87 protein-coding genes and 2 tRNA genes (1 of these 89 cut by a window edge) are annotated in these 101,130 nt (G+C 70.3%); 49 read left to right on the top strand and 40 right to left on the bottom strand.

The window, feature by feature from the left end; all coding sequences use genetic code 11:
• Nucleotides 1-314: 314 nt before the first annotated feature.
• The 3 genes from ACFQRD_RS03045 (at nt 315) to ptsP (ending at nt 4,266) form a co-directional block, all read left to right on the top strand.
• Nucleotides 315-1,292, top strand: a complete 978-nt coding sequence (locus ACFQRD_RS03045; protein ID WP_377015990.1) for an Ldh family oxidoreductase — start codon at nt 315-317, stop codon at nt 1,290-1,292.
• A 118-nt stretch (nt 1,293-1,410) separates the two neighbouring features.
• Nucleotides 1,411-2,409 (top strand): proline racemase family protein, encoded by a 999-nt coding sequence (locus tag ACFQRD_RS03040; RefSeq protein WP_377803488.1) that lies wholly within the window; start codon nt 1,411-1,413, stop codon nt 2,407-2,409.
• A 138-nt stretch (nt 2,410-2,547) separates the two neighbouring features.
• Complete coding sequence (gene ptsP / locus ACFQRD_RS03035; RefSeq protein WP_377015992.1) at nt 2,548-4,266, top strand: phosphoenolpyruvate--protein phosphotransferase; 1,719 nt, start codon at nt 2,548-2,550, stop codon at nt 4,264-4,266.
• Between the two features lie 337 nt (nt 4,267-4,603).
• Here the strand turns inward: ptsP and ACFQRD_RS03030 are convergent, their stop codons facing one another.
• From ACFQRD_RS03030 to ACFQRD_RS03020, 3 genes are all read right to left on the bottom strand, one after another.
• Nucleotides 4,604-4,876 (bottom strand): HPr family phosphocarrier protein, encoded by a 273-nt coding sequence (locus ACFQRD_RS03030; RefSeq protein ID WP_377015994.1) that lies wholly within the window; start codon nt 4,874-4,876, stop codon nt 4,604-4,606.
• Nucleotides 4,877-4,973: 97 nt separating this feature from the next.
• Nucleotides 4,974-6,116 carry a mannitol-1-phosphate 5-dehydrogenase gene (locus tag ACFQRD_RS03025; protein WP_377793461.1) on the bottom strand — a complete coding sequence of 381 codons (1,143 nt, stop codon included), beginning with the start codon at nt 6,114-6,116 and terminating at the stop codon, nt 4,974-4,976.
• Between the two features lie 7 nt (nt 6,117-6,123).
• Nucleotides 6,124-8,199: a PTS sugar transporter subunit IIA gene (locus tag ACFQRD_RS03020; RefSeq protein ID WP_377015998.1), complete on the bottom strand. Its 2,076-nt coding sequence runs from the start codon at nt 8,197-8,199 to the stop codon at nt 6,124-6,126.
• Between the two features lie 271 nt (nt 8,200-8,470).
• Here ACFQRD_RS03020 and ACFQRD_RS03015 point away from each other — a divergent pair, with 271 nt between their 5' ends.
• Both ACFQRD_RS03015 and ACFQRD_RS03010 read left to right on the top strand, forming a co-directional pair.
• Nucleotides 8,471-8,803: an ArsR/SmtB family transcription factor gene (locus tag ACFQRD_RS03015; RefSeq protein ID WP_377016371.1), complete on the top strand. Its 333-nt coding sequence runs from the start codon at nt 8,471-8,473 to the stop codon at nt 8,801-8,803.
• A complete protein-coding gene (locus ACFQRD_RS03010; protein ID WP_377803487.1) occupies nt 8,794-9,474 on the top strand; it encodes a cation transporter in 681 nt (226 codons plus the stop codon). The genes ACFQRD_RS03015 and ACFQRD_RS03010 overlap by 10 nt, the downstream gene beginning before the upstream one ends.
• Nucleotides 9,475-9,488: 14 nt before the next feature.
• Here the strand turns inward: ACFQRD_RS03010 and ACFQRD_RS03005 are convergent, their stop codons facing one another.
• Entirely contained in the window at nt 9,489-9,800 is a 312-nt protein-coding gene (locus ACFQRD_RS03005) for a putative quinol monooxygenase (protein WP_377016001.1), read from the bottom strand.
• 244 nt (nt 9,801-10,044) lie between these two features.
• Here ACFQRD_RS03005 and ACFQRD_RS03000 point away from each other — a divergent pair, with 244 nt between their 5' ends.
• On the top strand, nt 10,045-10,995 hold the full coding sequence (locus ACFQRD_RS03000; RefSeq protein WP_377803486.1) for an ion transporter: 951 nt from the start codon (nt 10,045-10,047) through the stop codon (nt 10,993-10,995).
• Nucleotides 10,996-11,050: 55 nt separating this feature from the next.
• Here ACFQRD_RS03000 and ACFQRD_RS02995 read toward each other — a convergent pair whose 3' ends face one another.
• Nucleotides 11,051-11,995: a helix-turn-helix domain-containing protein gene (locus ACFQRD_RS02995; RefSeq protein WP_377803485.1), complete on the bottom strand. Its 945-nt coding sequence runs from the start codon at nt 11,993-11,995 to the stop codon at nt 11,051-11,053.
• Between the two features lie 91 nt (nt 11,996-12,086).
• Here ACFQRD_RS02995 and ACFQRD_RS02990 point away from each other — a divergent pair, with 91 nt between their 5' ends.
• The 4 genes from ACFQRD_RS02990 to ACFQRD_RS02975 are packed head-to-tail and all read left to right on the top strand — an operon-like array spanning nt 12,087 to nt 16,752.
• On the top strand, nt 12,087-13,583 hold the full coding sequence (locus tag ACFQRD_RS02990; RefSeq protein ID WP_377803484.1) for an alpha-glucosidase/alpha-galactosidase: 1,497 nt from the start codon (nt 12,087-12,089) through the stop codon (nt 13,581-13,583).
• A 46-nt stretch (nt 13,584-13,629) separates the two neighbouring features.
• The gene (locus ACFQRD_RS02985; RefSeq protein WP_377803483.1) at nt 13,630-14,913 is read left to right on the top strand and encodes an ABC transporter substrate-binding protein; all 1,284 of its coding nucleotides are present in this window, start codon (nt 13,630-13,632) and stop codon (nt 14,911-14,913) included.
• Nucleotides 14,897-15,862: a carbohydrate ABC transporter permease gene (locus tag ACFQRD_RS02980; RefSeq protein WP_377016011.1), complete on the top strand. Its 966-nt coding sequence runs from the start codon at nt 14,897-14,899 to the stop codon at nt 15,860-15,862. The genes ACFQRD_RS02985 and ACFQRD_RS02980 overlap by 17 nt, the downstream gene beginning before the upstream one ends.
• Before the next feature lie 5 nt (nt 15,863-15,867).
• Entirely contained in the window at nt 15,868-16,752 is an 885-nt protein-coding gene (locus tag ACFQRD_RS02975) for a carbohydrate ABC transporter permease (protein ID WP_377803482.1), read from the top strand.
• 33 nt (nt 16,753-16,785) lie between these two features.
• On the opposite strand, the gene ACFQRD_RS02970 is transcribed toward ACFQRD_RS02975, so the two are convergent.
• A complete protein-coding gene (locus tag ACFQRD_RS02970; protein WP_377803481.1) occupies nt 16,786-17,295 on the bottom strand; it encodes a MarR family winged helix-turn-helix transcriptional regulator in 510 nt (169 codons plus the stop codon).
• 254 nt (nt 17,296-17,549) lie between these two features.
• On the opposite strand from ACFQRD_RS02970, the gene ACFQRD_RS02965 reads away from it, so the two are divergent.
• The 3 genes from ACFQRD_RS02965 (at nt 17,550) to ACFQRD_RS02955 (ending at nt 20,020) form a co-directional block, all read left to right on the top strand.
• A complete protein-coding gene (locus tag ACFQRD_RS02965) occupies nt 17,550-18,395 on the top strand; it encodes an EamA family transporter (RefSeq protein ID WP_377803479.1) in 846 nt (281 codons plus the stop codon).
• The gene (locus ACFQRD_RS02960; RefSeq protein ID WP_377016019.1) at nt 18,392-19,102 is read left to right on the top strand and encodes an NAD(P)-dependent oxidoreductase; all 711 of its coding nucleotides are present in this window, start codon (nt 18,392-18,394) and stop codon (nt 19,100-19,102) included. The genes ACFQRD_RS02965 and ACFQRD_RS02960 overlap by 4 nt, the downstream gene beginning before the upstream one ends.
• A 156-nt stretch (nt 19,103-19,258) precedes the next feature.
• Nucleotides 19,259-20,020 carry a CPBP family intramembrane glutamic endopeptidase gene (locus ACFQRD_RS02955; protein WP_377016021.1) on the top strand — a complete coding sequence of 254 codons (762 nt, stop codon included), beginning with the start codon at nt 19,259-19,261 and terminating at the stop codon, nt 20,018-20,020.
• Between the two features lie 30 nt (nt 20,021-20,050).
• Here the strand turns inward: ACFQRD_RS02955 and ACFQRD_RS02950 are convergent, their stop codons facing one another.
• A complete protein-coding gene (locus tag ACFQRD_RS02950; RefSeq protein ID WP_377016023.1) occupies nt 20,051-21,352 on the bottom strand; it encodes an alpha/beta hydrolase family protein in 1,302 nt (433 codons plus the stop codon).
• An 89-nt stretch (nt 21,353-21,441) separates the two neighbouring features.
• Between ACFQRD_RS02950 and ACFQRD_RS02945 the strand changes: the two genes are divergently transcribed.
• Nucleotides 21,442-22,080 (top strand): GNAT family N-acetyltransferase, encoded by a 639-nt coding sequence (locus ACFQRD_RS02945; protein WP_377016025.1) that lies wholly within the window; start codon nt 21,442-21,444, stop codon nt 22,078-22,080.
• Between the two features lies 1 nt (nt 22,081).
• On the opposite strand, the gene ACFQRD_RS02940 is transcribed toward ACFQRD_RS02945, so the two are convergent.
• A complete protein-coding gene (locus ACFQRD_RS02940) occupies nt 22,082-23,203 on the bottom strand; it encodes a Ku protein (RefSeq protein ID WP_377016027.1) in 1,122 nt (373 codons plus the stop codon).
• A 189-nt stretch (nt 23,204-23,392) separates the two neighbouring features.
• On the opposite strand from ACFQRD_RS02940, the gene ACFQRD_RS02935 reads away from it, so the two are divergent.
• The 4 genes from ACFQRD_RS02935 to ACFQRD_RS02920 all read left to right on the top strand — a co-directional run bounded on the left by ACFQRD_RS02935 (nt 23,393) and on the right by ACFQRD_RS02920 (nt 27,797).
• Nucleotides 23,393-23,905 carry a DUF2975 domain-containing protein gene (locus ACFQRD_RS02935; RefSeq protein ID WP_377016029.1) on the top strand — a complete coding sequence of 171 codons (513 nt, stop codon included), beginning with the start codon at nt 23,393-23,395 and terminating at the stop codon, nt 23,903-23,905.
• On the top strand, nt 23,905-24,138 hold the full coding sequence (locus ACFQRD_RS02930) for a helix-turn-helix domain-containing protein (RefSeq protein ID WP_377016031.1): 234 nt from the start codon (nt 23,905-23,907) through the stop codon (nt 24,136-24,138). Before ACFQRD_RS02935 ends, ACFQRD_RS02930 begins: the two co-directional genes overlap by 1 nt.
• A gap of 59 nt (nt 24,139-24,197) precedes the next feature.
• Nucleotides 24,198-26,921, top strand: a complete 2,724-nt coding sequence (locus tag ACFQRD_RS02925; protein ID WP_377016033.1) for an ATP-dependent DNA ligase — start codon at nt 24,198-24,200, stop codon at nt 26,919-26,921.
• A gap of 672 nt (nt 26,922-27,593) precedes the next feature.
• Nucleotides 27,594-27,797 (top strand): cold-shock protein, encoded by a 204-nt coding sequence (locus tag ACFQRD_RS02920; RefSeq protein ID WP_377016035.1) that lies wholly within the window; start codon nt 27,594-27,596, stop codon nt 27,795-27,797.
• A gap of 119 nt (nt 27,798-27,916) precedes the next feature.
• Here ACFQRD_RS02920 and ACFQRD_RS02915 read toward each other — a convergent pair whose 3' ends face one another.
• Entirely contained in the window at nt 27,917-30,220 is a 2,304-nt protein-coding gene (locus ACFQRD_RS02915; protein WP_377016037.1) for a family 78 glycoside hydrolase catalytic domain, read from the bottom strand.
• Between the two features lie 182 nt (nt 30,221-30,402).
• On the opposite strand from ACFQRD_RS02915, the gene ACFQRD_RS02910 reads away from it, so the two are divergent.
• From ACFQRD_RS02910 to ACFQRD_RS02895, 4 genes are all read left to right on the top strand, one after another.
• Nucleotides 30,403-31,140 carry a M50 family metallopeptidase gene (locus ACFQRD_RS02910; RefSeq protein WP_377016039.1) on the top strand — a complete coding sequence of 246 codons (738 nt, stop codon included), beginning with the start codon at nt 30,403-30,405 and terminating at the stop codon, nt 31,138-31,140.
• A gap of 285 nt (nt 31,141-31,425) precedes the next feature.
• On the top strand, nt 31,426-32,205 hold the full coding sequence (gene erm / locus ACFQRD_RS02905) for a 23S ribosomal RNA methyltransferase Erm (RefSeq protein WP_377016041.1): 780 nt from the start codon (nt 31,426-31,428) through the stop codon (nt 32,203-32,205).
• A gap of 93 nt (nt 32,206-32,298) precedes the next feature.
• Nucleotides 32,299-33,792, top strand: a complete 1,494-nt coding sequence (locus ACFQRD_RS02900) for a lipase maturation factor family protein (protein WP_377016043.1) — start codon at nt 32,299-32,301, stop codon at nt 33,790-33,792.
• A gap of 127 nt (nt 33,793-33,919) precedes the next feature.
• The gene (locus tag ACFQRD_RS02895; protein WP_377016045.1) at nt 33,920-34,537 is read left to right on the top strand and encodes a biotin transporter BioY; all 618 of its coding nucleotides are present in this window, start codon (nt 33,920-33,922) and stop codon (nt 34,535-34,537) included.
• 83 nt (nt 34,538-34,620) lie between these two features.
• On the opposite strand, the gene ACFQRD_RS02890 is transcribed toward ACFQRD_RS02895, so the two are convergent.
• A complete protein-coding gene (locus ACFQRD_RS02890) occupies nt 34,621-35,634 on the bottom strand; it encodes a YdcF family protein (RefSeq protein ID WP_377016047.1) in 1,014 nt (337 codons plus the stop codon).
• A gap of 88 nt (nt 35,635-35,722) precedes the next feature.
• Between ACFQRD_RS02890 and ACFQRD_RS02885 the strand changes: the two genes are divergently transcribed.
• Nucleotides 35,723-36,223 (top strand): DUF6328 family protein, encoded by a 501-nt coding sequence (locus tag ACFQRD_RS02885; protein ID WP_377016049.1) that lies wholly within the window; start codon nt 35,723-35,725, stop codon nt 36,221-36,223.
• 239 nt (nt 36,224-36,462) lie between these two features.
• Here ACFQRD_RS02885 and ACFQRD_RS02880 read toward each other — a convergent pair whose 3' ends face one another.
• The gene (locus ACFQRD_RS02880) at nt 36,463-37,899 is read right to left on the bottom strand and encodes a tagaturonate epimerase family protein (RefSeq protein WP_377803478.1); all 1,437 of its coding nucleotides are present in this window, start codon (nt 37,897-37,899) and stop codon (nt 36,463-36,465) included.
• Nucleotides 37,900-38,125: 226 nt separating this feature from the next.
• Here ACFQRD_RS02880 and ACFQRD_RS02875 point away from each other — a divergent pair, with 226 nt between their 5' ends.
• From ACFQRD_RS02875 to ACFQRD_RS02855, 5 genes are all read left to right on the top strand, one after another.
• Nucleotides 38,126-39,148: a LacI family DNA-binding transcriptional regulator gene (locus ACFQRD_RS02875; RefSeq protein ID WP_377803477.1), complete on the top strand. Its 1,023-nt coding sequence runs from the start codon at nt 38,126-38,128 to the stop codon at nt 39,146-39,148.
• Nucleotides 39,120-39,824, top strand: coding sequence for a helix-hairpin-helix domain-containing protein (locus ACFQRD_RS02870; RefSeq protein WP_377803476.1), 705 nt, complete (start codon nt 39,120-39,122; stop codon nt 39,822-39,824). Before ACFQRD_RS02875 ends, ACFQRD_RS02870 begins: the two co-directional genes overlap by 29 nt.
• Before the next feature lie 223 nt (nt 39,825-40,047).
• A complete protein-coding gene (locus ACFQRD_RS02865) occupies nt 40,048-41,811 on the top strand; it encodes a potassium channel family protein (protein ID WP_377016057.1) in 1,764 nt (587 codons plus the stop codon).
• Nucleotides 41,812-41,840: 29 nt separating this feature from the next.
• Complete coding sequence (locus ACFQRD_RS02860) at nt 41,841-42,317, top strand: peroxiredoxin (protein ID WP_377016059.1); 477 nt, start codon at nt 41,841-41,843, stop codon at nt 42,315-42,317.
• 200 nt (nt 42,318-42,517) lie between these two features.
• A tRNA-Ser gene (locus tag ACFQRD_RS02855) sits at nt 42,518-42,606 on the top strand.
• A gap of 69 nt (nt 42,607-42,675) precedes the next feature.
• On the opposite strand, the gene ACFQRD_RS02850 is transcribed toward ACFQRD_RS02855, so the two are convergent.
• A complete protein-coding gene (locus ACFQRD_RS02850; protein ID WP_377803475.1) occupies nt 42,676-43,470 on the bottom strand; it encodes a GntR family transcriptional regulator in 795 nt (264 codons plus the stop codon).
• A 311-nt stretch (nt 43,471-43,781) separates the two neighbouring features.
• Here ACFQRD_RS02850 and ACFQRD_RS02845 point away from each other — a divergent pair, with 311 nt between their 5' ends.
• The 5 genes from ACFQRD_RS02845 (at nt 43,782) to ppc (ending at nt 50,050) form a co-directional block, all read left to right on the top strand.
• Nucleotides 43,782-44,708, top strand: a complete 927-nt coding sequence (locus ACFQRD_RS02845; protein WP_377016063.1) for a transporter substrate-binding domain-containing protein — start codon at nt 43,782-43,784, stop codon at nt 44,706-44,708.
• Nucleotides 44,709-44,838: 130 nt separating this feature from the next.
• Nucleotides 44,839-45,594 (top strand): ectoine/hydroxyectoine ABC transporter permease subunit EhuC, encoded by a 756-nt coding sequence (ehuC, locus tag ACFQRD_RS02840; protein WP_377793441.1) that lies wholly within the window; start codon nt 44,839-44,841, stop codon nt 45,592-45,594.
• Entirely contained in the window at nt 45,591-46,232 is a 642-nt protein-coding gene (gene ehuD / locus ACFQRD_RS02835; protein WP_377016067.1) for an ectoine/hydroxyectoine ABC transporter permease subunit EhuD, read from the top strand. Before ehuC ends, ehuD begins: the two co-directional genes overlap by 4 nt.
• Before the next feature lie 109 nt (nt 46,233-46,341).
• Nucleotides 46,342-47,079, top strand: coding sequence for an ectoine/hydroxyectoine ABC transporter ATP-binding protein EhuA (gene ehuA, locus ACFQRD_RS02830; RefSeq protein WP_377016373.1), 738 nt, complete (start codon nt 46,342-46,344; stop codon nt 47,077-47,079).
• A 136-nt stretch (nt 47,080-47,215) separates the two neighbouring features.
• Nucleotides 47,216-50,050: a phosphoenolpyruvate carboxylase gene (gene ppc / locus ACFQRD_RS02825; RefSeq protein ID WP_377016069.1), complete on the top strand. Its 2,835-nt coding sequence runs from the start codon at nt 47,216-47,218 to the stop codon at nt 50,048-50,050.
• A gap of 83 nt (nt 50,051-50,133) precedes the next feature.
• Here the strand turns inward: ppc and ACFQRD_RS02820 are convergent, their stop codons facing one another.
• The 3 genes from ACFQRD_RS02820 to ACFQRD_RS02810 form a co-directional block, all read right to left on the bottom strand.
• Complete coding sequence (locus ACFQRD_RS02820; protein WP_377016375.1) at nt 50,134-50,325, bottom strand: hypothetical protein; 192 nt, start codon at nt 50,323-50,325, stop codon at nt 50,134-50,136.
• 439 nt (nt 50,326-50,764) lie between these two features.
• The gene (locus tag ACFQRD_RS02815; RefSeq protein ID WP_377016071.1) at nt 50,765-51,877 is read right to left on the bottom strand and encodes an App1 family protein; all 1,113 of its coding nucleotides are present in this window, start codon (nt 51,875-51,877) and stop codon (nt 50,765-50,767) included.
• 6 nt (nt 51,878-51,883) lie between these two features.
• Nucleotides 51,884-52,369, bottom strand: coding sequence for a GNAT family N-acetyltransferase (locus ACFQRD_RS02810; protein ID WP_377016073.1), 486 nt, complete (start codon nt 52,367-52,369; stop codon nt 51,884-51,886).
• 171 nt (nt 52,370-52,540) lie between these two features.
• Between ACFQRD_RS02810 and ACFQRD_RS02805 the strand changes: the two genes are divergently transcribed.
• Nucleotides 52,541-53,059 (top strand): protein tyrosine phosphatase, encoded by a 519-nt coding sequence (locus tag ACFQRD_RS02805; RefSeq protein ID WP_377016075.1) that lies wholly within the window; start codon nt 52,541-52,543, stop codon nt 53,057-53,059.
• Nucleotides 53,060-53,657: 598 nt separating this feature from the next.
• On the opposite strand, the gene ACFQRD_RS02800 is transcribed toward ACFQRD_RS02805, so the two are convergent.
• The 6 genes from ACFQRD_RS02800 to ACFQRD_RS02775 form a co-directional block, all read right to left on the bottom strand.
• Nucleotides 53,658-53,810, bottom strand: coding sequence for a hypothetical protein (locus ACFQRD_RS02800; RefSeq protein ID WP_377803493.1), 153 nt, complete (start codon nt 53,808-53,810; stop codon nt 53,658-53,660).
• A gap of 1,079 nt (nt 53,811-54,889) precedes the next feature.
• The gene (gene pgm, locus ACFQRD_RS02795; protein ID WP_377803492.1) at nt 54,890-56,527 is read right to left on the bottom strand and encodes a phosphoglucomutase (alpha-D-glucose-1,6-bisphosphate-dependent); all 1,638 of its coding nucleotides are present in this window, start codon (nt 56,525-56,527) and stop codon (nt 54,890-54,892) included.
• Nucleotides 56,528-56,732: 205 nt separating this feature from the next.
• Nucleotides 56,733-57,503 carry a hypothetical protein gene (locus ACFQRD_RS02790; protein ID WP_377803474.1) on the bottom strand — a complete coding sequence of 257 codons (771 nt, stop codon included), beginning with the start codon at nt 57,501-57,503 and terminating at the stop codon, nt 56,733-56,735.
• A gap of 89 nt (nt 57,504-57,592) precedes the next feature.
• A complete protein-coding gene (locus ACFQRD_RS02785) occupies nt 57,593-58,609 on the bottom strand; it encodes an anion permease (protein WP_377016081.1) in 1,017 nt (338 codons plus the stop codon).
• Entirely contained in the window at nt 58,610-59,197 is a 588-nt protein-coding gene (locus ACFQRD_RS02780) for a hypothetical protein (protein WP_377016083.1), read from the bottom strand.
• A 303-nt stretch (nt 59,198-59,500) separates the two neighbouring features.
• Nucleotides 59,501-60,127 carry a hypothetical protein gene (locus tag ACFQRD_RS02775; protein ID WP_377803473.1) on the bottom strand — a complete coding sequence of 209 codons (627 nt, stop codon included), beginning with the start codon at nt 60,125-60,127 and terminating at the stop codon, nt 59,501-59,503.
• A 218-nt stretch (nt 60,128-60,345) separates the two neighbouring features.
• Between ACFQRD_RS02775 and ACFQRD_RS02770 the strand changes: the two genes are divergently transcribed.
• Complete coding sequence (locus ACFQRD_RS02770; protein WP_377803472.1) at nt 60,346-61,011, top strand: PH domain-containing protein; 666 nt, start codon at nt 60,346-60,348, stop codon at nt 61,009-61,011.
• A 93-nt stretch (nt 61,012-61,104) separates the two neighbouring features.
• Here the strand turns inward: ACFQRD_RS02770 and ACFQRD_RS02765 are convergent, their stop codons facing one another.
• The gene (locus ACFQRD_RS02765; protein ID WP_377803471.1) at nt 61,105-61,797 is read right to left on the bottom strand and encodes a hypothetical protein; all 693 of its coding nucleotides are present in this window, start codon (nt 61,795-61,797) and stop codon (nt 61,105-61,107) included.
• Between the two features lie 310 nt (nt 61,798-62,107).
• Here ACFQRD_RS02765 and ACFQRD_RS02760 point away from each other — a divergent pair, with 310 nt between their 5' ends.
• Nucleotides 62,108-63,274: an ROK family protein gene (locus ACFQRD_RS02760; protein WP_377803470.1), complete on the top strand. Its 1,167-nt coding sequence runs from the start codon at nt 62,108-62,110 to the stop codon at nt 63,272-63,274.
• A gap of 42 nt (nt 63,275-63,316) precedes the next feature.
• Here ACFQRD_RS02760 and ACFQRD_RS02755 read toward each other — a convergent pair whose 3' ends face one another.
• From ACFQRD_RS02755 to ACFQRD_RS02740, 4 genes are read right to left on the bottom strand one after another with little or no spacing between them, the layout of a single operon-like run.
• Nucleotides 63,317-64,735 carry an ABC transporter substrate-binding protein gene (locus ACFQRD_RS02755; protein ID WP_377016093.1) on the bottom strand — a complete coding sequence of 473 codons (1,419 nt, stop codon included), beginning with the start codon at nt 64,733-64,735 and terminating at the stop codon, nt 63,317-63,319.
• A gap of 11 nt (nt 64,736-64,746) precedes the next feature.
• Entirely contained in the window at nt 64,747-65,715 is a 969-nt protein-coding gene (locus tag ACFQRD_RS02750; RefSeq protein ID WP_377016095.1) for a carbohydrate ABC transporter permease, read from the bottom strand.
• Nucleotides 65,716-65,726: 11 nt separating this feature from the next.
• The gene (locus tag ACFQRD_RS02745; RefSeq protein WP_377803469.1) at nt 65,727-66,641 is read right to left on the bottom strand and encodes a carbohydrate ABC transporter permease; all 915 of its coding nucleotides are present in this window, start codon (nt 66,639-66,641) and stop codon (nt 65,727-65,729) included.
• 51 nt (nt 66,642-66,692) lie between these two features.
• Nucleotides 66,693-69,026, bottom strand: coding sequence for an alpha-galactosidase (locus tag ACFQRD_RS02740; protein ID WP_377803468.1), 2,334 nt, complete (start codon nt 69,024-69,026; stop codon nt 66,693-66,695).
• A gap of 202 nt (nt 69,027-69,228) precedes the next feature.
• Between ACFQRD_RS02740 and ACFQRD_RS02735 the strand changes: the two genes are divergently transcribed.
• Nucleotides 69,229-70,440 (top strand): pyridoxal phosphate-dependent aminotransferase, encoded by a 1,212-nt coding sequence (locus tag ACFQRD_RS02735; protein ID WP_377016101.1) that lies wholly within the window; start codon nt 69,229-69,231, stop codon nt 70,438-70,440.
• 296 nt (nt 70,441-70,736) lie between these two features.
• Here the strand turns inward: ACFQRD_RS02735 and ACFQRD_RS02730 are convergent, their stop codons facing one another.
• The 5 genes from ACFQRD_RS02730 to ACFQRD_RS02710 form a co-directional block, all read right to left on the bottom strand.
• Complete coding sequence (locus ACFQRD_RS02730; protein WP_377803467.1) at nt 70,737-72,203, bottom strand: FAD-dependent oxidoreductase; 1,467 nt, start codon at nt 72,201-72,203, stop codon at nt 70,737-70,739.
• 403 nt (nt 72,204-72,606) lie between these two features.
• Nucleotides 72,607-73,566 carry a formate transporter FocA gene (locus ACFQRD_RS02725; RefSeq protein WP_377793428.1) on the bottom strand — a complete coding sequence of 320 codons (960 nt, stop codon included), beginning with the start codon at nt 73,564-73,566 and terminating at the stop codon, nt 72,607-72,609.
• Nucleotides 73,567-73,853: 287 nt separating this feature from the next.
• A complete protein-coding gene (locus ACFQRD_RS02720; RefSeq protein ID WP_377803466.1) occupies nt 73,854-74,945 on the bottom strand; it encodes a transglutaminase N-terminal domain-containing protein in 1,092 nt (363 codons plus the stop codon).
• Entirely contained in the window at nt 74,938-77,292 is a 2,355-nt protein-coding gene (locus ACFQRD_RS02715) for a circularly permuted type 2 ATP-grasp protein (protein WP_377803465.1), read from the bottom strand. Before ACFQRD_RS02715 ends, ACFQRD_RS02720 begins: the two co-directional genes overlap by 8 nt.
• Before the next feature lie 69 nt (nt 77,293-77,361).
• Nucleotides 77,362-78,045, bottom strand: coding sequence for an AIM24 family protein (locus tag ACFQRD_RS02710; protein WP_377016111.1), 684 nt, complete (start codon nt 78,043-78,045; stop codon nt 77,362-77,364).
• Between the two features lie 208 nt (nt 78,046-78,253).
• Between ACFQRD_RS02710 and ACFQRD_RS02705 the strand changes: the two genes are divergently transcribed.
• The 3 genes from ACFQRD_RS02705 (at nt 78,254) to ACFQRD_RS02695 (ending at nt 81,625) form a co-directional block, all read left to right on the top strand.
• Nucleotides 78,254-80,449 carry a protein kinase gene (locus ACFQRD_RS02705; protein WP_377803464.1) on the top strand — a complete coding sequence of 732 codons (2,196 nt, stop codon included), beginning with the start codon at nt 78,254-78,256 and terminating at the stop codon, nt 80,447-80,449.
• Nucleotides 80,450-80,623: 174 nt separating this feature from the next.
• The gene (locus tag ACFQRD_RS02700; RefSeq protein ID WP_377016115.1) at nt 80,624-81,439 is read left to right on the top strand and encodes a DsbA family protein; all 816 of its coding nucleotides are present in this window, start codon (nt 80,624-80,626) and stop codon (nt 81,437-81,439) included.
• Nucleotides 81,440-81,553: 114 nt separating this feature from the next.
• Nucleotides 81,554-81,625, top strand: a tRNA-Thr gene (locus ACFQRD_RS02695).
• Between the two features lie 388 nt (nt 81,626-82,013).
• Here ACFQRD_RS02695 and ACFQRD_RS02690 read toward each other — a convergent pair.
• From ACFQRD_RS02690 to treS, 3 genes are all read right to left on the bottom strand, one after another.
• The gene (locus ACFQRD_RS02690) at nt 82,014-82,304 is read right to left on the bottom strand and encodes a hypothetical protein (RefSeq protein WP_377803463.1); all 291 of its coding nucleotides are present in this window, start codon (nt 82,302-82,304) and stop codon (nt 82,014-82,016) included.
• Nucleotides 82,305-82,652: 348 nt separating this feature from the next.
• Complete coding sequence (locus ACFQRD_RS02685) at nt 82,653-83,927, bottom strand: hypothetical protein (protein ID WP_377793424.1); 1,275 nt, start codon at nt 83,925-83,927, stop codon at nt 82,653-82,655.
• Between the two features lie 276 nt (nt 83,928-84,203).
• The gene (treS, locus tag ACFQRD_RS02680) at nt 84,204-86,003 is read right to left on the bottom strand and encodes a maltose alpha-D-glucosyltransferase (protein WP_377016125.1); all 1,800 of its coding nucleotides are present in this window, start codon (nt 86,001-86,003) and stop codon (nt 84,204-84,206) included.
• A gap of 126 nt (nt 86,004-86,129) precedes the next feature.
• Between treS and ACFQRD_RS02675 the strand changes: the two genes are divergently transcribed.
• On the top strand, nt 86,130-86,816 hold the full coding sequence (locus tag ACFQRD_RS02675; protein WP_377803462.1) for a hypothetical protein: 687 nt from the start codon (nt 86,130-86,132) through the stop codon (nt 86,814-86,816).
• 81 nt (nt 86,817-86,897) lie between these two features.
• Here ACFQRD_RS02675 and ACFQRD_RS02670 read toward each other — a convergent pair whose 3' ends face one another.
• Nucleotides 86,898-87,581, bottom strand: coding sequence for a uracil-DNA glycosylase (locus ACFQRD_RS02670; protein WP_377803461.1), 684 nt, complete (start codon nt 87,579-87,581; stop codon nt 86,898-86,900).
• Nucleotides 87,582-87,658: 77 nt separating this feature from the next.
• On the opposite strand from ACFQRD_RS02670, the gene ACFQRD_RS02665 reads away from it, so the two are divergent.
• The 6 genes from ACFQRD_RS02665 to ACFQRD_RS02640 all read left to right on the top strand — a co-directional run bounded on the left by ACFQRD_RS02665 (nt 87,659) and on the right by ACFQRD_RS02640 (nt 94,008).
• Nucleotides 87,659-87,988, top strand: a complete 330-nt coding sequence (locus tag ACFQRD_RS02665) for a DUF3263 domain-containing protein (protein ID WP_377016131.1) — start codon at nt 87,659-87,661, stop codon at nt 87,986-87,988.
• Nucleotides 87,989-88,084: 96 nt separating this feature from the next.
• A complete protein-coding gene (locus tag ACFQRD_RS02660; protein WP_377793420.1) occupies nt 88,085-88,702 on the top strand; it encodes a LytR C-terminal domain-containing protein in 618 nt (205 codons plus the stop codon).
• Nucleotides 88,703-89,084: 382 nt separating this feature from the next.
• The gene (gene groL / locus ACFQRD_RS02655; RefSeq protein WP_377016135.1) at nt 89,085-90,734 is read left to right on the top strand and encodes a chaperonin GroEL; all 1,650 of its coding nucleotides are present in this window, start codon (nt 89,085-89,087) and stop codon (nt 90,732-90,734) included.
• Nucleotides 90,735-91,106: 372 nt separating this feature from the next.
• Complete coding sequence (locus ACFQRD_RS02650; RefSeq protein ID WP_377803460.1) at nt 91,107-92,096, top strand: TRAP transporter substrate-binding protein; 990 nt, start codon at nt 91,107-91,109, stop codon at nt 92,094-92,096.
• A complete protein-coding gene (locus ACFQRD_RS02645) occupies nt 92,096-92,677 on the top strand; it encodes a TRAP transporter small permease (RefSeq protein ID WP_377016139.1) in 582 nt (193 codons plus the stop codon). Before ACFQRD_RS02650 ends, ACFQRD_RS02645 begins: the two co-directional genes overlap by 1 nt.
• A gap of 2 nt (nt 92,678-92,679) precedes the next feature.
• The gene (locus ACFQRD_RS02640) at nt 92,680-94,008 is read left to right on the top strand and encodes a TRAP transporter large permease (protein ID WP_377803459.1); all 1,329 of its coding nucleotides are present in this window, start codon (nt 92,680-92,682) and stop codon (nt 94,006-94,008) included.
• 60 nt (nt 94,009-94,068) lie between these two features.
• On the opposite strand, the gene ACFQRD_RS02635 is transcribed toward ACFQRD_RS02640, so the two are convergent.
• From ACFQRD_RS02635 to ACFQRD_RS02620, 4 genes are all read right to left on the bottom strand, one after another.
• Nucleotides 94,069-94,899: an energy-coupling factor transporter transmembrane component T family protein gene (locus ACFQRD_RS02635; RefSeq protein ID WP_377793416.1), complete on the bottom strand. Its 831-nt coding sequence runs from the start codon at nt 94,897-94,899 to the stop codon at nt 94,069-94,071.
• A 31-nt stretch (nt 94,900-94,930) separates the two neighbouring features.
• On the bottom strand, nt 94,931-96,751 hold the full coding sequence (locus tag ACFQRD_RS02630; protein WP_377803458.1) for a DUF3744 domain-containing protein: 1,821 nt from the start codon (nt 96,749-96,751) through the stop codon (nt 94,931-94,933).
• Nucleotides 96,748-97,302, bottom strand: a complete 555-nt coding sequence (locus tag ACFQRD_RS02625) for an ECF-type riboflavin transporter substrate-binding protein (protein WP_377016147.1) — start codon at nt 97,300-97,302, stop codon at nt 96,748-96,750. The genes ACFQRD_RS02630 and ACFQRD_RS02625 overlap by 4 nt, the downstream gene beginning before the upstream one ends.
• Nucleotides 97,303-97,383: 81 nt before the next feature.
• The gene (locus tag ACFQRD_RS02620; RefSeq protein ID WP_377016149.1) at nt 97,384-98,223 is read right to left on the bottom strand and encodes an S-adenosyl-l-methionine hydroxide adenosyltransferase family protein; all 840 of its coding nucleotides are present in this window, start codon (nt 98,221-98,223) and stop codon (nt 97,384-97,386) included.
• Between the two features lie 93 nt (nt 98,224-98,316).
• On the opposite strand from ACFQRD_RS02620, the gene ACFQRD_RS02615 reads away from it, so the two are divergent.
• Nucleotides 98,317-99,135 carry an endonuclease/exonuclease/phosphatase family protein gene (locus ACFQRD_RS02615; RefSeq protein ID WP_377016151.1) on the top strand — a complete coding sequence of 273 codons (819 nt, stop codon included), beginning with the start codon at nt 98,317-98,319 and terminating at the stop codon, nt 99,133-99,135.
• A gap of 152 nt (nt 99,136-99,287) precedes the next feature.
• On the opposite strand, the gene ACFQRD_RS02610 is transcribed toward ACFQRD_RS02615, so the two are convergent.
• Nucleotides 99,288-100,313: an LLM class flavin-dependent oxidoreductase gene (locus tag ACFQRD_RS02610; RefSeq protein ID WP_377016153.1), complete on the bottom strand. Its 1,026-nt coding sequence runs from the start codon at nt 100,311-100,313 to the stop codon at nt 99,288-99,290.
• 105 nt (nt 100,314-100,418) lie between these two features.
• On the opposite strand from ACFQRD_RS02610, the gene ACFQRD_RS02605 reads away from it, so the two are divergent.
• Nucleotides 100,419-101,130: the 5' portion of an MsnO8 family LLM class oxidoreductase gene (locus tag ACFQRD_RS02605; RefSeq protein WP_377016155.1), read on the top strand. Its footprint extends 260 nt past the window's final position; the window shows 712 of its 972 coding nt (coding positions 1-712); the start codon lies at nt 100,419-100,421; its stop codon lies beyond the right edge, outside the window.

The raw sequence follows: 101,130 nt of genomic DNA, 5'->3' as shown, positions 1-101,130 counted from the left end.
ACGTGCTACGACCCCACCATCCACGAGCGGCGCAGAACCGACAGAAACGACCACAGCAGCGCTCTCACGGCCTAGAGGTTGACTCAGGGAACTCATGCGGCATCCTCGGCCGCGTCCGGGCGTCAACGATGTCGCGACTCACCGGTCAATGATCAAGCCACCGCCCTTGTCAACGATGTCCCGACTGACCCGTCAACGATCACCACCAAACCCGCCGGTAGAATCTGTCAACGATGTCGTGCACCCAGACACCGCACCCTCCGCCACGGATCGACCGCGAGCTGGCTGGTCACGCTCCGATATCCTGATCGGATATGACCTCGCCAGTAGCCTCCCGTCAGGTGTCCCTCGCCGACCTCGAACCGCTCTGTGCCCGCGCGGTCCGTACTGCCGGGGGCTCGCTGGAGATGGCCGCCACCCTCGCGACAGCGACCGTCGAGGCCGAGCGGCGCGGGAAGAGCGCTGTGGGCGCGGCGCATCTGGTCGATTATCTCGATGCTCTCCGCGACGGGCGGCTGCACGGGGGTGCCCGCCCCCGGGTGGAGCGTCCGCGTGCGGCTGCGGTGCGAGTCGATGCGGATCGGGGCACCGCTCAGCTCGCCTACGACCACGGTGCCAGGCACCTCGTGGAGGCGGCGCGCCGCTGCGGTGTCGCGGTGCTGTCGATGCACAGCGCCTTCCCGGCCGGCGAGCTCGCCTTCTACGCCTCCCGCACCGCCCAGCAGGGGCTGGTCGCTCTGGTCTGCGGCAACTCGCCGGCGCTGATGGCCGCCTACGGATCCCGCCAGGCTGTCACCGGGACCAATCCGCTCGCCTTCGCTCTGCCTCACAGCTCGGGCCCGAGGGTCTTCGACCAGGCGAGCAGCGCGACCGCGTGGGTAAGGGTCCGCGAGGCGGCACAGCGCGGGGAACCGATCCCGCCCGGGTGGGGTCTGGGGCCCGACGGAGAGCCGACGACCGACGCGAGCGCCGCCCTCGCCGGGGCGCTGCTGCCGTTCGGCGGTGCGAAGGGCGCCAACATCGCCATGATGATCGAGATGCTGGCGACGATGTCCGGCGGCACCTTCTCCCTGGACGCCGCCCCGTTCGACTCCGGTAGCACGTCCCCGAGCCTCGGGCTGTTCATCGCCGCCATCGACCCGACGGCGTTCGAGCCGCGGTACGAGGAGCGCATCGAGGAGCATCTGACTCGGCTGGCCGCGGAACACGGCGTCGACGTCGGCCGCCGCAAGGCGCCGCTGACCGAGATCGACCTGCCCGAGGATGTCTACCAGAGGCTCGCTGCCGTATGACGGTCGCCGCACGGTCGACGCCGTGCCCCTCCGGACCCTCCCGCCCGACATGGCAGGAGCCCGGGACCCTCGGTGATTCGGCCCCCTGCACCAGCCCGCACGAGAGAAGAGACCGACCATGAGGACCACGCGAATACTTCACACGATCGACGCGCATGTTGGCGGCCTTCCGGTGCGCGTGGTCACCGGCGGTGTCGGCCCATTTCCCGGAGCGAGCATGGAGGAGCGACGCCGGTGGTTCATCGCGAACTCCGACGAGTTGCGCACGTTGCTGCTGTGCGAGCCGCGTGGGCACGCCTCGATGTCGGGGGCGATCCTGCAGCCGCCAACACGCGATGATGCGGATTGGGGCGTGCTGTTCATCGAGGTCACCGGGGTGCTGCCGATGTGCGGGGCGGGAACCATCGGCGTCGCGACCGTCTTGGTCGATACGGGCATGGTCGCGGTGACCGAACCCGTCACCACCGTGCGGCTGGACACCCCGATCGGGCTCATCACCGCCGAGGTCCAGGTGCGCGAAGGCAAGGCCGAATCCGTCACCATCGCCAATGCTCCCTCCTACGTCTACGCCGAGGACCGTGGCCTGGACGTGCCCGGTCACGGCGTCGTGCCCTGTGACGTGGCCTTCGGCGGCAACTTCTACGCTTTCGTCGACCTCGAGGCGCTCGGGCTCTCGCTCGAGGACGACGAGCCGGGGCGGGTGATCTCCGCCGGGATGGCGGTGATGAGCGCCGTCGACGAGCAGATTCCCATCCACCATCCCGAGCACGGGCCGACCCCCTGCCACCACGTGGTGCTGCTCGCCCCCGGTTCCGATGCCCGCAGGACGCGGCACGCCCTGGTCATCCACCCGGGGTGGATCGATCGCTCGCCCGGCGGCACCGGCACGAGCGCCCGGATGGCCATCCTCCACGCCCGGGGCGAGCTGGGCCTGAACGCCGACTACGTCTCCGAGTCGTTCATCGGCACCGAATTCACGGGTCGGCTCGTCGGCCGTACGACCGCGTACGGGCGCGATGCCGTGCTGCCCGCCATCACCGGCAAAGGTTGGATCGTCGCGACGTCCCAGATGCTGCTGGATCCTGCCGACCCGTTCCCTGCGGGCTTCGCGGTCTGAGCGCGGCCGTGCCGCCACCGGCCCGACGCGTAGCATGAGCGTGTCGTCGTTCGAGGTCGCGCGGGCACTCTCGGCGTGACGGGGGTGCCTGCCGCCCCTTGCGACACCTCACCAGGACCCCCGAAGGAGAAGTCAGCGATGGCCCAGTACACAGGTGTTGCCGTCAGCCCCGGCCGCGTGGTCGGCACCGTCCGCTCGATGGCCCCGCCGGTCGCGGAGCCGCCCGCGAACGAGAAGCTGCCCGAGGGCGCGGACCCCTCCGCCGAGGCCGCCCGCATCCCCGAGGCGGCCGCCGCCGTGCAGGCCGCGCTGACCCGGCTGGCCGAGCGCGCCTCGGGCGACGGCAAGCAGATCCTCGAGGCCACCGCCCAGATGGCCGCCGATCCGTCCCTGTCCCAGACCGCCCAGGGCTTCGTGATCTCCGGCGGCAAGTCCCCGGCCCGCGCCGTGTGGGAGGCCGGTGACCAGGTGGCCACCATGCTCGAGGGCCTCGGCGGTTATATGGCCGAGCGCGCCACGGACGTGCGCGACGTGCGGGCCCGCATCGTCGCCGAGCTGCGCGGCGAACAGGCTCCCGGCATCCCCGACGCCGAGGAGCCTTTCGTGCTGACCGCTGTCGACCTCGCCCCGGCCGACACCGCGACCCTCGACCCCGAGCGCGTCCTGGCCCTGATCACCTCGGACGGCGGTCCGCAGTCCCACACCGCGATCCTCGCCCGCCAGCTCGGCCTGCCGGCGATCGTCGCCGCCCAGGGCATCCACGACATCGCCGACGGCACCGAGGTGTTCGTCGACGCCGGATTCGGCACCATCACCGACGACGTCACCGACGAGCACCACCGCTTCGCCGCCGCCTGGAGCGAGCTGCAGAAGAACCCGCTGACCTACGAAGGCGGCGGGGCAGTGCTGACCGATGGCACCCGCGTCCAGCTGCTGGCCAACATCGGCGGCGCCGCCGACGCCGAGAAGGCCGCCGCCGCCAACGCCGACGGCGTCGGCCTGTTCCGCACCGAGTTCCTGTTCCTGGACCGCGAGGACGAGCCCTCCGTCGCCGAGCAGACCGGCGCCTACGCCGAGGCCTTCGCCCACCTGCCCGGCAAGAAGGTCGTGGTGCGCACGATCGATGCGGGCGCCGACAAGCCGCTGCCCTTCCTCACCGAGGCCGACGAGCCGAACCCGGCCCTGGGCGTGCGCGCCTACCGCACCTCCTGGACGAAGCGCTCCGTGCTGACCAATCAGCTCGACGCGATCGCCGCCGCGGCGAAGGAGACAGACGCGAAGCCCTGGGTGATGGCGCCCATGATCGCTACGGTCACCGAGACCGAGGACTTCGCGGCCCTGTGCGCCGAGCGCGGCCTGAGCCCGGCCGGGATCATGGTCGAGACGCCGTCGGCCGCGATCACCGCGGACCGCCATCTGGGCGCCTGCGACTTCGTCTCGATCGGCACCAACGACCTCACCCAGTACACGATGGCGGCGGACCGTCAGCTGGGGTCCCTCGCGCATCTGAACAACCCGTGGCAGCCTGCGGTCCTGTCCCTGGTCAAGGCCACCTGCGACGGGGCACGCGCCGCCGGAGGGGACCCGGACGCCTTCGGGGAGAGCGCGAACAAGCCCGTCGGTGTCTGCGGCGAGGCCGCCGGCGACCCGGGGCTGGCCGTGGTGCTCGTGGGCCTGGGCGTCAACAGCCTGTCGATGACCCCGCGCTCCCTGCCGGCCGTCGCCAGAGTGCTCTCGACGGTGGACCTGGCTCAGGCCAAGGAGCTGGCCGCGAAGGCGGTGGCCGCCCGCACCGCCGAGGAGGCCCAGCACGCTGTCCGTGCCGGCCTGCCGGTCCTCGGCGAGCTGGGGCTGTGACGGGCTGAGACCCAGCGCCCGGGCGCGAACTCCAGCCTCCCGGGCTTCGACAAAAATTGGCCGTCAGCGTCGAGTCACCCCCGATACAGGCGGTGCTCCTGCGCTGACGGCCAATTTGTTGTGGTGGTGCCGGTGCCGGTGCCGGTCGCGGCCTACCGGGCCGGCCTGCCTGGCCGGGGCCTACCGGGCCTGCTTGCCTGCCTACCTGCCTACCGGGCCTGCCTGCCTGGCCGGGGCCTACCGGGCCTGCTTGCCTGCCTACCTGCCTACCGGGCCTGCCTGCCTGGCCGGGGCCGACCGGGTCTGGCGGCAGGCCCAGGCTGCCGTGGACCGCGCCTCACTCCTGGGCGTCGAGGTCCTTCTCGAGCAGATCCGCCAGCGCGTTGACCGACTCCTCGGCACCCTCGCCCTCGGCGCGCAGCGTGACCTCGTCGCCCTGCGCAGCACCCAGGGTCATCAGCATCAGCATGCTGGAGGCCTGCACGGCATTGCCGCCGACCTTCTCGATGGTCACGGTCGCAGGCTGTTCGCCGGCGGCCTGCGCGAAGATCCCTGCGGGACGTGCGTGGAGCCCGGAGGCGCTGGCGATCGTGACGGTGCGCTCTGCCATGTTCTCTGCCTTTCGATGGGCCGCCGCGGGGTCGCGACGGTCTCTCGGCGCGAGGTCCCGCGCCGGTGCGTATGGGTGCGGTGTGGAATATATCCGCTCAGAGCGCGGACTGCCGGGCCGCGATGGCGTCCCGCACCTGTGCGAACAGCGGATGCGACTCCTCGAGTCCCGTGATCGCGGTGGCGGCGCTCTCGGGACCCTGGGAGCGGAGGATCTCCTGCAGCCGGTCGGCCTCGTCGTCTCCGTCCGGTGTGAAGGCGAGGGCGGCGGAGAACGAGGCCAGGAGCCCATCGGTGCCCAGGCCCAGCTCGGCGAGCTCCGCGGCCGGGCCGATGATCCGTTCGTGCCGGGAGAGTTTGCGCAGCGGCGCTCGTCCCACCCGCTCGACGGGGTCCGGCAGGTGCGGGTTGGCGAAGCGATTCATGGCCTTGGCCGCGTACTCGGCCTGCGTGTCCTCGTCGAAACCGTGCTTGGCCACCAGCAGTGCGGAGGTCTCGGAGAGCACGGCCTTGACGCGGCCGTGGACCCGGCTGTCGGAGACGGCATCGGCGATCCGCGCGTGCCCCGCCGCCCAGCCGTGCCAGGCGGCGGTGGCGTGGCCGGTGTTGACGGTGAAGAGCTTGCGCTCGATGTAGGGGCCCAGATCCTCGACCCAGTTGATGCCGGGGATGTCCGGCTCGTGGCCATCGAAGGGACGGCGGTCCACCGCCCACTCATGGAAGTCCTCGACGATCACGTCCAGGCCCGTCCCCGCGGGCTGGACCGGGACGATCCGGTCCACGGCCGTGTTCGCGAACAGAGCCTTGTCCTCGAGATCCTCACCCTGGTAGCCGGCGCGGATCTCCTGCTCCAGCAGATCGGTGGCGTTCAGCGCGTTCTCGCACGCCATCACCGCGACCCGGGGTGCCCCGTCGGGGCGGGCCGCGATACCGGCGGCGATCGCCGGGGCGACGAAGCGCAGGATGTGCGCGCCCACGGCCGTGGTGACGACGTCGGCCGAGGCGATCTCCGCCGTCAGCGCGTCGGCATCCTTCGTGGAGTTGATCGCTCGGAAGCCGTCGACCACGGTCTCGTCCGGGCTCTGGCCGACGGTGCGGACCGTGTATGAATCCGCCTCCTGCAGCGAAGCGATGAGCTCGTCGGCGACGTCGGCGAAGACCACCTCGTACCCTGCCTCGTGCAGCAGCAGTCCCACGAACCCGCGGCCGATGTTCCCTGCTCCGAAATGCACTGCCTTCATGGTCGGTTCACTCCTCGTCGTCGCTGAAGATGGCCAGGATCTCCTCGGCCGTGGTGGCCTCTTCCAGGCGGGTGACCTGGGCGGGGTCGGAGAAGGTCATGGCGACCTTCTGGAGCAGGGTGAGGTGCTCGTCGCCGACCCCGGCGATCCCGATGACGAACTTCGTCTCGTTGCCGTTCCAGTCGATGCCGCCGGGGTAGCGCACGAACGACATGGCCGAGCGCTTGATGGTGGACTTCGCCTCGTTGGTGCCGTGGGGGATGGCCAGGCCGTTGCCCATGAACGTCGAGACCGATGCCTCCCGGTCATGCATTGCGGCGATGTATCCCTCGTCCACGGCCCCTGCGGTGACCAGCAGGCCACCGGCCTCGTCGATGCCGGAGGCGGAGTCCGTCGCGCTGCCGGAGAGGACGATGCTGGCGGGGGAGAGGATCTCCGGTTCGGCGGCATGGGCGTCAGGGGCGACATCGGATGCGTCCGTCTCCGGGGCCGAGGCTGCCGCAGTGCCGCTCTCAGGCGCGGCATCGGGGTTGTTGCGCTGCTCGACCAACTCGACCACCTCGTCGTAGCGCGGGGAGTTCATGAACTGGTCGACGCTGACGTGCACGGCGGAGCCGGTGCGCTGGCGAGCGCGGTCGGTCAGCTCCTTCTGGGTGACCACCACGTCCCATTCGTCGGACAGGCTGGAGATCGCCTTGTTGGTGACCTCCACGTCGTCGAAGCCGGCGGCACGCACCTTCTTGCGCAGCACGGTCGCGCCCATGGCGGAGGAGCCCATGCCGGCGTCGCAGGCGAAGACGATCCGCTGGATGGGACCCGTGTGGCCGGAGGCGTCGGTTGCGCCTGCGACGGCGGCGGTCCCCGCTCCGGCACCGGTGAGGGCGCCCGAGACCGAGGACTTCTTGCCCTTCATCTGCTCCATCTTCGCGGTGGCGCCGGCGATGTCGCCATCGTCCTGCTTGCCGATGCGCAGCAGCAGCGCCGAGAGCACGAAGCTCACGACCGCTGCGGCGAGCACCGCCAGGGCGACGCCGAGATACGAATCGCGCGCGGCGACGCCGAAGATCGCGATGATCGAGCCCGGGGCGGCGGGGGCGATGAGACCGGTGCTGAAGGCGACGTTGACCGCCACGCCTGCCATGCCGCCGCCGATCGCGGCGAGGATCAGGGCGGGCTTCATGAGCACATAGGGGAAGTAGATCTCGTGGATGCCGCCGAAGAACTGGATGATGGCGGCGCCGGGAGCGGAGGCGCGGGCGGCCCCGCGGCCGAAGAAGGTGTAGGCCAGCAGGATGCCGACGCCCGGGCCGGGGTTCGCCTCCAGCAGGAACAGGACGGACTTCCCGTTCTGTCCGACTTCGCTGAGGCCCAGCGGGGTGAGGACGCCGTGATTGATGGCGTTGTTGAGGAAGAAGACCTTGGCGGGTTCGATGAGGATCGAGACCAGCGGCAGCAGGTGGGCGTTGACCAGGGACTCCACGCCGGCTGAGAGCAGGTTCATCAGGCCGTTGACCAGCGGGGCGAGGCCGAAGAAGCCGGCGACCAGCAGGAGGAAGCCGACGATGCCGGCGGAGAACATGTTCACGAGCATCTCGAAGCCCGCGGGGATGCGCTCCTGCCACAGCTGGTCGAGCTTCTTCATCACCCATGCGGCCAGCGGCGCCATGATCATGGCGCCGATGAACATGTGCACCTGACCCAGGGCCTGGAACTCGGACTCAGGGTTGCCACCCGCGAGCCACTGCTCCAGCGCGCGGGCGTTCTCCTGGTCGATCAGCCAATCCGAGCCGGCGATGACGCCCATGGTGGCGATGACGCCGACCACGGCACCGCGCGCCTCGTAGATCATCCGGCCACCGGTGTTGGCGATCAGCAGCGGCAGCAGGTAGTGGATCATCGGGCCGACGACGCTGGCCAGCGGCTCGTTCGGCGTCCAGCCCTCGGGGATGAAGAACGCGGTGAGGATGCCCCAGGCGATCAGGGCGGGGATGTTCGGCATCACCATGTTCGACAGGGAGGTGCCGACCTTCTGCAGGGCCACGCGCGGGGAGAAACTGCGGGGCGCCTCGGTAGCTGTGGTCATCACATGTCCTCGTAGACAGCGGTGGCGACGCGGCGTCGCCACGGTGGGACGTGCGGCGCGCCGATCGGCGTGCCGGGCGGCAGGGGTGCCCGAGGCGGAGCGATGATCCGCGGGGAATCACGGGAGGGAACCTACCGGTGCCGCCGAGTCTATGCCGTCCATCGCCCCTGGACGCACCGCCTCACCGGCACGTTCCGCGGCGCCGGGCACGAGCGGCCGCGAGACGAGCAGAACCTCACAGTACAGAGAATCGTGTATTGTCTCTCGCGTGATCGAGACCGCTGACCGCACCCACACCGCCTCGCTGGCCCGGCTGGGATATGCGCTGGCCGACGACACCCGCGCCCGCATCCTGCTGGCGCTGCGGGAGGCCCCGGCCCTGCCCAGTGACCTGGCCGACGCCCTGGGCGTCTCCCGCCAGGTGATGTCGAACCAGCTCGCGTGCCTGCGCGGATGCGGGCTCGTCGAGCGGGAGCGCGAGGGCCGACGGGTCTGGTACCGGCTCGCCGATCCCCGCCTGGCCGGCGCGCTCAGCGAGATGCTGCGTGCGTGCCTCGCCCTGGACCCCGAGTGCTGCACGGGAGAGGAGTGCCGATGCCTGTGACCACGACCGGCCCGGATGCCGCGCGCCGCGCCGTCCTGCAGCGCCGGATCCGCTGGATCGTCGCGGCGACGATCACCTACAACGTCATCGAGGCCGTCGTGGCCCTGACCGCCGGGCGGATCGCCTCGTCGGCCGCCTTGGTGGGGTTCGGGCTCGACTCGATCGTCGAGGTGCTCTCCGCCGCGGCCGTGGCGTGGCAGTTCGCCGGGCCCGATCCTGACAAGCGTGAACAGGTGGCGCTGCGCGTGATCGCCGTGTCCTTCTTCGCGCTGGCCGCGTTCGTGACGGTCGATGCGACCAGGTCACTGCTGAGTGCGGACGCGGCGGACCATTCGAGCGTCGGCATCGCACTCGCCGCGGTCAGCGTGATCATCATGCCGGCCTTCTCCTGGTTCGAGCGCCGCACCGGCATGGAGCTGGGCTCACCGTCGGCCGTCTCCGACTCCAAGCAGACCCTGATCTGCGCGTACCTCTCGGCGGCGGTGCTGATCGGGCTGGTGCTCAACAGCGTGCTGGGCTGGGGGTGGGCCGACGCGGTCGCCGCGTTCGTGATCGCCGCCTTCGCCGTGCGCGAGGGGCTGGAAGCCTGGCGCGGTGACGCGTGCAAGCAGCCGATTGCGGCGCTGACCGGGGAGATCGAGCCGCACGAGGACCCGCACGACTGCTGCTGAGGAAGGGTCCGGCCTCAGAGCCGGCCCTGGGTCTCCGTGCCGGCGGCGATCGGGGTCATGCGGGTCACCAGCGTCGGCTTCTCGATGAGGTCGGCGATGTCCTCGTTCAGCAGCGTCACGGCCTCTCCGCCGGCGTGCGTGCCGAGATCCTCCGCGCTCGTCCACTTCTCGATCATGGTGATCGTGCCGTCCTCGGCGTCGTGGATGGCGTAGAGCTCGCAGCCCTTCTCCTCGTGCACGGCGGCGATCCCGCGCTGCATGGCGTCGGCGAGATCCTGCTTCCTGTCGGGCTTGGGGTAGAACACGGCGGTGACGACGACGGTCATGAGGGCTCCTTCGGCCGATGGCGGATCGTGGCGGCGAACCTATCAGCCGGTGTGCTGGGAGCGTTCGCCCTGACGAGCATGCGGACGAGGCGCTGCGACGGGCCGGAGGCACCCAGGACATGCCGGACCTCGCCCAGTACCCTGACGCGGTGAATGCTCCTCGCGGGTGACGGTGAGCCCCGGGGGACGACGAACCGGGCGGGGCCGTGTCGAGGCCTCCCAGCAGGAGGGGTCGGAACAGGTGATGACGTCATCAGAGTCATCGGGGGTCGGATGGCGCGAACGTGTCGACGGCTTCGTCGAGCACGCGTCCGTGCAGCGTCTGGTCGTCGGTGTCATCCTCGCCAACGCGGCGATCCTCGGCCTGCAGACCACGCCCTGGGGGCACGGCCGCGGCGACGCCCTGCTCACGGTGCTGGACTCGGTGTGCCTGACGGTGTTCGTCATCGAGCTCGCCCTGAAGCTCGTCGCCAAGGGTGGGCGCTTCTTCCGCTCCGGCTGGAACGTCTTCGATCTGATCGTGGTCGCGATCGCGCTGATCCCGGAATCCGGCGGGCTCTCGGTGCTGCGCACGCTGCGGGTGCTGCGTCTGATCTCGCTCGTGAAGCGGCTGCGGTTCGTCATCGAGGCGCTGGCCGGCGCCATCCCGGGCCTCGCCTCGATCGGTGCGCTGCTGGGGCTGATCTTCTACATCGGCTCGGTGATGGCCACCTCCATGTTCGGCCAGACCCACCCGCAGTGGTTCGGCAGCATGGGCGATTCCGCGTACACCCTCTTCCAGGTGCTCACGCTGGAGAGCTGGTCGATGGGGATCGTGCGCCCGGTGATGGAGACCCATCCGTGGGCATGGGCCTTCTTCATCCCGTTCATCCTGCTGGCCGCCTTCACGGTGCTGAACCTGTTCGTCGCCGTCATCGTCGATTCCATGCAGCATCTGCGCGACAACCCCGAGGCCTGGCCCGAGCAGGTCGCCGCGCACGAGTCGGGCCCCGCACCGGCACACGAGGCGGGCACGGCGTCGGCGCGTGAGGAGAGCGTCGCCGCGCATGAGGAGCGCCCCGCACCGGCGCATCACGAGCTGACCGAGCTGCGAGCTCAGGTCTCGACGCTGCAGGCGGATCTCACGGACGCCTTGGAGATGCTGCGCGAGGTGCGCGAGGAGCAGCGGTCCGCCAGCAGCCTTGAGGAGAGCTGAGGGCGCGACTCACTGCCGGAGGCGCCGACGGCTCCGCGCGCGAAGCGGTCGCGGCCTATGCCGCGAGGCGGCGGTATTCCCGCGGCGGCATCCCGCAGGCGGCGGTGACGTGCGCGTAGTAGCTGCTGAGTGAACCGAACCCGGAGGATGCGGCGATCTGGGCCGACGTCATCGACGTGGTCAGCAGCAGCCGCTGCGCCTCCGCGACCCGGCACATGGTCACGTAGTCCCCGAGCGTCACCCCCACCGCGCGGCGGAAGACCGTCATCGCATGCGAGGGCGTCAGATGCACCGCCGCGGCGATCTCGCCCACGGTCAGCTCCTCCCGGAAGGAGGCGACCACGAACTCTGCCATCTCCATGACGTGCCGGGCGCGAGGCGACGGTGCGGGCTCAGACGGTGCGGGCTCAGACGGTGCGGGCTCATCAGCCGCGCCTGCCAGGCCGTGGCGACTGCTGTGGCCCGTCGGACCGCGGTCGGCGTGTTCCTGCTCGGCGGCACCCTGGCCGGCATGCCCCGCCGTGGCGGCGCCGGAGCGCACGACCCGGCGGATCATCGCCTGGGTCTCGAGCAGGGCGATCTCCGCCTGCTCCGGGTCGCGGTACTCCTCGAGCCAGGTGGAGACCATCTGCTCCAGCCGGCGGCCCAGTGCCCCCGCCTCGATCACCAGCGGCTCCATACGGGCCAGCTCGGCGAACTCCTGGTGGGGGAGGTTCCACGACAGCGCCGTGGACAGCGGCACGTGCACCCAGCACACGTCACCCGGGCAGGACCCGACCAGGCCGTGCGGCTGCGCGGCCCAGAACATCGCGATGTGCCCCGCCGGGACGACCAGCTGGCGGCCGGAGATCAGATACCGCAGCTGTCCGCTGAGGACCACATTGAGCTCGATGTCGTTGTGGCGGTGCATGGATTCCATGCGCGGCGGGGTGCCGCGTCGGCACCACAGGGCCGGTTCCTGCGTGATGACCGGATGGGGCGTGAATGACTGCGTCGTCATGGCCGCACTGTACGCCCGGGATCGAAGGATCCTGGAAGTTCCGCGCAGGATGACGCGAGAACTCCGGGAGCCCACTGCCTAGCGTGAACGCATGACTTCGACAGTGCCGTCCTCCGCGCCCGCCCCCTCATCCGCTTCCTCCACGTCGCCGGCCGCGCAGCCCGGGGCCGCCCCGTCGGCCGACCGGACGTTCCTGCCCGCCCCGAAGATCACGATCATCGGTGCCGGTGGCTTCGTGTTCCCCTTCCGCCTGATCGGGGACATCCTCAGCTTCCCGGCGCTGCGCGAGGCGACGCTGTGCCTGATGGACATCAACCCCGACAAGCTCGGTCCGGTCGCCCGCGCCGCGCGCGAACTCGTCGATCACCACGGCTTCCCGACCACCATCGAGGAGACCACCGACCGTCGCGCCGCCCTGGAGGGGGCCGACATCGTCATCGTCACCTTCCAGGTGGGCGGCGTGGAGTCCTACCGGCACGACGTCGAGATCCCGCGGAAGTACGGCATCGACCAGACCGTCGGCGACACCGTCGGCCCCGGTGGTGTGTTCCGCTTCCTGCGATCCGTGCCCGCCTATGAGGCGATCGCGGCCGACGCCCTCGAGGTGTGCCCGCAGGCGACGTTCATCAACTACGCCAACCCGATGGCGATGGCGACGGCGTTCCTGAACTCCAAGGGGCTGCGTACCGTCGGCCTCTGCCACAGCGTCCAGGGCACCACCCGCATGCTGGCGCGCACTCTCGAGGTGCCCTACGAGGAGATCTCCTACCGCTGCGCCGGCATCAACCATCAGGCCTGGATCCTCGAGTTCATGCACGGCCAGGAGGACCTCTACCCGAGGCTGCGCGAGGTGATGGCAGCGCGACACCAGCGCGGCCGCGCTGCCGCGGAGCTCGCCGGGGACGATGGCGACCACAGCGAGGCCGCCGAGACCGCCAGCACCTACGAGGGCGGCAACGAGCAGGTCCGCACCGCGATCATGGAGGCCTTCGGCTACTTCCAGACCGAATCCAGCCACCACGCCTCCGAATACCTGCCCTACTTCCGCAAGAATCCCGAGCTGACCGAGGAGTTCATCCCCGAGCGCTGGGACTACTACGAGATCTGCGCCGCCCATGACGACCAGGGCGACATCGACGGCCAGCTCACCAAGCTCAAGGCCGAGCTCGCCCCCTCTCTCGAGTACGGCGCCCAGATCATCAACTCGATCGTCACCGGCACGCCGAGCGTCATCCACGGCAACGTGCCCAACCACGGCGCACTGATCGAGAACCTCCCCGCCGATACCTGCGTCGAGGTGCCCTGCCTGGTCGATGCGCGCGGGGTCCAGCCCACCGCGATCGGGCAGCTGCCCCCGCAGCTCGCCGCGGTCAACCGCACCAACGTCAATGTGCAGAACCTCGCGGTGCGCGCCGCCCTGGACGGCGACGTCGAGCACGTCCACCACGCCGTGGCGCTGGACCCGCTGACCGCCGCGCAGGTGACCCTCGACCAGGCCCGCGCGATGACCGAGGAGCTGCTGGCCGCGCATGAAGAGCTGTTGCCGGAGCCGCTGCGCCGAGGGGCAGGGGAGCACGGGGTGAGGTGAGCGCCCGCCGCACGTGAGGGTCCGCGACTCAAAGGAGAGTGACAGCGTGAACAGAATCCGACCCGGTCGGCGCCAGATCCTGGCGGTCGCCGGCATCTCCATGGCCGGTGCGCTCGCCGCCTGCGGCGGCGCCGACACCGGTACGCAGCACCTGCGGCTGTCGTCCTGGAACATTCCCACGGATCTGGAGACGTACCAGAGCATCGCCGACCGCTTCGTCGCGGACCATCCGGGCACCTCGGTGGCGGTGGAGGTGACCACCGGTGCCTTCCACCAGTGGTTCATCACGCGCCTGGCCGCAGATCTGGCCCCGGACATCATCCGGATCACCCCGCAGCAGATCGGCCGGTACGCCGCCAACGGCAGCCTGGTCGATCTCTCCGGTGCGATCCCGGCCGACTACCGCGAGGACTGGTCGGACCCGTTCTGGGCGATCGGGGAGCGGGAGAACGGCATCTTCGGGATCTTCCAGCACACCGACAACTTCATCACCTTCTATGACCGGGACGTCATGGACCAGATCGGCGTGCAGCCCCCGACCGCACTGGAGGACGCCTGGAACTGGGACGAGTTCCTCGAGATCGCGGCCGAGGTGAAGCAGGTGACCGGCAGCTATGCCTTCGGCTACGGCTGGAGCGGATCGGAGACGGCGTACCGCTGGATGCCGCTGATCTATCAGAACGGCGGTGCCTTCCTCGGAGAGGACGGGCTCACCCCGTCCATGGACACCGAGGAAGCCATCGGCGCCCTCGAGTTCGGCAGGCGCTGGTACGCCGACGGGCTCGTCAGCCCCAGCAACATGAGCAAATCCGGGGGTGGGCCGGTCGCCCACGACCTCTTCAGCACCGGGCAGATCGGCATGGTGCTCACGAACCCGGAGGCCATCGCCCCCTTCGACGAGGCGAAACCGGGCCAGTGGGGGACCGCCCCGATGATCAGGAACGTCGGGGAGGCCTCGGACCTCGGCGGCAACGCGCTCGCCGTGACGCGGTCCTCGAAGAACCCGGAGCTCGCCGCCGAGCTGGTGGCGTACATGACCAGCCGGGAGAACATCCGCGAGTTCTGCCACGAAGGCAACTGGATCCCCTCGCGGACCTCACTGGATGCGGCCTCGATCGACTACGCCGACCACTCCGAGGTCATGCAGCGGTTCATCGACCAGGGCACCACCATCCCGCTGTCCATGGTCAAGGCGCAGTCCGGAGAGTTCTTCAGCTCTCTGAACACCGTGTTCGCCGACTACCTGGACCTGTGTCTGCTCGGCGAGCTCACGCCGCAGGAGACCTCCGCACAGATGATGGAGGCGATGCGCAGTGTCACATCCCGCTGACTCCACGATCGACACCGCGGTCGAACCGTCTGCCGTGACCGCCCCCGGGCCTGCGGCGGAGCGGCCCCGGCCCGACCGGGGCCGCCGGCGGGGCCGCCTGGCCCCCTATGTGTTCGTCGGCCCGGCGGCGCTGCTGTTCGCCGCCTTCTCGTTGATCCCGATCATCATCGCGATCACGTTGAGCTTCCAGGACACCCAGACCCTCGGCGATGGCGAATGGGTCGGCGTGGACAACTTCGCCCAGATGGGTTCGGACGCCCTGTTCCGCACAGCCCTGGTGAACACCGTGATCTTCACCGTCGGCACCGTGCCCACGGCGATGATCATCGGACTGGCGCTCGCCATCGCGCTGAATCGGCCGCTCGTCGGCAGGGGAGTGCTGCGCGCGATGTTCTTCGTGCCGATGGTCGCGGCCGGAGTGGTCGTGGGCGTCGTGATGTCGTGGATCTTCAACACCGATTACGGCGTCGCCAACAACTTCCTGGAGCTGCTGGGCCTGGGCAGGATGCCCTGGCTGACCTCACCCAGCATGGCCATGTTCACGCTGATCATCGTGGTGGTGTGGACCCGTATCGGGTTCTGCATGGTGATCTACCTCGGTGCGCTGCAGTCCATCCCCCGAGAGGTCAAGGAGGCAGCCTCGATCGACGGCGCGGGCAAGTGGGCGCGGCTGCGATCGGTCACGATCCCGATGCTCACGCCGACCACGTCGATCCTGCTGATCCTCAACGTCGTGTTCTCCCTGCAGGCCTTCGACATCATCTACGTGATGACCGGGGGAGGGCCCGGCTTCTCCACCACCGTGCTGATTCAGTACGTGTTCCGTTCTGCGTTCCAGGACGCCCGGATGGGCTACGCCGCGGCGCTGGGCCTCGTCCTGGTCGCGATCCTGCTGATCTTCACGCTGCTGCGCCAGCGAGCCACCAAGCGAGCGGAGAGCTTCCTATGAGCACGATGACCAGGCCGAGACCCCGTGCCGTCTCGCCGGGGGAGGGTGACCGGTCCGGGCTGAGGAGCACCCGCCCGCGGCGGCACTGGCTGCTGTTCGCAGCCCTCGCGATCCTCGCCGCGCTCATGGTCTTCCCGCTGTACTGGATGGTGGTCTCCGCACTGACCCCGGGGGGCCAGTCCCAGAGCGCCGAGTTCTACCTCTGGCCCGATCAGCCCACACTGTCGAACTACACCGAGGTGTTCTCGACCCAGCCGGTGTGGAGGTGGATCGGCAACTCCCTGCTGATCTCGTGCGTGACCACGGCGCTCTCGGTCGTCGTCTCGCTGGGGGCCGGGTATGCCCTGGCCAAGTTCCGCTTCACCGGCAAGGGAATCCTCTATGCCGCGTTCATGGTGACCATCATGATCCCGATCCAGGTCACGCTCGTGCCGTCCTTCCTGGTCGTCGCCCGGCTGGGACTGGTCGACTCGCCGTGGGCGGTCATCCTGCCCACCGCCTTCGACGTGGTCGGAATCTTCATCGCCCGCCAGTTCATGCTCGGTGTGCCCGACGCTCTGATCGAGGCGGCCAGGGTCGATGGTGCCGGGGAGTTCCGGGCATTCTTCTCCGTCGTGCTGCCGACCTCGGGGCCGCTGGTCGGAGTGCTGGTGATCCTCGCGTTCATGACCCGCTGGAACGACTTCCTGTGGCCGATGGTCGTACTGCAGGGCAACGAGAGCTTCACGGTCCCGGTGGCGCTGTCGACCCTGACGAACAATCCGGCCTTCGCCTCGCCGTGGGGAGCGGTGATGGCGGTCGCGACCATCACGGTGCTGCCGATCCTGGCGGTGTTCCTCGTCTTCCAGCGGCAGTTCGTCCAGGGGATCTCGAGCACCGGGATCAAATGACCGCGGCGCCCACGCCGCCGTCGGCACGGCCGCTCACCGGTGATCGTGCGAGGCGTCGCCGGATCGTTGCAGGAAGGTGGCCAGCAACGAGGCGAGCTGTTCCTGCTCGGCCGGCGAGAGGCCTCGGTCCAGCAGCTCCTGCTCGGTGCGGAGGTGATCGACGACCACCTCATCCACGGTCGACAGCCCGGCCGCGGTCAGAGACACGAGCACCCGTCGGCGGCTGCTGGGGTCCATCGTGCGCTCCAGCATTCCTTTGTCCTCCAGGCGCTGGAGACGATTGGTCATCGCGGCACCGGTGACCATGCTCGACGCCGCAAGTTCGCCGGGTGTGAGCGTGTACGGCGCACCGGCCCGACGCAGCGTGGCGAGCGTGTCGAACTCCCCGTTGTTCAGACCGTGCTGGCGAAAGTTGGCCTGCAACGGACCCGAGACGAGCTCCTGGACACGCGAGATCCGGCCGAAGACGCCCATCGGCCTGACATCGAGGTCGGGTCGCTCGCGCTGCCACTGGGCCAGGAAGTCGCTCACTCGATCGTCCACGTCCATCGCCTCCTGAGGTGAGAACTCCGCATCGGCCACCGTCCGAGAAGGACCGGGACCGCAATGTTTCGATGTCCAACTGTTTGACGCCAGGGTAGTGCGCATCTACAGTCGGAAGTGTGAAACATTTAGACATCGAAACAACGCGGTCTCCCGGCGCTCGGCCCGCTCCGGGCCCCTCGCCGCAGAACCCGGCCGAAGCCGGCGCCCCGAGCGGACGGACGAGGCCCAGCTCCTCCTCCCCGTCTCCCGCCATGACCTCCCTGCTGACAGCGATCGCACCGATCACGTGGGGCACCACCTACGTCGTCACCACGGAACTACTGCCGCCCGGCCACCCCGTGTGGTCGGGCGTGCTGCGAGCTCTCCCGGCGGGCCTGGTCGCGCTCGCCATCGGCCGGGCGCTTCCCGGAGGCAGGTGGTGGTGGCGCGCGCTCGTGCTCGGCACACTCAACATCGGAGCGTTCTTCCCGCTGCTGTTCCTGGCCGCCTACCTCCTGCCGGGAGGGGTGGCAGGGGTCTTCGGCGCCACGGGGCCGCTGCTGGTCGCGGTTCTCGCGGCGCTGGTGCTCGGCGAGCGGCTGTCGGCGAAGCGGGTGGTCTGGGGCGTCCTCGCTGTCATCGGAGTCGCCGGTATGGTGCTCGGACCCGAGGATGGACTGAACCCCCTGGGCGTCCTGGCCGCCGCCGGCGGCGCCGGCTCGATGGCGCTGGGCACTGTGCTGAGCAAGCGGTGGAGCCCGCCCGTCGGCCCCGTCGCGTTCGCCGGCTGGCAGCTCACTGCGGGTGGCGTGCTCATGGTGCCGCTCGCACTGGCCACGGAGGGATCCCCACCGTCTCTCGACGGGTCCGCCCTGCTCGGATATTTCTGGCTCGCTCTCGTGGGCGGACTGCTCGCTTACGTGCTGTGGTTCCGCGGACTCGGGCGCATGCCCGCCGGTGTCGCTGCGTTCCTGCCGGTGCTGTCGCCGCTGGTGGCCGCACTCATCGGACTCGCCGTCGGTGAGCGATTCACGGCGCTCCAAGTGCTGGGCTTCGCTCTGGCACTCGTCGCCGTCGTAGCGGCACAGCATCCCGGCCGGCGGGACGGCGTGGCATGAGGATCCTCGTCATCGGAGGAACCGGGGCGGCTGGTTCGCGGATCGCCGCCGAGGCGCGGCGTCGCGGACATGTGGTCACTGTCGCCTCTCGCAACCCTGCTGTCGAACGCGAACGTGTCGCGCTGGGCGATCGCCGTGACCCCTTCGACGCCGGGTCCCCCCGTGCAGGGCACGCGCCGACGGGGAGCGTGCGTGTCGACGCCGCGGATCCCGAGGCGGTCGCGGCGTACGCGGTCGAGGCCGACGTGCTCCTCTCCGCCACCCGCCCCGCGATCGGCACGGAGGAGGACGTCTCCGCCGTGACCCGAGCGCTGGCCTTCGCCGCGGCAGCCGCAGATACTCGCCTGCTGGTCGTCGGTGGTGCCGCCCCTCTGCGGTCCCCCGCAACCGGGCAGACGGTCCTGGACGATCCGCAGTGGGTGCCGACAGCGATTCGTCCGTTCGCGGCGGCCAGCACGCGTCAGCTCGCGATCCTTCGCGAGGCACCGGCAGAGGTCGCGTGGACCTACCTCGCTCCTGCCGCTGACTTCGCCCCCCGCGAGGCCCGGGGCACGTATCGCCACGACGCAGGAAGCAGGAGCGTGCCGGACCTCGTGATCGGGGCCGATGGGACGTCGAGGATCTCGATGGAGGATTTCGCGCTCGCCGCGTGCGACGAGGCCGAGCATGCCCGTGTGCGGCGAGGTGTGATCGCGGTCGGCTGGTGACGGCTCATGCCCCGCGGAGACACAATCCCTCGCCTCGTTGCGCCGGGGGCGCAGGCGGCGACTGAGCAGGGCTCGACCTCTCGGCCGCGTAGTGGAGGACGAAACTCAGGGGATATCCCGGCGGCTGCACCGTGAGCGAGCGGTGACGCTGGGGGCGTGAGAGCTTCCACGCGACCCGGTGCCCTCGGACTCTGCATTTCCTTGGAGGTGCTGCGCTTCCTCGTCATCCTCGCAGCTCTGGCGATCGCGCCGTTGTTCGGGATCACCGGCTGGTACATGGGCCTGTTCGCCAACGTCCTGTGCGTGGTCTACGCGATCGTGATCGTCAGCGTGCTGGGCCTGTGGCGCGACCAGGGCGTGCTACGGCTGTGGCGGTCGCCGTGGGCGGCGCTGTGGCTGTTGCCATTCGTGGTCGAGGCACTGATCTGGCTGGTCCACCCCGGCGGCTTCTCGATGCAGCCGCCGGGCATTCTCCTGTGGTCGCTCACTCGGCTGTTCGTGGGCGTCAACGAGGAGCTCGTCAATCGCGTCGCCGTCCTCGGCACTCTGCGACGGGCCTTCTCACCAGTGCCCTCCGCGGTGCTCTCCGGCGCGCTGTTCGGGCTGGCGCACCTCTCGCTGCTGGTGACCACGCCGGGGCGCGCCACTGATGACGTACTGCTGAACGTGCTGGCCTCTGCCACGTACGGCTTCGCGCTCGCCGCGTCCCAGCTGCGGTTCCGCTGGTTGCTCCCTCTGGTGTTCATCCATGCCACGGCGGACATGACGGTGATCATGACCGGCGGGCAGGTCCCGCTGTGGACGGACATCGCTATCCACGGCGGCTTCGTGGTGCTCGGAGTGCTCTTGCTGCGGTCTCCCGGGCATGGGGTCGATCCGGCTCCCGACGCCGCCGCGGCCAATGCCGGGCAGCGCTGACACGTACTCAGGCGGGGAGTGCCTTGGGATTCACCGTGTCTCCACGCCCACCTCGGGCCAGGCATCCGACGGCCCATCCAGCAGAGGCGCCGCCTCATCCTTCAGGGTGCGGTCGAAGAAGGCCCGGCTCCACGTGGTCACGAGCGCCGCGCCGCGTTCGGGGTCGATGGGCCCGGCCAGTCCTCGCCACCGGAACAGCGGCGACCACAAGGGCAGGTCGGACCAGTTGAGGTGGTGGAAGTCGTTGAGCGTGAGGTACCACGCCGGGCCGGTCGAGTTCGCGAACAGGCCGCGCTGAGCTGTCACGGTCTGTCGGATCTCCGCCTCCGGCCAGCCGCCGGCACGGTCGCGCTCGCGCCGCATCGACGACGCCTCCCGCGTCATGACCATCAGCGGCTGCTCGATGCCGTCGGTGGCGACGGGAGCCGTCTGGCCGGCGTCGGCCTCCAGGCAGGCGCGGAAGCGGGTGTCCTGGCGGCAGGTCTCCGGGGCCGTGTATCCGCCCAGTGACAACCCGAACACCCCGGCTCGGTCCGTCGCCAGGTGGCCGGCCAGGGGGCCGTCGCCCGCATCGAGTGCCTCCGCCCGATCGAGGGCGAACCGCGCGTCCCGGGCGAGGAAGGGCACGATGCCGCCGGGCAGCTCCTCACCGTTGACCACCGGTGCGGGGTCATCCTCCGTCACGGACTCCGGCATCAGCGGGCCCAGCTCGTCCCGGGAGATGGCCGTGACGGCATCGCCGCTCGGCAGAATCGTGCGGGCGGCGGTGCCGGGCTGATCGAGGCTGATCACCACGTAGCCGTGGGAGGCGAGGTCCTCGAACCAGGCCTGCGCCTCGCCACGGAAGCTCTGGAAACCGGAGAGATGGATCAGGACGGGGAATCGCCCGTCGGCTGCCGACGCATCCGGGTGCGCATGGGTCGTGGCACCGGGAACGCGGGTCAGAAGCGCAGCGGGCACGCCGAGGACGTCAGCGAGCCCGACCGCGGTTCCGCGATTCATGTACGGCGCTGTGGGAGCATCCGGTGCCGGTCGAGCCGGATACCAGATCTGGGCGATGACGGACCGGTGGTCGTCGGGATCACTGGTGAACGGTTCGGGCCGGGAGGAGTCACTCCACGTGCGGGTCGTGGTCCCGACGTCATAGGGACCGGTGGGCTCGGGCAGCCGGGGCCGCGGCGCTACGGCGATGACGGCGACGCTCGCGAGAAGTCCTGCCGCGATGACCGCCGCCAGCGCGCCGCCCAGTGCTCGCCGGCGCGACGGCCGACCCGTCAGCGCGTCGCGGTGTTCGAGATGGTCCGACGGGGATCCAGTGCTGGGTGCTGGCATGCGTCCAGGCTGGGGCGGACCCGACCGGATGGCCAGGGGGATGTCCCCCGAGTTCGTCGGGGGACGGCCCTGGGCGAGAGGATGGGTCCGTGAACTCGCAGCATCCATCCCCGAAGGACCGCTCCCACCAGGGGCATCCGTCGTCTCCGCGTCGCCTGCTATCCCGTGACGATCGGTCGCAGCGCACCGATCGTCTCCTCCTCGACGTCCCCACCATGGAGGACATCGAGCCCCTGCATGAGATCTACGCGGACCCGCGCGTGTGGACGCACTTCCCCTCCCTGCGCCATACGGAACCGTCCACGACGGGCGCGATGCTGGGTCGCTGGATCACAGCGTGGGAAAGCGACGGCCTTGGTCCGTGGATGGTGCGGGAGGCGGAGAGCCGCACCTTCCTCGGGCACGCCGGCTGCCGCCTGCTGGGCGCGCCTGCCGCGGGTGCCTTCTGGAACCTCGGCTATCGCTTCGCGCCGGAGGCCCATGGACATGGGTACGCCACGGAGGTATCGCGGGCAGCGCTGGAGGCGGCGAGGGCGCATCGCCCCGAGATCCCGGTGGTGGCATACCTGCTCGAGCACAACACGGCCTCGCGCCGGGTGGCCGAGAACGTCGGCCTCACGCTGCGCCATCGTGCGCCGGACGCCGGGAACCCGGATCCGGACGCTATCCGCCTCGTGCTGGCCGACCGCGAGCTGACGGCGGCACAGCTCGCCGAGACCCTGCGCTGAGTCAGGAAGCCTTCTTCTTCGAACTCTTCGACGAGCCCTTGGAGCCGGAACTCTTGGAGCCGGAGCTCTTCGATGTGGACTTCTTGGACGTCGAGCTCGAGTCCGACTTCTTCGAGCTGGAGCTGGAGCTGTTAGATCCGGACTTCCTGCTGCCGGAACTCTTGGATCCCGAACTCTTGCTGCTCGAGCTCTTGTCCCCAGAGCTCTTGCTCCCAGAGCTCTTGCTGCTCGAGCGCTTCCGGCCCCGGCTGGAGGAGCCCTTGCTCTCGTCGGAGTCGGCGCCGTCCTTATCGTCTCCGGCCTCATCACCCGAGTCCTCGCCGGCCGTCCCGCCGCCGCGTCGCTTCTGCACGCTGCGCTCCAGAGCGTCCATGAGGGAGAGGACCTTCCCGTCCTCCTTCTCCTCCTGCTGCGCGCGCTCCTCACCGAAGGTCTCGTCAGTATCGACGGTGTCGCCCTCCTCGAGCTTGGCGTCCACCAGCTCCTGCAGCTGAGCCTGGTACTCGTCGGTGAACTGCTCGGGCTCGAAGTCGCCGCTGAACTGCTCGACCAACGCGGCGGACATCGTCTTCTCCTTCTTGCTGACCTTCGACTTCGAGGGGCCGAAATCCGCCTCGCGCAGGTCCTCCGGCCAGCGCAGCGTCTGCAGCACCAGCAGGTCATCGCGAATACGCAGCACTCCCAGGCGCGTCCGGGTGCGCAGCGTGAACGTCACCACCGCGGTGCGCTCGGTGTCCTCGAGCGTGCTGTGCAGCAGCACGTAGGCCTTCGATGAGCGGCCGACGGGCTCGAGGAAGTAGGAGGTGCCCAGCAGGATGGGATCGATCTGCTCGTCGGGCACGAACTGGACCACGTCGATCTCGTCGTTGTCCTCGGCCGGCAGGGAATCCAGCTCCTCGTCGGTGAGGATCACGGTCTTGTCGCCGTCGTCGTAGGCCTTCTCGATGTGGTCGTAGTCGATCTCGCGGCCGCACACCTCGCACACCCGCTTGTAGCGGATCCGGCCGTGGTCCTCATCGTGAACCTGGTGCAGGGAGACGTCGTGCGACCGGGTCGCTCCATACAGCTTCACCGGCACGTTCACGAGCCCGAACGTGATCTCACCGCTCCATATCGCGCGCATACTCCATCACACCACGACGTCGGCGCACCGGACCAGTGACGGTCGGTAGGTCGGCCGAGGCCATCAGTCCTCCGCCCGGGGCGTCTGCCTCGCCCAGCGGCTGCTTGCCGCTGCCTGCTGCCCGACGATCGCTTGCCAGGCCCATCGATAAACGATAGATTGTTGCCGTCGTCCGATAAGGGAGGTGTCATGGGCACGATCAGCGTCCAGGTCCTACGGGTCATCATCTGGCTCGCGCTCGCCGGAGCGCTCGCGGTCCAGTTCGTCATCGTGCCGCTGCTGTGGCGGGACATGACCGGATCGGGGGTCTCCGCGCTCACGGCGACGCTCCTGACCGGGATCGCCGTGCTGGCCGTGCTCGCGCTGCAGGTCGTAGGCGTGAGCATCCTGCGGCTGCTGACACTGGTGCGCCGCGGCCGGGTCTTCTCCCGCCGCTCGTTCCGCTACGTCGACCTCATCATCGGCGCCATCGCCGTCGAGGCACTCTTCCCGTTCGCGATCGCGGTGATCGCCGCCGTCGCCAACCGCACCACGCCCGGGGACGAGGTGGCTCCCGGCCTCGTGGGCCTCCTGTGCGGCGCGTCCCTGGTGATCGCCGGGGTCGCGCTGGTGGTCTACGTCCAGCGCCAGCTGCTGGCCCAGGCCACCGAGACCCTCGCCAGGGCGCGGAATCTGCAGTCCGAGCTCGACGAGGTCATCTGATGGCGATCGTCGTCGACATCGACGTGATGCTCGCGCGCCGCAAGATGTCCGTCGGGCACCTCGCCGAGCGCATCGGCATCACCCCCGCCAATCTCGCCGTGCTCAAGAACGGCCGCGCCAAGGCGGTGCGCTTCTCCACGCTGGAGGCGCTGTGCGAGGTGCTTCAGTGCCAGCCCGGGGATCTGCTGCGATGGGAGCCCGGGCCCGAGGAGCCGGCCGACGCGGACTCGTGAGCGGGCAGTTCGCCGGGGATCTTCGTGACGGATCGCATGACCTGCGGCACAGTGTCCCCATGGCTACCGGAGAACAGCGGGTCGAGGTCGAGGGGCGCGAGCTGCGCCTGTCCAATCTCGACAAGGTCTTCTATCCCTCCACGGGCACCACCAAGGGCGAGGTGATCGACTACTACCGGCGCGTCGCCCCGGTGCTGATCCCGCAGGCCACGCGGCGTCCGGCGACCCGCAAGCGATGGGTCGACGGGGTCGGCACCGAGGACGATCCCGGCAAGGTCTTCTTCCGCAAGGACCTGGAGGACTTCGCGCCCGACTGGATGCCGCGGGCGGATATCGAGCACAGCGACGGGCCCTCGACCTACCCCTTGGTCGACGAGACCGCGGTGCTGGTCTGGCTCGCCCAGCTGGCCGCCCTGGAGATCCACACCCCGCAGTGGCGCTTCGACGACGACCTCGAACCGGCAAACCCCGACCGCCTGGTGCTCGACCTCGATCCCGGCAAGGGCGCGGAGCTGGCCGACTGCGCGCGGGTGGCCCAGTGGTGCCGCGAGATCCTCACCGACATGGGCCTGGACGCCTTCCCGGTCACCTCCGGGTCCAAGGGCATCCACCTGTACGCGCCCCTGGATGGCGCCAGCACCTCCGAGGAGGTCTCCGACGTCGCCCACCAGCTGGCCCGCGCCCTGGAGGCGGATCATCCCGACCACGTCGTCAGCGACATGAAGAAGTCCCTGCGCGAGGGCAAGGTGCTGGTGGACTGGTCCCAGAACAACGGCAAGAAGACCACCGTGTGCCCCTACTCCCTGCGCGGGCGACTGCGGCCGACGGTCGCCGCGCCGCGCACCTGGGAGGAGATCGAGGACCCGGACCTCGACCACCTCGAGTTCGAGGAGGTGCTCGAGCGCGTCGAGGACGGCCTCGACCCGATCGCCCCGCTGGGCTACGGCGAGGACGCCGGCGACGACGGGTCCGGCGAGGACGACTCCCCGTCGGCCGATCGCGCCCGGGACCGGCTGGAGGTCTACCGCTCCAAGCGGGACCCGGACAAGACGCCCGAGCCCGTGCCCGAGGCGAGTCCGGGCGCCTCCGAGGATGCCCAGGACGCTCTGGATGCCGACGAGCCGATGTTCGTCATCCAGGAGCATCACGCCTCCCGCCTGCACTGGGACTTCCGTCTTCAGCACGAGGGCGTGCTGGTCTCCTGGGCGGTGCCCAAGGGTCCGCCGCTCGAGGTCGACGTGAACCGTCTCGCCGTCCAGACGGAGGACCACCCCCTGGAGTACGGCACCTTCGAGGGCACGATCCCGAAGGACGAGTACGGCGGGGGAGAGGTCACGATCTGGGATGCCGGCACCATCGAGATCGAGAAGTGGCGCGAGGGCAAGGAGGTCATCGCGATCTGCCACGGCCGTGAGGACGGTGGTCTCGGCGGGGTGCCCCGGCGCTACGCGTTCATCCAGACCGGCGGCATGGGCGGGAAGAAGAAGACGCCGGCCGCGAAGGAGGAGGCCGACTCCAACTGGCTGCTGCATCTGATGAAGGACCAGCCCGACGAGGACGACGCGGCGGGCTCGAAGCGAGCGTCCACGAGCAAGGGCAAGGACAAGGGCAAGAGCACCGACAAGCCCGGGAGCAAGAGCAAGAGCAAGAGCAAGAACAAGGACGATCGCGAGAGCACGAGCACGAGCACGAGCACGAGCACGAGTAAGGGTAAGCGCACGAGGAAGGCCGAGGAGGGCGACGCGGCCAAGGGCTCGTCGACGAAGGGTGCCTCCCGGGGCCGCTCCTCGACCGTGACGGAGATGAGCGAGCCGATCTCGCCCATGCTCGCCACCCTGGGAAGCCGCGACGACATCCGCGACGAGGACGAGTGGGCCTTCGAGATGAAGTGGGACGGCGTCCGCGTGATCGCCACCGTCACCGAGGACGCCGTGCGCCTGACCAGCCGCAACGGGCACGACACGACCGATGCCTTCCCCGAGCTCCAGGAGCTGCGCGGGGTCGTCGACCCCGATGTCCTCGCCGCGGGCGAGACCGTCTTCGACGGCGAGATCGTGGCCCTGGACGCCCAGGACCGCCCCTCCTTCTCCCGCCTGCAGCAGCGGCTCGGGCTCACGCGCGAACGGGACGTCGAACGCGCCCGGCAGGAGGTCGAGGCCCACGTGATGCTGTTCGACCTGCTGGTGCGCGGCGGCGAATCCCTGCTGCGTGCCCCGTACCGCGAGCGCCGCGACGCGCTGTACGAGGTCGCCGAACCCGCCGAGCACGTCCAGCTGCCCCACGCCGACCACGGCGACGTGGACCACGCGATCCAGCTGTCCAAGCAGCTGCAGCTCGAAGGCGTGATGGCGAAGAAGGAGGACGGCACCTACCGGGCCGGAAAACGCAGCCGCACCTGGATCAAGATCAAGAACGAGCGCCACCAGGAGGTGGTCGTCATCGGCTGGCGGGAGGGGAAAGGGGCCCGCTCGGGCACCATCGGATCGCTGCTGATCGCCGTGCCGGACGCCGACGGCGAGCTGAGCTACGCCGGGCGCGTCGGCACCGGTTTCACCGAACGCGATCTCGAGAAGGCCGCCGGCACACTCCGCTCCCGCACCCGCAAGACTCCACCCGCGGACGACGTGCCCGCGGCGGACAGCCGCGACGTCCAGTGGGTGCGCGCGGATCTCGTCGGCGAGGTGCAGTACACCGAGCGGACCGGGGACGGCCGGCTGCGCCACCCCGTCTGGCGAGGGTTCCGGCCCGACAAGGACGCCGACGAGGTGCGCTGGGAGGAGTGAGACCCAGCGCCGCGTTCCCGCCTGACCAGGGGGTCCAGGTGTCCTCCGTCCGATGGATCACACGCGTGCACGAGCATCCCCGTCCATGCCGTAGGCTCAATGCAGTTGTTCGCACGATCCCGCCTCACGGCGGGGGAAGCACGCGCCGCACCTCCGGGTCGCGGAGATCGGGTGCTCCGGGAGCGGATGATCGCACGGCGCGTGACGTCTCGTTCTCGAGGCGGACCGACGACGGTCGCGTCGCACTATCTACGAAATTGGTACTTCATCACCTCCTCCGCACTTTCCCCGCACGTCGACGTCCCCACGTCACCCCTCACGTCCGCGCCGACGGCCGCCTCCGCGACCGTTGCAGCGCACCCCACCCTCTCCTGGCTCCGAGCCGATCACGACACCCATGTCGCCACGCTCGCCGGAGAGTACGCCGGCCACGTCGTCAGCAGCGCTGACGCGCCGGTCCACACGGCCTACGGGCCCCAGTTCGGCCGCATCGGCGACTTTCTGTCGCTGGCCGCGGCTCAGGCGGCCCTGGAGGCCGCACCTGCACCCCGCACGGGCAGCGCCGACCGCATCGGTCGGCGCGACGCCCGGGGTGCCACCCATCCGCGGCGGCGCCGTCGCCACGGATACACGGGTCACGAACGTGGCTCACGACAACGAAGGAATATCGCCATGGCTACTGGCATCGTCACCTGGTTCAACTCCGACAAGGGCTACGGGTTCATCGCCCCCGAGGACGGCTCCGCCGATGTGTTCGCGCACTTCAGCGCGATCGCCGGCACCGGCCGCCGCGACCTCGAGGAGAACCAGCGAGTGGAGTTCGAGACCGAGCAGGGCCCCAAGGGCATGCAGGCAGTGAACATCCGCTCCATCTGAGCGCTCCGGCCGGTCACTGACCGGCCCTGACGACCGGCGGGTCCGCCTCGCGGATCTCGGTCACGACCACGACGCCCGTCGGGTCCGGCACATGCCGGCACCGGCGGGCGTCGTCCGTGTCACGGTGCCGGGCGCCCGATGGTATGCCGACCGGCCTCGAGGACCTGCTCGATCCCTGGCAGCACCACTCGGGCGCGGGTCCCGGCGGGCACGGTCACGGTCACCGTCGCGGCCTCGCGATCCACCTCCACCGCGATCTCGCCATGGCGGGTGCGGCGGGTCAGTGCGATGCGGCCGACGGGGACATCGGGATCGGGGGCGACCAGGAACTCCCGCCAGCCATCGCGCCCGCGCCGCAGCCCGGCCACGTGCTCGTGGATCCAGGTCACCGGCGTGCCCATGAAGTAGTGCGAGCACGAGCGCGGGTTCTCCCACATCTCCATGAAGGTCGAGTTGCCCGCCTCCAGCCAGGCTCGCCATCCCGGCGCGGTCGGGGCGCACAGCACTCGATATGCCAGGTCACCGTGCCCGTGTGCGGAGAGTACCGGCAGCAGATACCGCACCCCGATGTGTCCGCAGTCGTGATGGCCCCCGCGCGCCTCGATGTCCGCGACCAGGCCCGCCACCACGTGCTGTACGTGCTCCTCGGGCACGATCCCGAAGGCCAGGGGCAGCAGATTGCTGGTCTGGTGGTATTCGCTCGAGCTCGGATCGCGGTAGATGCCATGAGCAGTGTCGAGGAAGGCCGCGTTGACCGCGGCCTCGAGCTGTGCGGCATGCCGGCGCAGACGATCGGGCGTGTGCAGTGTGCCGGCCGCCGCACCCTCGTCCCCGGTTGCCCCGCTGCCGTCGGCGGCGCGCGCGAGCTCGAGGGCGTGGGCGAGGGACCGCAGTGCCCTCGCGACGAACAGGGTCGCCGTCAGCCGCTTGTCCTCCGGTGCCGGACCGGAACTGCCGGGCGTGAGGTAGTCACCGAGCACACCGGAGATGAGACCGTCCTCGTCGCGGCGTGAGAGCTCGTAGTCCAGATACGCCGCGGCCGCCTGCCCGTGCTCGCGCACCGCCTCCGTGTCCCCGTACTCGACGGCCAGCTCTTCGAGCAGCACGGGCAGCAGTGTGGTCCACTCCGGGGCGGGGGAGAGCTCCTCGTAGCCCCATCCGGGGGTCGGCGCGATCACGGCCAGCGACCCGTCGGCGCGTTGCGTGTCTGCCTGGTCTCTGGCCCATTTCCGCAGCATCCGATGCATGTCGAAGCTCGTGACCATCGCCGCCAGGGAGGTCAGTGCGTCCCCGGTCCACCCGTTCTTCTCGTGCATCGGGGTGTCGGTGGGCACATGGTGCATGTTGTTGGCCAGCGAGGCCCTCATCGCCGTATCGAACCGCTCCAGGTAGGTGTCGGAGGAGCTCAGCGTGCTGGCGGGGGCGAGGTCCGCGTGGGCGAGCACGCCGGTGACTTCGAGACCGCCGAGGTCACCGCGAAGCGGCTCCAGCTGGACGAACCGGAATCCCTTGTAGCTGTGCTGTGGCTCGAAAGACCGGGCGAAGGCCGGTTCCAGGCGCACCCGGTCCTCCTGGAACCGGTCGGTGTAGATGTGCTCGTTGTCGTCGTCGACCGTGCCGTCATCGCGCAGCTTCTCTCCGTGCCGGGCCACGAACTCGACCGGTTCCGCGTCGAGGCCCACCTCAGCTGCGAGCTGGTACCGGCTCCAGCCGGCGAGCACGCGGCCCATGTCCAGGACGATGCGCTCGGGGCTCGAGGAGACCACGGCCGGGGTGAACTCGCCCTGGACGACCACCGGCTCCTGCTCCTGGACCTGCAGGAGCGGAGCCGGCGCGGCCGTCCCGATCCGGGAACCCGTGCCGGGCGAATCCACGAGCACCGGGTGCCACGCGGAATCGTCGTAGTCCGGCAGCCGCCACGCCTCGGGCGCCTCCTCGGGGGCGAACGTCTCGCCCTCGTACATCGAGTCCTCGACGATGGGCCCCGGCCGGGTCCGCCACCCCTCGTCGGTGGCGATGGAGCGGGAGCTGCCGTCGGCGAGCCCGATCTCCAGATGCGCCCAGGCCCGCACCGGACCGCGCCAGGGCGCCTGCTCCCAGCGCCAGACGTTCGGCGTGCGCATCCCGTGGAAGCCGCGCCCGAGCTCGATGCCCAGCGCGTTGGGGCCCGCTGCCAGCAGCGTGGTGACATCGAGGTCACACACCTGCACCCGGCGTCGCGGGTCCGTCAGGCCCGGATCCAGGCGGGCCCCGGAGGTCGGAGCACCGTTGAGATAGGCACGGAACGTACCGAGCCCCGTGACCAGCAGACGGGCAGAGACCGGCGGCGCGGGCAGGTCGAACACGGTACGGAGCAGAGGATTCTGCGGATCCTCGCCCGGTGCCGTGATCCAGCGGGCGAGAGCGGGGTCGAGATCCGGCATCGCGGGGGCCACCTGGTTCCTGGGATGGGCGCCGATCGGTCGGCGTCGACGGATCGGCACAGTGTGCCATGGTGCCGCGCGGACGGGGCGGCAGAAGTCCCCCGACGGTCCCGACGCGGCCGCTGCTGAGGCCGAACTCCGGCTCCCAGGTACCCCCTCGGCGCGACTGGCACCATGGCCGGATGGATCTGCAGAACCTTGCCGGTGAGATCTGGGAGCGCGTCGCCCCCGGCACGGCACCCGAGCCGGGCTGGTGGATCATGCTCTCCCTCGCCGCGGCGCTCGCCGCCGTGGTGCTGCCGCCCGTGTGGCGCCTCGCGCGGCTCGCAGTGACCATCGTCCACGAGCTCGGCCATGCCGCCATCGGCATCCTCGCCGGCCGCCGCTTCACCGGCTTCGTCGTCAGCGCCGACATGTCCGGCCATGCCGTGACCGTCGGCCCCCGTCGCGGCCTGGGCCGACTCGCCTCGACCTGGGCCGGCTATCCGGCCCCCGCGATCCTCGGGACGCTGCTGATCCAGATCGCTCTGCACGGATGGGCCCGCACCGCCCTGTTCGCCGCTTTCGTGGTGCTGGTCCTCTCGCTCGTGTTCACCCGCTCAGGCCACACGCTGCTGGCGGTGCTCGTCACGGCCGCCGGCGTCGGTGCCGCCTGGTGGTGGGGCGGCGCGGCGCTGAATGCCCTGATCACCCTCGCCGCAGGCGCGTTCCTGCTGATCGGCGCGTGGCGCCACCTGGGCGCCGTGATGAGCTCAGGCGGCCGTTCGGATGACCCGGCCCAGCTCGCCCAGCTCTCGCCGCTGCCGGCCTGGCTGTGGAACCTCACGTTCGTCCTCGTGCTGGCCGCCGCCACCTGGTGGGCCTGGACGGCGGTGTCCCCGCATCTGTCCGTGCCGTCATTGCCCGGCCTGACCGGATAGCGGACGGCCGCAGATCACCGCGCTGCCGCGGATCACGGCCGCGACCGTGGCGAGCCGAGTGCGGTCCGGGGTGCCCTTGCGCAGGGACCGCCGACCAGAAATTCCGTTGCTCCCACCCGCACTCGTTCGTACCGTCGTCTTCATGAGTGCCTCGATATTCGTTCGGATCCGCCGCCGCTGACGGCGCGGATCCCGACTACCCTCTGACGATTCCGCGCCGCCCCCGGTCCACCGCCGGGCGGCGCTTCATGCTGCCCGGCTCCTGCCTTTCCCCGAGGAGCCACCGTGCATCGTCACCATCCCGGAGCCCATGAACTGGGTCAGAACTTCCTGCGCGACCGCCGTGTCATCGGCCGCATCGTCGAGCTCGTCGCCGCCACCGACGGCGCCATCGTCGAGTGGGGCGCCGGCGACGGCGCCCTGACCCTGCCGCTGTCCCGTCTGGGCCGACCGCTCGAGGCGGTCGAGATCGACGAGCGCGCCGTACACGCGCTGTCCCGGCGAGTCCCGGCACACGTCACGGTCCGGTGCGGCGACATCCTGCGCCATGCCCCGCCGGCGGGGTCCACGCTCGTGGCCAACCTGCCGTACCACCTCACCACTCCCGCCCTGCGGCATCTGTTCCGCGCCGGCGGCTGGAGCGACGCCCTGCTCATCACGCAATGGGAGGTCGCGCGCAAGCGCGCCGGCGTGGGCGGGGTGACCATGATGACCGCGCAGTGGTGGCCGTGGTTCGAGGTCTCCCTGGACCGCCGGATCCCCGCGACAGCCTTCAGGCCCCGGCCCAGCGTCGACTCCGGCCTGCTGATCATCCGCCGTCGGCGGGAGCCGCTCGTCCCGGCTGCGGACCGTCGGGCATACCACCGGCTGGTACGGGACGTCTTCACCGGGCCCGGCCGCGGGATCGAACAGATCCTTCGCCGCAGCGGGGGACTGACCGCCCGGCAGGCCCGTACCTTCTGCGACCGCTTCGGCTATCACCCTCGCGCCCTTCCCCGGGACGTGGACCCCGCCGACTGGGCCGAGGCCTTCGCGCTGTCCGGGCCGGAGCGGCGCCGAGGCTGACCCGGCACCGTGGAACCGGTCGGACGGGTCAGCTGACGTCGGCCGCCGACCGGGGCACAATCAAAGAGCATCCGAGACCCGGAGGTGAGCACCGTGGAGTGGACGAACTGGCTGGCACTGCTGGACGGGCACGACTACACGATCGCCCGCGAGGTCATCCTGCGCGGCGTCGCCGCCGTGTTCGTGCTCGCCTTCCTCTCCACCCTGAACCAGTTCCCGGCGCTGCTGGGGGAGCGGGGCCTGCTGCCCGTGCCGGAGTATCTCGAGCGGGCCGGCGCGCGTCACGCGCCGAGCCTGTTCCACTGGCGGCGCACCCCCTACAGCGACCGGCTGCTGCGGATCATGTGCGTGGTGGGCATCGTGCTGGGCCTGTCCGTCGTGCTCGGCATCGCCCAGCTGGGGCCGGCGTGGACCACGATCCCGGTGTTCCTGATCATGTGGGGTCTCTACCTCTCGATCCACTCCGTCGGCCAGACGTTCTACAGCTTCGGCTGGGAGTCGATGCTGCTGGAGTGCGGCTTCATCGTCGGTTTCCTGGGCTCGCACGAGGTCGCGCCGCCGCTGCTGATCCTGTGGTTCCTGCGCTGGATGCTGATCCGGCTCGAGTTCGGTGCCGGGATGATCAAGATGCGCGGGGATCAGTCCTGGCGCGATCTGACCGCGATGGACCATCACCACCAGACCCAGCCGATGCCCAACCCGCTCAGTCGCCGGGCGCATCTGACACCCCACTGGTGGCACCGCCTCGAGGTACTGGGCAGCCACGCGATCCAGCTGGGCGTGATCTGGCTGGTGCTCCTGCCCCAGCCCATCGCCTCGATCGCGGCCGTCCTGGTCATCCTCAGCCAGCTGTTCCTGGTGGTCACCGGCAACTATGCCTGGCTGAACTGGCTGACGATCATCGTCGCCTTCTCGGCGATCAGCGATTCCTTCCTGCGCTGGATCGTCGGCGGCCCCTGGCCGGGCTGGGGCTGGCAGAACCTCCCGATCGGGCCCGACGGCACGACGGGCACGGAAGGCGGCGAGGCCTCGCCGCTGTGGTGGCACCTCCTGATCATCGCCGTGTTCGCGTTCCTCGCCGTGCTGAGCTGGAAGCCGCTGAAGAACCTCTTCTCCCGGTACCAGCTGATGAACGCCAGCTTCAACCGCTTCCATCTGGTCAACGCCTACGGCGCCTTCGGCTCCATGACCGAGCGCCGCTTCGAAGTGGTCATCGAGGGCACCCTGGCCGAGGATCCGGAATCGGCCGACGACGAGGCCTGGCGGCCCTACGAGTTCAAGGGCAAGCCCGGCGACGTGCGACGGCGCTCGCGCCAGTTCGCGCCGTATCACCTGCGCTTGGACTGGCAGATGTGGTTCCTCGCGCTGCGCCCCGGCGCCCAGGCCTGGTTCGTGGCGCTGCTGGAGAAGCTGCGCGAGGGTGACCCCGCGATCCGCCGGCTGCTGCGCACCGACCCTTTCAACGGCGCCGCACCGACCGCCCTGCGCGTGAAGTACTACGAGTACCGCTACGCCACCGCCGCCGAACGGCGGGAGACGGGGAACTGGTGGACCCGCACCGAACTCGGCGTCATCGCGCGACTGTGATCACGCCACGCGAACCGCGCGGGCGAGGGATCCGCGGCGTACTGCGGGCAGGTGAGCGTGAGAAGTCGGTGAGTCCCCGCGTGTTCTAGGCTGTCCTCTTCCGCCGACCATCACCCTGAGGAGCCCGATGTCCGCGATCGCCGTCCCGGCCCGCCGTCCCGTCCTGGCCGATGCCCTGACCCCGCACCGCACCCGCCTGCGCGATGCCGTCCTGGTCCTGGCGGGAACCGCCGTGGTCGCACTCCTCGCGCAGGTCACGATCCCGCTGCCCCTGGTCCCGATCACAGGGCAGACCCTCGGGGTGATCCTCGTCGGTGCCGCCCTGGGCTCCCGCCGCGGCGCGGCCGCGATGCTCACCTACCTGCTCGCCGGCCTCGCCGGAGCCCCGATCTTCGCGGAGTTCACCGGCGGCCCCGCCGCGGTGCTCTCGCCCAGCTTCGGGTTCATCCTGGGCTTCGTGCCCGCGGCCTTCGTGGCCGGCTGGTTCGCCGAGCGCGCCTGGGACCGCAGGCCGCTCGGGGCCATGGCCGGCTTCATCGCCGCCAGCGCCGTCCCGTTCCTGATCGGCGTGCCCTACCTGGCGATGATCCTCAACGCCGTGATGGGTGCGGAGCTCGGCCTCGGTGGCATCCTGGCCGCGGGAGTGTGGCCGTTCATCCCCGGCGGCGTGGTCAAGGCGCTGCTCGCCGCCCTGCTGATCCCCGCCGCGTGGCGGGGCGTGCGCGCCCTGGACGAGCGCGGCTGAGCGACTGTCGGGTCCGACCAGTTGCCGTGAGGGAGCGTTCGGCCCGCCGCAGGGCTTCGGCCCGCAGCGGGACCGTGCTCTCCTCAGGGCGCCAGGAAAGCTGCTCTGACCAGTAGGGCCACGAACGCCAGAGACGGGAGCAGCAGCACCGCGTTCCACACCTTGTGGTACGACATCACTGCGATGAACTCGCGCAGGGTGGCGCTGGGTACGTAGTAGAAGGCAGTGCGCCCGCCGACGGCTTCATCGGCGAAGCCCAGCCGTCGCGCCAGCAGGGCGGCGCGGAAGGCGTGGTACCGAGAGGTCGCGACGATGTACGGCCCCTGGTGGCCGGCCTCGTCGAGGATCCGGTGGGAGAGGATCACGTTCTCCTCGGTGGTGCGGGATTCGGTCTCGGCGTGCACCCGATCGGCGGGGATCCCGGCCTCGTCGATCAGGTATTCGGCCATCGCCTCGCCCTCCGGGCGCAGCTCGTCCTCGCCCTTGCCGCCGGAGGGAACCAGCAACGGATCGAGACCCGCCGCCAGCAGCCGGTCCCGCTCGGCGACCGCACGATCAAGGCGTCCCCGCAGCAGCTTGCTGACCTTCCCGTTGATCAACCCCGAGCCGTGGATGATGATGCCCGTGGTGCTGAGCTGGCGGGGGAAGAGCTGATAGGGGACCGAGGCGCACAGGAAAACCAGGAACGCGATGCCCACGTGCAGCGAGACCAGGGCCAACAGGGCGCCGGCGCCGATCGCGAGCGGCGCCATCGTCAGCACCAGGGCGGCCGCGATCCAGGGAGCGGCGAGCAGAGCAGCCCCGGCCAGACCCGACAGCAGGTTGCCCAGCGAGCGCCCCTCCTTGCGCACCATCGTCAGCCCGTTGGCGACCATGAACACGCCGAGGGCGAGCACGCCCAGCAGCGAGACGATCCCCACGGCGAGGGCGAACAGATTGCCCAGAGGCAGCGTGGAGACGAGCTGAGTCACCAGCGAGACGCTCGCGTTCAGGGCGATCAGCAGCAGCACACCATTGCGCACCCGCCGACGGTCCTGCCGGAACACCAGCAGGTACACCGCCCACCACAACGCCGTCCAGATCAACGATCCCAGCACCACCGTCTCCTTCCGACGCTCGTACCCTCATCCTGGCACCTACCGCTCGGCCTCGCGCTCCATGACCACCGTCCCTACACTGACGGCCATGCGCGCGGAGCAGGAGTCATCCGAGGTCGGCTGGGGATACAGCCGTGACGAGACCGAGGCCCAGAAGCTCGATCGGAACTGGAACGAGCTGCTCCAGGAGATCCGCGTGCTCCAGACGGGGTCGCAGATCCTCGCCGCCTTCCTTATCGTGCTGCCCTTCCAGTCCCGCTTCGACCAGCTCGACCAGTTCCAGATCTACCTGTACCTCGGACTGCTGCTGCTGGCGCTGGTGATCGTCGCCCTGCTGCTCACCCCGGTCGGGATCCACCGGCGCCTGTTCCGCCAGCGCGTCAAGGACGAGATGGTGCGCATCGCCAACCGGCTGCTGATGGCGGCGATCGTGCTGCTGGCGCTGTTGCTGACGGGCGTCGCCGTGTTCGTCGTCGACGTGGTCCTGGGCCGCGTGGAGGCCGCCGTCATCGGGGCGCTGCTGGCGACGCTGCTGGTCATCCTGCTGGTCGTGGTGCCGTGGACGATGCCCAAGCGGTCGATCTCCTGACCTGCGTGGCCTGACCCGCGCAGCCCACCCTGCGCGGTGCACAGCGTGGGGGCCGGTCCTGCTCGACGGCACGGCGCCGCGGGCCGGTGGCAAAAAGGTGTAGCTGAGCGGCCCGCGACCCCTGTGAGGGGAGGGCGCGTGCCGCTCAGCTACAAGTTCGTGCCACCCTCCCTCAGCAGCCAGCAGCCAGCAGCCAGCAGCCAGCAGCCAGCAGCCAGCAGCCGGCCGGTGGCTCGGGGTCAGCGTCCGGCGGTTCCCGCGGCGAACGGGGCGAGGTGCCTGCCGATGTGCTCGGCGACGATGTCGGTGTGCTGCTCCTGGTGCGCGGTGACCACCTCGAGGAAGCGGTCGTGGATCGAGGCGCCGGCGGCGTCGGTCCCGTTCAGCGAGTCGCCGTAGCCGACGTGGAGGATCTGGCGGGCGTCGTCCGAGCGGATCAGCTCCACGAGGTCCACGCCGTCCAGCGAGGTCGGGGTGCGGTCCTCCTGGGCGGAGACCTGGTAGCTCGCGCGGGCCTTGACGTAGGAGGCGCGGGAGATGTCCCAGATCGCCGCGAACAGCTCCGGATCGTGCGCGGCGACGATCTCGAGTCCGCACAGGTAGCTGGTGCCCGAGGTCTTCAGGTGCACGTGTCCGTCGGTGGCCTCGACGCACAGCGGGTAGATCGAGAACTTGTCCGAGCCCGAGTGCAGCGAGATCTTGTAGCCGCCGAACTGCTCGGAGATCGCGTGGTGGGCCTCGAGGTTGGTGCGCAGTTCCTCGGTGTCGCCCAGGAAGTCCAGCCCCTTCTCGAAGCCGTCGACGTAGCGCGGGGCGAAGCTGAACCATGAGGCCCCCAGGCGCTTCAGCTCCGAGGCCAGGTAGTAGTGCTCGAAGAACGTGGTCAGCCACGCGGTCTCGTCGACGGCGAACTCGATCTCGATCTCGTGCTGGGCGTTCTCGGTGGCGTGGCGGTACAGGCGGATCGCCTCCACCACCGCGCGGCCGTACTTCACCGCGGCCGTCAGCACGTCCTCCTCGGTGACCTCGATCTGGGAGTGGCCGACGTCCACGGTCATCCCGACGTACCGCGTCCTCACGGCGGCCAGGGAGTCCTCGAGCTGGTCCCAGGGGAGGGCGGCGGCGTCGGCCTCGCTGACGCCGCCGGTCACGTCGGCGACGAGGTCGCCCGGATCGAGGGTGAACATCGTGAAGCCGGCTGCGAGCCCGCGGTCGATGCCGTCGGTGCTCTTGATGTGGTCGCAGTCGGCCCCGAAGCCGCGGTCCCAGCCGGCCTCGAGCAGTCCGAAGACCGCTTCGTCCATGACGGACTGGGCGCTGCGGCCCAGGCGGTCCATCTCGCGGATCGACTGCTGGGCGAGCACGGGCATCACGTCTCCGCCGACGGCACCGAAGGCGCGCGCCTGGCCCGGCGTCGCCAGGCCGGTGCGGTCGCCGGTTCCCACGGAGGTGCGATGCCCGGAGATCAGCTGCGGGCGAAGCACGGGGAATGCGGCCTGCAGGGCCTTCGCGTTGGTGGTGGACAGCGGGCCGGTCAGCTCGTGCACGTCCCCGGCGGCCGTGGTCTCGCCCTCGAAGGGGGTGAGGGCGTCCGCGGAGCGAGCTGTCAGGTACAGGTGGCGGGCAGATCCGTCGTAGCGGATGCCGGCCTCGAGGGAATCGGTGCGCAGGGTCATGGGTGTCTCCGATCGAGCACGGGTCGAGGGTGGGCGAGGTCTGCCGAGGCGTCAGCAGGGAACGCGTGGCGAGGTCTGCGGACGTCAGCGTTCCGAACCCTCACACCGTAAACGATTGCATATCCCGGGCCTGCGCGACAGGACATTCCGCGACGTAGGATGCGGTGAGACTGCAAACTTTGCAGATCGGGCCGACGTGCCCGGGCGGAGGAGACGGAGGCACCGGATGGCGATCACGCTGAAGGATGTGGCGGCCCGCGCCGGGGTCTCGATCGCGACCGTCTCCCGGGTGTTCCAGCGCCCCGAGATGGTCGGCGAGAGCACTCGCGAACGGGTCCGCGCCGCCGCGGCCGACCTCGGATACAGCCCCAATCGCACCGCGCGTGCGCTGATCACCGGCCGGTACGGTGTCTACGGGGTGATCGTCCCGGACCTGGAGAACCCGTTCTTCCCGGCCGTGCTCAAGGGCGCCCAGGCGCGTGCGCACCACGTGGGAGCGCAGCTGCTGATCACCGACGCGGGCGAGAGCCCGGAGGGGGAGCTGCCGCTGGTGCGCACCTTGGCCGGCCAGGTCGACGGCATCGTGCTCTGCTCCAGCCGGATGGACGAGAGCGCGCTGGAGGAGGCTGCCTCCATGACGCCGCTCAGTCTCGTCAACCGCGTCTCCCCGGACCTGCCAGGCGTGTTCGCCGACGTGACCCCGGGCATCCCCGCCGCGATCCGGCACCTGCGCCGGATGGGCCACCGCCGCCTCGGCTACGTCGGCGGCCCCGGGGTCAGCCGCTCCGACACCGTCCGGCGCGCCGTGATCGAGGAGATCTGCGCCGAGATCGGTACCGAGTGGACCGACCTGGGCTCGTTCGCCCCGACGGTCGAGGGCGGAAGACAGGGGGCCGAGGCCGTCCTGCAGACGGATGTCACCGCGGTGCTGGTCTACAACGACCTGATGGCTCTGGCGCTGATGGAACGACTGCGCGGGTTCGGCGTGGCGGTGCCCGGCCAGATCAGCGTCGTGGGCTGGGACGACATCGAGTTCGCCGCGCTGGTGACTCCCGGCCTCAGCACGGTGCGCGTCCCGCGCTACGAGATGGGCGTCCAAGCGGTCGACCTGCTGCGACGGGATGGCGGCACGTCCGACGGGCCCGCACGGATCGGCCTGCCCACCCGGTTCGTGCCGCGAGGATCGACGGCAACTGCGGCCGAGCACTACGGTGAGCTCCATGAGCGGTCCGGACGGCCTGATCGGTGACATCCCGGGAGTGGGGCGGCCGGCTGCTCGCGCGCTCGCCGAGCAGGGACTGACGACGCTCCGATCACTCGCAGGGGCGGACTGGCCCGATCTGGCGCAGCTGCACGGCGTCGGGCCCGCCGCCGGCAGACGGCTGCAGTCGGCGCTCGAGGAGCACGGCATGAGCATGCGCGAGCCCCCGACCCCGCAGCGGCGCACCGCCACCTTCACCGTAACCGATGCAGGCGCCCCTGCGGCCACGGGCAGTCGGCGGACCACCGGCACGCGCGCTTCGGGATCCACGCGCCCCACCGACATCTCCCCGCAGCAGTTCCTGGAGGGCCTCGGGGACCGTCGCCGACGAGAGGGCGCAGAGCTGCTGGAGCTGTTCACCGGTGTTACCGGGGAGCAGGCGAGGATGTGGGGCCCCAGCATGATCGGCTTCGGGCAGTACCACTACGTCTATGCCACCGGTCGGGAGGGAGACAGCTTCCGCGTCGGTTTCAGCCCGCGCGCGGCGGATCTCGCCCTGTACGGACTGCAGAACGGCCCGCGTGCTGGTGAGCTGCTGGACCGGCTGGGCACGCACCGCCGAGGGGCCGGGTGCGTGTGGGTGAGGAAGCTCGAGGACGTGGACACCGACGTGCTTCGTGAGCTGGTCGCGCACGCCTGGCAGAGCGGGCCCGGGGGCTCCTGATCCCCGGCTGATTCGGAGTCGCACGCCCCGGCCCGGGGCTCCGTGCGGCTGCGATCATCACGATCACGACACGGAAATGACCTCCACCGGGGTGAAGCTGGTGGTCTTGGGCTCATCGTCCGACCAAGCGTTATGTGCCGCCGTCGCAGCGGGCCTACGCTTTCGCCTGGTGCGGGGAGAGGCCCCGCAGCGTCGGAGCCGAACTGTTCTCGAGAGGAATCGCATGGGCGCGTGGAAGGCGGAGCGCAGGCGCGGGGACCGTGTCCCGATCGCCCGTCGGCGATCTCGCGCCGGTGTGGTGATCGTGGCCATCGGGCTCGCGATGGTGGTCGGCTACGCCGCCCTGTTCAAGGGCCTCATGCACATCGAGGGGCAGGAGCACTCCTGGGTCAGCGCCGTGTACTGGGCGATCACGACCATGTCGACGCTCGGCTACGGCGACATCACCTTCGACACGGACCTCGGGCGCCTGTTCTCCCTGGGCGTCCTGCTGAGCGGTGTCGTCTATCTCCTGGTCCTCGTCCCGTTCTTCGTCATCCAGTACATCGTCACCCCGTGGCTGGACCGTCGCCGCACCTCGCGCACCCCGCGCAAGGTGCCGCCGCAGCTGCACGGCCATGTCCTCCTGGTCGGCTCCGACGCCGTCACCCAGGCCTTCGCCGCTCGCGCCGAGCGCTCCGAGGTGCCCGCCGTCGTCGTGCTCGAGGACCCGATCGAGGCAGGGCAGCTGCACGACCAGGGCCGCCACGTCGTCGTCGGCCCCCTCGACTCCGCCCTGACGTACCGCAACGCCGGTGCCGACCGGGCACGGCTGGTGGTCTCGACGCTCTCGGACACCGCGAACACGAACGTCGCCTTCACCGTCCGTCAGTGCGCGGGCGACGTGCCGATCGCGGTCACCGCCAGCAAGCCCGTCTCCGTGGACGTGCTGGGTCTGGCCGGCGCCGACCACGTCCTCGAGCTCGGAGCCGTGCTGGGTCAGGAGATGGCCGGCCGTGTGCTCGGCTCCACCGGGCGCGTCCACCGCATCGGCAGCTTCGGGGACACGATCGTCGCCGAAGCCGCCGCGCGCGGCACCGCGCTGGTCGGCAAGACGCTCGGAGAGGCGATCTCCAAGCTGCGCTCGTGCGTGCGCATCCTCGCGATCATGCGCAAGGGCCGGCTGCGCCCCCTGAAGCCCGAGCTGAAGATCACCGACACCACCGTGCTGATCCTCGCCGGCGAGAAGGACGAGCTGGCCGCCTACGACGAGCAGTTCCAGGTCCAGGAGCAGTCCGAGGATCCCGTCATCATCATCGGCGGCGGCCGCGTCGGCCGTGCCGCCTCGCGCGGACTCACCGACGAAGGCGTGCCCAACACCATCGTCGAACAGCTCCCGGGCCGCGTGCAGAACTCGTACTCCGCCCTGGAGGGCACGGCCAGCTACGACGTCGTCGAGGGCGACGCCGCCGACGTGCGGATCCTGCGCCGGGCCGGGCTCGACAAGGCCTCCGCCGTGCTGGTCACCGCTCGCGACGACGACCTGAACGTCTATCTCACCCTGTTCTGCCGGCGGCTGCGGCCCGAGCTGCAGGTCGTCTCCCGCGCCACCTACGAGCGCAACGTCGCCACCCTCTATCGCGCCGGCGCCGACGGGGTGCTGTCCTACGCGACCATCGGCGCCACCGACCTGTGGAACCACGCCGGGCTCAGCCACCGCGTGCTGGTGGCCGAGGGCAACGAGCTGTTCCTCGTGCCGCGGCCGTCCTCGCTGGTGCGGCGCTCGGTGCGCAACTCCGAGGTCCACCGCCGCACCGGCTGCCTGATCGTCGCTGTCGCCGACGAGGACGGCACCCTGAGCTACGACACCGAGTCCATTCCCTCGGCGCCCGGCAAACTGCTGCTGCTCGGAGACCGCCACGCCGAGCGCCGCTTCCGCGAGACGTACCTCGGGCGGCGCCGTTCCCGCGGGAGCGGCCGCGACGGGCCGGCCGGTCCGCGCCGCTGACGCCGCCCCGACCACCTCCCAGGAGAGACATGCCTGCCGCACCCGTGAAGCTCGCCGTCGGCGACGCCGCTCCCGACTTCGACCTGCCGACCGCCGGGGGAGGCCGAGTCAGCCTGGCCGAGCTGCGCGGGGCCCCGGCGCTGATCTGGTTCTACCCCGCGGCGAACACCTCGCTGTGCACGACCCAGGCCTGCGACCTGCGCGACAACCATCAGCTGTTCCTCGACGCCGGATACCGCGTGGTGGGCATCTCTCCGGACCCGGTGCCGGAACTGGACCGCTTCGTCGCCGAGCAGGACCTGCCGTACACCTTGGCCTCGGACGAGACCCACGAGGTCATGGAGGCCTACGGCGCCTGGGGCGAGAAGAACATGTACGGCAGGCTCGTCGAGGGGACGATCCGCTCGAGCTTCGCGATCGATGCCGACGGGATCCTCACGTTCGTGAAGTACCGCGTCGGCACGCCCAAGCACATCACGCTGCTGCGGGAGAAGCTCGGGCTGTGAACCGGCAGAGCAGCTGTGAACCGGCAGCACAGGATTCGTGCGGCACGTACGCGGCCCAGCGGGATCGGTGCGCCACCGACGTCGACGTGACAGGGATCGTCCGTGCGCCGGTGTGACGTGATCGGTGCGCTGTCGCTTTGGCGCACTCCACGTGCTCCCGTATGCTGTATCGGCGTGCCACGCCGCGAGCGTGCGCACCAGGAGACGTGGCAGAGCGGCCGAATGCGCTCCCCTGCTAAGGGAGTAGGCGACTAAAATCGCCTCGGAGGTTCAAATCCTCTCGTCTCCGCCCAAGAAAAGGGCCCTTCACCTGCGGTTTTTCCGCCGGGAAGGGCCCTTCTCATGCCTCCGTCCCCTGTCAGGCCGGCCCGCCCTCGCCGATCGTGGTCCACTCCGGGCCGGAGCTCTCGAGCAGGTCCGGGTCGCGCACCAGGTCCTCGTCGGCGCCGGCACGCAGCCGACCGGCGAGCTCCTGCAGCGATTCGCGCAGCAGGGCGCGGGCTCGCGAACCGTCTCCCGAGGAGAGCGCGTCCAGCAGGGCCTCGTGCGTGGCGGTCAGATCCGCGCGCACGCCGAAGCCCAGGGGATCGGAGAAGCTGCCCATCCGCGTGAGGATCACGATGGTGTTCATCGCGGTGCTCAGGAAGCGGTTGCGGGCGATCTCGGCGATCTGCTGGTGCAGGTCGAGGTCCGCGTTGCCGGCCTCGATGACCTCCTCGGCGGCCAGGGCGGCCCGGCTCCGTTCCATCGAGACCCGCAACGGCGACAGGAGCGCCTCGGCCGCCTCCGGCTTCCCGGCCTCCCGCAGACCGGCGACCCGATCGGCGACGATCGTGGCGGCCTGCATCTCGATGCCGAGGCGGTAGTCGATGAAGTCCGACATGGTCTCGGCGTCCATGTGCGTGACGAACAGACCCCGCCCCGGGATCTGGGTGAGCAGCCCGTCGCGCACCAGGCGCTGGCACGCCTCTCGCAGCGAGGAGCGAGAGATGCCCATCTGCCGCGAGACCTGGACCTCCGGGACCCCATCGCCCGGCCGCAGATCGCCGTAGTAGATGGCATTGCGCAGTTCCAGCTCCGCCTGATCGATGATCGAGGGCCGGCGCAGCGGCTGCATCATCGGCAGCCGGACCCCCTCGTGCCGAGTGGTCATCGCCATCCTCCTGAACTACGCATGGTCACTTCCGCGATGGACATCGTATTCGCCCGTCGGGCCTGGTCGGAGCGCGCCAAAGGCACTGCCCCGGTGCTCGCGCGATGCCCCCGCTGAGCGGGTCCGCACCTCGCGATCCGGCGCGGACGCGGCCCGTCCCTCGGGTCACGACACCATCACGATACGTGGCCTGACCCGCGAACGTCCCTCCCTCACCCCTTAGCGTGGACTGCGATCCGATATCCAAACAGCAGGTTGTCCGACAATCTGAGCGCTCGCGACGCCGTGGGCGCAGTGAGAGGGAGCACTTCATGCACAATCGCCGTACTTTCTTCCAGGGGAGCGGTCTCGTCGTGTCGGCCGCGGCCCTCGGCGGCCTCGCCGCCTGCAGCCGCACCGACACCGGAGGCAGCGGGGACGGCGGTTCCGGCGGCGGCAGCGAGAGCGGCGGCGACCTGCTCAAGCAGCTGCAGGATGCCGGCACGATCACGGTCGGCTTCGCCGGCGAGGCCCCCTACAGCTTCGAGGAGGGCGGCGACCTGCAGGGCGCCACCGTCGCCATGCACCGCGAGATCTTCGGGGAGCTCGGTATCGACACCGTCGAGGGTGTCCAGACCGAGTGGAGCTCGCTGATCCCGGGCCTGAACGCCGGCCGCTTCGACATCATCAGCGCCGGCATGTCGATCCTGCCCGAGCGCTGCGCCGAGGCCGCCTTCGGCGACCCTGAGTTCCAGTACACGACGGCACTCATGGTCCCGGACGGCAACCCCGAGGGGCTCGAGAACATGCAGTCCTTCGTGGACACCGATCTCACGGTCGCCACCATGTCCGGCGCGGTCGAGGCCGGCTACGTCGAGTCGCTGGGGCTGAACGGTCTCGAGGTGGGCGGCCCGCAGGACGGCGTGGACGCCGTCAACAGCGGCAACGCCGACGCCTTCGCACTGACCGCCATCTCCCTGAATTGGCTGGCCGAGAACTCCAACATCGACGTCGAGGTCACCGACAGCTTCGTTGCGGACATCGACGGCGAGAAGCAGTACGGCGCTGGTGCGACCGTGTTCCGCAAGGACGACACGTCCCTTCTGGAGGCCTACAACGAGAAGCTGGCGGAGATCGTCTCGGATCCGGAGCGCTACCTCTCCATCGTGGGCGAGTACGGGTTCACCGAGGGCGAGCTGCCGCCCGAGGAGATGACGACCGAGATGCTCTGCGACGGCGATCTCTCCGCCCTCCAGTGAGGCTTCTTCCGGTGAGCCGCGGCGCCCGAGGCCCCGCGGCGGGACCGGTGCGACTGCCTGGGTCCGGGCGCGGTTCCCCTCATGACCGCCCCCGGGCCCGTCCATGCTGCGCGCCGGAAGTGATGCACCCATGAACGACTTCTTCGAGAACTTCGGGGCCAACACCGAGTTCATGATCTCCCGCTGGCCCCAGATCCTCGACGGCATCTGGGTCACCGTCCAGCTCACGGTGCTCGGGGCGCTCGGCGCCCTGCTGGTCGCCCTGACCTTCGGCCTGGCTCAGACGGTCAAGTACGCCGTCGTGCGCGGGATCGCGCGGGTATTCATCGAGTTCTTTCGCGGCACCTCGCTCGTGGTCCAGCTCTTCTGGTGGTTCTTCGTGCTGCCCCAGCTGGGCTGGGAGCTGACGCCCCTGTTCTGCGGCGTGCTCGCCCTGGCCCTGAACTACGGTGCCTATGGTGCCGAGGTGGTCCGCGGCTCGGTCGGCTCCGTCCCCAAGGGGCAGTACGAGGCGATCAGCGCGCTCAGCCTGAGCCCGGTGCGCGGCATGTTCCGCGTCATCATCCCGCAGGCGTGGGCTCTGATGATCCCCTCGCTGTCGAACCTCTGGATCCAACTCCTCAAGGGAACCGCGATCGTCTACGCGATCACCCTGTACGACCTCTACTACCAGGTCGATCGGCTGCGGCAGACGACGGGCACCTGGTACGCCTTCGGCTTCGCGCTGCTGGCCTACTTCGTCATCGCGTGGGTGCTGGTGATGATCATGAACGCCCTGGAGATCGACGCCAAGCACCGCATCGGCCGCGGGCCGAGCCTCACCCACTCGCTGGGGTCGCTGTTCAGGTCCAATGCGCGCAGCGCGACGGGAGGGGGTGCAGCATGACCTTCTGGGACTGGGGACACGCGTGGGCATCCCTGCCTGCGCTGCTGGACGGCTTCAAGATCACCCTGCTGGCCACTGTGCTGGGCACGCTCATCGCCGCGGTGCTGGGCCTGGTGGTCGCTATCCTGCGCCGCAGCCTGCCGGCGATCGGGCGCGCCCCGGTGGTCGCCGTGGTCGAGTTCATCCGGATGACGCCGCTGGTCGTGCAGCTGGTCTTCGCGAACCTGGTGCTGTCGCAGTACTTCGACACACTGACCATCGGCATCTGCGTGCTGGGCATCCACTACATGACCTACATGGCGGAGGTGTACCGCGCGGGGATCGACTCGGTGGCCAAGGGCCAGTGGGAGGCGGCGACCGCGCTGTCGCTGCCGCGCGCCCGCACCTGGCGAGCGGTGATCATTCCGCAGGCGATCCGCAACACGCTGCCGGCCCTGGGCAACTACGCGATCTCCATGTTCAAGGAGACGCCGTTCCTGACCGTCATCTTCATCGGGGAGATGGTGCGCGAGGCGCAGCAGTACGGCGGCAACAACTTCCGGTACACGGAGCCGCTGACGCTGGCGGCCCTGATCTTCCTGGCCGCGAGCTACCCGACCTCGCTCCTGATCCGACGACTGGAGAAGAAACTTGCCTGAGAACAACCAGCACCCCGGCGCCCACAGCGGCGGCCTCCAGCAGGGCGTGCCCGACGGCGCCCTGGCGGCGGGGTCCGCTCCGGGCGCCCCGCACATCGAGTTCCGCGACGTGGTCAAGCGGTTCGGGGACAACACCGTGCTGGACGACCTGAACTTCACCGTCTCGCAGGGCGAGCGCGTCACACTGATCGGGCCCTCGGGGTCCGGCAAGACGACGATCCTGCGTCTGGTGATGACCCTCGAGGAGCTCAGCGGCGGCTACATCCACGTGGGCGGGCAGCCCCTGCAGTACGAGGAATCCGGCGGCAAGCGTGTGCGGATCCCCGACCGTCAGCGGCGCCGCATCACCCAGCACATCGGCATGGTCTTCCAGCACTTCAACCTGTTCCCCAACATGACGGTGCTGGAGAACATCACGGAGGCCCCGATCCACGTGATGGGGCTGTCGAAGGCCGAGGCCGCCTCGAAGGCGGAGGGGCTGCTGGACAAGGTCGGCCTGGCCGACAAGAAGAACGCCCGGCCCTCGCAGCTCTCCGGTGGCCAGCAGCAGCGCGTCGCGATCGCGCGTGCGCTGGCCATGGATCCCGAGATCCTGCTGCTGGACGAGGTGACCTCCGCGCTGGACCCGGAGCTGGTCGGCGACGTGCTCGCGGTGCTCAAGGACATCGCCGCGGAGACGGACATCTCGATGCTGATCGTGACCCACGAGATGCAGTTCGCCCGGGACGTCTCCAACCGCGTGATGATGTTCGACCAGGGATCCGTCGTCGAGGAGGGTCACCCGGAGAAGATCTTCAGCGAGCCGGAGAACCAGCGTACGCAGGACTTCCTGCGCGCCGTGCTCTGACCCGCACCGTCCGCCGATCGGCCCGTACCGTGCTGCTGGGACGCTCGCGGTAGTCTGTGCCCGTTCGTTCCGCGCCGAGGCGGTCGCCCCAACTGCCGGCGGCCGTTCCCACGCGCCGCCGACCTCAGGAGGCCCCGTGCCCGAATCTGACGCCATTGCCGTCCCGACGTTGACGAGCGAGTTCCCCGTCGTCGGCGATGATCCGCATATCGATGCGCCGCTGCGTGCCACCGTGCGGCGTCTGTCCACGCTGCTGGGACGCACTCTCGCCGACCAGCATGGACAGGAGCTGCTGGACCTCGTCGAGCAGGTGCGCAAGCTGACCAAGGATGCCAAGGCCTCCGACGTCGAGGCCGACGCCCGCGACGTCCAGAAGCGCCTGGCGGAGCTGCCCCTGGAGCAGGCCACGGCACTGACCCGCGCCTTCACGCAGTACTTCCTGCTCGCCAACGCGGCCGAGCAGGTCTACCGGGTCCGGGCCCTGCAGGAGCGCCCCGCCGCGGACTCCTGGGTCCCGCGCACCGTCCGCGCCGTCCACGACGAGCTGGGGGCCGACGGTCTCCAGCAGGCGGTCGACTCACTCGATGTGCGCCTGGTCTTCACCGCGCACCCCACCGAGGCCTCCCGCCGCGCCGTGCTGACCAAGCTGCGCCGCATCTCCGACCTCCTCGAGGAGGAGACCGAGGAGGACACTCCCGAGCGCCGGCGCCAGGACCGGGATCTCGCCGAGCTGATCGAATCTCTGTGGCAGACGGACGAGCTGCGCCGCCAGCGGCCCACCCCGCAGGACGAGGCCCGCAACGCCCTGTACTACCTGCGCCAGATCTACCGCCAGACGATGCCGGAGATGCTCGATGACCTCCGCGACGAGCTGCGCGCCCACGGCGCCGAGCTGCGTGACGGTCAGGTGCCCCTGCGCTTCGGCTCCTGGATCGGCGGCGATCGCGACGGCAATCCGTACGTCACCGCCGAGGTCACCCGCGAGGTGCTCGCGCTGCAGGCGGAGACCGCGATCGACATCGCCATCGAGGCCATCTCCGATCTGATTCTCGATCTGTCCGTCTCCAGCGCCCTGACGGGCGAGGACGAGCAGCTGCGCGCGAGCCTGGCCGAGGACCTCTCGCACGGCGGCGATGTCGACGTCGACGAGATCCAGCAGGAGATGTACGACGAGGAGCCCTACCGGCTCAAGCTCGGCACCATGCGGGCCAAGCTGCGCGCGACCCGCGAGCGGATCCGCTCCGGGGCGCCGCACGTGCCCGGCAAGGACTACGGCGACAGCGAGGATCTCCAGGCCGACTTCCGCGTCCTGCGCGAGGCCCTGCACCGCCACCGTGGGGTGCGCGCCTCCGACGGCGCCCTGGCCATCACCCAGCACGTGCTGGCCGGCTCGGGCCTGAACCTGGCGGCGCTGGACGTGCGCGAGCACTCCGAGAAGCACCACGAGGTCCTCGCCCGGCTCTTCGACCGCGTCGGCGAGCTGGACCGCCCCTACGCGGAGCTCAGCCGTGCCGAGCGCACCACGGTGCTCGCCGCGGAGCTCGCCAGCCGGCGACCGCTGGTGGGATCGGCGATCACCGAGGACGAGACGATCCTCGACGACGCCACGCGCACCACCTACAACGTGTTCCGCGAGATCCGCGGTGCCCACCGGCTGTACGGGACCTCCGTGATCGAGACCTACATCGTCTCGATGACCCACGGGGCCGACGACATCCTGGCCGTCGCACTGCTGGCCCGCGAGGCCGGTCTGATCAGCATCCCTGGCGGGGACGAGAACCGCGCCGACATCGGCTTCGTGCCGCTGCTGGAGGAGGTGGGCGAGCTCCGCGCCGCCGGCGAGATCCTCGACGAGCTGCTCAGCGATCCCTCCTACCGCGAGATCGTGCGCCTGCGCGGGGACCGCCAGGAGGTCATGCTCGGCTACTCGGACTCCAACAAGGACTCCGGCGTGATGACCAGCCAGTGGGAGATCCACCAGGCCCAGCGCCGCCTGCGCGACGTCTCGGCCCGGCACGGGGTCACCCTGCGCCTGTTCCACGGTCGCGGCGGTTCCGTCGGCCGTGGCGGCGGCCCGACGTACGACGCGATCCTGGCCCAGCCGTACGGCGTGCTCGAGGGCGAGATCAAGTTCACCGAGCAGGGCGAGGTCATCTCCGACAAGTACACGCTGCCCACGCTGGCCCGGGAGAACCTGGACCTGTCACTGGCCGCGGTGCTGGAGGGCTCGGCGCTGCACACGGAGCCGCGCACCACTCCCGAGCAGCTGGAGCGCTTCGGCGACACCATGCAGACCGTCTCGGACGCCGCCTATGCGCGCTATCGCACTCTGGCGGATGATCCGGACCTGCCCGAGTACTTCGTGACCTCCACCCCGGTCGAGCAGCTGGGCGAACTCAACATCGGGTCCCGGCCGTCCAAGCGCGCCACCTCCGACAAGGGACTGGATGGACTGCGGGCGATTCCGTGGGTGTTCGGCTGGACGCAGTCACGCCAGATCGTGCCGGGCTGGTTCGGCGCCGGCTCCGGTCTGAAGGCGGCGCGCGAGGCGGGGCTGGAGCCGGACCTGCACGACATGCTGCGCAACTGGCACTTCTTCCGCACTGTGATCAGCAACGTGGAGATGACGCTGGCGAAGACGGACATGCAGATCGCCGCGCACTACGTGCATTCGCTGGTGCCGGAGCGGCTGTGGCACCTGTTCGATCGGATTCGCGAGGAGTATGAGCTGTCGGTCGCCGAGATCGAGCGGCTGACCGGGGTGCTGGGCCTGCTGGACAACCAGCCGGTCCTCAAGCGCACGCTCGCCGTGCGTGACCGCTACCTCGACCCGATCTCCTACATGCAGGTCGCGATGCTCCAGCGGGCCCGGGCCGTCACCGCGCGCGGCGAGGAGCTCGACCCGGACCTGCAGCGGGCGCTGCTGACCACCATCAATGGTGTGGCCGCCGGCCTGAAGAACACGGGCTGAGCTTCCGGCGGCCGCTCACTCGGGCGGCCGCCGAAGCTCTCCGTCGCCTCGAGATCCCGCGGGTTCGCGACTGCCGAGGTCGTTCAGCGCTTCGGCAGCGGGCGCTCCATGACGTCCATCTCGAGGTCCTGCACCGCCAGGTCGTCCGGATCCCCGGGGAAGGGGACGGCGGTGCCGGTGCGGACGAATCCGTGCCGCTGGTACCAGGCGTGCAGCTCCGGGCGCTCCTGAAGCACCTGGATCACCAGGACCGCCACGCCCGCGTTCGCGAGCAGCGCCGCCTGCGCCTCGAGGAGCCTGCCGCCGAGGCCCTGACCCTGAGCGGGGGGTGGACGGCGAACAAGCCCAGTTCAGCACGTGAGAGCTGTTCGCTGCCGGTGGCTGATCCGGTCTCCGTGCGGGTGTAGCAGCAGCCCACTAGCTCCCCGTCGGCCTCGGCCACCAGCAAGGTCACGGCGGGATCGGACAGCATCGTGCGCACCTCGGCCTCGTCTGCGCGCGCTCCGCGGACGAGGTGGGCCTCGGTCGTCCAACCGCCCTCACCTCGGTAGGCCGCCTGGACGACGTCCACGATCGCCGGGACATCGCCCGTGCGGGCGTCGCGGATCTCCAGGGCAGTACTGGCAACGGTGCCCGCCTGCGGCCCCGGCGCTCGGGGCGTGTCAGCCCGCCCCTGCCAGGCGCTGTTGCGGGTTCGAGATTGCTGAGCGTTCATCAGAGCACTCCATGGCGGTCCAGCTCGGCCAGCAGGCCGTGCCCGTCGGGTGCCTGGACCGTCAGCGGCGCCTCACCCGCGTGGCGATACTGCTCCAGCGGCCGCAGGCTTCCGTGGGCCAGCAGCTGCTCGGACTCGGTCAGGCGGCGGATTGCGATCGCCTCCACCAGCTCGGGGCGGCGGGCGGAGAAGGAGGCGTAGATCGACGGATCGTGCTGGCCGTCGTCGCCGACGAGGATCCACCGCATGTGCGGGAAGGACTCGGCAAGTCGCTCGAGGGCCTGGACCTTGTGGTCGCGGCCGGAGCGGAACAGGCCGGTGTTCGTCGGGCCCCAATCGGTCAGCAGCAGCGGCCCGTCGGGGTAGCCGTTCTTGTACAGGAATCGTTTGAGCACGGGGAACACGTTCCAGGCGCCGGTGGAGAGGTAGACGACCGGCAGGGAGGGATGGCGCCGGGCGATGCGCTGGTACAGCATCGGCATGCCCGGAACGACCTGCCGTGTGGACTGGTGGACGACGAAGGCATTCCAGAACGCCAGTAGCGGCCGCGGCAGCCAGGTCACCATCACGGTGTCATCGATGTCGCTGACCAGACCCACGCGCGCCTCCGGGGAGAACACGGTGATGTCGGCGGTGACCTCGTTGCCCGGGACCGTCCACAGCACTGCGCGGTGGGTGCCCGGCTCCAGCGCGACGTCGAACTCCGCGTCGACGATGCCGGTGCGGTCCGCCCGCACGCGGAACTGACGGTCACCGATCAGGACGTGGACGGTGCGGTTCGGCGCCACCTGGCCGGCGAAGTTGCGCCAGCCGCGCACCGCCATGGTCCGCATGTCATGGACAGGTTGGTCGTGGAAGTCCGCCGGGGTGCCGGGGGAGGCGTAGAGGACCTTGGCCAGCACCCGCACCCGGCCGGAGGTTCCGTACCCATGGAAGGGCTGCAGTCGCAGATCCCAGCCGAGCCGGCGCAGGGCGCTGCCGACCGTGACGTTCTTGGCGTCCTCGAGCCGGGCGGCCCAGTGGGGGCGGCCCCGGTCCGATCTCGCCCCGACGGTGCGCAGCACGGCGCGCGGGGAGGGGACGCGGGAGACCACGCGCCGCGAGAGGGACACCGGGCCTCAGAGGGCGCGGGACATCTTCAGCCAGGCACCATCGGGATCGTCCTCGACGACCTCCCACCGATCACCGGTGTCGACGAAGCCGAGGCTCTCGTACAGCGACTGGGCGACCTCGTTGCCGGGGCCGACGTACAGCGTGACCGTGTCCGCCCCGTCCTGGCGGGCCCAGTCGAAGACGGCCTCGGCGAGATTCTGGGCGATGCCGGACTTGCGGGAGTTGGGGGTCACCCACATCGCCTGCAGCTCGCGCTCGTTGTCGGGGGAGTCCTCCTCGTGGCGCGCGGCCACGACAGCGACCGGCTGCCCGTCCTCGACGGCGAGGAACCAGGCCGCATCGCGCACGCGCTGCTCCCACACGGAGTCCTCGTACGTCGACTCCGTGTCCCAGCTCTGGCCGAAGGCGGCCGGGTCGGTGCTGAGAGACCGGAGCCGGATCTCGCGCACCAGCGGCCAGTCGTCGTCTTGGGCGCGGATGATGTCGGCCATCGCTGTCCTCCTGAGCCGTCGTTGCGTCGTCACGGGCCATCGTGCCCTGGTGATCATGCCCTGGCGAATACGCCGGCGCGGGCCCGTGGCACCGCAAGCACTCCCTCGAGCATTGTAGAGGCCATGGCGAATCGGCGCTCACAGCCGCTGATCGTTGACACAATGGCGCTCATGACGTCCCTCCGAGTCCTGACCGTGTGCACCGGCAATGTCTGCCGATCCCCGGCCGCTGCCGTGATGCTGCGGGAGGCGATCCGGGCCGAGGGGCTCGAGGACAGCGTCGAGGTGGGCTCCGCCGGCACCAGTTGGGAGGCGGAGGGGATGCCGATGGACGACCGCACCGAGCTGGCGCTCGAACATGCCGGGTACACCCGTCCCTTCGAGCACACCGCGCGCACCATCCATCTCACCGAGATGATGGTCTGGGATGTCGTGCTGCCGATGACGGCCGAGCAGGCGCAGGCGCTGCGCCGCATGGCGGACCAGCTGCCCGAGGACAGGGCGGCGCCGGAGATCGTGCTGTGGCGGCGCTTCGATCCGACGGCGGCTCCCGAGCTGCTCGAGACGGATATTCCCGTCCCGGATCCGTGGTACGAGGGCCAGGCGGCCTTCGACCGCACGATCGTGGAGATGGAACGCAGCGTGCCCGAGATCATCGCGCACGTACGGGAGGTTCTCGCCCGGCGCTGAGCCGTCGGGTCCGGGGTACGCAGGGAACGGCTGCCCCGGCGAGGCGTTCGCCCCAGGGTCTCAGCGTCCCGCGCGCTTGGTTCCGCTGACGGAGGCCGCGCGCCGGCTCTGCCACGTGGCGCCGACGAAGCCGGCCGTGGTGAGGAAACCGATGCCGAGTGCGATGATCAGCACCTGCCGCATACGGCCGAACGCCGAGTTCTCATCATTCGAGGAGATGGCGTTGAGCAGCTGGACGACCGGCCCACCCTCTTGCGCGGCCGACGCCGGCTGCGGCTCGGGTGGTGGCGGAGGGCTCTGATCGCCGTTGCCGCCATTCACCTCGGACGTCTCCGGTTCCTCCGACGGGTCTTCGACCTCGGTGGTGCCCGACGAGGTGGATTCGGTGTCCGTGGTGTCGGTGGTCTCCCTGGTGTCCTGGGCGTCGGAGCTGGATGGCTCCTCGCTGGGCACGGCCGGAGCCGGCTCAACAGGTTCCTCGTCCTCCGGGCGGGCGCGCTGAGCCGGCTCCTCGGAGGGCTCCTCCGATTCCTCGGTGGTCTGCTCTTCAGTGGACGGAGTGTCCTCGCCCTCGCTCTCGGACGGGGCGGGGTCCTCTTCAGACGTGCCGGGCCGTTCCGATGGCGTCTCGTCCGTGGGCTCGGTCGAGGGAGTCGCGCTCGAGGATTCCTCGGGAGTCGGGTCGTCGGTGCTCGGTTCCTCGGAGGTTGGCTCTTCGGGCGACGGTTCCTCGGAGGTTGGCTCCTCGGATGACGGGTCGCCAGGAGAGGGCTCTTCGGAGGTCGGTTCCTCGGTCGGCGCCGGAGAGGGAGGCTCCGTCTGCGCCGGGGTGCTCGTCCGTATGGGCTCCGGACCATCCGAGGGCGGGTCGGTCTCGTCCGTCGCGCCGGCGTCGCCCGTCGAGTTGTCACCGTCGGCACCTGTCGCGTCGGCGTCGCCGGTTGAGTTGTCGCCGTCGGTGCCTGTCGCGTCGGCGTCATCGGTGGCGCCATCATCGGTGGTGCCGTCACCGGTTGCGGGGTCTGTGTTCCCGTCGGTGCCGTCGGTGCCGTCGGTGTTCGAGTCGTCTCCGTCGGTGCCGTCTGCGCTCGAGTCGCCACCGTCAGTGTTCGAGTCGTCGCCGTCGGCAGTGCCGTCGCCGTCCGTTGCGTCGCCCTGGTCGGCGGAGCTTCCGTCGCCTGCGTCCTCGGAGCTGCCATCGCCATCGCAGTCGACGAGCTCGTCGGCGGCTTCGCACAGGCCATCGACGAGACCCGAGTCCCCGTCCGGAACGGGGTCCTCCTCGCCGGGCGTCTGGTCCCCGGAATCACCAGGCGGCTGGTCACCGGATTCGTCCGGCACCGGGTCAGCGTCGTCCGGGGCGGTGTCGGGTGGCGTGAGCTCGGTGTCGCCGGGATCGGCAGTCTCCGAGCCAGGGGTGGTCGGATCGTCGATGTCGACCGTTCGCAGAGGGTTCTCGGCAGAATCGCCGTCGTCCGCCATGGCCGGGAGCGTCGCGGTGGGGAGCGCGATGGCGAGGGCAGCGGAACATGCACAAAGGCGTGTTCGCAGTCGCATCAGCGCGGTCCCCCTCTCCTGGTCGCTGCCCCGTGGGGGCGTTCGACGTCATCTTCGGTGGGTCCGGCCGAGCATATTACCCTACCGAACTTTTACCTTCCCGGATCATCCTCCAAGCCGAGGGGCGGGGCGCGCAAGGGCTTGTGGATGGCGCCACCCTAGGGTGATGGGCGCAATATTGACCGTGGCTTTACGTATCCTTGACTGGTCACCTGCGGAAATGCTGAGACCGACCGCGCATGCTCCCAGGGCACGGCGTCACAGGGCGAGACGTCACTCGGCGAGCGCGTCGTCCACGAGCGCCTTCGCCGCGTCCTGGACCTGCGCGAGATGCTCCTCGCCGCGGAAGGACTCGGCATAGATCTTGTAGATGTCCTCGGTGCCGGACGGGCGCGCGGCGAACCACGCGGACTCGGTGGAGACCTTCAGCCCGCCGATGGCTCCGCCCGACGGGGCCTCGGTGATCGCAGAGACGATGGGCTCGCCGGCCAGCTCGGTCGCGGTGACCTGGTCGGCGTTGAGCGCCTTCAGCTTCGCCTTCTGCTCCCGGTCGGCCGGGGCATCGACCCGCGCGTAGGCGCTGGCGCCGAACTCCTCGACCAGCTCGGCGTGCAGCGCACTGGGGGAGCGGCCGGTGACCGCGAGGATCTCCGAGGCCAGCAGGGCGAGGATGATGCCGTCCTTGTCGGTCGTCCATACCGACCCGTCGCGGCGCAGGAACGAGGCGCCCGCGCTCTCCTCCCCGCCGAAGCCGACGGAGGAGTCGATCAGTCCGGGAACGAACCACTTGAAACCGACGGGCACCTCGAACAGCTCGCGGCCGAGGGACGCGGTGACGCGGTCGATCAGGCCGGAGGAGACGAGGGTCTTGCCGACCTTCGCCCCGGCCGGCCAGTTCGGGCGGTGGGCGTAGAGGTAGTTGATCGCGGTCGCCAGGTAGTGGTTGGGGTTCATCAGGCCGGCGTCGGGGGTGACGATGCCGTGCCGATCGGAGTCGGCGTCGTTGCCGGTGGCGATGTCGAACTCGGAGCGCTTCTCGAGCAGGGACGCCATCGCCCACGGGCTCGAGCAGTCCATGCGGATCTTCCCGTCCCGGTCCAGCGTCATGAAGGACCACTGCGGGTCGACCTCGGGGTTGACCACGGTGAGGTCCAGGTCGTGCAGCTCGCCGATCTCGGCCCAGTAGTCCACCGCCGCGCCGCCGAGGGGATCCGCACCGATGCGCACCCCGGCCCGGCGGATGGCGTCGAGATCCACCACGCTGGAAAGGTCCTGGACGTAGGTGTGGAGGTAGTCGTAGCGGCCCGCATCCTGCAGGGCCTTCTGGCGCCCGTGGCGCCGTACCCCGCGCAGCCGGTCCGCCAGCAGCTCGTTGGCGCGGTCCGCGATCCAGCCGGTGGCCTCGGAGTCGGCGGGGCCGCCGTGCGGCGGGTTGTACTTGAATCCGCCGTCGCGCGGCGGGTTGTGGCTGGGGGTGACGACGATCCCGTCGGCCCGACCCGGGTCGCTCGCGGAGCGGTCGCGGTTGTGGACGAGGATGGCGTGGGAGACGGCGGGGGTGGGGGTGTACCCGTCCATCGTGTCGACCTGGGCGACGACGTCGTTGCCGGCCAGCACCTCCAGCGCCGTGTCGAAGGCGGGTCGCGAGAGAGCGTGGGTGTCCCGGCCGATGAACAGCGGACCGCGGATGCCCTGCCTGGCGCGGTACTCGACGATCGCCTGGGTGGTGGCGGCGATGTGGTCCTCGTTGAACGCGGTGTCGAGGGAGGAGCCGCGATGACCGGAGGTGCCGAAGCTGACTGCCTGAGCAGGATCGGCGGGATCCGGATGGAGGTCGTAGTACGCGTCCAGGAGCGCATCGACGTCGACGAGATCCTCGGGAAGGGCCTTCTGGCCGGCACGGGGGTGCATGCTCACCACTCCATCCACGGTTGCGGGGTCTGAGGTCACTCTAGGTCAGGGCGGCGCCGGGGGACCCGGCACGGGTCGTTCCCTGAGACGCGCGGTGACGGGACGGCACCGGCGACGGAGACGCCGCCACGAGGGGCGCCGGGACAAGCGGCACCGGGACAGGTGGCGCCGGGACAGGGAGCACCGGGGTCGTGGCGCGGCAGGTTCAGCCGCGCCGGGTGCGCACCAGCAGCACGATGCCCACGATGACCAGCACGAGGCCGGCCAGCCCGGCGAGCACGCCGATGATCGGTCCGATCAGCAGCGGTCCGGCCATGCCGAGCAGGCTGTACGGGCCGAGATACGCCGGGGCGTCGGTGCCGGTGCAGGAGATCGTCACCGCAGTGTCCTCGGTCGCGACGACGCCCAGCACCTGCTCGTACTCCCTTCCATCGCCGAACCTGGTGCGGCCGGAGGTGGGCACCGACGTGACGGCGTCCGAGCCCTCGGCGGTGCACTGCGCGTTCGCCGCATCCTCCGCGGGGACATAGACGATGACCATCTCGTTGGCGGCGACGTCGATCTCTCCGGTGCCGCCCTCGATCACAGCCGGCCCCTCGTCGGTATCGGCGACGATGGATCCGACGGACCACACGATGCCGCCGACGGTGGCCACGGGGCCGACGATCACCAGCAGGACCAGCCCGATGATCAGCGGCCACAGCCCGCGGCGCTTCGTGGGCCGTTCCGGCTGCGGCGGCTGCGGGGGCAGCGGCCCCGTCCTCGGCGCCGATCCGTCGGGAGCCCCCGGATCGCCGCCGTCACGGTCGAAGGGTCCGGCCGACGGGCTCGATGTGCCCCAGCTGTTGCCGGAGCCGGGAGCATCCGACCCGCTGCGCGGTCCCTGGCCGGGAGCCGGACCGGACGGGGCCGGGCCCGGAAGCCCATAGGTCGGACGCTTCCGCGGGCTGGGCGTCGAGGACTCGCCGTCGGACATCTGGACTCCTTCGCGATTCGGACGCCGCCCAGGATAGCCGCCGTTTCTCCGAGGAGCCCCGGCGCCGGCAGCCGCGGCCGCCGGCGGGCTCAGCCGATCTGCAGCTCGAGCATCACCCCGGACAGGGCGGCCGCGAACACGCCCGTCACCACCGGCGTGGTCAACCAGGTCACGACGATGGAGCGGGCGACCGCCCACCGGACGTGGCGCGGGCCCATGGCCACGCCCGCCCCGACCACGCTGGAGGCGAGGCTCTGGGAGCTGGAGATCGGGGACTCCAGGCCGAAGACGCCCAGCGTCATGAAGGCCACGGCCGAGGATTCCGCGGCCAGGCCCTGGGCGGTGGAGAGATCGGTCAGGCGCCGGCCGATGGTGCGGATGATTCGATGGCCGCCCATGAGCGTGCCGGCCGCCACGGCGACGGCCACGGGCAGCATGAGGGCCAGGGAGTCTCCGATGTGCAGGCCGGCGCTGGAGGTCGCGACGACGACCACGGCCAGGGGGAGGCGCGCGTCGCTGAGCCCGTGGCCGGTGGCCACCGCACCGGCGGAGACGGTCTGGGCGAAGCGGAGGTGCTCGATCCGCAGCCGCTCGCCCCTGCCCAGGGCGAGGATCCCGTGCATCAGCAGATAGGCGGCGAGAGCGGCGACCACGGGGCCCACCACGGAGACGACGAGGATCGCCGCCAGCCGGTCCCAGGCGGCGGCCGCGCCGATCGCGAGCGAGGCCCCGATGGTGCCGCCGTAGAACGAGTGCCAGGTCGAGGACGGCATCCCGTACCACCACGTGATGATCTCCCAGCTGAGCGTGGCGACGAGGATGGAGACCAGGGCCATCCCGAGCACATCGGGTGCCCCGCCGGCCTGCTCCGCCAGTTCGCCGAGCCCCAGCAGGCTGACGGCCCAGTGTGCGGTCACGGCGAGCAGCAGCATGCCCAGCAGGGCTCCGAGGAGGTTGAGGACCGCGGCCATGGCCAGCGCGGTCGACTCCTTCAGCGAGCGGGTCGTGATGGCCGTGGAGACCGCGTTCGAGGCGTCGTGGAAGCCGTTGACGTACGCCATGACCAGTGCCAGGACGAGGACGATCGCAAGCAGGGCCGGCGACACTCAGGCGTCCTTGACGCGCAGCAGATCCGCGAGCCGGGCGGTGTGCTCCTGCAGGGCGATGGTGCGGCCGACGGATTCGATCACGTCGTGCAGGGGCAGCACCTCGGTCATCGCGCCGCCGCGCTTGTAGACCTCGGCCAGGGACTGTCGCACCAGCCGGTCGCCCTGGCGCTTGAGCTTGCGGATCTGGGTGTAGTAATCAGCCAGCTCCTGCACCCGGCTCAGCGACCAGGTCGCCGTGACGGTCAGCTCCGAGGCGCGCTCGATGCCCGTGGCCGCCTCGAGCAGCGGAGCGGGCAGGGCGCCGACGCGCGAGAGGACCAGCAGCTCAGCGGTGTGGTTCATCGCATCGACGGTGTCCGCGATGGTCAGGGAGATGTCGTAGAGCAGCTCCGCCTCATAGGGCGTGATCAGCGAGCGCGCCAGACGCTGGGCGATGCGCCGGCCGAGCTCCTCGGCGCGGGTGGACTGGTCGTGCAGCTTCGGGGCGATGCGGGTGCGCTCGCGGTAGCCGTGGCCGACCAGCTTGGAATGGGTGTCGGCGGCCTGGACCAGGAGTTCGGCGAGATCGCCGAACAGGTCGTACATCGGGCGTTCGGTCCGCCGTGGGAAGAACTGCACCAACTCAGGCCGCCTCCCCGCGCCCGTCGGCGCAGTACCTGCATCCGCCGTGCCCGAGAGCGGGGCGCTTGCTGTCCGTGTGAAGCTGGGGCGCCGGACCGGGATGCGCCTGTCGGCGCGAAGGCCGCTCGAAGCGGCAAATGTTGGAGCCCGGGGCAACCGCGGCCCGGCGCCTGACCATCGTAGGACACGGCGGTCGGGTGGACGCAAGCAGGGCCGCGGCGGACATGGCGCGTGCCACGTCCGGCCGGATCCTGCCGGCCACGGACCTCAATCCAGCTGACCGGCCTCGGCGTGCCGTCCCGCGGCGGCCAGCTCCTCACCTGTCCGCAGCAGCCGTTCGGCCTGCCGGGTGCGCTCTTCGTCGCGGTCGTCGTCGGCCAGATGGGCGGTGCCGTGGGCGACGAGCGTGGCCACCGCTCCGGCCCGGGTCAGGGCCAGGGCGAGGTCGCCGGTGAAGGCACCGCGCAGGATCTCGTCCATCGTGCGACGCACCTGGTCGACGTCCGGCGGCTCTGCGAACCCGGAGAGGTAGCGCAGACCGGGAATGGTGCGGGAACCGGCGCGGTAGCGGTGGACGACGTCCTCGCTGTGGTGCTGGACCCAGGTATGCAGCACGTACAGGCGCCACAGTGCTCCCGGGAGGGTGGTGGCGGGCGAGCTCGACCACAGCGCGGCCAGGTCCGCGAGTCCGCCGTCGGCCGCGAGGTGCATCACGCGCTGGACCACCTCCGGGTCCGAGCTGTGGAAGACGCCGTCCAGCAGCGCCTGCGCGGAGTCGTGCGCCATCTCGGTCGAGGCCGACGGGTCCGGTTCTCCGGGGATGGCGTCCGCGGTGGCGGGGAACAGGGGGGCCGGGCGACGGAAGCGGGGAGAGTTCGATCCGTGGGAGGGCATAGACGAAACTGTACGCACCGTCCTGCCTGGACGCACGGGCCGATGGGAAAGGCAGACGGGGCGGGCAGACAGGGCGGGACGCAGGGGTCGACGGGCATGGCGCGGGCGGGCTCGAGCATCGAGGCGCATGGGTCCCGGGCGTGAGTGACGGGTGTGGGTCCCGGGCATGGGGAGAAGGGCCCATCGACCTGGTTCGCCGCGAGCATTAGCCTGGCTTCATGACCATTCCTCGGCAGATCGGCCCCGAGACGGGGCCGCGCACCGTGTTGCCCGACTACTCCCGCAGCAGTGCCACGGTCCAGCGGATGGTCTCGGACCTGTCGGGCGCGAAGCGCGGTCGTCAGACCGCTCGTCACGGTGGCGGAGAGATCCGAGCGCTGTTCCCGGCCGCCGCGACCCGGGATACGGCCGTGCGCGCCGTTGTGTCCGCCGCCGCCCTGGGGACGGCGCTCGTGCTGGCGGCGATCGGCGTCGCGCTCTGGCTGACGGTCGAGGAGGGCCACTCACCGGGGATCGGCCGGTTGCTGATCATGCTCTGCGTCGCTGTGGCGGCTCTGGTCCTGGGCCTGCTGGGACTGCGCTTCGGGGCCGTGGCCCTGGGGACGGCCCGTTCCCGCGTGGAGATCACCGAGGCCGGGCTGCGGGTGGTCGGCGCCGTGCGAGCCCGGGAGGTGCCGTGGGAGCAGATCCTCGCCGTCGAATCGCGGGTCGTCCACCCCGTGCACTGGCTGACAGCAGCGCTCCGACTGCGTGACGGCTCCCGCGTGGTGATGCCCGCGTTCGATCGCCACATCTGGACCTATGGTCAACCCTCTGGGCAGGACATCCGCTCCCTGCGCCGGGAGCTGCACCGCCGGCAGCGGGCGAGCGCCGGCCCGCTGTGAACGGCTGCGGCACGGAGCCGTCGGCACTCTGAGCCCGCGCCTGCGAGTCCGGGCCGGCGCTCTGAGCCCGGGCCTCCGGCGGCCGGGATCGCCTCAGGCGTCAGGAGCCGAGGGCGCACGGCTGATGCCGTCCTCCCACAGCAGCCGGACCGCCTCGCCGATGTCCTCGCGGGCGACGTCGGAGACGTTCAGGATCCCCTCGTCGTCCAGCGGCAGATGGCCGATCCGCCATGTGCGGTCCTGCTCGGTGTGGAACATCATCGGCACCGCCTGGTCAGGGGCGGAGATATCGGTGCGGCGCAGCGACACGGTGCGCTCGTGGCCCTCGTCGAGGAAGGCGATGACGATGTCGGCGACAGAGGCCGGTACATGCGAGCGGTCGGGCAGCGCGGAGACCGCGAAGGAGTCCAGCTCGTCCTGGGTCAGCATCAGGATCGCGTCGTTCGCCTTGATCACGAACGCCATCCGCATCGCCTCGCCCTCGGCCAGCGCGATGCCCAGCCACCGATCCGCGGCGGTCAGGGCCGTCGCCACGACCTGCCCCTCCTCGCCCAGCACCCACTGTCCATCGGCGGAGCGCTCCACCTTGCCGCGCGCCCGCAGGCCCGAGGTGACTGCCGCGGTCACGAACTCCCGGGCCTCCTCGGGAGCGCTGCGCAGCCCGATCTGCTCCCGCGTCATCGCACCGTTCTCGGTCGCGCGCAGACCGAGCATGAACTCGATCTCGTAGGCCGTGTAGATGGTGATCTGCTCGTCCGTCGCGGTGCCGGCAGTCGTCTCGCTCATGGAATCCCCTCGATGCTCGGTCCCGGGGCGCTGGCTCGCGCCGGGGTCGTTGACACCGGAAGCATGTCAGAGACCGGGCCCAGGACGCACGTCTCTGCCCGTCGGCGCGCACGGAACCAAGGGCGCCGCCTCAGCGTGAGCACGTCGAGTCAGAGTGAGCGCACGGCGCAGCCGGCGCTCTGCACGGCGTCGGTCAATGCCTCGCCCCGGATCATGGACCGAAGCCTCTCGATGTCCTGGTGGACCGGCCGATCGCGCCCGATCAGGACGTTCTCGCCGCTGCGTGCCGATCGGGCGATAAGGTCGCAGAATGACGGAGCGAGGCGCGGACCGAGAGGCGGGATCGCTCGCGGTCGATGATCTCGGCAGTGACAGCGTCCGCGCGGTCTACCGCGATCTGCTGCGGTTCGGGCCCCGCTCTCGCAGCGAGCTGACCTCCCGGCTCGGGCTGTCGGCCCCCACGGTCACCCGGGCGACACGCGAACTGCTGGACGCCCACCGTCTGCGTTCGCTGGAGAGCGTCGTGCGCCCCAAAGGGCGCCCGCACCAGCCCCTCGACATCGAGGAGAACCTCGGCCCTCGCTTCATCGGGGTCAAGGTCACCGCCGACGAGATCCACGCCATGGTCACCACGGTGCGCGGCAACGCTCTCGAGACCCTGGTGCTGCCGTTGGCCGATACCTCGCCCGAGACCGTGCTGACCTCGATCGCGACGCCCGTCGCCGCTCTCGCCGAAGCGCATCCCCGCCTGACCGTGGTCGGGGTCAGTCTCGGCGGCCGCGTCGCCGATCGCCGCACCGTCCTCTCCTCCACCCTGCTGGACTGGAGCGAACCGGTGGAACTCGCCGCGGCGCTCGAAGCGCGCCTGGACCTCCCGGTGGTCGTCGAGAACGACCTGCTGGCGATGGTCCACGGGCTGCACTGGTTCGGCATCGGCCGCGCGTATCGTTCCTTCGCCGTGCTCACGATCGGTGCCGGGGTGGCGATCGGCACCGTCCTGGACGGCCGGGTGGTCGAGGGGCACACCCGCCTGGCGGGACTGACCGAGCGGCTCCCCGTCGGCCTCGACCGGGACGGCGCGCTGCTGACGGTCGGCCGGGCGGCCCGCACCGACCAGGTGCTCGCGCGCGCTCGCGAGGCGGGGATCCTCACCGCCGAGCAGGGCGTGGACGATCTGCGCCGGCGCGTGGCCGACGGTGACCGGGACGCCCTCGATCTCGTCCGGGGCCTGGCCCGCGCGCTCGCCTCCACCGCGGCCACCATCACCGCCCTGGTGGATCCCGAAGCCATCGTCCTCGGCGGGGAGACCCTCGACCTGGTCCGAGCCGCCGATCCGCTCTTCGAGGACGTGCTGCGCACCGACCTCGCCCCGGCCCAGCGCGACATCGTGGTGCGTGACCTGTCGGGCGACTTCGACGAGTGGGCACGGGGCGCAGCCGTGATCGCCATCCAGGAGTTCGTCGGCCCCGACGCCTGATCCGCGGGCGGCGGCGGCCGGGGCCGGGGCCGGGGCCGGGAGTCACTCGAACAGAGCGTTGACCCTCTCGTTGTACGCGGCGAAATCCGCCCCGTCGATCCGCCGCATCCAGCACTGGTCGAACGCCGGCTGCATGATCGACATGATCGAGGCGGAATTCTCCACCAGCGGGTACAGGCCCGTCTCGCCGTTCTTCACGCGGTCGGTGAACGGAGTGACGTCCAGCCCGTCGGCGGCGTAGCTGTCGATCGCGGTCTGCGTGCCCACATCGGTGGAGGGGAAGAACGGGGCGCGCTCGCCGATGATCCGCTGGGCCTCATCGGACGCGAGGTAGGCGATCAGGCGCGCCGCCTCCTCCTTGTTCTCCGACTGCGCGGAGATCGAGTCCCCGAGCCCGTTGAACATCGAGACCGGGTGCCCGAGCGGCCCGGCCGGCAGCGGGGCGATGCCGAGGTCGATGCCCTCGACGTTGTTGTAGGTGGTGATCATCCAGGAGCCGTCCGTGGCCAGGGCGGAGGAGCCGGACTGCAACTGGGTCTGGGGAGGGCTGGAATCCCCGAACGTCCCGAACGGAGCCATGAAGCCCTTGTCGACCAGCCCGAAGTACCAGTCGATCGCGGCCACGAAGCGCTCGTCGTCGTAGTTGAATCGGGTTCCCCAGGTCTCCTCATCGGTGAACGTCCATCCGGTCATGAGCGCGAAATGCCCCCACGTGGTCTGGCCGACGTAGTCGGTTCCCGGCGCCACGGCCAGGCCGTACCGGGCCACGTTCGCCGGATCGAAGCCGTCCTGGTCCCCGCGCACGCCGTTGGCGTCCACGCTCAACCGCGCCAGCATCTGTTCGAAGCTGCCGCCGTCCTCGGGGTTCCAGTCCAGGTCCTCCAGGTCCTCGGGGCTGAGCCCCTCCTCCTCGATCATGGCGCGGTCGTACATCACGGCGATCGTGTCGTAATCCTTGGGGATCCCGTAGCGCGCACCGTCCGGGCCGGTCCACAGCTCCTGCAGGCCCTCCTGGAACCGGTCGGCCGGCAGGTCGTCGAGGGGCCCGATCCCGTCCAGCGGCGAGATCACACCGAGCTCGAGGAACTCGGGATACCGAGCCAGGTGATCCGCGAAGGCGTCGGGGCCCGCTTCGGCCACGAAGCTGGCCGTCAGCTTCGTCCAGTAGTCCTCCCAGCCCAGCTGGGTCACCCGCACGAAGACGTCGGGGTTCTCCGCCATGAAGGCGTCGATCGCCGCGGAGTAGGCGGGCAGTTGGTTGGCATCCCACAGCCAGTAGTCGATCTCGGTGGCGCCGGCGGGGGCAGCGACACCTCCGCACGCGGTCAGCGTGCCGGTGCCGGCGGCGCCTGCGGCGAGGGCAGCTGATCCCTGCAGCAGACGGCGGCGGCTGACGGCACCGCCGCCGCGGGCCGCGGACGGGGTGCGGGAGACGGGGTCGCGGTGGTTCCTGATACTCATGCCGGGGTACCTCACTTGATGCCGCTGAAGCCGATGGAATTGACGATCTTCTTCGCGAACAGCGCGAACAGGATCAGCATGGGCGCGGCCGCCACCAGGGTCGCCGCCATCAGTCCGGACCAGTCGGGGCCGGTCCCGGGGGCCTGCGCCCGGAAGACGCCGAGGGCGACGGTGAGCACTCGGGACTGGTCGGTGTAGGAGACCATCAGCGCCCAGAAGTACTCGTTCCACGCCGTCATGTACGTCAGCAGGGCCAGCGTGGCCAGCGGGGCGCTGGACATCGGCAGGATGAGCGTGAAGAACACCCTGACCTTGCTGGCGCCGTCGATCAGAGCGGCTTCCTCGACCTCGCGGGAGATGTTGTTGAAGAACTGGCGCAGGAAGAAGATCGCGAAGCTGGAGATGAACAGGGTCGGCAGCATGATCCCCAGCAGCGTGTCCACCAGGCCCAGGTTCTTGATGAGGATGAAGTTGGGCAGCAGCGTGAAGATCTGCGGGATCATCAGCGAGCCCAGGAAGATCATGAACACAGTGTCCCGCCCGCGCCAGTGCAGACGCGAGAAGGCGTAGGCGGCCATCGCGCACGAGAACGTCTGGACCACGGTGATGGTGGTCGCGACGATCACCGAGTTCAGCAGGTAGCGCCAGAAGTTGATCGAGGCGCCCGAGCCTCCCTCGGAGATCGCGGTCTCCACGTCCTGCATGCCGAAGACTCGTTCGAAGCCGCCGGTGTTCAGGCCCACGGGAAGCAGGCTGGCCGGATCGGTGCCCAGGGCATTGTTGCTGGAGAGCGCTGTGCGCAGCATCCAGTAGAAGGGGAACAGGGTGATCAGCAGGAAGATCACCATCACGGCCCAGGCGAGGATCTTGCCCCAGGGGATGCCGCGGCGGGGCCTCGTGATGGCGGAGTCGGCGGCGCGCGGCCCGGTGGGGGAGCCCTCGCGGACGTCGTCGGTGACCGGATGCGGTGCGGTGGTCATGATGTCCTCCCTCAGTCCAGGTCCGACTGGCCGGCACGGGTCATGCGGTATTGGGCGAAGGTGATCACCATGAGGATCACCAGCAGCGCCATGGACAGCGCCGCGGCGTACCCGAACTGGTACTGGCCGAAGGCGTTCTCGTAGATGTACATCTGCAGCACCTTCGAGGCGTTGGCGGGGCCGCCCTGGGTGGTCACCGAGACGGTGTCGAAGACCTGGAAGGACCCGATGATCGACATGATCAGCACGAGCGCGAGGATCGGTCGCAGCAGGGGCAGCGTGATCCGGCGGAACAGGCTGATCTCACCGGCCCCCTCGGTGCGGGCGGACTCGTAGAGGTGTCCGGGGATCGACTGCAGTCCGGCGAACAGCAGCAGCGCGGTGTACCCCATGTGGCGCCACACGTTGACCAGCGCCACGGTGGGGATCACCCAGGTCTCGCTGGACCAGAACGCGACCGGATCGAAGCCGATCCACTGCAGGAAGATGTTGAAGATGCCCAGCTGGGTGTCGAGGATCCACAGGAAGACGATCGCCGCGACGACGTTCGAGACCAGGTACGGGGCCAGCACCAGCGAGCGCAGGATCGTGGACTGGGTCAGGCGCTGCATGAGCACGGCGATCATCAGCGCCACCACGGTCTGGACGCCGATGTTGATGACCACGTACAGCACCGTGACCTTCAACGAGTTCCAGAACACCGGGTCGCTGAGCATGGCCCGGTAGTTCTCCAGCCCCACCCACGTGGGCGGGGTCAGCGTGGTGTACTCCGTGAAGGAGTAGTAGATCCCGGTCAGCAGCGGCCACACCAGGAACACCAGCAGGCCGACGGAGGCCGGCGCGATGAACAGCAGCGCCAGCTTCGTATCGTCCGGATGCCGGCGGCGGGTGGGGGCCGACCGCGTCGACGTCGTCGCGGTGGACATGGCTACCTTCTTTCGATCGGGTCGCCCGGACCACCTGGCCCGGGCAGGTGGTCAGTGCATCGGGGCGCGGGAGATGTCGATCAGCAGGGACTGCTCGGGATCGAGCAGGGGAGCGGCGAGACCCGAGTGGGTCAGAGCGGCGCCGGGGACGAGCAGGCCGTCCTCGTCGGCGGCTCGGGTCATCCACGGCGGCATGGTCAGCCCCGACGGCCGCGGGCCGATCCGGACGGGGCGCAGACGATAGGTGGCCGCCGGATCCAGGCCGGGGAACCGGAGCCTCTCGTGCTGGGACTCGGCCGACCGGCCGACGGCGGCGAGTGAGAACACGGCGCTGCCGCGGTCGGCCGCGACGACCCCGTGGACCCACAGGGCGCTCTCGCCACGATCGGCCCGCACCAGGTCACCGGTCAGCAGCAGCTCGCGGCGAGAGGTGTAGAAGGCGATCCACTCACGCAGCTCCTCCAGCTCCTCCTCGGTGGCGGCCGCCAGGTCCCATTCGATGCCGAGGTGGCCGAACACGGCGGTGGCGGCGCGGAAGCCGAGGGTGTGCAGACGGCCGGTGCTGTGCGACCGGCCGGAGGCGATGTGGCTGCCCATCAGCTCCAGCGGGATCAGCTGGGAGGTCCAGCGGTTCATCTGCTGGCGCTCGAGCGGGTCGATGCAGTCCGAGACCCAGACCCGGTCGGTGCGTTCGAGGATCTCGAGGTCCACGCGGGCGCCGCCGGACGAGCACGATTCGATCTCCAGGCCCGAATGAGCCGCCTTCAGCTCGTCCATCAGCCGGTACGTCGCGAGGGTCTGCTCGTGGACGGCGGCGCGGCCGGTGGCGCGGGTGGCCGCCTCGAGCAGGTCGCGGTTGTGGTCCCACTTGAGGTAGTCGATGTCGTAGGTCTCCAGCAGCGCCGACATCTGGTCGCGCACGTGGGCGTAGGCGGCGGGGATCGACAGGTTCAGCACCTGCTGGTGGCGTGATTCCAGCGGGATCCGGTCCGGAGCGGGGGCCATGATCCACTCCGGGTGGGCGCGGGCGACGTCGGAGTCCTCGTTGACCATCTCGGGTTCGAACCACAGTCCGAATTCCATGCCCAGGCCGCGCACGTGGTCGATCAGCGGGCCGAGCCCGTCGGGCCAGACGTCGGCCGAGACGATCCAGTCGCCCAGCCCAGAGGTGTCGTCGCGCCGGGACCCGAACCAGCCGTCGTCCAGGACGTAGCGCTCGACGCCCAGCGCGGCGGCCCGGTCGGCCAGATCCGTGAGCCGGGCCAGGTCGTGGTCGAAGTAGACGGCCTCCCAGACGTTCAGGGTGACCGGCCGGCGGGGATCGACATGGTGCGGGCGGGAGCGCAGATGGCGGTGGAAGCGGTGGGCCACGTCGTCGAGCCCGGCGCCGTAGGAGGCGTACAGCCAGGGGCCGACGTACTGTTCGCCGGCTCCCAGTCGTACCTCGCCGGGCAGCAGCAGCTCGCCGCCGCCGAGGAGACGGGTGCCGGTGTTGATCTGTTCGGCCAGGTGGCGATGGTTGCCGGAGTGGGCGGTGTGGACGGCCCAGGCTTCGCCGGTGCGGAACCCCAGGCCGGGCCGGGCGGCGTGCAGGACGTGGGCGGCGTCTGCGCCGGTGCGGCCGCGCCGGTTCTCACGCAGGTGGGTGCCGACGGTGAAGCGACTGCGCTGCGGGGTGCGCTCCTTGCCCCAGCGGCCCGCGAAGTCCAGCAGCTCGTCGGCGTCGCCCGGGACCGGCAGGGCGAGGGTGAGCTCGTCGAGGTCGTACGGCGTCTCGAGGGTGTTGGTCAGGGCGGCGCGCAATCGCAGCAATCCGGACTCGAGCAGCTCGATGTCCAGGGCGACGGCCAGGCCGAGGTTCTCGTCGGCCAGATCGACACGGAGCCGGGCAGGACCTGTCGCCACGTGCGGCTCGGTGAGCGGCCGGCCCTCGAGGTGCAGCGACCGCGTGACCAGGCGCGGCGCCCATCCGGAGCCGTCGGCCCGTGAGCCGGTCAGGCCGGGGCGCCCGATCCAGCCGTCGCACTGCTGAGGGATGATCCCGAGGCGCACCGGGACGTCCACGGCGTTGTTGGGCACGACGTCGACGGCAGCCTCGCACAGCGCGTCGAGTGCGGCCGCGCCCAGAGCTGCCGACCGGTTCGGAGGTTCCGGTCCGCCCGCGGTGCCCGGCTCTCCCGCAGTTCCCGGTTCGCGCGCAGTTCCCGTCGGCCCGTCGCCGCCACTGACGCCGAGAGCCGCGCCCCAGTGGACGATCGCCGGGATCCGGCCGTCGGTGACATCGAGGACCAGCGAGACCCCGGCCGCGGTGAGATGGACTCGGTGGGTGGCGCCCGCTCGGGGAGCGGTCACGGCGGTGTCCACGGGCGTCCGGCGTGGGGACATCATCGGCCTCCAGGTGGGGCGGCGGCACGGTCCGGCGGGGTGGATGTCGACGGCGACAGGGACGGACCGTTAATTGAAACTATGAAACTAAACCTGCCGACGGACGTCAAGAGCCCGGCGGCACGCGATGCGGTCATGTCCTCGCCGAGGGGGCGTGCGGCGCTACGCTGGCGCTCACCCGATCCGGCCCCAGGAGTCCCAGATGATCTTCACCCAGTCCTCGAAGCTGCGCGACGTGTGCTACGAGATCAGGGGACCGGTGCCCGCCGAGGCCGCCCGGATGGAGACCGAGGGTCACAAGATCCTCAAGCTCAACATCGGCAATCCGGCGCCGTTCGGTTTCGAGGCGCCCGACGAGATCCTCGTCGACATGATCCGGAACCTGCCCACCGCACAGGGCTACTCGGACTCCCGAGGCATCCCGGCGGCGCGCCGGGCGGTCGCGCAGTACTACCAGACGCGCAGCATGCCGGGCATCGAATTGAACGACGTCTACCTCGGCAACGGGGTCTCCGAGCTGATCCAGATGGTGTGCCAGGCCCTGGTGGACGACGGGGACGAGATCCTCATCCCGCAGCCGGACTATCCGCTGTGGACCGCCGCGGTCTCCCTCGCCGGGGGCCGGCCCGTGCACTACCGCTGCGACGAGGAGTCCAGCTGGTGGCCCGATGTCACCGATCTCGCCGACAAGGTCACCCCGCGCACCAAGGCGATCGTGGTCATCAACCCCAACAACCCCACCGGGGCCGTTTACCCCGAGCACGTGCTGCGCGACATCGTCGAGGTCGCGCGCAAGCACGGCCTGATGATCCTGGCCGACGAGATCTACGACAAGATCCTCTACGACGACGTGGTCCACACCCCGGTCGCCTCGCTCGCCCCCGACCTGTTCACGATCACCTTCAACGGACTCTCGAAGGCCTATCGGGTGGCGGGATTCCGCGCCGGCTGGATGACGCTGTACGGACCCAAGGACGACGCCACCAGTTTCATCGAGGGCCTGGACGTGCTGGCCAACATGAGGCTGTGCCCCAACGTGCCCGCCCAGCACGTGGTGGCCACGGCGCTGGGCGGCTACCAGTCGATCAATGACCTGCTGCTGCCCGGCGGCCGGCTGCGGGAGCAGCGGGACGTGGCCTACGAGGGCCTGAGCCAGATCGACGGGGTCAGCGTCGTCAAGGCCCAGGGCGCGCTGTACATGTTCCCCAAGATCGACCGCGAGATGTACGCGATCGAGGACGACGAGCAGTTCGCCTACGACCTGCTGCGTTCACAGAAGCTGCTGGTCACGCACGGCACCGGCTTCAATCTCGACACCTCGGACCACTTCCGGCTGGTCACGCTGCCCCACGCGGAGCTGCTGGCCGACGCCGTCGACCGCATCGCCGACCACCTCGCCTCGATCCGCCGCTGACCGCGCCGGCTGGCCCAGCGGTACGGCGGACCGTGCCTGCGTCCACAGCGGACCGTGCTTCTGGCCGGACCGTGTCCGTCAACGGGACGCTCATCGCATCTGCCGTGCACATATCACGGCAGATGCGCCAGGCGTACCGCGCGTGGACAGTCGGCGGCGCGAGCGGGCTCGGACGGGCTGGTAGGTGGCCGCGGCCAGCCCAGGCAGGCTGGAAGGTGCGGCCTGCCGCGGGCAACCCGGGCACGTGGTGCCTGGCGCGAGCGTCCCGGGCGCGGTGCGCCGGATCCGGCACTTCGTCAGGCGCGGGAGGGCTCCTGCATGCCTTCGCGGGAGACGCGGACCATCTCCTCGCGCTCGACGACCTTGATGCGGGCACGGGGCTCGCCGTCGGCATCGACCGCGGCGGCGCCGAGGCTTCTCTCGTGCTCGTCGAGGCTGGTCCAGCCCTCCCAGGTCGTGTACTGCACGCCCCGGTCCTCGAGCAGGCGCAGGATCGCGTCCTCCTCCCGCTCGGGCGCGGCGGAGAGAATGCCGGCGGCGATGTCCTCGTGCAGCGAGTTGATGGTCTCGATCGCGTCGGACTTCGTGGCGCCGATCAGGCCCACCGGGCCGCGCTTGATCCAGCCGTTGGCGTAGACACCGGGCACCACGGTGCCGTCGGCCTCTGTGACGCGACCGGCGACGTTGTGGATCACGCCGCGCTGGGGGTCGTAGGGGACGCCCGGCAGCTCGGAGCCGAAGTAGCCCACGGCGCGGTAGACGGCGCCCAGCTCGTAGTCGATGTACTCGCCGGTGCCCCCGACGCGACCGTCGGCGTCCAGGCGGGTGCGCTCGAAGCGCATGCCGGTGACCTTGCCGTCCTCGCCGAGCACCTCGACGGGGCGGTGCCAGAAGTGCATGTGCAGCCGGCGCTGGACGGGGCCGCCGTGCATGTCGGTGGGCTCCTCGCCGGCGGCCTCGCGGCGCTGCTGCTCCTCGAGCCACCCGGCGAAGGTCGAGACGACCTGGTCGGTGCGCTTGTCCGCCTTGATCGCCTCCCACTCGGCCTCGGTGATCTGCTCGAGGTCGCGGGGGTCCATGACAACCTGCAGGCCCTTGGGGTGGGCGAGCTCGCGGGCCTCCAGCGGCGAGAACTTGGTCTGCGCGGGGCCGCGACGGCCGAAGATGTGCACGTCGGTGGTCGGGGCGGCGCGCAGACCCTCGTAGACGTTGGCGGGGATCTCGGTGCGCAGCAGCTCGTCGGCGCTCTTGGAGAGCACGCGGGAGACGTCGAGGGCGACGTTGCCGTTGCCGATCACCGCGACCTGCTCCGCCTCGAGCGGCCAGGTGCGCGGGTAGTCCGGGTTTCCGTCGTACCAGGCGACGAAGTCGGCGGCGCCGTAGGAGCCCTCCAGCTCGATGCCGGGGATGTCGAGGTCGGCGTCCTTGAGGGCGCCGGTGGCGAAGATGACCGCGTCGTAGTGGGTGCGCAGGTCGTCGGCCGTGAGATCCGTGCCGAACTCGACGTCCCCGAGGAAGCGGATGTCGCCGCGTCCCAGGATGCGGTGCAGGGCGGTGATGATGCCCTTGATGCGCGGGTGGTCGGGGGCGACTCCGTAGCGGATCAGGCCGAAGGGCGCGGGGAGGCGGTCGAAGAGGTCGATGCTGACCTCGAGCTCACCGCTCTTGACCGGCTCTGAGCGCAGCAGGGTCTCGGCGGCGTAGACGCCGGCCGGGCCGGAGCCGATGACTGCCAGACGGAAGGGCTGCTGGGAGAAGGACATCTCACCTCGGTCTCGTGGCGCAGGAGCGCCGGGTCGGGTGCGTCGTCGAGCGCGCGAAGATTTCCGCACCACTGTATACGCGAAAATCGTGGCGTTCCCGGCCGGTGTGAGCTGGCAGACGCCTCGTGGCCCGGCCCGCGTCGCAGGGACGCGATCCGAGCCCATGCGAGCCGATGCGGTCAGCGGGCGTGACCTGGACCTTCGCCGCCGCGCCGTCCAGGACGCCGGCCGACGCAGCGGTTCTCGGCGCCGTGAAGGCCGAAGTCGGCGGATGACGCCGCGTGACGGGCGCGCTCAGCATCGCCGGGCTCGATCCGCCTCGCCCGATGCCGCGCCACGGGCTCCCGCCCCTCAGGGCTCGGCCTCGCGCGACACCGCGCTACATGGCTCGGCCCCTCAGGGATCAGCCGCGCCCGTCCTCGCGCCTCTCGTGCGCGCGACGCTGGTCCTCGGCCACCAGATCGTCGTCGCCGCGTCGGTAGGAGGCCCAGAAGTAGGCCGCCACGAGCACCGCGCCGCCGACGATGTTGCCCAGGATCACCGGGATGAGGTTGTTCCACAGGGCGGAGCCGACCGTCAAGGATGCGTAGGTGCCGACGTCGACGCCTGCGTCCTGCAGTGCCTGCCCGGCCCAGAAGGAGTCCCCGGCGGCCGCCTTGATCAGCAGCCCCATGGGCAGGATGAACATGTTGGCCACGGAGTGCTCGAAGCCGGTGGCGACGAACAGGGCGATGGGGCCGATGACCGCGAGGATCTTGTCCGTGACGGTCTTGCCGGCGGTGGCGACCCACACCGCCAGGCACACGGCGAAGTTGGCGAGGATCGCCAGGAAGAACGCCTGATGCCAATCGTAGGAGACCTTGGCCTGCGCCGTGTCCAGGACGACCAGGCCCCACGCGGAGTCGTTGCCGGTGTGGGTGCCGGCGAAGAGCAGCAGCAGGGCCACGGCGAGCGATCCGATGAAGTTGCCTCCGGCCGACATGCCCCAGTGCCCCAGCATGCGGCCGGTCGGGATCCGCTTGGACAGCCACGGCATGAACGTCATGGTGGTCCCGGTGAACAGGTCCGATCCGCTGATGACGACGAGGCCCAGGCCGACGGAGAACGCGATGCCGCCGATGAGCTTCGCCGCCCCGACGGGCCAGGCGTCCATGCCCTGCTGGGTGGTCACCATGAACACGAAGCCCAGGGCGATGTAGGCGCCGCCGCTCAGGGTCAGCAGGAACATCCGGCCCAGCGGCGCGGTGGCTTTGGCGACGAGGCTGTCCTCGAGCACGTCCGCCAGTGCGTCGGGCTTGGGGATGACGGGCGAGGGCGGTTTCGCGGCGGCGTCCGCCGGCTCGGGGGAGGAGGTGGAGGCCATCGGGAGTCCTTCGCGGGCGCGGCACGAGCTCGGTCACGGGCGGTGGGGGCGCGGTGCGATGGCCTGCCTCTGCCCGACAGGCCACGGCGCCGACGCAGCGTCAGGCTATGTCGCCGCCGGCCCGGCGGGCTACGTTTCCACCGCCCGGTCGGCTGGAGAGTTCGCCGTGCGCTCGCAGGCCTGTCGTCGGCCTCGCGTCTCTCAGCCCGATCTGGCAGCCCCGCTATGGGCTCGTAGCCCTCTCCCTCATCGCGTGCCCGGCAGCCCCGGCCGCGGGCTCGTGGCCCTCACTCGGCGCTCGAGGCCTCCGGGGTCCCGGGCACGACGCCGACGGCGACCTCGAGCGTGCTGGTCGCTCCGGGCGGGCCGACGACGATGCCTTTCAGCGGCGGCACGTCGCCGTAGTCGCGGCCCCAGGCGGTGGTCACGAAGCGCTGATCGACGAAGGTGCGGTTGGTGGGGTCGATGTCCACCCAGCCGGTGCCGGGGACCAGCACGCTGAGCCAGGCATGGGAGGCCGCCGAGCCGATCATCTCCCCGGCCGGCTGGGTGACCAGCGCACCTTCGGCCGACGGGGCGGTGCGGAGGTATCCCGAGACGTATCGGGCGGCGAGTCCGGCGGCACGCACCGCGGCCACCCCGACGTGGGAGAAGTCCTGGCAGACGCCGTGCCGGGCGGCCAGGACGTCCTCGAGGGTGGAGGTGACGGTGGTGGCACGGGAGTCGTAGGTGAACTCGGTGTGGATCAGCGCGGTGAGCTCGGCCAGGCATTCCCCGATGGGGCGCTCGGGGGTGAACACCCGCTCGGAGATCTCGCGCGCCGCGGTGCCGCCCGGGATGCGAGGGGAGGAGTGGACGAAGTCGATGCTGGAGGCCGGCAGCAGGGGACCCCAGTTCTCCGGTGTGCACAGCTCCCAGGGGCGGGACATCGGCTCGAGGGGATAGCGGCGCTCGGCGACGGTGACCCGGGCGTGCGAATGCACGTCGAGTCGTTCGTGCCGCTCATCGACCAGGAGATACGTCGAGGAGTTGCCGTAGAAGTCGGTGTGCGCGGTCAGCCGGGCCGGCGCCGGGTCCACGACGACCTCGTGGGACAGCACCCGCTGATGGGGCGTGGCCCGGGGTTCGACGTGAGCGCGGCCGTAGTTGCGCGAGACGGGCTTGGCGTACCGGTAGGAGGTGAGGTGGTGGACGCGGTAGTGAGCCGCCTCGGCCGGCTCCTCGGTCTCGGTGCGCAGCGGGATCTCCGGGGCAGGCGGTGGCGCCGCCGATGACGCCGCCGGTGGCGCCGCTGGTGACGCGGACGCCGGCGCGGCTCCCGGGTGCAGAGGATCGCGCCCGTCCTCGGACGGTTCGGGCCGGTCGGTCTGCTCAGACATCATCGACTCCCCACAGGGACGTGGACTCCGAGGGACGGAAGTAGCGGTTCTCGATCGCGGTGGCCAGCTCGCGCAGCGAGGCGATCGCGGCGTCGGTCTCCTCGAGCAGGGCTGTCGGGGCCCCGTCGGAGGTGTCGGCGCCGCCGGCGTCCTCGGCCGGTCGCAGCAGGTCGCGCGGGGCCCAGGAGGCGATGCGGGAGCGCAGCGCGGTCAGCGGCGCGCGGAGCTCGGGGGAGGGGGTGACCTCGGGCAGACGGTCGAGGGTGGCGTGGAGCCGGTCGAGCTGGAAGGCGATCGACCGCGGCAGGGTGACGTCGCTGAGCAGCAGCTCGACCAGCAGCTCGGACTGGACAGCCGCATGGTAGGAGCGCCGGTAGGAGGCCCCGGACTCGGTGATCGCGGCGACGGCTCCGGCGATGCGGACCTCGGCGGCGCGAGTGCGGCGTCGGCCGAGGGCGGCGCGCAGGAGCGCGAGCAGGCCCATGGTCCGCTCGATCTTGCGGCCGGCCTCGGTGAGGTCCCAGCCGAAGTTGCGGGGCATCGAGTCCGCGACCGCGCCGGAGAGGGTCAGGCAGCCGTCGACGATGTCCGTCAGCCCCTCCTCGAGCGGCGGGGTCTCGGGGCCGGCGAGGGTGCGCAGCCGCTCCCGCATCCGGGCGATGACGGGCCAGACGTCGTCGGAGATGAGATCGCGCAGGGTGCGGGTGGTGTGAGCGAGCGCGGCGTAGGACTGGGCGAGTGAGCCCGGGCGGCCGAGATCCGTGAGCAGGCTGGTGATCTCGGTGCGCACCGCCTCGGGATCGTGCGGATCCAGGGCGAGGAACCCGGGATAGGTGGTGGTCACGTCGGTGACTGCTCTCAGCAGCACGGACTGCGCGACGCGCGCGGTACGGCCCCGCTCCGAGCCGAGATCGTTGGAGGTGTCCAGCACGGTGCGCAGCAGCCGGGCGGTGGAGTCGACCCGTTCCAGGTAGCGGCCGAACCAGAACAGGTCCGAGCCGATCGAACGGGTCATGGCCGGGTAGGCGCTCAGCACGCCGCGCGGAGCGCTCGCGGCGGTGGCCTCCGGCAGCTCGGACCCCGGCGGGTCCTCACCGGGTCCTCCCGGCAGGGCCGAGGTCTCCGGGACCGCGACCCAGACATCCTTGAGGGCCTCGGGCCCTTCGTCATCGGTATGCGCCACGCCGCCGGGCAGCACGTCGAACCCGTCCTCGGAGGCGATCACCAGCAGACGGATGCGTACCGGCCGCTCGACGAGCTCGTCACCGCCGTCGGGGTCCAGGGAGAGCCAGCCGGCCCGCTCCGCCGCCGCGGAGGCCGGCGGTGCCGCGGCATCCGTCGTCGCTGCCGATCCCGGCGCGGGATCCCCGCCCGCGGTCGGGCCCGCCGGGCGCAGCTGGAGATCCTCGTGGAGGATCTGACGGCACAGGTCCGGCAGTGCGGCGCGCAGCGCCGGGTTCTCGAGCAGACCCGCACCGAAGGGGTTGAACACCTCGACGTCACCGCAGCGGGCCGCTTCGACCAGACCGGTCACGCCGCCCAGCGGCGTCGGCCCCAGGTCCAGGGGATCCAGCAGCGGGGAGGGCAGCAGACGGATGATCGCGTCGACCGCGTCACCGGGATCGGATTCCAGCCCCGGCAGTCGCAGTGCGAGGGTGCCGGAGCCCGTGCGGAGGTCCCCGGCCGAGACCACCGGGGCGCCCAGCAGGTTGGCCAGCCAGCTGTGGTCGAAGGCGCGCAGGGGATCGTCGGCGTCATCGGTCAGAACCACCGTGCGCCCCGCTCTGCCGTCGGTGCGGGTGCGGTGGTGCAGGCCGGTGCGCACGGCGTCGAAGAACGGGTGCAGACGGCGCAGCGGGGTGGTGCGGTACAGCGTCGGCGCGCAGCGGGAGAGCACCCGGCGCATCTCGAGCGCGGTCCCGGCGCCGCCCGGCACGTCGACCGAATCCTCCAGCACCACCCAGGTCCCGTCGGCGCCGCGGGTCAGCGTGGAGGTCATGGCGAACAGGTGATGCGCGCCGCGGGAGGGAATGCCGACGGCCGCCCGCAGATAGGCCGGGTCGCGCAGCAGATCGCCGACCGGGGCGACGTCCGTGCCCAGCACGGTGCGCGGCCCGTACAGGTCGGCGTAGAGGGCGTCCAGCAGACGAGCCCGCTGGATCAGCCCGGTCGAGATCTCCTCCCACGCCTCGGCGTCCAGGACCACCGGCACGGGGTCGACGACGGGCGCGGAGACGGAGACGTCGGCGGCGATCATCGACGCCGCCGACGTCGCGGCCCGTCGACGACCGACGGGGCCCAGGGCGGCCAGCTCGTCGACCAGCGCCTGCGGGGGTGCGATGCTCACCGGGCCATCGTAGGCGCGGCGAGCTGTGCGGTGGACGGTTCGACCGCGGTGATCAGGACGAGCAGATGATCAGGACGAGGAGGAGCTGACCACCGGCATGCCCTCGGAGGGCTGGACCACCACAAAGCCCGGGCCGTGGAAGCCGAGCTGGAAGGACTCGCCGGAGCCGCGGCCGATCAGCGATCCCATCTTGAAGTCGTTCTTGATCTGCGGCTGGAGGTTCGCGGACCAGCACACCGCCGCCTGCGGATCGACGAACGTGGGCTGCTGGGAGCAGTCCAGAAGCATGGGCGGGCCGTCAGAGGTGACCGCGACCATGCCCTGGCCCTGCAGGAACAGGTTGAACAGGCCGCCGGCCATGAAGCCCGCACCGCCGAGGGACTTGATGTCCCACTGGATGGAGCCGTCGAAGGCCAGCATGTTCTTCGTGTTCAGCGTCAGCGCCTCGCCCTCGAGCTGGATCAGGAAGATCTCGTTGGCCTGGCGGGCGTAGAAGATCTCGCCGTGGCCGGTGGTGCGCATCATGTTCGCGCCCTCGCCGGTGGCCATCTTCTTCAGCAGCTTCATGCCGCCACCGGAGCCCTGGTAGGAGAAGTCCATCTGGCCCTGGTAGGCGACCATCGCGCCGGCGGCCGAGATGATCTCGGGCGCCTGCGGGTTCAGCGCGCAGCGCAGCAGCTTGGAGGACTGCAGCGCCCACCGGTCGTTGGTCTGTCGTTCCTGGTTGGAGGCGTCGAACAAGTTGGAGCGCATGGAGGCCCTTCCTCTCGGCAGCCGGGCGGTTGCCCGGGGTCGCAGGGCGGCGCCCACCGCGCCGCAGGGGGATCTTCTCACGCGGGACGGCGGGCGGGAATGGATTCCCGGACTTCCCCGTGCGGTGCCTCGGCGCCGCTGTGCGGGCTCTGTGCGGGTCCGGTGAGGATGACCCGGAGGTCAGGCGGCGCCTCGTAGCATGGCGCTCATGGCTCAGACCGATTCCTCCCGCAGCGCCCGCCGTGACCCGCGGCTGATGGCGCTGGCCGAGGAATCCGGCTACGAGGTCCTGGGCCGGATCGGCGCGGGCGGCATGGGCATCGTCTACCGGGCCCACGACGCGGACGGACGGGACGTCGCCCTGAAGCTGCTGCGTCACGAGATCTCCGATGACCCTCGAGCCCGTGAGCGCCTCGCGCGCGAGGTCGCCGCCCAGAAGCTGGTGCGCAACGAGAACATCGTGCGGATCCTCGATGCGGAGCTGGACTCCTCCGACGCCTTCGTGGTCACCGAGTTCGTCCCGGGGCCGACGCTCGAGGATGCCGTGCGCGCCCATGGTGGCCTGCACCCGGAGGCAGTGCGGGAGCTCGGCCTGGTCATGGGCGAGACCCTGCGCGACATCCATCGCGCCGGTGTGATCCACCGCGACCTCAAGCCCAGCAACGTCCTGCTGCGCGGCGCCTCCGAGGAGGACCTGGCGGTCTTCGATCCCGACGGGGACCGGTTGGACCCGGTGATCATCGACTTCGGGATCGCGATCGCCGCGGAGGAGTCCCGCCTGACCTCGACCGGTCTGGTGATGGGCACGGCCGCCTATCTGGATCCCGAGGTGATCCGCACCGATCGCGCCGGGGAGGCGGGGGACTGGTGGGCGTGGGCCGCGCTGCTGGCCTTCGCCGCGACGGGCCGCGAGCCCTACGGCAGCGGCCGGGCGGACCTGGTGTTCCTGCGCGCCGAGCGCGGCGAGATCGACCTCGAGGGCATGCCGAGCGAGCTCGGCGAGTTGCTGCGATCGGCCCTGCAGTCCGATCCCGCGCAGCGGCCGGATCCCGACGACCTGCTGGCGCGGCTGGCCGAGCTGGATCTGAGCTACTACGACGACCCGGGGCCGACGGAGGCCCTCGATGCGAACGGTCGTACGGCGGTCCTGCCCGTCGTGGGCGCCGATGCGGCCGGGCAGACCGATGCCGGGAAGGAGGCCGCCGGGCAGACGGACGCCACCGCGCCGGTCGGCAGCTCCGCGGGCGAGGGCACCGGCCCTGCGGGTACCGGCCGGCAGGCCCCGCCGGCTGGTGGCGCACAGGGTGACCCGGCCACGGAGGTGCTGCCGGCGGTGCCGGACGGTGAGCGGGCGACGCAGAGCCTCCCGCGCGTGAGCACTCCCGTCGAGGCACCCACGGAGGCGCTGCCCCGCGTCGAGTCGCCGCCCGAACCTGCCACGGAGATGCTGCCGGTGGTAGGGCCACCCACCCGCCAGTTCCCGGCCGTGCCCGCCCCGGAGCAGAGCGCCACCGGCCCGGGGCAGGACCACGCCGGGCCGGCGGGAGTCACCGGACGCCCCGTGCAGCGTGCCCCGCAGCAGTCGATCCAGCCCTCTCCGACGCGGCAGGCATACGCCGAGCGGCCGTACCCGCCGCAGGCATACGCCCAGCAGCCGTATCCACCCCGGTCATATGCCGGACAGCAGGTCGCGGCACCGACGCAGCCCGCTGATCACCCGCAGCCCGCAGGCCAGCCGCAGTACCCGGGCCAGTCGCAGTATCCGGGTCAGTCGCCGTACGGCGCCGGCGCGCCGCCCATGCCCGTGCCGCCGCCCCGCAGGCCGCTGCTGGTGTGGATCGGGCACCTGCTGATCATCACCCTGGCCGCGGTCGCCCCGTACGTGTCGCTGGCCCTGATGCTGCTGCTCGGCGCGCTCGCCCGCACGTGGGAGAGATCCCACCGGTCCGTCGAGCGGAAGCGTCTGCGCGGCTCCACGGGCGCGGGTCCCCGGTGGGCCGCCGGTCTCTCCGCACCGTTCGGGTTCGTTCTCGGGCTGCTGGAGATGGCGCTGCAGGCGCTGTTCCCTCTGATCCTGGGTGTGCTGGTGGGCGTGGCCGTGGATGCGGCATGGACCCTCGCCCAGGGCACGCCACCGCCCGACGGCGTCGCGTTCGCCATCGCGATCACGGTGACGCTGCTGGTCACGTGGGTCGGGCTGGGCAGCCGCACCACCCGCACCGGCGCGCACCGGATGCTGGACGCGGCCGCGCCCGACCTCGTCTGGAGCGCCGTGGTGGTGGGCCTCCTCCTGCTCCTGCTGGCCGCAGTGGTCACGACCCTGCTCGCGCGAGAGGGGATGGTGGACTACTTCCCCTTCCCGGCCGGGCCACGGCTGGACGACATCGGCCTCTGGCGCGGCTGAGTCGCGCAGACGAGACCGAGCGCACCGGTGACGCCGAGCGCACCGGCGGCACCGACGTGCATGCGCTCGCCGGCAGCAGCCGCGTCGGCGTGATCAGCAATGCTCAGACTCGGGCAGTTAAACTCCCTGCGACCTGTCTTCCACCGCAGCCCCGGTCCGGGGGCAAGGAGCATCATGGCCGCGTCCGGTTCGTCGAAGTCCGCGCAGGAGCGCCGCGAGGCCCAGCGAGAGGCTCTGCGCACACAGCGTCAGGCTGAGCTGCGCCGCCAGCGCTCGGTACGGACGGTGGTCATCGCCGCGATCACTGTGGTGGCACTGGCCATCCTCGGCGGGCTCGGCTACCTGATCTACCAGTCGCAGCAGCCGGCCGGCCCCGTCGCGGTCCCCGAGGGCATGAGTGCCGACCAGCCGTACCTGGAGCTTGGCGCCCCGGAGGACTCCGGGAAGCCGGTCGTCGAGCTGCACCTGGACTTCATGTGCCCCTATTGCGGGCAGTTCGAGGAGACCAACGGCGAAGACGTCGCCACCATGGTGGAGAACGAGGAGGCCACGCTTCATCTGGTCCCGCGCCGCCTGCTCGACACCCAGTCGACCACCGGTGACTTCTCCTCCCGCGCGGCCAGCGCCCTGGTGTGCGTCTACGAGGACAACCCGGACAATGTGATCCCCTTCCAGCAGCTGATGTTCGCCAACCAGCCGGCCGAGGGCTCGGCCGGCCTCACGGACGAGCAGATCTGGGGCTACGCGCAGGAAGCCGGTGCCTCGGCGGAGGTGGAGAGCTGCATCACCGATGCCACCTATCAGCCGTGGGTGCGACAGGTCGCCGATCCCTACGGGGCGGAGGCCGGAGGCGGCACCCCCTACGTCGCGATCGACGGCACGGCGTTCGAGGACTGGTCCACGCCGGGCGCCCTGCGCGAGGCGGTGCTGGCCGCGGGCGGCAGCTCCGCCTCCGACGCCGGCGGCGCCTCCGACGCCGGCCAGGGCTGAGCGGCCAGCTCAGCCGAGCAGGCAGATGTGCGTGGTAGCGCTCACCGCGTGGTAGCGCTCGGGCCACCTGCTCTACACTTTCGGGGCCGGTCGATTCGTCGGCCGGCCCCACCCGCTGGAGTGGCGCAACGGTAGCGCACCTGTCTTGTAAACAGGCGGTTGCGAGTTCGAATCTCGTCTCCAGCTCTCTTCTGACCAGCAAGAACGCTCATCACGAGCCATCCGCCCCGGCCTCCGGAGCCGATGTGGGCGCATCGGTGAGCACACCACCGCGTGACGGCAGCAGAGACTCCGCCATCTCGCCCGCATAACGGGCGCGGTCCTCGAACACGATATGGGCCATCCTGACGCAGCGGGCCGTGATCGTACGCCAGAAGGACATGGGCCTCGACGTCGATACGTCGGCCTACTCGCCTCGTACCGGACTGCGGTCCGCGCGATCATGCGCGTCGGTTTCGGGGTCACCAATCCGGCGATGTTCCAGAAGGTGAAGCTCGTCGAGATCTGACGGTGCGTATGGATCGACCCTCGTTCCCGAAGAGGATTCGAGGGTCTTCCTGCACTGGTGGGGGCATTAATCTTGCGGATCCGGCTCCTCGTCGGGAGCCTCAACCGTGACAGGGGAAATCCCTACGCCAGCGAGGGATGTGAAGATAGCTGCGCTCAGTTCTGCTCGGGCATCTGCCTGCCCTTGGGCGTAGGCCAGCTGGGCGGCAGCGGCCACCGCCGATCCGTGCTTGATGTAAGAGCCAATGGACTGGACGGTGACGTAGCCGTCACTACGGAGTCGAACGACCTCGAGGTTGCCGTTGTCGCGGACCCGACCAGTCCAATAAGTTCCGTCTGCTGTGTAGTTGGTTGCCATAAGTGCATATTGCCCCTCTTTTGGCTATCCGTCTATAGCTCTGCGACAGACCTTTCCTGTGCACACACTGTGAGCACACACCTGCGGGCACAGGGACAGGGAGCGAGAGCGCGTGCAGTATGGAAACGCATGATGAGCTGCAGCGATAGGTATCCCTCGGGAGGGGGCAGCCAAATACCGCCCTGATGCATTTGTAAACAGGCGGTTGCGAGTTCGAATCTCGTCTCCAGCTCGAAACCCCGCCACGGCGCCCCGCACCGGGGCGCGTCCAGGGCGAGCTGACCGCGGCGCCCCCGCACGCATGCTGCCCCGAGCGCCGACGCGCTGAGTGCACTGGCGGGAGACCGCTCAGAACGTCTCGTACGTCGAGCGGCTGACCATGAATCCCTTGCCGGTCTTCGTGTTCCAGCACGTCATCCCGTCGGACCTGCTGGTGCACGCGACATCGCCGTTCACAGCGCTCTGACCGTATTCGAGGGTCTGGGGCGAGCTGCCGCCGTAGGTCTGCCCGCAGTTGCGGACCGGGGAACCAGCGGCCACCGCTATGGCGAAGGATTCGTCGCCGCAGTCCTCAAGTCCTGCGTCGGAGTAGTGCTCCTCGTCGAGGGAGCAGCCGACGCTGTCCTCGCCGAGCCGGCACGAGATGTTCCCGGTGGGCGAGCTGATCGTCTCCAGCTCCTGGGCATCCTCGGGAGCGGGGGAGACCGGCTCCTCCTCCGTCGTCTCCTCCTCGGTGGGTTCCGCCGTCTCCGAGGGCTCCTCGGAGGTTGTCGGGCTTGCCGTGCTGCGGTCGTAGTCCCCGGAGTCCTCGGTCAGCCAGGCCCGGCCGACGAGGCCTGCCACCACGAGCAGGATGAGGGCCAGCACCAGGCAGCCGCCGCAGGCGAACCAGGCGCGGCGTCGATCCGGGGGATCCTCGTCGGGCGGGGCGGTGCCGCCGCCGGTGCCGACCTCGAGCGGCCCCGGGCCGCTCGCCGCGCCGCCGGTGACACCAGCTGCGGCGGCAGGCCCCCACGGGTTCTGGGGTTGCGGCTGGCTCTGCGGCGGCGGGGGCTGTGGCCCCGGTTGGGCCTGCTGCGCCGGCACGGGGGCGGGGGTCACCGGGCTGGTCTGGCCCAGCGGTACTGCGGAGCTGCCGGCGGCGAGACGCACGGTGGGGCTCTCGCCGGTGCGGCCGGCCGCCGGGCCGGGCTGTGCCGGCGACGATGCCCCTCCCTCTGACCCGCCCGCGTCGGCGAAATCGCCCCACACCGAGGTGGCGTAGGGGTCGTCCTCGGTGGGACTCGCTGCCGCCGGTGTGGCTGCAGTAGGTGTCGCATCGGCCAGCGGCGGCAGGGCTGCGGTGCTCGCCCCCGTCGCCGCCTCGCGGGTCGCTGCCTCGTCGTCGGACTCCGTGCTGTCGGCGGGCACCGTACGGGTCGGAGCGGTGTCGGACTCGGCGTCGAACGAGTCCTTCGCCCAGGGGTTGGTCGCGAGGATCCACTGACGTGCCACCTCGGGGCACGACGGGTTGCGCACGACGAGGCCGTGGAGCTGGGGGTGGCGCTGCGTGATCTCCAGCAGCCGCTCCGGCGACGTGGTCGGATCCTGGGCCTCCTCGGCCCTCGATCGTGGTGTCGTCACCGTCGCCTCCCGTTCACTCGTACCGCGGCCCGGATCGGACCCTTACCGACCGCGCACGATACCGCCGCCGGCTCCGGGACGCTCGAACGGAGCGTTCTCGATGGTCGCGACGTGGGCAGAGGCACGTCGGCGGTCGCTCCTCACACGAGGGCTGCGGGCGTGCACGCCAGCGCGCGAACGGGGTCGGGGCGTGTGGCGTGCGGCGTGCGGCGTGCGCCGTGTGGCCTGTGACCTGTGGCCTGTGGCGCGCGCGTACGGAGCGCGTGCCCGCGAGCATCAGATGCTCGAGGAGGCGTCCTCCTCCTCGGGCACGACGGGCAGTGCCGTGGTGACCGTCATCGGCTCCCCGTCGGGATGGAGCGGGCGCACCTTCAGCCAGTAGTAGCCCTGGGAGCCGAGCATGACCATGAGCTTCCCGTCGTCGCTGATCGGCGGGAACTCGTGGCCGCCGAACAGGTCGCGCACCGTGCGTCGTCCCAGCCCGCCCAGCTCGAGCGTGGTGGTCACGGGGTGCGGGGCCAGGTTGAACACGCACAGCAGCGTCTCGGCGTGCTCCTCGGCGTCCTCGCCGTACTCGGCGCCGTCGTAGGTGCGGGTGAAGGCCAGCACCCGGTCCGAGTCGGCGGGGATGTTGCGATAGCTGCCCATGCCGAACGCGTCGTGCTCACGTCGCACCGCCAGCATCCACCGCACGAAGTGCAGCATCGACCCGGAGTGGGCCATCTCCGCCTCCACGTTGGTGGTGGCGTAGTGGTAGACCAGCGACTGGATCACCGGGAGGTAGAGCTTGCCGGGGTCGGTGATCTCGCTGAACCCGGCGTTGCGGTCCGGGGTCCATTGCATCGGCGTGCGCACCGCGTCACGATCATCGAGCCAGATGTTGTCGCCCATGGCGATCTCATCGCCGTAGTAGAGGAACGGTGAACCGGGGAGCGACAGCAGCATCGCGTGGATCAGCTCCAGCTCGGAGCGGGAGTTGTCCAGCAGCGGAGCCAGCCGCCGGCGGATGCCGACGTTCGCGCGCATCCGTGAGTCGGGGGCGTACCAGCCGAGCATCGCCGAGCGCTCCTCACCGGAGACCATCTCCAGCGTCAGCTCGTCGTGGTTGCGCAGGAACGTGCCCCACTGGGCACCCGAGGGGATGTCCGGGGTGTCGGCCATGATCTCCACGATCTGACGGGCGTTGCCCTCGCGCAGGGCGTAGAACAGTCGTGGCATCACGGGGAAGTGGAAGCACATGTGGCACTCGGGCCGCTCCTCGGTCCCGAAGTAGGCGACCACGTCGCGCGGCCACTGGTTCGCCTCGGCGATGATCACCTTGCCGGGCCAGCGGGCATCGACGAAGGCCCGCAGCTCGGCGAGGAACTCGTGGGTGGCGGGGAGGTTCTCGCCGTCGGTGCCCTCCTCTTCGTAGAGATAGGGCACGGCGTCGGCCCGGAATCCGTCCACGCCCTTGTCCAGCCAGAACTTCACCACGTCGAACATGGCCTCGCGGACCTTGGGGTTCTCGAAGTTCAGGTCGGGCTGGTGGGAGAAGAAGCGGTGCCAGTAGAACTGGCGGCGCACCGGGTCGAACGCCCAGTTGGACTCCTCGGTGTCCACGAAGATGATGCGGGCCTCGGAGTACTTCTCGTCGGTGTCGGACCACACGTAGAAGTCGCCGTAGGGCCCCTCGGGATCCGACCGGGACTCGAGGAACCATGGATGCTTGTCCGAGGTGTGGTTCATCGGCAGATCGATGATCACGCGGATCCCGCGCTGGTGGGCCTCGGAGACCAGGCGTTCGAAGTCGGTGATCGAGCCGAACTCGGGCAGGACGGCCTCGTAGTCGGAGATGTCGTAGCCGCCGTCGCGCAGCGGGGACGCGAAGAAGGGCGGCAGCCACAGGCAGTCGATGCCCAGCCACTGCAGATAGTCGAGCCTCTCGATGAGGCCGGTGAAGTCACCGCTGCCGTCACCGTTGCCGTCGGCGAAGCCGCGCACGAGCACCTCGTAGAACACGGCCTTGCGGTACCAGTGGGGGTCGTAGTCGACCCCGGGTCCCTGAGGGGAGAACTGGGCGGCATTGAGGGGCATCGTTCCTCCGCGGCGGTAGGGCGGGCTGTCGCTCGACGTGCCACCACACTAGTGCGCTCCGTACCATGGTCCCGAACCCGCGGGCGGTGCCGTCGGCGGGTGTCGATCTCGGGGGCAGGAGGGACCATGGGGCAGCCACCCCACACAGGGCACGGGGGAGTGCCGACGGGCGGGCAGATGCCGCCGCCGGAGGCCGCGGGGCCGCAGCAGGGCCGGCGGACGGGGACGTGGGTCATGCTCGGCTGCGCCGGGCTGGTGATCGTGCTGCTGCTGCTCGCCGTGACCGGCGGAGTCATCTATCTCGCCACGCAGAGACGCGACCACGGATCGGGCACGGAGACCACTGCGGCCCAGGCCCAGCGCCTCGAGGAGGAGACCTTCAGCCTCGAGTACCCGGCGGGGTGGGTCGCGGGCGAGGTCACCTCGGAGGAGGCGGAGACCGGGCTGCTCATCCAGCTGCGCGACGAGGAGATCGACGAGGAGGACTACGAGGCCTACGCCGGCAACTCTCTGGACGTCTACCTCTTCTCGAGCGACCTCCACGCCCAGGCGGAGTGCCAGCAGCAGTCCGCGTTCCTCGGTTTCAGCTGGGACGAGACCGGCGACGCCACTGAGATCGATCCCGTCGAGCTCGATGGTCAGGAGCTCGTGGCCTATCGCGCCACCGGGACGCATGACGACCAGGACGTGGTCTCGGAGACCTACTGCGCCGATGTCGGCGACCAGGTGATGCAGATCGTCGTGGAGACCTACGGCAGCACGGAGATCTCCCCGGAGCTCCGGCAGATCCTGGAGAGCTGGACCTGGGCGTAGGGACACCGTCCGCAGGCCGCCCCGGCCCGGTCCACGTCTCGGGACGCACTGCGCCGACCCCGGGATGCGACAGACCCGGGGTCAGTCCGGCTGCTCCACGCGCCAGTCGATCGGTGCGGCGCCCTGCTGCTCCAGCAGCGCGTTCGCCCGCGAGAACGGCTTGGACCCGAAGAAGCCGCGGGAGGCCGACAGCGGACTGGGATGGGCGCTGGCGATGTGCGGCACGCCCCCGAGCATCGGGATCAGCGACTGGGCGTCGCGGCCCCAGAGGATCGCCACCAGCGGACCGCCGCGTGCCACCAGGGCGCGGATCGCGAGCTCGGTGACCTCCTCCCACCCGCGCCGACGGTGGGAGGCGGGGCTGCCGGGTGCCACTGTCAGCACCCGGTTCAGCAGGAGCACCCCCTGGTCCTGCCAGGCGGTCAGGTCCCCGTGCACGGCGCGGGGAATCCCCAGGTCGTCCTCGAGCTCGGCGTAGATGTTGGCGAGCGACCGGGGCAGCGGACGCACATCGCGCTCGACGGCGAAGGACAGGCCGATCGGATGTCCCGGCGTCGGATAGGGATCCTGGCCGACGATCAGCACCCGCACGTCGGCCATCGGGCGGGTGAAGGCGCGCAGCACCCGGTCGCCGGAGGGAAGGTATCCCCGGCCGGCGTCCACCTCGGTGCGCAGGAACTCGCCCAGGGCATGGATCCGGTCCTCCACCGGGGACAGTTCGCGGGCCCAATCGGCACTGATGATCTCGGTGAGCGGCTGCGGCATGTGACCAGTCTTCCATCCTCGCCAGGGGTGCGGCGCGCCGCCGATGACCGGCGCCTCGGGAGCCGTACTGTCGGTCCATGCCTTCCGACCACGACGCCTCTGCGGAGCCCGACGCGGCCCGTCAGGGCTCGCAGGACGCCCCGCCGACCGCCTCCTCGGAGCTGTCGGATCTGGATCAGCGCATCCTCGCCCTGGAATCGCGGACGTTCCGCTACGTCGGCTCCAAGGAGCGCGCGATCCGCGAGGAGATCGGGATCTCCAAGGTCGGCTACTACGTGAGGCTGAACACGCTGCTCGACGAGCCGGCGGCGCTGAGGGCGGCCCCGGCACTGGTGAACCGGCTGCGCTCGCAGCGCACCTCCGAGCACGGCGCCGTCCCTGCGCGCGGCGCCGATCGCGTGGCCTGAGCGAGGACCGACCCGGGCCGAGGCGGGTCCGTGCCGAGCCGACGTGCGGGGCGTGTGCTCCGACAACCTGCCGCCCGGAGCAGGTTTAATGGGGCCGTGGCTGATTCCCAGTATCCCTACCCGCCGGACCGTTTCGACGAGGAGGCGGACAGCGCCTCCTTCCACGGCGCCCACCGCGCCGAGGAGCCGTTCTGGCGCCAGAACCTGCTCTACATCATCATCATCGGCGCTGCCGTGGTGATGCTGGTCGTGCTGCTCTTCCTCATCGGCGGCATGGGCGGCAACGGGGACGAGCGGGCCGAGGACCCCACCACACCCGCCGCGAGCGAGTCCAGCGAGGAGGCCCCCGCCGACGGCGAGGAGGCGACCACCGAGGAGGAGCCGGCCCCGGAGCCGGATCTGTCCACTCCCGTGCTGGTCGTCAATGCCGGCGGCATCAACGGGCTGGCCGGAACCTGGGAGGAGACCCTCGAGGGCGAGGGATGGACGGAGGTCGGCGTCGCCACCGCGGACAACACGCAGGAGGAGCCCGTTGTGTTCTACCGCGACGAGGCCGACGCCGAGAGCGCGCAGGCGCTCGCCCAGCAGGTCGGTGCCGGTGAGGCCCGTCAGAGCGATGAGTACGACGCACGCATCACCTTCGTGGCTGTCGACGAGCCCGGCGCGGACGCCGAGGGCGAGGACGGCGGCGGCGAGGACGGCGGCGAGGGCTGAATCCCGCAGGCCGAAGGCCTCTCACGCATGCAGTGCGCGCGTCGACCCCCGATCCGGGAGGGCGGCGCGCGTTCTGCATTGTCGGGCGAATGGACTTCCCGGAGGTTCCGCTGCCAGAAGAAGCCGCCCAGGGTTAGCACTCTCCGGGTCGGAGTGCTTATGATGATCTGGCACTCGATGATCGAGAGTGACAGCGCCGATCGGCGAGGCCGCCCTCGAGAGTCGTGAGCCTGTCCGGGGAGCAGTCCGCTGCTTCGCCGGCCACCAACATTCCGGCCCCGTGAGGGATCCGGCGCCGTGGGACATGAACACGGCGTGGGGTGCCGTCCGTCGCGGGCACGAGGGTCGGGTGGACACCACACCACACGGGAGAGATTCCACAATGGCCAAGCTCATCTCTTACGACGAGGAGGCCCGGCGCGGCCTCGAGCGGGGTATGAACCAGCTCGCCGACGCCGTCCGAGTCACCCTCGGCCCCAAGGGCCGCAACGTCGTGCTCGAGAAGTCCTGGGGCGCCCCCACCATCACCAACGACGGCGTGTCGATCGCCAAGGAGATCGAACTCGACGATCCCTACGAGAAGATCGGCGCCGAGCTCGTCAAGGAAGTCGCCAAGAAGACCGACGACATCGCCGGTGACGGCACCACCACCGCCACCGTCCTCGCCCAGGCCCTGGTCAAGGAGGGCCTGCGCAACGTCGCCGCCGGCGCCAGCCCGATGGCGCTCAAGCGCGGCATCGAGAAGGCCGTCGCCGCGGTCTCCGAGACCCTCCTGTCCCAGGCCCACGAGGTCGAGACCAAGGAGCAGATCGCCAACACCGCCGCCATCTCGGCGGCCGACCCGGCCATCGGCGAGCTCATCGCCGAAGCCCTCGACAAGGTCGGCAAGGAAGGCGTGATCACGGTCGAGGAGTCCAACACCATGGGCCTCGAGCTGGAGCTCACCGAGGGCATGCGGTTCGACAAGGGCTTCATCTCGCCCTACTTCGTCACCGACTCCGATCGCCAGGAGACGGTCCTGGAGGATCCCTACATCCTGCTGCTCAGCTCGAAGGTCTCCTCGGTCAAGGACCTGCTGCCGCTGCTGGAGAAGGTCATCCAGTCCAACAAGCCGCTGGCGATCATCTCCGAGGACGTCGAGGGTGAGGCCCTCGCGGTGCTCGTGGTCAACAAGCTGCGCGGCTCCTTCAAGTCCGTGGCCGTCAAGGCTCCCGGCTTCGGCGACCGCCGCAAGGCGATGCTCGAGGACATGGCGATCCTCACCGGCGGCACGGTCATCTCCGAGGAGGTCGGCCTCAAGCTGGAGACCGCCGAGCTGGACCTGCTGGGCCAGGCTCGCAAGATCGTCGTGACCAAGGACGAGACCACGATCGTCGAGGGCTCCGGCGACGCCGAGCGCATCGCCGGCCGCGTCTCCCAGATCCGCACCGAGATCGAGAACTCGGATTCGGACTACGACCGCGAGAAGCTCCAGGAGCGCCTGGCGAAGCTGGCCGGCGGCGTGGCCGTCATCCGGGCCGGCGCGGCCACCGAGGTCGAGCTCAAGGAGCGCAAGCACCGCATCGAGGATGCTGTGCGCAACGCGAAGGCCGCTGTCGACGAGGGCATCGTCGCCGGTGGTGGCGTGGCGCTGCTGCAGGCCGGCAAGGACACCTTCGACAAGCTGGAGCTCACCGGCGAGGAGGCGACCGGCGCGAACATCGTCAAGGTCGCCGTCGAGGCCCCGCTCAAGCAGATCGCCGTCAACGGCGGTCTCGAGGGCGGCGTCGTGGCCGAGAAGGTCAAGAACCTGCCCGTCGGCCACGGCCTCAACGCCGCCACCGGCGAGTACGAGGACCTGGTCGCGGCCGGCATCATCGACCCGGTCAAGGTCACCCGCTCCGCGCTGCAGAACGCCGCGTCCATCGCGGGCCTGTTCCTGACCACCGAGGCCGTCGTGGCCGACAAGCCGGAGCCCAAGGCGCCGGCCGGCGGTGGCGGCGACGACATGGGTGGCATGGGCGGTATGGGAGGCATGGGCGGCATGATGTGATCTCCTGATCACCTGCCGCACGGCTCATCCCGTGTCGCTCGTCCCGTGCGAGTGCAGGGCCCCGATCCTCCTGAGGGAGGGTCGGGGCCCTTCGCATGCTCCGGTCCCGGGCATGTCCGCGTACCTGCCGATCCCGGCCCCGGCAACGCGTGGCAAGGGTTGATGCCGAATTCTGCGCGCCTGGCACGCTGATCCGGCTTCACGGCCCTCGGGGGTGCGCACATCGCGCCCCGAGCGCCGCGGCATGTCCATTCGAGGAGGAATGCAGTGCGAACAACGATGTCTCGTCGACGAGACGTCCCCCGCGCCACCGCGGGAGAGCGGCCACCCGGGAAAGGCTTCGGGCGTCGTGGACTCCTGACGGCGCTGCCCGTGGCCGGTGCCGGAACAGCGCTCCTGGGAGGCTGCGTCTCCCGCGCCGGAGCAGTCACCGACGTCGACCGGATCCTGTCCGTCTCGCTCGGCCAGGCCGAGGACCATCCCAGCTACGGGGCCCTGCTCGACTTCGGGGAGCGTCTGGCCGCCGCGACGGACAACCGGTGGGGCGTGCGCGTCTATGCGAACAACTCGCTCGGCGATCAGCAGGAGACCGTCCAGCTCGTCTCGGACGGCGCGATCGACATGGCGGTCATCTCCGGAACCCAGATCGAGAACTCCTCGCCCCGGTTCCTGCCGATGAACGTCCCCGGCGTCTTCGACGACATGGACCACCAGAACCGGGTGATGCTCGACGACTCGATCGTGGGGGAGCTGTTCACCTCCCTCGAACCCGACATGCGGCTGACGGTGCTCGGAGGCTTCACCCAGGGCAGCCGCCACCTCTACACCGCCCCGGGCCCGATCGAATCCCCCGACGACCTCTCGGGGCTGAAGATCCGGGTGCAGGAGTCGAAGATCTTCCTCGACCTGATCAACGCCATGGGCGGGGTCCCCACCCCGATGGCCTACAGCGAGGTCTACACCGGCCTGCAGGCCGGTGTGCTCGACGGCGCCGAGAACAACGAGATCAGCTACGTCACCCAGCGCCACTACGAGGTCGCCACGCACTACACGCTGACCAATCACCTCATCGGCTTCGACTTCTTCCTGGCCAATACCGACCTGCTCGAGGAGATGGGCCCCGAGGACTCGCGCGCGCTGCGAGAGACGTTCACCGAGACCCAGAACGCGTTCGTGGAGATCTGGCGGCAGGAGACGGAGAAGGCCACCGAGCAGATGCTCGAGCGCGGGGTGGAGATCCACGAGCCAGATCCCGAAGCATTCGCGCCGATCATCGAGGAGACCGGCTACGCGATCCTCCAGGACGAGGCGGACATCGCGATGTACGAGGCGATCCGCGCCGCATCCGAGGAGGCGCCGTGATGGCACGAGCACGATCCGGACTCCTCGCCGCCCTCAAGGTCCTGTGCATCGCGCTGTTCGCGGTGCTCGTGCTCGTGGTGGTCTGGCAGGTCTTCACCCGCCAGGTCCTCCAGAGCCCCAGCGCCTGGACGACGACCACCGCGCAGTACATGTTCGTCTGGCTGGGCCTGTTCGCCATGACGCTGGTCTTCGGCGAACGCGGCCACGTCGCGGTCGACATCATCGCCGAACGAGCACCGCAGCGCCTCCAGCACCTCTTCCGCATCCTGGTCCAGCTGGCCACCCTGCTGTTCAGCCTGCTGGCGATGGTCTGGGGCGGGCTGCGCGGCACGGCGATCTCCTGGGAGCAGACCATCCCCGGCTTCCCCTTCTCCGTCGGCCAGATGTACCTGGCGCTGCCCATCGCAGGCCTCATGATCGCGGCCCTGGCGACCGAGGATCTCGTCCGTGTGGTCCGCGGGGAGCGGCTCGAGCCCACCGCGGAGGCCGGCGACGAGCCGCCTGCGGGGCCGGAGGACGCGGCGCTCCCGACGGGCGCCGCCCGAGCGGCCGACACCGACGACGACACGAAGGGGCGGTGACCATGGATCCGGCACTCCTGGCCAGCATCATCCTCATCATCGGCGTCGTCATCCTGATCGCGGTCGGCGCGCCGATCGCGATCGCGATCGGCCTACCCTCCGTCATCGCGCTGCTGGCCGTCGTCGGCCCCGAGCCGGCCGTGTTCGTCTCCGCCCAGCGGATGTTCACCGGCGCGAACTCCTTCACCCTGCTCGCGATCCCGTTCTTCGTGCTCGCCGGTCAGCTGATGAACACCGGCGGCGTCGCCGCCCGCCTGATCGACGCCGCCAAGGTCCTGGTGGGGCGCATGCCGGGCTCCTTGGCGCAGACCAACGCGGTCGCCAATGCGCTATTCGGCTCGGTCTCCGGCGCCGGCGTCGCGTCGGCGGCCGCAGTGGGAGGGATCCTCGGTCCACGCCAGCGCAAGGACGGGTACGACCCGGCCTTCGCTGCCGCGGTCAACGTGGCCTCCGCGCCCTCGGGGATGCTCATCCCGCCCTCGAACACGCTGATCGTGTACTCGCTGGTCTCCTCCACCTCGGTGGCCACCCTGTTCGCCGCCGGCTACGGTCCGGGCCTGGTGTGGGTCCTGGCGTGCGTGGCCACGGTGCTGCTGGTGGCGCTGCGGCGGCGGTCCCTGGTGGGCCACGACGGCGGCGGTGCGACGGGCGGCGTGGGCCTGCGGCTCGGCGTGCTGACCCTGCTGCGCGCCATCCCCGCCGTGTTCATGATCGTGATCGTCATCGGCGGTCTTCTCGCCGGTGTCTTCACCGCGACCGAGTCCGCGGTGATCGCCGTGGTGTACTCGCTGATCCTCGGGTTCATCTACCGTCAGCTCACCGTGAGGAAGCTGCCGGAGGTGTTCCTCGCGGCCACCCGGACGACCGCCGTGGTGCTGTTCCTGATCGCGGTCTCCTCGGTGCTCAGCTGGGTCCTCGCCTACGCGACGATCCCGCAGTCCATCGCCGAGGCGCTGCTGGGCGTCTCGACCTCACCGACGGTGATCCTGCTGCTGATGATGCTGGCGCTGCTGCTGGTGGGGATGTTCATGGATCCCACCCCGGCGATCCTGATCTTCACGCCGATCTTCCTGCCCGTGGCCCAGGAGCTCGGGATCGACCCGATCCACTTCGGCATGATGATCACCTTCAACCTGTGCCTGGGGACGATCAGCCCGCCGGTCGGCGTGATCCTGTTCGTCGGCGCCCGGATCGGGCGGGTCAAGGTCGAGCCGGTCATCCGCCGCCTGCTGCCGTTCTACGTGCCGCTGGTGGCCGGGCTGCTGCTGGTCGTGTTCGTTCCGCAGATCTCCCTGTTCCTGCCCGACCTGCTGGGGATGTCCAGCGAGTGAGGGTGCCCGCCGCGGTAGCGGGGCTCGAGGGTCCCGGTACCGCGGCGTCGCCGGTTCGGCTCAGGTGAACGGGTTCCAGAACCGCCCGCCGTTGATCACCAGCAGCACGACCGGGACCACCACCAGTGCCAGCGCGGTGAGCATCACCGCCACGTCGCGGCCGCGCAGCGGGGTGCGCACCGACCAGGTGCGCCCGCGCTCCCGACCGAACCCGCGCAGCTCCATGGCGGCAGAGACCGACTCGATCCGGTCGAAGGTGCCCAGCAGCAGGGGCATCAGCACGGCGCTGAGATTGCGCACCCGCGCACTCAGAGGAGCATTGCGGGAGGTGTCGATGCCTCGCGCCTGCTGCGCCTGGGAGATGGTGCGGAACTCGCGCTGGACGTCGGGGATGTACCGCAGCGCGAGGGAGACGGCGTAGGCGATCCGCGCGGGCACCCCGATGCGCGCGAGCGAGGAGGCGAACTCCGGTGGCCTCGTGGTGGCCACGAACAGCAGCACAGCGGGCAGCACCGCGACGTACTTCAGGGTGACGGCGAGCTGGTAGAACAGCTGCTCGGTCGTCAGATCCCAGCGCCAGGGCCCCTCCAGCAGGACATGGCGGGTGCCGAAGAGATCCGTGCCGTAGCCGGGGGCGAACAGGAAAATCCCGATGTTGTTCAGGGTCATGAAGACGAGGATCAGCCACAGCACCACCGCGAAGTCCCGCAGCCGGACCCGGGAGACGGCCCAAAGCACGACGGAGGCCAGAGCCACGACGGCCAGGTAGCGCACGTCGAATCCCAGCATCGCACCGATCACGACGCCGAGGACGAGGACGAGCTTGGAGACCCCCGAGAGCCTGTGCAGCGGACCGGGGCGGTCCACGTAGCCCAGCAGCGGGGCGCTCAACTCGCGGCTCCGACCGTGAGGGGACTCGGGATCATGCTGCACTCCGGGTGGCGCGATCGACCTCGACGAAACGGCGCACCAGGGCGTGCGCGTCGGCGAGACCGCTCTGCTGCGCCAGCGCGTGCAGGCCCGTGGTCACGAGGTCCGCCCGCCGGGTCAGCTCGGGGTCGGTGAGCACGGCGGCCGGATCGTCATCGGCGAGCAGGACGCCGTCGGACATCACCAGCACGCGATCGGTGTACTCCAGCGCCAGGTGCATGTCGTGGGTGATCAGCACGACGGTGGTGCCGGTCGTGTTCACCTGCCGCAGGAACTCCATGAACTCGGTGTAGTGGGCGAAGTCCTGCCCGGCGGTGGGCTCGTCGAGGATCAGCACCTCGGGCTCGAGCGCCAGCACGGAGGCGATGGTGACGCGCTTCTTCTGGCCATGGCTGAGGGCGGAGACGGGCCAGGAGCGGAACGGGCGCAGCCCGCACACCTCGAGCACGGCGGCGGTGCGGCGGGTGATCTCGTCCTCCGCCATGCCGCGGGCGCGCATGCCCAGGGCGATCTCCTCGGCCACCAGCGGCTTGGAGATCATCTGGCCCGGTTCCTGCAGCACGAAGCCGACGTGCTCCCCGCGCTGGGCGAGGGTCCAGCCCGTGGCGTCGAGCGCCCCGATGCGCACGGTGCCGCCGGTGGCGCGCTCGAATCCGCAGATGACGCGTGCCAGGGTGGACTTGCCGGCTCCGTTCGATCCCAGCACGCCCAGCATCTCCCCGCGGCGCACCCGGGCGGTCACGCCCTCGAGCACGGCGGTGGTGCTCTCGGGGCCAAGGGGTATCTCGCAGCGCACATCCTCGAGGGCCAGGGCCGTCGTACCGGAGCGGGGGAGATCCGTCCCCGTGCTCGTCCCTCGGCTCCCAGTGGGGATCGTGCCCGACGGGCCGGGACCTGATCCCATCGCGCTGTCGTCGCCGCTGCGGCCGACCCAGTTGCGCACCGCGCCGATCTGCTCCTCGCTGAGCGCGATCGTCTCCACTCGAGCGGGTCGCTGCTGAGCCGTGACCGGCGTCCCGGCGTAGCGCAGCGCGGCCACGTGCAGCGGCGGCCGGATGCCGTGCTCCTCGAGCAGCCCGGAGGCGACGACCTCGTCGGGCGAGGCATCGAGCACGATCCGACCGCCGGCCATCAGCACGATCCGGTCGACCTCCCGGTGCAGGACATCCTCGAGACGATGCTCGACGAGGACGATCGTGCGGCCGTGATCGCGATGGAGCGTATCGATCAGCTCCACCGCGGAGCGGCCGGTGGCGGGGTCCAGGTTCGCCAGGGGCTCGTCGAACAGCAGCACCTCGACGTCGTCGACCAGCACGCCCGCGATCGCGACCCTCTGCTTCTGGCCGCCGGAGAGGTTCTGCGGGGCATCCTCCAGGCGATCACCGATGCCGGCCAGGGCCGCGGCGCGGGCCACGCGGGCAGGCATCTCGGCGTGGGGCACCTGCTGGTTCTCGAGGCTGAAGGCGATGTCCTCGCCGACGGTGAGGCCGACGAACTGGCTGTTGCTGTCCTGGAGCACTGTGCCGACCCCGGCCGCGGTCTCCACCAGCGGCACCGCGGCCGGATCCTTGCCGAGCACCCGGATGCTCCCACCGGCCTCGCCGCGGTGGCGGTGCGGGATCAGGCCATTGATCGCGCTGATCAGCGTGGATTTCCCCGAACCGGAGGCACCGACCACGGCGATCTTCTCCCCGCGCCGGATCCGCAGGTCGATGTCGTGCAGCGTCGGCTCGGACTGCGCGCGGTACTGGAAGGAGTACCCGCGCAGCTCGATGAGCACATCGCCGGCGCTGGATGGGGACGGCGCCGTCACTGGTCGTGGCTCAGCGACCCGGTCCTGGTGCGGGTGCGGGCGTAGATCGAGAGGATGATCGTGCCGATGATGCAGGCGGTCAGTGAGTTCGAGACGAAGGCCAGGGTGCCCTGCGCCCACACCTTGCCGGCCGGCTCGGCGTAGATCAGCACGTCGCCCAGCGGTGCGATGAGGAGCCAGGAGAGGGCGTTGGCGAGGATGATCGCGAGGTTCACGCGGATCGCGGTGCTCCTGCCGAATTCGCCGTCCCCGATCGCATGGCGCAGCACGAGCAGGCCGACCACCAGGCCGAACACGCCCGAGGCCAGCTCCCAGCTGATCCAGATCCCGAACCCGGTGGCATCGATCAGGAGGTGACCGAGGAATCCGGCGAGCGCCCCCACCAGCGGCCCGTAGAGCACGGCGAAGACGGCGAGGATCGCGTACTGGATGCTGATGGAGGTGTTCGGGACGAACGAGGGGATCGCGACGAAGCGACCGAGCACGAAGAACAGGGCGGCACCGATGCCGATCGCGACCACCTGGGTCACCGGCGAGTACGTACGGTTCATGAGGGTTCCTTCGGGAGCGGCGGGCAGGAGGATGAGGCGAGTCGGGGTGCCGGGGAGGCACGTCGGAGGAGCATCGCTATGTCAGCGCACCGGCACCAGGGTCACGCGCCAGGAGGCGCCGGTGCCGAGCGCGAAGGCGCGCGCGTAGTGGCCGCGATTGATGGCGATCGCCATCCGGTCCAGGGAGTTCACGTACAGCAGCGACTCTCCCACCTCGACCGCCGCGAAGGATCGGGCGTAGGTGACCTGGGCGGCGTGGACGACGGTGTCGTGATGGTGGACGCGGACGGTGACCCGATCGCCGGGCTCGACACCGAGCTCGCGGAACAGCGGCCGCGGGATCGAGGTCCACAGCGAGCCGTAGCGCACGTCCAGGGTGTCGATGGTGCCGACGACGGCCCCCTCGGTGAGCTCCGGCTCGATCACCGGCAGCCGCACCAGGGTCGAGAGATCCAGGCTCGGGCCCACCTCCTCGTAGGTGGTGGTGCCGGAGGCCAGCCGTGCCCCCGTGAACGCATAGATGTCGCGGCCGTGGAAGGTGTAGGACTCCTCGGAGCCCGGCCGCCGGTTCCTGGTCTCGTCGATCTCCCTCAGCTCGGTGATCCCGAAGAGCTGGTCGAGGTGGGTGAGCGTGCCGTTGTCGGGCGTGACCACGTAGTGGCCCGTCGCGGTCCGCGCGACCACGGACAGCCGGTCCGAACCGACACCCGGGTCCACCACCGAGACGAACACCGTGCCCGCCGGCCAGTAGGTGAGCACCTGGGCGAGACGGTAGGAGCCCTCCCAGATGTCGTACGGCGGGATGTTGTGGGTGACGTCGTGGATTCGCAGCGTGGGATCGACGCCCACGGCGACGCCGTACATGGCGCTGACCGCGCCGTCGTCGAGTCCGAAATCCGATTGCAGCACCAGAGCGTTCATAGGCGAATTATGCGGGTTCGCCGCTTCGGCGTGCGGGGCGTCCCACGGACGGCCCCTCGTCACGAGCGTGAGGCGTGAGACATGATGGGGAGCATGATCCTCCCGTCCGCGCAGCCGCCCGCCCTGAGCGTCCTGACCCAGAACATCCGCCTGCACCGCCCCGGCACCGTGGCCGGCCAGGCGGATCACTGGGACGACCGCGCCCCGGTGCTGGTCGATCTGCTGCGCTCGGCCGACGCCGACGTGGTCGGCACCCAGGAGGTGCTGGCCTCGCAGATCCCGGTTCTCGACGAGGCCCTCGCGGCGAGCCACCTGCGGCTGGGGTACGGCCGTGAGGGCGGTGGCCGCGGCGAGCACAACCTGCTGTTCGTCCGTCGTGAGCGGTTCGAGCTGCTGGACTGGGACCAGTTCTGGGTCTCCGAGGAGCCGGAGCTGATCGGCTCGGTGGGTTGGGATGCGCACTGCCCGCGGATCGCCGTGTGGGCGCGCGTGCGCGACCGCGCCGGCGGTGGTGACCTGGTGCTGGCGGTGACGCACCTCGACCACGCCGGGCACGTGGCCCGCGAGAAGGGCGCCGGGGTGATCGCCCAGCGGCTGCGCGAGGTGGCCGACGGGATCCCCGCCGTGCTGATGGGCGATTTCAACGCCGCCGCCGGGGAGAGCACCCCCTGGCGCGTGCTGCGCGATGCCGGCTTCGAGGACGCCCACGACGAGACGGGCGCTCTCGAGGGCGAGGACATCGGCACGTTCCCGGACTACCGGCGACCCGAGGCCGGGGCCGCGCGCATCGACTGGATCATGACCCGCGGGCTGACGGTCGAGGCCTACGCCGCCCACGTCCACGACATCCAGGGCGTGGCCGCGAGCGACCACGCCGCCGTCACCGCCGTGGTCCGTCCCGACCAGGCCTGAGCACCGCTCTCCCCGCCTCCGCCGCGGGGTCGTCGATCGCTCCGGATCGGGTGTCCCGTCGGCGCCTGCACGTCCTGCGGGGCGCGACCATTGCCGTCAGGCGTCAGGCGTCAGGCGTCAGGCGTCAGGCGTCAGCCGTCAGCCGTCAGCCGTCAGCCGTTGGCCTCCGTGCCGAGCCCCCAGGCCTCGGCCAGCAGCTCAAGTCCCTTGAGCCGGTCGGCGGGGTCGTAATAGTAGGCGGTGAGGATCAGCTCGTCGGCCCCGGTCGTCGCCACGATCTCCTCCAGCTGGCGCACGACGGTGGCGGGGGAGCCGACGGCCCGGATCGAGAGTGTCTGGTCGACCTGCTGGAGGAGATGATCGGCGGCGACCTCCTCGATCGGCCGCGGCGGCTGGATCTTCTGCCGCTGGCCGGTGACCACGCCGAGGAACATCTGCTGCAGCGTGGAGAAGTGCCGCTGCGCCTCCTCGTCGGTCTCGGCGACGACCAGGTTGACCCCGACCATGGTGTGCGGGCGCTCGATCTGAGCGGACTTCGCGGACGGATCGAACTCCGAGCGGTAGGTCTCCAGCGCCTGCAGGTACTGGAACGGCGCGAAGTGCGAGGCCACCGAGAAGGGCATGCCCAGCTGTCCGGCCAGGCGCGCCCCGTTGGCTGTCGAGCCCAGGATCCACATGGGCACCTCGGTGCCCTGGGCGACCGACGCACTGATCGGCAGGCCCCCGGCCGAGGGCTCCTCCCGTGACCAGTCGCGCATCTGCTCGACCGCCGCGATGAAGGCCTGCGGTTCGGCCGACGTGCGGGCCAGCAGCTGCGCGGTGAGCTGGTCGGTGCCGGGTGCCCGCCCGAGCCCGAGATCGATGCGGTCGCCGTGGAACTGGGCGAGGGTGCCGAACTGCTCGATCACCGCCAGCGGGGAGTGGTTGGGCAGCATGATCCCGCCGGAGCCCACTCGGATCCGCTGCGTCATCGAGGCGGCGCGATCGATCAGCAGCGATGTCGCCGAGGAGGCGAGGGACTCGGTGTTGTGGTGCTCGGCGAACCAGTAGCGCTCGTAGCCGAGCCGGTCGGCGGTCCGGGCGCCCTCCATGGACGCGGAGATCGCCTCCCGCACCGTCATGCCTTCCGAGATGGAGACGAGGTCGAGGATCGAGAGCGGAACGTGAGGCGCAGTCATACCTCGAGCGTATCGACGTGCATCGGGCCGGACCCCGCTGATAGTTGAGATTTTTCAGACCTCCGGATCGGGAAGCTCAGCGGCGTGGCCCGCGTTGATCACGGCATGAGGCTCTCCCTGCTCGACCGCTCCCGCACGCGCAGCGACGAGGAGGAGGGCACCGCTCTCGTCCACACGGTGGAGCGGGCGCAGCAGGTCGAGGCGGCCGGCTACCACCGCTTCTGGGTCGCCGAGCACCATGCGGTGCCGGGCATCGCGAGCGGCTCCCCGGCAGTGCTGCTGGGCGCTGTCGGCGCTCAGACCTCCACGATCCGTCTCGGCTCCGGCGGTGTCATGCTGCCCAACCACCGCCCGCTCGTGGTCGCCGAGCAGTTCCAGATGCTCGAGGGTCTCTATCCCGGTCGTGTCGACCTGGGCCTGGGTCGTTCGCTCGGCTTCACCGAACCGGTGCGCCGCGCGCTGGGGCGCCTGGAGTCCGACACGGAGAGCTTCGCCGCGGAGATCGCGGAGGTGCGCGCCCACCTCGCCGGGGAGGCCGACGTCACCGCGCATCCTCGCCCCACTGCGGAGATCCCCCTGTTCGTCCTGGCGACCGGCGCGGGCCTGGAAGTCGCCGCGCAGCTCGGCCTGCCCGTCGTGATCGGCGGGCCCATCCTGGATGCACCGGAGCTGCCCGAGCGCCTGGCCGCCTACCGCCGCGCGTTCCGGTCCCATCACGGCAGCTCGCCGATGGTGATCGCCTCGGCCGACGCCCTGATCGCCGACACCGACGCTGAGGCCCGCGAGCTGGCCCTGCCCGAGGTGTGGGCCATGGCCC

The sequence above is a fragment of the Brachybacterium sp. GCM10030268 genome (assembly GCF_042666305.1).
Lineage (GTDB): Bacteria > Actinomycetota > Actinomycetes > Actinomycetales > Dermabacteraceae > Brachybacterium.
The sequence above is the reverse complement of the archived record's forward strand: the minus strand, read 5'-3'. Positions and strand labels throughout refer to the sequence as shown.

Bases quoted from the DNA above. Each gene is read 5' to 3' on its own strand.
- ACFQRD_RS03045 (WP_377015990.1), top strand. From the start codon at position 315: ATGACCTCGCCAGTAGCCTCCCGTCAGGTGTCCCTCGCCGACCTCGAA.
- ACFQRD_RS03040 (WP_377803488.1), top strand. From the start codon at position 1,411: ATGAGGACCACGCGAATACTTCACACGATCGACGCGCATGTTGGCGGC.
- ptsP (WP_377015992.1), top strand. From the start codon at position 2,548: ATGGCCCAGTACACAGGTGTTGCCGTCAGCCCCGGCCGCGTGGTCGGC.
- ACFQRD_RS03030 (WP_377015994.1), bottom strand. From the start codon at position 4,876: ATGGCAGAGCGCACCGTCACGATCGCCAGCGCCTCCGGGCTCCACGCA.
- ACFQRD_RS03025 (WP_377793461.1), bottom strand. From the start codon at position 6,116: ATGAAGGCAGTGCATTTCGGAGCAGGGAACATCGGCCGCGGGTTCGTG.
- ACFQRD_RS03020 (WP_377015998.1), bottom strand. From the start codon at position 8,199: ATGACCACAGCTACCGAGGCGCCCCGCAGTTTCTCCCCGCGCGTGGCC.
- ACFQRD_RS03010 (WP_377803487.1), top strand. From the start codon at position 8,794: ATGCCTGTGACCACGACCGGCCCGGATGCCGCGCGCCGCGCCGTCCTG.
- ACFQRD_RS03005 (WP_377016001.1), bottom strand. From the start codon at position 9,800: ATGACCGTCGTCGTCACCGCCGTGTTCTACCCCAAGCCCGACAGGAAG.
- ACFQRD_RS03000 (WP_377803486.1), top strand. From the start codon at position 10,045: ATGACGTCATCAGAGTCATCGGGGGTCGGATGGCGCGAACGTGTCGAC.
- ACFQRD_RS02995 (WP_377803485.1), bottom strand. From the start codon at position 11,995: ATGACGACGCAGTCATTCACGCCCCATCCGGTCATCACGCAGGAACCG.
- ACFQRD_RS02990 (WP_377803484.1), top strand. From the start codon at position 12,087: ATGACTTCGACAGTGCCGTCCTCCGCGCCCGCCCCCTCATCCGCTTCC.
- ACFQRD_RS02975 (WP_377803482.1), top strand. From the start codon at position 15,868: ATGACCAGGCCGAGACCCCGTGCCGTCTCGCCGGGGGAGGGTGACCGG.
- ACFQRD_RS02965 (WP_377803479.1), top strand. From the start codon at position 17,550: ATGACCTCCCTGCTGACAGCGATCGCACCGATCACGTGGGGCACCACC.
- ACFQRD_RS02960 (WP_377016019.1), top strand. From the start codon at position 18,392: ATGAGGATCCTCGTCATCGGAGGAACCGGGGCGGCTGGTTCGCGGATC.
- ACFQRD_RS02950 (WP_377016023.1), bottom strand. From the start codon at position 21,352: ATGCCAGCACCCAGCACTGGATCCCCGTCGGACCATCTCGAACACCGC.
- ACFQRD_RS02940 (WP_377016027.1), bottom strand. From the start codon at position 23,203: ATGCGCGCGATATGGAGCGGTGAGATCACGTTCGGGCTCGTGAACGTG.
- ACFQRD_RS02935 (WP_377016029.1), top strand. From the start codon at position 23,393: ATGGGCACGATCAGCGTCCAGGTCCTACGGGTCATCATCTGGCTCGCG.
- ACFQRD_RS02930 (WP_377016031.1), top strand. From the start codon at position 23,905: ATGGCGATCGTCGTCGACATCGACGTGATGCTCGCGCGCCGCAAGATG.
- ACFQRD_RS02925 (WP_377016033.1), top strand. From the start codon at position 24,198: ATGGCTACCGGAGAACAGCGGGTCGAGGTCGAGGGGCGCGAGCTGCGC.
- ACFQRD_RS02920 (WP_377016035.1), top strand. From the start codon at position 27,594: ATGGCTACTGGCATCGTCACCTGGTTCAACTCCGACAAGGGCTACGGG.
- ACFQRD_RS02915 (WP_377016037.1), bottom strand. From the start codon at position 30,220: ATGCCGGATCTCGACCCCGCTCTCGCCCGCTGGATCACGGCACCGGGC.
- ACFQRD_RS02910 (WP_377016039.1), top strand. From the start codon at position 30,403: ATGGATCTGCAGAACCTTGCCGGTGAGATCTGGGAGCGCGTCGCCCCC.
- ACFQRD_RS02895 (WP_377016045.1), top strand. From the start codon at position 33,920: ATGTCCGCGATCGCCGTCCCGGCCCGCCGTCCCGTCCTGGCCGATGCC.
- ACFQRD_RS02885 (WP_377016049.1), top strand. From the start codon at position 35,723: ATGCGCGCGGAGCAGGAGTCATCCGAGGTCGGCTGGGGATACAGCCGT.
- ACFQRD_RS02880 (WP_377803478.1), bottom strand. From the start codon at position 37,899: ATGACCCTGCGCACCGATTCCCTCGAGGCCGGCATCCGCTACGACGGA.
- ACFQRD_RS02875 (WP_377803477.1), top strand. From the start codon at position 38,126: ATGGCGATCACGCTGAAGGATGTGGCGGCCCGCGCCGGGGTCTCGATC.
- ACFQRD_RS02870 (WP_377803476.1), top strand. From the start codon at position 39,120: ATGAGCGGTCCGGACGGCCTGATCGGTGACATCCCGGGAGTGGGGCGG.
- ACFQRD_RS02865 (WP_377016057.1), top strand. From the start codon at position 40,048: ATGGGCGCGTGGAAGGCGGAGCGCAGGCGCGGGGACCGTGTCCCGATC.
- ACFQRD_RS02860 (WP_377016059.1), top strand. From the start codon at position 41,841: ATGCCTGCCGCACCCGTGAAGCTCGCCGTCGGCGACGCCGCTCCCGAC.
- ACFQRD_RS02850 (WP_377803475.1), bottom strand. From the start codon at position 43,470: ATGACCACTCGGCACGAGGGGGTCCGGCTGCCGATGATGCAGCCGCTG.
- ACFQRD_RS02845 (WP_377016063.1), top strand. From the start codon at position 43,782: ATGCACAATCGCCGTACTTTCTTCCAGGGGAGCGGTCTCGTCGTGTCG.
- ehuC (WP_377793441.1), top strand. From the start codon at position 44,839: ATGAACGACTTCTTCGAGAACTTCGGGGCCAACACCGAGTTCATGATC.
- ehuD (WP_377016067.1), top strand. From the start codon at position 45,591: ATGACCTTCTGGGACTGGGGACACGCGTGGGCATCCCTGCCTGCGCTG.
- ACFQRD_RS02810 (WP_377016073.1), bottom strand. From the start codon at position 52,369: ATGGCCGACATCATCCGCGCCCAAGACGACGACTGGCCGCTGGTGCGC.
- ACFQRD_RS02805 (WP_377016075.1), top strand. From the start codon at position 52,541: ATGACGTCCCTCCGAGTCCTGACCGTGTGCACCGGCAATGTCTGCCGA.
- pgm (WP_377803492.1), bottom strand. From the start codon at position 56,527: ATGCACCCCCGTGCCGGCCAGAAGGCCCTTCCCGAGGATCTCGTCGAC.
- ACFQRD_RS02790 (WP_377803474.1), bottom strand. From the start codon at position 57,503: ATGTCCGACGGCGAGTCCTCGACGCCCAGCCCGCGGAAGCGTCCGACC.
- ACFQRD_RS02780 (WP_377016083.1), bottom strand. From the start codon at position 59,197: ATGTACGACCTGTTCGGCGATCTCGCCGAACTCCTGGTCCAGGCCGCC.
- ACFQRD_RS02775 (WP_377803473.1), bottom strand. From the start codon at position 60,127: ATGCCCTCCCACGGATCGAACTCTCCCCGCTTCCGTCGCCCGGCCCCC.
- ACFQRD_RS02770 (WP_377803472.1), top strand. From the start codon at position 60,346: ATGACCATTCCTCGGCAGATCGGCCCCGAGACGGGGCCGCGCACCGTG.
- ACFQRD_RS02765 (WP_377803471.1), bottom strand. From the start codon at position 61,797: ATGAGCGAGACGACTGCCGGCACCGCGACGGACGAGCAGATCACCATC.
- ACFQRD_RS02760 (WP_377803470.1), top strand. From the start codon at position 62,108: ATGACGGAGCGAGGCGCGGACCGAGAGGCGGGATCGCTCGCGGTCGAT.
- ACFQRD_RS02755 (WP_377016093.1), bottom strand. From the start codon at position 64,735: ATGAGTATCAGGAACCACCGCGACCCCGTCTCCCGCACCCCGTCCGCG.
- ACFQRD_RS02750 (WP_377016095.1), bottom strand. From the start codon at position 65,715: ATGACCACCGCACCGCATCCGGTCACCGACGACGTCCGCGAGGGCTCC.
- ACFQRD_RS02745 (WP_377803469.1), bottom strand. From the start codon at position 66,641: ATGTCCACCGCGACGACGTCGACGCGGTCGGCCCCCACCCGCCGCCGG.
- ACFQRD_RS02740 (WP_377803468.1), bottom strand. From the start codon at position 69,026: ATGTCCCCACGCCGGACGCCCGTGGACACCGCCGTGACCGCTCCCCGA.
- ACFQRD_RS02735 (WP_377016101.1), top strand. From the start codon at position 69,229: ATGATCTTCACCCAGTCCTCGAAGCTGCGCGACGTGTGCTACGAGATC.
- ACFQRD_RS02730 (WP_377803467.1), bottom strand. From the start codon at position 72,203: ATGTCCTTCTCCCAGCAGCCCTTCCGTCTGGCAGTCATCGGCTCCGGC.
- ACFQRD_RS02725 (WP_377793428.1), bottom strand. From the start codon at position 73,566: ATGGCCTCCACCTCCTCCCCCGAGCCGGCGGACGCCGCCGCGAAACCG.
- ACFQRD_RS02720 (WP_377803466.1), bottom strand. From the start codon at position 74,945: ATGTCTGAGCAGACCGACCGGCCCGAACCGTCCGAGGACGGGCGCGAT.
- ACFQRD_RS02710 (WP_377016111.1), bottom strand. From the start codon at position 78,045: ATGCGCTCCAACTTGTTCGACGCCTCCAACCAGGAACGACAGACCAAC.
- ACFQRD_RS02705 (WP_377803464.1), top strand. From the start codon at position 78,254: ATGGCTCAGACCGATTCCTCCCGCAGCGCCCGCCGTGACCCGCGGCTG.
- ACFQRD_RS02700 (WP_377016115.1), top strand. From the start codon at position 80,624: ATGGCCGCGTCCGGTTCGTCGAAGTCCGCGCAGGAGCGCCGCGAGGCC.
- ACFQRD_RS02690 (WP_377803463.1), bottom strand. From the start codon at position 82,304: ATGGCAACCAACTACACAGCAGACGGAACTTATTGGACTGGTCGGGTC.
- treS (WP_377016125.1), bottom strand. From the start codon at position 86,003: ATGCCCCTCAATGCCGCCCAGTTCTCCCCTCAGGGACCCGGGGTCGAC.
- ACFQRD_RS02675 (WP_377803462.1), top strand. From the start codon at position 86,130: ATGGGGCAGCCACCCCACACAGGGCACGGGGGAGTGCCGACGGGCGGG.
- ACFQRD_RS02670 (WP_377803461.1), bottom strand. From the start codon at position 87,581: ATGCCGCAGCCGCTCACCGAGATCATCAGTGCCGATTGGGCCCGCGAA.
- ACFQRD_RS02665 (WP_377016131.1), top strand. From the start codon at position 87,659: ATGCCTTCCGACCACGACGCCTCTGCGGAGCCCGACGCGGCCCGTCAG.
- groL (WP_377016135.1), top strand. From the start codon at position 89,085: ATGGCCAAGCTCATCTCTTACGACGAGGAGGCCCGGCGCGGCCTCGAG.
- ACFQRD_RS02645 (WP_377016139.1), top strand. From the start codon at position 92,096: ATGGCACGAGCACGATCCGGACTCCTCGCCGCCCTCAAGGTCCTGTGC.
- ACFQRD_RS02640 (WP_377803459.1), top strand. From the start codon at position 92,680: ATGGATCCGGCACTCCTGGCCAGCATCATCCTCATCATCGGCGTCGTC.
- ACFQRD_RS02625 (WP_377016147.1), bottom strand. From the start codon at position 97,302: ATGAACCGTACGTACTCGCCGGTGACCCAGGTGGTCGCGATCGGCATC.
- ACFQRD_RS02620 (WP_377016149.1), bottom strand. From the start codon at position 98,223: ATGAACGCTCTGGTGCTGCAATCGGATTTCGGACTCGACGACGGCGCG.
- ACFQRD_RS02615 (WP_377016151.1), top strand. From the start codon at position 98,317: ATGATCCTCCCGTCCGCGCAGCCGCCCGCCCTGAGCGTCCTGACCCAG.
- ACFQRD_RS02610 (WP_377016153.1), bottom strand. From the start codon at position 100,313: ATGACTGCGCCTCACGTTCCGCTCTCGATCCTCGACCTCGTCTCCATC.